Raw genomic sequence first — 115343 nt, 5'->3', positions numbered from 1 at the left:
CTTCGCCCCCTTACCTGCCATCTTCCCAAACCCATGGTGCCTCTCCTGGGAAGACCGTGCATGGCCTATATTATTGAGCTGCTGCACAAACACGGCATCCAGGACATTGCCGTCACGATGCAGTATAAACCTGAAGTGATTCGCGACTATTTTGGCGATGGAGAAGCGTTTGACGTTAATCTCCACTATTTTGAAGAAATGAGTCCACTGGGTACAGCCGGAAGCGTCAAGCAGGCGCACGAGTTTCTCAACGATACCTTCGTCGTCATTAGCGGTGATGCCTTAACCGATTTCGATTTGGAACAGGCGCTCGCTTTTCACAAAGAAAAACAAGCCAAAGCCACGTTACTGCTGACCCGTGTCCCTCATCCGCTGGAATACGGTGTGGTCATGACCGATCAAAACGGCCTGATTACCCGCTTCATGGAGAAACCAAGCTGGGGGGAAGTGTTCAGCGACACGGTGAATACCGGCATCTATATCATGGAGCCAGAGCTCCTGGAGCGCGTGCCGCCGGGCCAGGAATTTGACTTTAGCCAACAGCTTTTTCCGGCATTGCTTCAAGAAAATAGAGGGCTCTACGGCTACGTCAGCAGCGGATACTGGATGGACATCGGCAACTTGCAGCAGTATCGGCAAACCCAGTTCGATATGCTCGATGGCAAGGTACAGCTCCATATCCACGGCACCCAAATCCAGCCTCACGTCTACATCGCAGACGATGTAGAGACCAGTGAAACAGCCCGCGTCGTTGGACCTGCTTTTATCGGTAAAGGGAGTAAGCTTGAGGACGGGGTGGAACTCGGAGAATACTGCATCGTCGGGGAAAATAATCGGCTTTCCAAGGGCAGCAAGCTCACGCGCAGCGTGCTTTGGGACCATAACCACATCGCCCCCCATAACGAATTAGAAGGTTCGACGCTAACCAGCCGCATTGTTTGCAAAGAAGCCTCGTATCTCGGCGAGGGGTCGGTCGTTGGCAATCATGTCATTATTGGGGAAAAGAGCCGGATCGAGCCTCATGTGAAAATATGGCCCCATAAACAAATTCGCGATAAATCCCGCCTTCATACTTCTCATATATGGGGGGAGCATGCTGCCAAAACGCTGTTTAAAACCCGCGGAGTCAGCGGCCTTCCCAATCTGGAGCTAACGCCCGAGATGACCGCCAAGTTCGGCACAGCCTACGGGGCAACCCTTGCTGCCGGCAAAACACTCACTGTAAGCTGCGCCCCGCATACCTTCACTCGTTTGCTCAAGCGTGCTTTGACGGCAAGCTTGCAATCTGTCGGCACGCATGTCATTGATTTGGGAGATTGCCTGGCTCCGGCAGCTTCGTTTGCCATTCGTCACTTGGGCGCCGCAGGAGGTATCCACCTGGATTGGTCAGGCAAGGAGAACGAACGGTGCCTGTTAGCCTGCATGGATGCCGAAGGACTTCCTATCACAAGATCCGCCGAGCGCAAAGTGGAAAACAGCTTTGGGCAAGAGGATTACGGACGGGCATCAATGGAACACCTCGGCAGCTATAAAGATGAAACACATTGGTTTCAGACCTATGTCCGTACGTTGTCTGAAGAAATCGCAGATGAAGGAGAAAAATTGCCCCTATCGAGAATGAAAATCGTCATTGAAGCCAGCCCTTGGCTGCAGCCTTATCTGGTGCCGTTTTTCGAGAAATTGGGACTGGAAGCGATCCATGTGACCACGGCAAATAATCAGGAACCACTTCCCCTGTTCACATCGCTAGCCGGGGCTAACTTGGGCTTGCGCATGTTGGACGATGGCCGCACCTTGCAGCTTGTGACGGAGAAGGGAGCGCTTGTAGATACGGATTTGCAAACCGTTTTCCTATATCTGTGCTACCTGCACAGTCGGCCGGGAGCAACCATTGGCGCTCCCGTCAGCGCGCCTGAGCTCCTGGAGAGCATGGCCGAGGGACTAGGCGCTACAATCATTCGCACCAAGGAATGGGAACGCGCCATTCTAGAAGCCACGGAGCAGGCGCGGATGCATCCTTTGTTTGATTCGCTTTTTGCCGTTGGACTTGTCGTTCTTCATCTAGCCAGAACCGGTTTACCGCTGTCAGAGCTTCTATCCCTGATTCCGAGTTTCTATCTGCACCGCGAGCAAATCGATTGCCCATGGGACTCCAAGGGCGAAGTGATGCGGAGTATGATGAACAAGGCCAAGGACACGCCTGTTGATTTGGTGGACGGAATCAAATTTTATCATGAACATGGTTGGATTTTGCTGCTGCCCGATAGTGAAGACCCTGTTTTTAGGCTTGTCGCCCAGTCTCAGAATCCGGCTCTTGCCGAAGAGCTCGTCCATTCGTACCGAGACCACATTCTAAATGTGTTGCAATAAGCATACTATATGACAGATATATCCATTAGCGGGTGATCCGAAGTCTTAAGATGAAGGGGAGAGCGGCGTGAATATGATTCCAAGTGTTTCCAGGCAGATCGCTTTTGTGCAGTATGACGATCAATCTTCCAGTATGACGGTTCAATATCATACCGGTTTCAAGGCATCTTATACGAATATTAATCAGGATGATTATCTGTTGATTCTGAGTTCTGTCAATCGATATGATTCTTTAATGAGGCTTACGGAGACCCGGTACATGGAAGGTCAACCTCCAATCAAGTAAAGCACATACAGGAGATCTCCCCCTTCTTGAAAGGAGGAGATTTTTCGTTTCCTAGGTGCGTATGCTACAATGTTGTCCGAATGGTTTATCCCATTTATTTCCCATTACGACCTAAGAAAAGGTGAGTCTGATTCCTACTCAAGCTTTCTCTGCCCATTCCAATGACAGGGACACACTCCACTTGCTGGTGCAGTCATCGGCTAATCTTTTTGCTTATTGGCAGCTCTCTTCGAGGAAAAAAAGGATGGTGCAGGATCACTTCGGAGCGGACTGGCTCCTGCTTCAGCCCTCTCTGCGTTTTTATGAAACAACTGTCGAACAAGCCGTCAGCACTCATCTGTCAGATACGATTTCTGAACTCCCCCTTCCACAAGGAGAATGCTGCTTCCTGAACGGTTTTCTACCCGGCCGATTGTACTTCGCAGAACTCGGCATTAAGAATGAGCAGGGACAATTTCTCCCGCTTCTGCGTTCTAATACGATTCAGACTCCCCATATACATACGAATCAAGAATTTCCTTCAAACGTTGCAACACTGGAAAACCAAGTTACCTACAGGCCTGCTGCCGTTTCCATTCAGCTTAAGGCCCCTATAGCTCATGAGTATTTCTCGGCCTACTCGGTGTACTTACCCAAGTGCACACCCCCAGCAGATTCGGAATTCGGAGGCGATCTCGATTGAGCTCAAACGTACACGGTTATGTTGCTTTGCTCCTGCATGCCCATATCCCTTACGTGCGTCATCATAAAGCAGAAATTACGTTAGAAGAACGTTGGTTTTTCGAAGCGGTTGTGGATAGCTATCTGCCTCTCATTGAAATGATGGATCGGCTGCTTGAAGAAGGCGTGCCCTTCGCGCTGACTTTATCCCTTTCTCCGCCGCTGCTTGCTATGCTGGAAGATACCGGCTTGCAGAAACGGCTTCGCAAGCATCTGGCCTCCCTCTGCGAGCTTTCCCAGCGCGAGGTGATTCGCCTATGGGGCCATGCCGACTTCGGCCCCACGGCCAGGCTCTACGCCGATCACTATCATCGGCTGCTTGCTTTGTACGATCGCCTGCGCGGCGATCTGATCGGGAAATTCCGCAGCCTGAGAAGCTCAGGCTGCTTAGAGTTAATAACGTGCGCCGCGACACATGCCTTCTTGCCGCTGGTCAAGAACGACGCCGCGCTGCGCGCGCAGCTTGAAGCCGCCGTCCAGGAATTCAGGCGGCATTTCGGATCTGCTCCGGCAGGCATCTGGCTGCCGGAGTGCGGCTACACGCCTGCCGTGGAGCCGCACTTGCAGGCGCTGGGGCTGCGCTATTTTGTTGTGGATGCCCATGCGTTTGCCACGTCTGGGGCATCCACCAGCCATCCCCTGCGCACACCAAACGGCGCGTGCGCCTACGCTCGGGACCTCGAAGCCGGCGCTCAGGTATGGAGCGCCGAAAGCGGTTACCCGAGCGACCCCAACTATCGCGAATATTACCGCGATATCGGCTTTGATCTCGGCCGCAGCGGCGGGGCCGAGTGGGAGTACTTGAAGCCCTATGTGCTGCCGGACGGCGCACGCATTCATACGGGCTTCAAGTACCACCGCGTCACCGGCAAAGGTGACGCCAAAGCGCCCTATCACCCGGCGCTCGCCGCACAGAAAGCTCAGCAGCATGCTGAGCATTTCGTCGCCAGCCGGGTGGCGCAACTGCGGCGCTGCGCGGAGCAGCAGCCGCAGCCGCCGGTCATCGTATGCCCATACGATGCCGAGCTGTTCGGGCACTGGTGGCACGAAGGCCACCAGTGGCTGGAGGCGGTGCTGCGCGGCCTTGCCGCTGCGCGCTGCGAGACGGCGACATTAGGCGGCTACGCAGCCGCCTATGCGCCGACCACGGCGGCCCCGCTGCCGGAGTCCAGCTGGGGCCGTGGCGGCTTCGCCGAGGTCTGGCTGCAGCCGCGCAGCCAGTGGGTGCATCCGCTGCTGCACGCGGCGGAGGATCGCTTGGTGCTTGCGGCGCATAAGCACCGGAAGCCGGAGCTGCTCAGCGGCCTGCAGGTTCGTGCGCTGAATCAAGCCGCGCGCGAGTTGATGCTCGCGCAAAGCAGCGATTGGACCTTCATCCTGGATGCGGAAACGGTAACCAGCTATGCTGTGAAACGAATCGAGACACATCTCGCTTCTTTCCATAAATTATTAGATACAGTTGACGGTGAAACGGGTGAAATGACAGACAAAGCGCTTTCCGAGCTTGTGCTGACCCTGGAGCGGCAAACGCCTTTTTTACCCGAGGCGCATTACCGTCTTTTTCAGCCCGCTTCATCGATCAGCTTTTTCCCTGATGCCTCCGAGCGTGCATTCGATGGCCCTTCACAGCTTGATTCGCTTAGGCCTCTAAGCGTTCTGATGCTTGCCTGGGAATATCCGCCACGAGTGATTGGGGGTCTCGCCAGAGCCGTTCGTGATCTGTCTGTTCAGCTTGCTGCGAGTGGTCTGGAGATCCATGTCGTCACATGCTTGGCGCCCGAATGCCCGTCCTACGAGCTGCTCGACGGCGTGCATATTCACCGTGTAGACGTATTTTCTTCCGCTGAACCCCTTCATTTCCTGGATTGGGTGTTTCAGATGAACCTGGCCTTCTCGGATACTGTCCAGCGCTTATCCGCTCAAGGACAACAATTCGATATCATTCATGCTCATGATTGGCTCGTCTACTATGCCGCAAAAGAGTGCAAGATGGTCCTGAACCTCCCTCTGCTGGCCACGATTCACGCGACTGAGTCGGGACGCAATCTGGGTAAGCTGGATACGCCCGCGCAAAAGCGCATTCATGCCCTGGAACATAAATTAGCGCACGAAGCCGATCACCTGGTGGTCTGCAGTCCTTATATGCTGCAAGAAGTTATGCACCTTTTTCATACTCCTTTTCATAAAATGACCCATATCCCTAATGGCGTTATGCCATTTCGGGTACCGGGTGCTCATGGTTCAGCGGTTAACCCGGAGCTTTCTCGCGTACTTTCGGTGCCGCATGGAGATGCTGCTCGTCCCATTATCGCTTTCCTCGGAAGGCTTGTTTATGAGAAAGGCGTGCACCTCCTCATTAGCGCCATGCAGCATGTTCACAAGGAGTATCCGATGGCTCAGTTGGTTATTGCCGGTACGGGACCGGAACTTGAAGAGCTCCAACTCTCGGCTGCCCCACTCGCCGACAGTGTCCATTTCACCGGTTTCCTGGACGAATGGGACAAAAACTTGCTATTACACCATGCTGAACTTTGTGTATTCCCCAGCCTCTACGAGCCGTTTGGCCTTGTGGCCTTGGAAGCGATGGCCAGCGGTACACCGCTTATCGTTTCGGATACGGGAGGTCTGTCCGACATCGTAGATCATGGAATTAACGGATATAAGGTTCCTGCAGGCAATGCTGACCTGCTTGCTTGGCAAATTGTTCAGCTTTTACAAAATCCCGCTGCCGCTTCTGAACTTGCCGCTCAGGCTTTGGCCACAATTCACGACAACTTTGGATGGGAGCAGATCGGTGCCATCACAGTTACTTTGTACACGAAATTAATCGCTCACGAGCCGTCATCGGGTATAATCCCGCATCAAAAGGAAATAATCAAATAATATGGACATCTATGCCAAATGAAAGCGCACCCAGTTGAAATTTTCAGAATTTTTTCAAAGAAACATTGATTCCTTGGTAATTATTAGGTAACCTATTGGCAGGCCTTGTGCTCGCAGTGCTCGGTTTTGAACAGATTTTGCACTTGGTTGAACTTACTGAACAATCAAACAAAAGAGTGGGGAAGTGATTGTATTGCCTAGACATCTGGTCATCGGAAACGGAAAATTTCTTATTAATCTCGATCAGCATTCCTATATGCGAGATCTGTACTATCCTTTCGTAGGCCAGCTTAATCATATTGGCGGTTATCAATGCCGTGTCGGTATTTGGGTGGATGGTGACTTTGCCTGGCTGAATTCCCCCGAGTGGCAGTTCCAGCTTGGTTATGTGGAAGATTCTCTTGTTACTGAAGTAAGAGCTACGCATCCTGGTCTTGGCATCACTTTACTCATGAATGACGGCGTTCATCAGCGAGAGGATATTTATATTAAACGGATCCAAATTACGAATCACAAACATACCGTTCGCGAAGTGAGAATGTTCTTCAATCAGGACTTGCTCATTAATGAAACCGAGGTCGGCGATACCGCTGCCTTCTATCCTTTGACGAATACGGTATTCCACTATAAAAAAGACAGATATTTCATGTTCAATGGCAGTACCGGAACTGAAGGCATTTATCAATACTCTACTGGTGTCAAAAGATTTTATAACGCCGAAGGCACGTGGCGCGATGCGGAAGACGGGCATCTCATGGGCAACGCCATTGCGCAAGGGTCCGTCGATAGTACGATCTCCTTTCGAATGTTTGTGCCGCCAAATGCCGACCAAACACTCTACTACTGGATGGGTGCAGGCAAAACGCTTGAGGAAGTCAAGAAACTTGATGCCTACGTCAAAGACAGCCACCCCGGCAAGCTGCTTGATCGCGTAACGGTTTACTGGCAGCGGTGGGCGAATAAGATCGATAGGGATTACGGAGATTTGAATCCCGATGTGCAGCGCCTTTTCAAACAAAGCTTGCTCCTTGTCAGGACGCAAACCGATGTGAACGGCGCGATTATCGCCGCGAACGATTCGGACATCATGCAGAGCAACCGCGATCATTACAGCTACATGTGGCCTCGGGACGGCGCCCTGATCGCTTACTCCATGTCCATGGCCGGCTACCAAGGGATGATTATTCCTTTCTTCAACTTCTGTGCGAATGTGCTGTCTCCTGAAGGTTACCTGCATCATAAATATAATCCGGACGGCACCGTAGGCTCCAGTTGGCACCCTTATATTCATTCCGGACGTGTCCAGCTCCCTATTCAAGAAGATGAAACAGCCCTTGTACTCTTCGCTCTCTGGGCTGATTTCCAGAAAAATGGAAGCCTTGAATTCGCACAGTCTCTCTATCGTAATTTAATTCGCAGAGCGGCCAGATTCATGTCCACTTACATCGATCAGGAATTGAACCTGCCGAAGCCGAGCTACGATCTATGGGAAGAACGTTACGGGATCTATACCTTTACCGCCTCAGCGGTGTATGGCGGACTTATCGCAGCTTCCAACTTCAGCAACCTCTTCGGGGATGAAGAGCGCAGCAATCGCTATAAGCATACGGCGGAGAAAATTAAAGCCGGTATTCTCAAGCATCTATGGGATGAAAATGAAGGCCGATTCGTTCGCGGTTTGTATATGGAGGACGGCGAATGGGTCAAAGATATGACGCTCGAAAGCTCGGTTTACGGAATATTTGAATTCGGCGTCCTGCCTGCCGATGATGAGCGTGTTGTCGGAACCATGAAAGCGAATAAAGAAGGTCTCAGAATTAAAACAAATGTCGGTGGCATTGCCCGCTATCATCATGATTATTACTTCCAACGTTCCACCGATATCGAGAATGTACCCGGAAATCCTTGGATCATCTGTACGCTCTGGATCGCTGAGTGGGAAATCGAATACGCCAAAACACTCGCTGATCTCGAAGCCCCTCGCCAGACATTAGAATGGGTCGTCAAACACGCTATGGAAAGCGGCGTCCTGTCTGAGCAATTGGATCCTTTCTCAGGCGATCCGGTTTCCGTCGCCCCTCTTACCTGGTCGCATGCGACTTATGTGCTTGCCGTTGTGAAGTACTTGAACAAATACAAACAGCTTTCCAAACAATAATGTAACCGGAGCCGCCATGTTAACACTTTTTTTGAATAAGTGCTAACCCGGCGGTTTTTTGCTGCCCCCATTAACTTCGATTCAAACCTTTGCTTTGGACATAACGTCTTCCTTTCGTTAGCACTCTGCTGCAGGATCTCATGCAGACTTCCTGGATTGAGCAAGAGCAGCGCCTGCACCAATAAAAAAGCCGCAAGACCCTGTTAAGTAGTCTTGCGGCTTGGCTTGCAGCTTGCAGTTTGCGGCTGTACCCTCAATCAAACGAATAACTCGACGCATACATCTGCGCATCCCACAGCTGCTCCAGCTCCGATGGCTCGCTGCATGCTACTCTGAACAGCCACCCTTTATCATAAGGTGACTCAATCAGCATCATCACTGCCCGCTCCAACAGCATGTTAACAGCGATGACCTCGCCGGATAACGGCGCAAGTAAGTCATGCTCATTTTCGGCGGTCTCCAAGGAGCCGGCATAAGCACCTTGCCCAAGTACAGCTCCACGTTCCGGAAGCTCGATGAATAAAACCATCCCCCACGCAAGCAAGCCGATTTCCGTTAGGCCGACGACAGCCTCATTCCCTTCCTTGCGTATCCAATAATGATCTCTTGTATATTGCAGATGCGTTGGTACGGTCACGTTCATTCTCCTTCATGAAGAAAAGCCCCCCCGCCGCATTCGCATGCCAGCTAAGAGGAGCTTGTCTATGTAAAAAATGCTTATTTTACGACAAGGTTTTTGTCGCCTGGTTTCCAGTTCATAGGGCACAATCCGCCGGATTGAAGCGCTTGAAGCACACGAAGTGTTTCTTCTACGCTGCGGCCTACATCGTTGTGGTTAACAACTTCGTATTTCAATTCGCCTTCTGGATCGATGATGAAAAGACCACGAAGTGCGATACCTTCTTCTTCGATAAGAACGCCGTAGTCACGTGCTACGGATTTCGTGATGTCAGCAGCAAGTGGGAATTCCAATTTGCCAAGACCGTTGTCGTTAACAGGTGTATTGATCCATGCTTTGTGTGTGTGGATGCTGTCGATGGAAACGCCAAGAATTTCAGTGTCCAATTCTTTGAATTGAGCAGCAGCATAGCTAAGCGCTGTAATTTCTGTCGGACATACGAATGTGAAGTCCAATGGGTAGAAGAACAATACTAACCATTTGCCTTTGTAGTCGGACAAAGATGCTTTGCCAAACCCTGTACCGTCACCTGTAGCTGTCTCCATTGTAAAATCAGGAGCTTGTTTACCAACTAAACGCTCTGCCATGTGTATAATTCCTCCTCAAATCTATCTTCTTCGTATAAAATGGTATCATCCGAATAGATGAAAGTCAATAATTAGACCACATACAAGATAATAATTACTTTAAAATATGAAAGGTCCTTGAACACGTTTAATTCCGCTTCCTTTTCCATCCAAGTTGGCGCTGATCTGCCTTCGTTTACCTATTTCCCCCATGGCCATAATAGGTTGAAACCACCATTTTTTAAGCGCGTGGCCTAGACAGTCTCATTCTATGTTGTATTTTGTACAACACTATCACGAAATTAGACAGTAGAACGCCGCGATATTGTACTTTGTGCAACTTAGAGGCGTGAAAAACGCCTAGATTCGATCTTTTGTCCTCTAGTGATTGCACTTTGTACAATGCGGGAGAGCATAACCTAGTAAAAGCCGCATCTATCATGTACAAAATGCAACGTAGACTATGTTTGCCACTCATTTTCCCCAAGCAACACTAAAAAAAGAGCTTGCACGCTGCAGCACAAATGCCTAGCGGACAAGCTCTTATTCTTATTTACGCATAGCGTCTACAATCAGTTGGCCCATAGCCAATGTTCCGATTGCCTTGCTCTTATCGACAGCGATGTCGCCTGTGCGGTTGCCTGCATCAAGCACTTCTTTCACAGCGCGTTCGATGGAATCCGCTGCATCGTGGTAACCGAAAGTCAAGCGGAACATCAAAGCAACGGATAGAATCGTTGCGATTGGGTTAGAGATACCTTGGCCTGCAATATCAGGCGCAGAACCGTGTACCGGCTCATACAAGCCGAAGCTGCCTTCGCCAAGCGATGCGGATGCCAGCATCCCGATGGAACCTGTCAGCATTGCAGCTTCGTCGCTCAGGATGTCGCCGAACATGTTCTCTGTCACGATGACGTCGAAGGAAGACGGACGGCGCAGCAATTGCATTGCACAGTTGTCTACAAGCACGTGCTCAAGCTCAACATCCGGATAGTCAACCGCAATACGGTTAACCGTTTCGCGCCATAGGCGGGAAGTTTCCAGAACGTTTGCTTTGTCAACGGAAGCAAGCTTTTTGCGGCGTGTGCGAGCGATGTCAAACGCTTGACGGGCAATACGCTCGATTTCAGAAACGTTATACGCGCAAGTGTCTACAGCTTCTTGACCGTTTGCCGTTTCGCGACGGAATTTCTCACCGAAGTAGATACCGCCTGTCAATTCACGAACAACGATTAGATCCGTTCCTTCAAGTACTTCGGGTTTCAATGTGGAAGCTTCTTTCAAGCAGTCAAAAATGAAAGCCGGACGAATGTTAGAGAACAAACCAAGCGCCTTACGAATACCGAGAAGACCTGTTTCCGGACGCGTTTCTTTCGGGTTGTTATCCCATTTCGGTCCACCTACAGCACCTAGAAGAACAGCATCTGCGGATTGACAAACTTTCAATGTTTCTTCCGGAAGTGGTGTACCTGTTTGATCAATGGCAATTCCACCGAACAAAGCATGCTCTGTTTCAAATTGGTAACCGAATAGTTCTTCGGTACGTTTCAATACTTTTTCCGCTTCTGCAACGACTTCTGGACCAATGCCGTCTCCAGCGATTACAGCAATTTTTTTCACATCTGCCATGACTGTCATTCACTCCTTAAATTAGTAAAGCTGCTTGGTAAGCATCTCTATCGACTATATGATGCTCTCATTGTAACATAAGATAACCCTTTTCATTAGATATAAAATCTATTGCTTTAATAGGTTCCTCCTATAACCTTCTATAACAGAAATCAAGCTCCTTCTAAAAATAAGGATATTGACACCTTTCTGAGTAGTAACTATAATAGTTACAACGGTGGTGAATGGTTTTGAAGCAAATCAGTACACGTTTTTCAATCGCTGTCCATACACTTTCCCTGATTGCCGTCAGTTCGACCGAAGACTGTACAGGGGATTACATTGCGGGAAGTGTGAATACCAATCCTGTGGTCATCCGAAGAATTATGGGTTTGTTGAAAAAAGCAGGATTAGTGGAAGTACGCCCAGGAGTTGGGGGCGCTTCTCTGCTCAAAGCACCGGAGGACATTACGCTTCTGGATATTTACCGGGCTGTGCACGTCATTGAAGATAACCAATTATTCCGGTTTCATGAAGATCCCAATGAGGGGTGCCCCGTCGGGCGGAACATCGAATCCGTTCTTCAGTCGGAGTTAAGCGAGGCTCAATCCGCTATGGAACACAGGCTGGCACAGACGACTTTGAGTCAACTTACCATGAAGTTCAAATAAGTAGGAGCTCCATATAGAGAGCTTTTATTTTATATATAAGTTGTAACAGTTATTGTTATAACAAAAATGATTACAACAAAAATATTAGGAGGATTATAACATGAAAATTTTAGTCACAGGCGCAACAGGAAAATTGGGATCGAGAGTAGTAGACGTTTTGTTGAAAACAGTACCGGCAAGTCAACTGGCTGTGAGTGTCCGTAATCCGGAGAAAGCCGAAGGCTTGCGTGCTCGCGGCGTAGATGTTCGCCTAGGGGATTTTGATCGTCCAGAAACCTTGCAAACTGCTTTTGCAGGGATCGATCGCTTATTAATCATCTCCGCGGATGGAGATACGGAAACAAGAATTCGCCAGCACACCAATGCTGTAGCTGCTGCAGAGCAAGCTGGAGTTACATTTATTGCCTATACCAGCTTAGCTAATGCAAGTGGCAGCGCCAATTTCATGGCCCCGGTGCACCGGACCACAGAAGAAGCCATCGTCAAAACGGGCATTCCGTACACCTTCCTACGCAACAACTGGTACCTGGAGAATGAACTGTCGAGCATTCAAGGCGTGGTGGCTGGAGCTCCTTGGGTGACCTCATCTGGCACTGGCAAGGTCGGTTGGGCGCTGCAGCAAGAATACGCGGAGGCGGCAGCGGCTGTGTTAGTTGGGAACGGACACGAGAATAACATATATGAATTGTCAGGTCCATTGCATACGCAAGATGAACTCGCATCCGCTCTTGGCGAGGTGCTAGGCAAGGAAGTTCCTGTGCAGCAGGTCGATGATGCCACTTATGCGGATATTTTGAAAAGCGTAGGGGTACCCGACTTCGTCGTCCCTATTCTTGTAGGTATTCAACAAGGTATTCGGGAAGGCACGCTTGAGATTGAAAGCGATGATTTCGAGAAGCTGCTGGGCCGCCCGGCAACGCCAATTCGCGAAGCCTTGGCTCAGATCGTTAAGTCTAATTGATTTCGCCCTTATTGTAACAAAAGGACTATCTCAACAGTAGAAACATCTACTCTCGGGATAGTCCCTTCTTTTTATACGCTTTGAAGGTAAGATTCCATGGCTTTCGCCAGTTTTTGCATACCAAGAATCGTGTTCTCACGATCTGTGTGCGTGTAGTTCAGGCGCATCGTGTTGTACTGTGGGTTCTCCGCATAGAATGTGGATCCCGGAACAAAAGCTACGCCTTCTTTTACCGCTATTTTCAGCAGATCTTCTGCGCGAATACCTGGTGGAAGTTCCACCCAGATGAACATGCCGCCCTTCGGTTCTTCCCACTTCAGACCCGGCCAATTCAACTCTTTCAATAGACCCGACATGAATTTCATCCGATCCAAATATTGCTCACGAATCAGAGAAATGTGCGCGTCAAGATCAAAATGCTCAAGCAGATGATACAGGGTTTGCTGATCAATCGTACTGGAGTGCAAATCCGCCGACTGTTTGAAGCGAGCGATTTGACGAATGAGCGTCTCATCCCCCATCACCCAGCCTGTCCGGAAAGCAGGCGCTACCGTTTTGGAGAAAGTGCTCGTGTACACCACATTACCGCCTTCGGCTTTACCGCCAAGCGAGAAAATGGATGGATACGTTTCATTCTCATCAAATTGAATTTCACCGTAAGGATCATCTTCAAGAATCAGGACATCCGCTTCGCGGCAAATGTTCAGCAATCCTTGACGACGCTCCAAGCTCCACGCACGGCCTGCAGGATTCGAAAATGTCGGAATAACGTAAACCAGCTTCGGATTATGCTCAGCAACCTTGGCAGCCAAATCTTCAAGAATCATACCGTCGTTATCGCTATCAACGGAGTAAATCTTCGCGCCTTTGGCTTGAAAAACTTGAATCGCCGCCAAGTAAGTCGGTCTTTCAACCAAGATGATATCGCCTTCATCAATGTATACGCGCGTCAACAAATCAATCGCTTGCTGGGAACCTGTCGTTAGCAGCATCTCGTCTGGTGTGACGTGCATATTTTTGGCAGCCATACGTTTGCATAAGGATTCCCGCAGCGGCTTGTACCCTTCGGTTAATCCGTACTGCAGCGCTGATTTCCCGCCGCCAACAACTCGTTTAAACGCATCGCTTACCGCGTCCAATGGGAAAAACTCTTCAGCTGGCAATCCGCCGGCAAAAGAAATAATTGAGCTGCCTTGTGTCAGCTTCAGAATTTCTCTTACCGCCGAGGATGAGAAACCTTCTAGCGATTTGGAAAATCGATATTTCATAATGGACGCATCCTTTCGCATTTGTAGAAAGCACCCCTCCTCTAGCTTGGAGGTGAGGTGCTTATCTAGTAGTCCCGTGGACTTAGGGTTATTAAATCAACGTAACGTTGCTTCTATTGCTTGTTGGGGTTTTGCGTTTATCAATAAGTCTGTTCACAGCGTCGAGGTAAGCCTTGGCGCTTGCTTCCAGAATATCTGTCGAGATGCCGCGTCCTTGAACGGACACATCGTTCTGTTTCAGAACGACATGCACTTCCCCGAGCGCATCTTTCCCGTGAGAAACAGACTTGATGGAGTAGTCATCCAGTTCGACTTCTTCCTTCGTTGCTTTGTCGATAGCGTTGTAAATCGCATCAACAGAACCGTTACCCACAGCGCTTTCCGTCACTTCGCCGCCGTCTTGGAAACGAACGTGCACCGTCGCTGTCGGTGTCATTTGATTGCCATAGGCCACTTGAAGCGTGCCAAGCGCGAAAATTTCCGGCGTTTCGATCAGCTTCTCTTCGATCAGCGCGCGGATATCTTCGTCTTCCACCTGCTTCTTGCGGTCGGCCAAATCCTTGAACTTGCCGAAGGCCACGTTCACTTGCTCGTCTGCGAGGTCGTAGCCGAGGTCGATCAGCTTCTCACGGAACGCATGGCGCCCGGAGTGTTTGCCCATCACGAGCTTACTTTCCTTGACCCCAATGGTCTCAGGGGAAATAATCTCGTAGGTCGTTTTCTCTTTGAGCATCCCATCCTGATGGATGCCGGACTCATGCGCGAACGCGTTAGCGCCGACGATCGCTTTGTTGCCTGGCACCACCATGCCGGTCAGCTTGCTGACCAAACGGCTGGTGCGGTAGATCTCGTTCAACACAAGCGATGTTTTCGCTTGGTAGAAGTCCTGGCGTGTCTCCAGCGCCAGCACAACTTCCTCGATCGAGGTGTTCCCTGCTCGCTCGCCAATGCCGTTGATGGTGCCTTCGATTTGATCGGCACCATTCAGAACCGCCGCTAGCGCGTTAGCTGTCGCCATGCCAAGATCGTCATGGCAGTGCGCGCTCAGCTGGATTTTCTCAATACCTGGGACCGTGTCCTTCAGCATTTTGAAAATATTCCCGTAGTCGTACGGTGTCATATAACCGACTGTATCGGGAATATTCACGACCGAAGCGCCGGCGCGGATCGCCATTGCCGTTACTTCTGCGATGAAATCAAGCTCCGTACGTCCAGCATCCTCGAGTGAAAACTCGATTTTGCTGAAATACTTCTTCGCATATTTAATCGCAGCTTCCGCTGTCTCCAGCACTTGATGCTTCTCCATCTTCAGCTTATGCTTCCGATGGATCGGGGACGTCGCCAGGAACAAATGAATGCATGGGTCTTGAGCGCCCTGCAGCGCTTCACGGACAGCCTCGATGTCCGTCTCCTTCGAGCGGGACAGACCGATTACTGAGGCGTTCTTAATCGCTCTAGCTACGGCATTAACGCCTGCCAAGTCACCAGGTGATGCAGCCGGGAAGCCGGCCTCCATCCGATCGACACCCAGCTTCTCTAGTTGAAGCGCGATTTCGACCTTCTCCTGTGTGTTCAGGTTCACGCCTGGCGATTGTTCTCCGTCTCTGAGCGTTGTATCAAAGATGTAGATTTTGCGCACCATGGTCACCTCCTAAAAGATTTCTAGTAAATGAGTTAAAACCTAACTCAAACTGCTGACCGTTGCGATCTTCAGTATTTGTCTCCGATCGTTTCTTGAAAACCTGTCCCCTGATAGGAATTAAACAAAGGTCGGGACATGTTTTCAAATACGAACGCTTCGCTTCTCCGACAAACACTGAGCTCTCCACTGGGCATTTCGAAGAAGGTTTTAAAAATTTACGCCTAAATTTTTACTCGTCTACATAGTATTCACAGGGAGTGACTGGGAAATTCTCCGCAATCACTCCCTGTGGGATGAATAACTATATGATTGAATAAGGCATTACATTACTTTTTGATCCAGTGCATCATTTCGCGCAATTGAGCACCCGTAACTTCGATTGGGTGTTGAGCTTCGTTGCGGCGAGTCGCGTTCATGAACGCGAAGTTGGATTGGTTCTCCAAGATGAAGTCGCGAGCGAATTTACCTTGTTGGATGTCAGCAAGAACAGCTTTCATCTCTTTTTTCGTTTCAGCTGTGATGATGCGAGGTCCTGTTACATAGTCACCATACTCCGCTGTGTTGGAGATGGAGCTGCGCATGGAGGAGATTCCGCCTTCATACATCATGTCAACGATCAATTTCAATTCGTGCAAGCACTCGAAGTATGCCATTTCTGGCGCATAACCAGCTTCAACCAATGTTTCGAAACCTGCTTTAACCAGTTCAGATGCACCGCCGCAAAGAACAGCTTGCTCACCGAACAGATCCGTTTCTGTTTCTTCACGGAAGGAAGTTTCGATAACCCCTGCGCGAGTACAGCCAATACCTTTTGCATAAGCAAGTCCGATTGCTTTTGCGTTGCCTGTAGCGTCTTTCTCGATCGCGATCAGACCAGGAACGCCGAAGCCTTCAACATAAGTACGACGTACCATGTGACCTGGGGATTTAGGAGCAACCAAGAATACATCGGTACCTTCTGGAGCTACGATTTGGCCAAAATGGATGTTGAACCCGTGGGAGAACATCAAAGCTGCGCCTTTTTTCATGTTCGGTTGAATGGACTCACGGTATACGCGAGCTTGTGTTTCATCCGGCATCAAGATTTGAATAACATCAGCGCGTGCTGCTGCTTCTTCAACGGATACAACTTCGAAACCGTCATTTTTTGCTGCGTTCCAGGAACGGCCTTCACGAAGACCAATAATTACGTTCAAACCGCTGTCACGCAAGTTTTGCGCTTGAGCGTGCCCTTGGGAACCATAACCAACAACTGCAATCGTTTTGCCTTTAAGTACCGCTAAGTCTGCATCTTTTTCATAGTAAGTAGTAACTGCCATTTCGTATAAATCCTCCTTTGATATGATGAATCCGTATTGTCTACCCCTTGAGTGGGTGTTTCAACGATTAACTCTGAACAACTAGCCTTTTAAAGCGCTAAAGGGTCGATCGCTCAAAGCCCCACTCAAGGAGGCTTTCCCTACTTTTTCACATTGTTGACCATTATTTTATTTAACTGAACCCCGAATCATCGCCGTTGCTCCCGTACGGGAGAGCTCACGGATGCCGTATGGACGAAGCAATTCTACCATAGCATCTATTTTATCTGAATCTCCGACAACTTGCACGATAATTGAAGATGGACCAATATCGACTACCGCGGCACGGAATGTTTCGACAATTCCGAGTATTTCAGGACGCATGATAGGTTCAGCATTTACTTTAATAAGTGCTAATTCTCTAGCGACCATCGGGTTGGAGCTGAGGTCGATGACTTTAATGACATCAATCAGCTTGTACAGCTGCTTGGAAATTTGCTCCAATGTGCTGTCATCCCCCGTTGTTACAATAACCATTCGGGAAAGTCCGAGTTCTTCAGACTCCCCTACAGTAATACTTTCGATATTAAAACCTCTGCGTCCGAACAAACCGGATACTCGCTGCAGAACACCAGGCTGGTTGTTTACGAGTACGGAAACTGTATGTTTAGTTGTCGTCATCATTCCGAATCCCCCATTAACATGTCGCTAATTGTATCGCCCGCTTTAACCATTGGGAACACGTTCTCTCCTTTTGGTACGACGAAATCAATCAAGACCGGTCCAGGTGTATCAAGCGCTTCCTGCCAAGCTTTTCTGGCTTCTGCCTTCGTCGTGGCACGCAAGCCTTTCACGCCGTAAGCTTCGGCAAGCTTCACAAAGTCAGGGCTGCCGGCCAAATCAATATGACTGTAGCGGTTATCATAGATGATTTCCTGCCATTGACGAACCATGCCAAGTACTTGGTTATTCAAAATAACAATTTTCACCGGAATGTTGTGAATTGCACAGATCGCAAGCTCTTGCGCGCACATTTGAACGCCGCCGTCGCCATTGATGGATACAACCAGTTTATCCGGGTTCCCCATTTGCGCACCAATCGCGGATGGGAATCCAAAGCCCATCGTACCAAGTCCACCGGACGTTACCAGGGAGCGAGGGTTTTTGAATTTGTAGAATTGAGCAGCCCACATTTGGTGCTGGCCAACGTCAGTCGTAACAATCGCTTCGCCGTTTGTCGTTTCGCTGATCATTTCAACCACGTATTGTGGCTTCAATTCGGTTTCTGTATCGCCGTATTTGAGCGGGAACTTCTCTTTATTCGCTTGAACTTCAGCAATCCAAGCTTCGCTTTTCGCAGGCTTCGCTTTAAGATTCGCTAAAGCAAGAACAGCTTTCACATCGCCAACGCACGGGATATCCGTTTTTACGTTTTTGCCGATTTCCGCAGGATCCACATCGATATGTGCGATTGTTTTCACCTTCGGTGCAAAACCGTCCAAGTTCATTGTCACACGGTCATCGAATCTCGAACCGATGGAAATCAGGAGATCCGCATTCTGAATGGCTGTGTTCGCCGTGTACGTTCCGTGCATCCCCGGCATACCGAGCCATAGCTCGTGGGCACTTGGGAATCCGCTGAGTCCAAGCAGCGTAGTCGCTACCGGAATTTGCGTAGCATTCACGAATTCGATCAGCTCTTTGGAAGCATCTGAGTAGACAACGCCCCCACCTGCGATGATCACTGGACGTTCAGCTTCTTCGATCGCTTTGAGCAACTTGTCAACTTGCAGCTTGTTAGGCTGAACAGTCGGGTTGTAGCCGCGGATGTTTACTTCAGTTACCGGCTTAAATATCGTTTTATGAGCGGAGACATCCTTTGGTATGTCAATGAGAACCGGACCTTTACGACCTGAGTTCGCAATATGGAACGCTTCATGAATGATGCGCGGCAGATCTTCTACATCACGAACCAAGTAGCTGTGTTTCGTAATCGGCATCGTAATCCCCGTAATATCTGCCTCTTGGAAAGCATCCGTACCGATAAAGTTCGTTGCAACGTTCCCTGTAATAACAACGAGTGGAACAGAATCCATATAAGCGGTAGCTATCCCAGTGACGAGATTCGTAGCCCCCGGTCCTGATGTAGCGATACATACGCCAACCTTGCCTGTGGAACGTGCATATCCATCGGCAGCGTGAATGGCTCCTTGCTCATGTCTTGTCAGTAGGTGGTTAAAATCGGAAAAGCCATGCATCGCATCGTAGATGTACAGAACAGCGCCGCCCGGATATCCAAAGACGCAATCCACACCCTCCAGCAATAAGCTTCTTAGCAAAATCTCAGATCCTGTGATCAGGTCCGGCTTCATCAGCTTGTCAATCAGTTCTTCTTTTGACCTCTTTGGTTCAGTTTGAACATTCATTGTGATCCTCCTCTCAAAAAATAAGTCCATGTTATACTTCGAGCTTTCTTAGACAATAAGAAAAACCCCTGTTCATCCCGTACACGCATGTAACGTGTTAAACGGGACGAAAGGGGTTTAAGCTTCCGTGGTACCACCCAAATTTGCTCCATGCCTCACAGCATACAGCCTTAGCAGGTATGTTCGCTTAGAACAATACCCTCAGCACGATAACGTGTGCTTTTCCGATTCTCCCTAGTGCTTACAGACAATGCCGTAAGTCTTCAGGAAAACAGCTCCGAGGTGACTTCGTACGTAAGGGATTAAGGCGATGGTTTCAGCAAGTCCAACGCTCTCTGCGCATAAGTGCCCTTATGACTTCTTCCTCTTCATAGCCGATTTATTCGTGAACACCATCCGTTAAGATGATATTAGAGATTATTATATGCATCCCCGGAGCATTAGTCAATAGCATATCGAATAAAACAAACGAAAGTGAGGGAATATACTACCAATTCAGGAAATGAGGGCTTCGCTGATGACAACTTCTCTGAAACCCGCTCTCCCTTTATCGACCGATTTGCAAACGAATATCTCGAGACTGAGAGAAGCTTTTGGCGATTCTCCTGACTTCATAATACGCCTGCTCGATATGCAGGTTACTCAGGATCACCTCTCCATCGCTTTAATCTACATAGATGGGCTGGTCCAATCAGAAGCTATCCATAAGCACCTCATTGAGCCCTTATTAAATGTTCAAGCAACTGAGCAGACAAGCGAGCAATATTGCGGAGTTCACGAAATCCTGCAGCAAACCGTTTCCGTCGGCGAGCTTTATGAAGCCAAATATGACACTGAGCTGCTGAGTGCCATTTTAGAGGGCAGCACAGCGATTTTAATCGATGGATTGGACGAGGCCTTTTTCGCCTGCACGACGGGCTGGGAGAAACGGGCGATCGAAGAACCGCAATCACAAACCGTGATTCGGGGACCGAAGGAAAGCTTCACGGAGGACATTCGAACAAACTTGACTCTGCTCCGAAGAAAAATCAAGTCGGCTGATCTTCGCTTTGAAAGTATGAAGATTGGACGTTACACCCGGACAGAGATCATCTTGGCCTATTTGGATGGCGTCTCTAACGAGAAAGTGCTGAGTGAAGCACGCAGACGGCTTAAACTTATTGATACGGACAGTATTCTGGAGAGCGCGTATATCGAGGAATTTATCGAGGATAAGGGCTATACGCCTTTTCCCACCATGTTGAACACCGAAAGGCCCGACACTGCAGCAGCCGGTTTGCTTGAAGGACAAATCATTATTATGGTCGATGGGACCCCCTTCGCTTTAATGGCTCCCGTGACTTTTTTTAAGTTCCTGCAATCCAGTGAGGACTACTACCAACGCTATGATATCGCATCTTTCGTGCGTCTGATCCGCTACGCCTCTTTTTTCGTCTCCATGCTGCTCCCGTCTCTCTATATCGCGATTACCACGTTCCATCAAGAGATGCTGCCCACAACCCTGCTCATCAGCCTCGCTGCACAGCGGGAAGGCGTGCCTTTCCCAGCGCTTGTGGAAGCGTTCCTGATGGAGATCACGTTCGAGGTGCTGCGGGAGGCAGGAGTGAGGATGCCCCGCGTTGTCGGACCCGCCATCTCCATTGTAGGCGCGCTTGTCCTCGGACAAGCTGCCGTACAAGCCGGCCTCGTGTCCGCAGCGATGGTCATCGTCGTGTCATTTACAGCCATCTCCAATTTTGTCACACCCGCGATTAACTTGGCTGTAGCAGCACGGCTCATCCGATTCATGCTTATGATGCTAGCGGGTTTACTCGGACTATTCGGCATTTTATTCGGCTGCATGTTCATCCTTATTCACATGTGTTCAATTAAATCGTTCGGCCTTCCGTACATGGCGCCGATTTCACCGTTTATTCCGTCCAATGTGAAAGATATCTTCATCCGGCTTCCGTGGTGGAAGTTAATCAAGCGGCCGTTGGCGCTGACCAAAAATGTTTATAGACAGCGTCCAACAGCAAAAAGTCCAAAGAAAAAATAACTGCTCACGAGGAGACTGGATGCATGCGAACCAAGCGCCGAGCGGTGTTGACAAGCCTGATCTCTTTCGTTATCTGCTTTTTATGCACGAGCTGTTGGGACCGAACTGAACTGAATAAGATCGCTATCACCGCAGCAACCGCCGTCGATTGGGAGGATGATCACTGGAAAGTCTCTTATCAAGTCGTCATCCCTCAGTCCATTTCCAGCACAGGTGGAATGGCGATTCAGCAGGCTCCTGTATTGGTGTTTTCCACGAACGGGGATTCCATCCAATCTGCTGTTCAAAGAGCCAGTTTAGAAATGCCTCGTACGATGTTCTTCGCTCATAACCGAGTCGTCGTCATTGGCGAAAGCGCAGCCCGGAAAGGCATTTCTCCCATCATCGACGTTTATTTAAGAAGCGCGAACTCCAGGGAAACCGTCAGCTTGCTCGTGAGCAGAGACGAAGGGCGAAAAATCCTGGAGCAAATTTTACCGTTAGAAAAAATACCAGGTGCAGCCTTGAGAAATATGGTGCTCAACGAGGACAAAACCGACGGCAACCTCAAGCAAGTCATGCTTTATCAGCTCGCGATGAGAATGGCTAGTGACTCCGGTTATTCCACAATACCGGAAGTGTTTATCTCAGGCCAAGGTGTCGAATCGACCTCGATTGAAAATTTAAAAAGCACCAATTTCGATACCAAGCTCAAAATGGGTCGCATTGGGATTTTTCAAAAAGATAAGCTCATCGGCTGGATGACTGGACATGAAGGTTACGGACTCAGCTGGCTTAAAGGCGAGATCAGCCAATCCACCTTATTTTTCGGGTGCTCGGAGAAAAGCGAGAAATCTCGCTCCGCCATACGGATTACCAAGGCTTCGACCAAGCTGACCCCCGTGAATATCCAAGGTAAGTGGATCATCCAAGCTGCGGTAAAAGCTAGCGGACAACTGCTTGAAAATGGATGTTTGATCGATGCCTCAAAGCCGGAGGGCAGTCGTGAAATGGAACGGCTCATCGGAGAAACCATCTCGGAGCTTATGTCGGTTTCCTTACGTAAAGCCCAAAGCATGAAAGCGGATGTCCTTGGATTTGCAGGTCTCATCCATCGAAAGGATCCGAAAGCGTGGGAGAAGTTAAAGCCGGACTGGGATGAGCATTTTGCCCAAATCCAGATGGAGTCCTCTTTCCAAATCGACATTGAGAACATCGGCATGAACAGCAAGTCCGTGAAGCAGCTTATGGAGAACGACAATCGCTAATGGCACTCGGAAGAAGAAGGAGTCTAACCGCATGGAACGAATCAGCAACTACCAGATTGCCGTTATGATTATTCTTTTCCAAATCGGCAGCACGCCTTTATTTGCCATTGGCAGCAAAGCGAAACAGGATTCATGGGTTGCTATGATCGTCGCGGCAATCATCGGCTTAATCCTGCTGCGGATGTTCCTCTATATCCAAAGCATCGCGCCAGATCAGTCTCTCATCTTTCTAATGCGGATCTGCTTCGGCAAAATTACAGGAGGTATTCTAAGCTGCTGCTTTCTTATTTACTTTGCCTATGAATCCATGAGAAACGTGCGAGACTTCGGCGAAATCACAAGCGTCACCCTGCTCACGCGAACGCCCAAATTTGTCGTCATGCTGCTCGTCATCCTGCTGGCCGCTTATACGATCATTATGGGCATTGAAACCTTTTGCCGCGTTGCCGAAAGTTTAATAATGCCGATACTTTTTAGCTATAGCATCCTTTGTCTCCTCATTTTTGGTTCCAAATTAGTCAAGCTTGAGCGGATACAACCCATTATGGAAAAAGGCTTCAAGCCCGTTTTAACGGCAGCTTTTCCCGACCTGGTCTCTTTCCCGTTTGGCCAAATGGTCGTCTTCCTGATGTTTTGGCACCTCATGTCAGACAACAATAAAGTGAAACGCATCAGCATTTTCACCTATCTTGGCGTAGCGGTATTCCTCGTTGGGATGAATATGATAAATGTATTGGTGCTTGGCCCTTCCTTGATTGGCAACAGCACCTTGCCCTTTTTGCAGACCGTGCAGTTAATCCAGGTTGGCGATATTTTTGAACGGCTGGATGTCTTCGTGACTCTGCTGCTTTTTCTCGGCCTATTCGTGAAACTTACAGCGTTCTTCTGGGCGGCGTCTTATGGAGTTTCCCAGCTTACAGGCTGCAGAGCCAAGGTTTCTATTTGTATAGTCGGCGTTGTAATTTTCACCTCTTCCTTTCTTGAGCCTAACTATACCTATCACATCTGGTTAGGTTTAGCGGTGAGTGTTAAGCTGTTCCCCATTTTTCAAATTCTGCTTCCCCTCGCCATGTTCATCGCCATTTTATTCCGCAAGCTCAAGAAAAATCCACCTTCAGAGGATACCCCAGCCCCCCGCGAGAATGCCTGTTGAAATAAAAAAAGCTTGCCCCCTTGCGGGGACAAGCTTCCTGTACGCGAAGCTAAGCTTACGCGTTTACTTTTGCTTTTGCAGCTGTTGCCAAATCGTTGAACGCTTTAGCATCGTTTACAGCCAGATCAGCCAAAATTTTGCGGTTGATGTCGATACCAGCCAATTTCAGGCCGTGCATCAATTTGCTGTAGCTCAAGCCGTTTTGACGAGCGCCTGCATTGATACGAGTGATCCACAGTCTGCGGAAATTACGTTTCGTTTGGCGACGGTCACGGTAAGCATACACTAAAGATTTCATTACTTGCTCTTTAGCTGTTTTAAATAAACGGTGTTTGGAACCGAAATAACCTTTTGCCAATTTCAAAATTTTCTTACGACGGTGAGCGCGAATAAATCCGCCCTTGACTCTTGCCATTGTTAACTACCTCCTGGGATGTATAAATAATGTTCGAATGCTAAAGAATTAACCTTTGATTAGTGTCAGTTGTTGTTGCAAACGACGTACATCGCCAGGAGCCATTACTGGGTTCGTGGACAAAACGCGTTTTTGCTTGGATGATTTACCGGAAAGCAAGTGGTTCTTACCTTGTTTGTATCTCATCACTTTGCCTGTGCCAGTAATTTTGAAACGGCCTTTCAGGCTGCTGTGTGTTTTCATTTTCGGCATGGTGTGTTGTTCCTCCTAATTTAGTATACCGCCTAGGTTGTTGCCTTCGGCGTTAAGATCATGATCATGCTTCTTCCCTCAAGCTTAGGAGCGCGCTCCTGTGAGGAAATGTCGGCTGTTTCAGTAGCCAGACGTTCAAGCACTCTGCGACCAATCTCCGAGTGCGCTATTTCGCGCCCGCGGAACCTGACGCTGGCTTTCACTTTATCGCCATCGCCAAGGAACTTAATCGCATTGCGAAGCTTCGTTTGGAAGTCGTGCTCATCGATTGTCGCGCTTAAGCGAATCTCTTTGATATCCACGATCTTCTGGTTCTTACGAGCTTCTTTCTCTTTCTTCTGCGTTTCGTAACGGAATTTACCGTAATCCATAATGCGGCATACCGGCGGCTTCGCCGTTGGTGCCACATTTACCAAATCCAGGTTCGCGTCTTGTGCGATTTGAAGAGCTTCGCGAATTGGCGTAATGCCAAGTTGTTCTCCGTCCGCCCCGATCAGGCGTACTTCCTTCACACGAATCTCATCATTAATCATATGGTCTTTGCTAATAGTGTTCCACCTCCAGAAAGTATGTACCTCTATCCAATATAAAAAAGATGTGGGCACGGTAACGGCCCACATCTTCATCAATAACAGGTTTAAGCAACCTATTGAGCATTCATGATGATTCATTCAAACCAGCCAACAGCGTAGTTGGTCAGGTGAGAAGCGGGCGCTTCTGCTTTTACTTGAAGTATAATATCATCTCGGTGAAGAAAAGTCAACTGACTTGTTTACTTTTCATTTCATCCAGGCGAATGACGCGTGTATGCTCCGTGTGGCTCCATTGCTTGTTGTTTTGCGTAAAGAACGCAAAGAACGTAATCGGCCACCAAGAGACCATAAACACAGGATATAAAATTAAATATTTATATACTTGGCGCGGCGCCTTCTCAATCATCATAGAGATTGGAAGCAGCACGAAAATGGCAAAACTTACAGAGTTAAAGAAAACCGGATTGATGTCAGCAAGCATCGGTGTTTCGGACCAGCCCGGCGTTACGGATTTGATCCACAGCAGCACGGTGATAATCGCTCCGAAGAAAAAGTTATATACGTTAGCGGAGTAAATAGCCGCGTCAATCTTCGTCCAACTGCCTTCTTTGATCCCTTGCCACAATAGCGGGAAGAAGTAACGCTTGGCTACGTCAAAGTGTCCTTGCATCCAGCGCAGACGCTGTTTGGCAGATGCTCTGAACGTAAGCGGCTTCTCATCGTAAACGAAAGCTTCGTAATTGTAAGTCGGTCTGATTCCCATCTTGATACAACGCATCGAGAACTCCAAATCCTCAACAAGGCTGGTAGCTCCCCATCCAATCTGCTTCAACAGCTTGGACTCAAAACACATCCCCGTACCGCCAAGGTAGTTGGCAAGGCCCAAGTTCGTGCGGGGCATCTGCCAGAAACGGTTTGCAAAATAATACGAAATTGCGTAAGAACCGGTAACCCAAGAATCGTTGGGATTCTTGCTATCTAAATAAGCCTGAATAACTCTGGAGCCGGAGCAAAGATCATTGTTCATGTGAATCAGGTAGTCCGGGCTGGCGAGATTGTCGGCATCGAACATGACAACCGCGTCATACTGGCGTTCGCGCTTCCAAAGCTCCTTCAGCATCCATTCGATCGCATACCCTTTGCCTCGCAGATTCGGGTTGTGACGCTCCATGGCATAAACGCCATGACTACGAGTAATTGCAGCCGTGTTATCCGTACAGTTATCACAGATCACGAAGATATCATAGAGCTCTTTGGGGTAATCCAAAGACTTCAGATTCTCGATCAATGCGCCAACGACTTGCTCCTCGTTATGAGCTGCAACCAGGACAGCAAACGATTTCTGCGGCGCAAATTTCTGTTTGTTTCTTGGACGGTACCATCCGAAGAATGTTAAAAAAAACTGATACGCACCGACGAGCGCCAAGCCAATCTGAAACGTAAGCACAATCTTGTCAAGCATGAAGCAAAGTCCCCCTTTTTGTTTATGCACACAAGCTATCTTTTTATACGCATAGTGCGCAGTTATGTACAGGTGAATTAACCGTTCTTGATTTTCCTCTCTTTCCCCCTATTTGTCAAAGTCTACAAAAACCGAAAAATAGCCAGTTCTCAGAGATTTAAGGGGAACGGACACATACTTTGCCGCATGTGCTTGAAATCAGATCGTTAAAGTCCTGTTTTCAACGTTTTTCATTTTATTGTGTACAAAAAGTTCACCATTTAGACCAACCAGCAACCCCTCATGTGTTTCGGGTTTATTATAATTCACCCGAGCTTCCCCTGACAACTTTTGCCGGGGTCGATCAAGCAACCGTTCCTGCGAGCTTTTCTGAGGTATCCTTCATAACATTCGCTGGGTTTCCACGCAGAGAGTCCGTCATCAGAAAAACTCATTCACAAGAACCATAACACCCGACTTACAGCATAACGGACTTCGCAACGTCGATGCCATACGACCTAAGCACTGACTTTCTTTCGGGCATTTTCAGCCTGAACCGCGCTGCATCGACATCAAATCCAATAAATCCCAATTTGAAAGGGGTTACAAAACCATCGTTCTAGGCCTAATGGAACGGGATAGCACTTCGATATTTAGGGTAAAATGAAAGGAATACTCTACCATTATTTCCATCATTCCTTCTTTTTACCCGAGTTTAAAAGTGTAAACGCATCTTTCTAAAAATTTATTACTGAGTTAATCTCCCTTTAATAATTGATCTATATAATTTGAAATAACAGATATCTCAAGTTTCGAAGGAGGCTACTACTCATGAGCAGAGTCGTGAACTGGCTTCAGCATCATGAAACACGCATGTTCCACTTTGTGAATCAACGTATTCAGCACTACTTCCTCGATCACTTCTTTTCTAGAATTACGCATTTAGGAGGAGCTACGGCGACGATCGTGATTTCACTTTGCTGTGCTTTATTTGGGCAAGGAGCATTGCAAACCGCTGGTATTCAAGCGCTAATCGCCTTAACCATCAGTCATATACCGGTTGCTATCATTAAAAAGAAATATCCGCGGCTCCGCCCTTATCTCGTACATCCTCAAACGATCACGTATAAAAATCCATTAACGGATCATTCTTTTCCGTCCGGACATACAACCGCTATCTTCTCGATCATCATTCCGTTTGTGGCAGCCATGCCTATTCTTGGTATCATTCTTTTGCCGCTTGCTTTCATCGTTGGTCTATCACGTATCTACCTAGGGCTGCATTATCCTTCGGATTGTTTAGTCGGCAGTTTGATCGGTACGGCAGCATCATTAACAACTGTAGCTCTATGGGGGTAAAATGAATGGATGCTGGTCAGGGTAAAAAGCGGGTTCTCATCCTCTCTGAAGGTTTCGGAGCAGGTCATACGCAAGCAGCTTATGCGCTCGCTGTAAGCTTAGAAAAGCGATGCACAACGATTGAAACACGTGTATTGGAACTGGGGTCTTTCCTGCATCCGACTATTGCGCCATGGATTATCCAAGCTTACAAAAAGACGCTGACCACAAATCCCAAGCTTTATGGCCGGTTATATCGCTCTCAGTACAAGAAATCGTTAAATCCGTTGACGCAATTAGCTCTGCACCGCATTTTTTACGCACAGACCGCAGAGATTATCCAGAACTGGGCTCCCCAAGCGATCGTCTGCACACACCCTTTTCCCAGTGTCGTCGTGTCCCGGCTCAAACGAGCTGGCCTTGCCATTCCGCTGTGCACCGTCATTACGGATTATGACGTACACGGAACATGGGTCAGTCGTGAAGTGAATAAATACATGGTCTCGACAGAGGATGTCAAAAATAAGCTGCTTGGTCGGGGAATCCCCGCGGCTCAAGTCGAAATTACAGGGATTCCTGTCCACCCGAGTTTCCGTGTGGCGCACGATAAAGCCATCATCCGGCAGCAGTTCCAATTAGCCGCGATGCCTACGGTACTCGTCATGGGCGGTGGTTGGGGGCTAATCGGGGGCGATTCGCTCAGCGAGCATCTCGTTGAATGGAGAGACCGCGTGCAGTTCATCTTTTGCCTAGGAAACAATGCCAAGATATTAACGAAACTTTCCGCGGACGAACGGTATCAGCACCCGAACATCCGCCTCCTCGGATTTACGCCAGACATTGATAAATTAATGGAAGTTTCAGACTTATTGGTTACCAAGCCAGGTGGAATGACCTGTTCAGAAGGTCTTGCCAAGTCCATTCCGATGCTGTTCTATGATCCGATCCCAGGACAGGAAGAAGGGAACGTGCACTACTTTACCGAAAAAGGTTTCGGTGAACCGATCCGTTCCGCCGATACAATCTCAAACTGGTTGACGATGCTTGTCAGCCGTTACACGGATGTCCAGGCCAGACGCGTATGGAATTACCGCCAACGAATGAACACGCCTTCAGCGGATTGTTCAGAGGTTATTCTTCAAGTGATGGGCTAACCATCATGAAACGTACAAAGAGGCTGCCCCTAAAGTCATCGAATGACCAGGGGGAGCCTCTTTTTTGATTAGCGCTAAGTTTATTCCGCTTTCGCTTTGTTCAATTGATCGAGATGAGCGGCCAGCACGTCCTGACCAATCACCACTTCACAACGATGGATATTCATACCCTTCGTGGCGAATTTCGTTTCGTATTCCGTCATAACATGATCCGGGTGAAACCCTTCAGCATGCAGATTCAGGGAAATATTGCGCATTCTTAAACCCATATCGGCAAAAGAATTCAACGAGAATTCAAACAGCGATTGCGAATCGGTTTTCAAATGAATCTCGCCGTTCCCATTCAAAATTTGCTGATACTTGGCCACGAAACCTGGATGTGTCAACCGTCTGCGAGCATGCTTTTTCTTCGGCCACGGATCACTGAAGTTCAAATAAACCCGCTCCAGCTCCCCTTCAGCAAAAGCTTCTTCAATATGTTCGATATTGAACAGCATCAGCTTCAAATTCGGGATATTAGCCACTGATTCTGATTCAGACTCTTCTTCGGTATTAATCTCATGAGCGATCTTTGCTTTCTCACTCGCTTTGCGGATCAGCTCATCATACATATCAACGCCAATGAAATTAATATCGGGATATTTCTTGCTCATTTCACTGATGAAACGCCCTTTCCCCATCCCAAGCTCAGCATGAATAGGGTTATTATTGCCAAATAACTCCGCCCACTTGCCTTTATAATCTTTGGCATTGAGAACAACGAGTTCCTTCTGGCGTTCAATATCTTCTCGAATTCCTTTTCTTCCCCGTAACCGCATCTATTATTTGCCTCCTACACGTACAAGCTATCGAATACAAATCATAGACCATTCTCGGGAAAAAATCAAAGGGAATTACACTTCCGGATCGGCCACAAATTTCACACCGCTGCTTAACGCTTGAGCTTCCTTCACCGTAAGTTCAACGGACAAAGTGTCTGTCGATAAAGTAGAAGTCATCATGAATTTATCACCTGCTCTCCTATTCAGCTTTTAATGGTAGTTTCGGTTTAGAGAGATAGCTTTATGAATGGCAGATCATGAGAAAAACTTATTCAGATCCATGCCGAGGTGTGCAGGCGTTACAGCAGTGTTCTATATTGTATTTTTTGCAACCATTTAAATATAAATAGGTCTTAACCAGCCCCTATGTTGTACTTCATACAACGATATAAGCACTAAACTGCTTATATCTCACTTTTTCGCAACAAATCGATGTATGTTGTGCAAGGAAAGGTTGCATTCGCCGTCATATCAAGCATTTTGTTGTTTAAAATCCCATGTAGGCTTGGCGTATTATGGATAAACTTCGCCTACACAAGAAAAACGCCCTCCGTCAGGAAGGCGCCCATTATTCATTCCTTATTTGTAACTCTCGTCTCTGTTTCTATTGCCACCTCTTAACCCCGCCAACCCTATTAACCCTACCAATCCAAGCCATCCCCAATTCATGCTCTTGTCAGATGACGTGGTCGCATAAGCGCGATAAGATGACGTATCATAATTGCCGCGATTCGTTCCCGTGCTTGTCGTGCTCATCCGATCCATAAGATTATTGCCATAGCCATTGATTTGGCCTAAAACGCCAGTACCCGTGCCGGTACTTTTTCCCGTATACGTGTTAGTCGTTGTTCCGTCATGTCTGTACAAGCCATCCAATCTGTTTGGATGAGTAGTTGGAGCCACAGCATTTGGACTTGTAATCGGAGTTGTCACTCCATTGTACGTATTCGTGTTGGTCATCGTTCCCGTTCCGTTCAACAAACCAGTTCCGACGCTAGTCCCCGTCGTAGCGTCGTAAGTACTGCCCGTATAACCCGATGTCGTCGTAGTCCCCGTCCCCATAGTCCCTGAAGTACCCGTATGAGTGTTCATTGTCGATGTACTCATGTTAGCGTGCGCCCCAACTGCCCCAAAGCTCAATGCTGTCGTCAAAGCTACCGCCAATGTCACTGTACGAAACTTTTTCACTTTTCATTTCCCCTCTCGGCATATGATCGTCATGCAAAGTTATCATGCTCCGATAAGCCCACTTTTATCGGGGAAGTTGGTGGAAAGGCAGGGGTCGCTTTCATGTTTATTTTTCGCTACAATAGGGTGGAAGGAAAGGGGTTCTAATCTGATGTCTACAATGATACAAGAATCGCCTCAGCTCTGGGGGGATAAACGTTTCCATACATGGAATTATGAAATGCGCGAAGCGTTCGGCGGCAAAGTGTTTAAAGTCATGCTCGATGCAGGCTTCACTTGTCCGAATCGCGATGGCAATATTGCAACCGGCGGCTGCACCTTTTGCAGTGCGCGAGGCTCCGGGGATTTCGCTGGAAGCCGCCGCGACGATCTCGTTACGCAGTTTAACAAGATCAGAGATCTCCAGCATCAAAAGTGGCCGGATGCCCAATATATCGGCTACTTCCAGGCTTATACCAATACGTATGCACCCGTGGAACAGCTGCGCGAGTATTATGAGGTCATTCTTCAGCAGCCGGGCGTAGTTGGCTTATCCATTGCAACGCGGCCAGATTGTTTGCCGGATGATGTCATTGAATACTTGGCAGAGCTGAACCAGCGAACCTATCTTTGGGTCGAAATGGGCTTGCAAACCGTTCATGAATCAACGTCGCAGTTGATCAACCGCGCACATGACACTCAGTGCTATTTGGATGCTGTGGCTAAACTCAGGAAGCATAATATCCGCACGTGTGCGCACATTATTTACGGATTGCCTGGGGAAACCCATGAGATGATGCTGGACACCGGCAGGGCTGTCGCTCAAATGGATGTGCAGGGCATCAAAATTCATTTGCTTCATTTAATGCGGAAAACACCTATGGTGAAACAATATGAAGCCGGACTGCTCCAATTTCTTGAAAAAGACGAGTATGTGAAGCTCATTGTCGATACGCTCGAATTTCTGCCACCGGAAATGATCGTTCACCGGCTAACCGGAGATGCTCCTCGCGATTTGCTGATAGGACCGATGTGGAGCCTTAAAAAGTGGGAAGTGCTAAATAGCTTCGATAAACTATTAGCAGAAAGAAATACATGGCAAGGCAAGTATTGGAAAGGCAATATGGCAAGTCCAACAAATAAATAACGGCTGGGATCAAACCCATTTCGATTTTGAACCGTTTCCTATTATATAGTGAGAGCTTATATAAAGGAGATGGGTACGATGAAGAAAAGGGTTGGAGCAGCTTTTGTGGGGTTCATGCTAGTCCTGTCAGGATGCGGAGCGGCGCCGGAAACATCGGCGCCGGTTTCTGTATCGCCGTCACCGTCCGCGACGGCAAGCGCCACGCCTGCCCCAACGGCGCAGGCGGCGACACCAACAGCCGCGGCAACGCCAGCGGCAGCTACCATAGCGCCGGCGACGCCGGTGCCGGCGGCAAGCAGCACGCCGCAGCCAAGCGCAGCGGCGGCGACACCCAGCGCAGCGGCAGCAACCGCTGCGCCAGTGGCGTCGGCTACGGCGAAGCCGACGCCGGTGCCTACACCGACGCCCGCGCCTGCGAGCGCGGCGCCTACGCCATCCGCGAAGCCGGAGGCTGCGGATGGCGGAACTACCACAGCAGCGCAGGCGCAAGCGCTGTTTAAGGAGAACTGCATGGCCTGCCACGGGGCTGGCCTTGAAGGAGATTTCGGGCCGAACCTGACGAAGGTCGGTTCGCGCAAAACCAAAGATGAGATTGTGCAGCAAATCATCAAGGGCAGTGGCGATATGCCACCTTTCCAGAAAGCCTTAAAGGCGGAAGAGATCGAAACGCTGGCCACCTGGCTGGCAGCCAAAAAATAACTGTCGCTCATCAGCACATCAGCATGGAGGCTTTCTTCATATGGGTTTTGTTTCAGTTTTAGGTTATGCTCATCAACTTATCGGCCAGCGTGTTCAACCAGGCGATACCGCCATTGACGCGACACTCGGCAACGGCGTCGACACCGTCTTCCTTGCGAAGCTGGTGGGACGCCGCGGCCGCGTGTACGGCTTTGACATCCAGCAGCAAGCGCTGGATCAAACGAAGATGCGTCTGGAGAAAGAACTTCCGGACGCATCTTCTTCTGTGCACATGAGCCTGTGCAGCCATGCGCTCATGGAGACGGCTGTGCCGGAGGACCGCCACGGCAAAGTAGCCGCGGTCACCTTCAACCTCGGCTACCTTCCAGGGGCCGATCCAGCAACGATCACGAAGCAGGAATCGACAATTCCTGCATTGGAAGCCGCGCTCCGCCTGCTTCGCAAAGGCGGCATCGTGACCATCGTGCTGTATAGCGGGCACGATGGCGGCTCTGAAGAAGCCGCAGCCGTCGAAGCTTGGGCACAGCGGCTTTCGCTCGCAGCTTATCAGGTGCTGCGCTATCAATTTATGAATACTAGTGCGCATGCCCCCTATCTCTTGGCTCTAGAAAAAAGATAGACCCATGGTATAATGCTAGAGAGTAGTAGGTTTACTCCTTTACTACCTATTAAATACATAGAGAGAAAGTAGGGATAGCAGTGAAATCATACCCGCTTCAATTTCAACCTGAAATGAAAGAACGTGTCTGGGGAGGCAGAGCCCTGGAGAAGTTTGGATTTCAGCTGCCGGAAGGCGCGATTGGCGAAGGCTGGATGATCGGCGATCACCCGAACGGAACAACGAAAGTGATTAACGGAGAGCTCGAAGGTCTTGGGTTGGACGAAATCCGCGAAAAATACGGTAAAACGTTATTCGGCACCAAAGGCTTTTCCGAAAAAAACGGACGTTTTCCACTCCTGATTAAACTTTTGGATTGTGAAGACGATCTGTCCGTTCAAGTTCACCCCAATGATCACTATGAACATTTGGCCGCGGGAGAACTAGGCAAAACCGAAATGTGGTACATCCTAGACGCCAAACCCGGCGCCAAAATTATATATGGCATGAAGGAAGGCGTTACACGCGAAAGCTTGGCGCAAGCCATTAGCGAAAATCGTATTTTGGACTGCCTGCAGGAAGTTCCTGTAGAAGCCGGCGATTCCTTCTACATCCCTGCCGGTACTGTTCATGCGCTTGGCGCTGGCGTATTGGTGGCGGAGATTCAGCAAAACTCCGATACGACTTACCGTCTGTATGACTACAACCGTCCGGGATTGGATGGCAAACCGCGCGATCTTCATATTGATGATTCACTGAACGTCATTGCCTATGAAGGTTCAGGCTCCACGCGCATGAAAACAAACCTAAGCGAAACGAGCACATGGCTGACGCTAGCCAAGTCTCCTTTTTTCATCGTCGAAAAAGGTTTGGTAGGACCTAAGTGGGAGCTTAGCACATCACCTGAAAGCTTCGTGATTCTTGTCATTGCTGACGGAAATGGAACGCTTCAATGGGAAGATGGCAGCATCTCCACCAAGCCGGGCGACTGCTTCCTGCTTCCAGCTGATCTGGGCAGCTACGCGTTAGAAGGAAACATGACGGTGATTCGCAGCTACTTGCCTTAATCCTTAACGGGCGGGCACCAGCCACATACAAAAAGCGCTCCAACCGACATCAAAGCGATGTGGTGGAGCGCTTTTTTATTTAGGAGTGCCGCCTATTCTTCCGATAGGGAGCTTTCTTTTAAAATAACGTCATGTGCGCCGCCCTCTACTAAGCTCGTTGCCGAAACAAGCGCAATTCTCGCTTTGCTTTTCAGCTCATCCAAAGTTAGCGATCCGCAGTTGCACATCGTGGATTTAATTTTGCCAAGCGTTTTATCCAAGTTCTCTTGCAGGCTTCCCGCATAAGGGACATAGGAATCAACGCCCTCTTCGAATAAAAGCTTGCTTTTGCCACCTGTGTCATAACGCTGCCAGTTGCGGGCACGATTGGAGCCTTCGCCCCAATACTCTTTCACGAAGTTGTTGCCTACTTTTAGCTTTCTGGTTGGACTCTCATCGAAACGGGCGAAGTATCTGCCGAGCATCACGAAATCAGCGCCCATAGCTAGAGCTAGCGTAACGTGGTAGTCATGCACGATACCACCATCGGAGCAGATTGGAATATATGTCCCAGTTTCTCTGAAATACTCGTCTCTCGCTTCGACGACTTCCATGATGGCGGAAGCTTGACCGCGGCCAATTCCCTTTTGTTCCCGTGTGATACAAATCGAACCGCCGCCGATTCCTACTTTCACGAAATCCGCACCGGACTCCACGAGGTAGAGGAAGCCTTCACGGTCGACAACGTTGCCGGCCCCGATTTTCACGTTGAAATTTTCTTTCACGTACTGAACCGTTTCACGCTGATATTCACTATAGCCATCAGAGGAATCAATGACCAGAATGTCCACTCCCGCTTCAACAAGAGCAGGAACTCTCTCTTTATAATCCTTGGTATTGATGCCCGCACCAACAATATAACTTTTGTTAGCATCAAGAAGCTCCATCGGATTTTCTTTGTGCTCATCGTAATCTTTGCGGAAAACAAGCGTTTCTAGCTTCAACTGCTCATCGACGATCGGCAAACAGTTCAGCTTGTGATCCCAAATTAAATTGTTCGCTTCCGACAAAGTAATACCTGATTTTCCGTAAATCAGTTTATCAAAAGGCGTCATAAACTCACGAATCGGACGATCCAGCGGATCACGGCTTTTCCGGTAATCGCGGCCTGTTACAATACCCAGCAGCAAGCCGTTCGCTGTACCGTCGTCCGTAATCGCTACTGTGGAATGCCCCGTCTCTTCTTTCAATGCCAGCACATCGCTTAATGTATGATCGGGCGTCAAGTTAGAGCGGCTTACGACGAAGCCAGCCTTATACCCTTTCACTTTCCGTACCATCTGTGCTTCCTCTTCGATCGACTGCGAGCCAAAAATAAATGAAATCCCGCCACAACGCGCCAAAGCAATAGCCATTCCATGATCGGATACGGCTTGCATGACAGCAGATGAAAACGGGATATTGAGCGAGATTGCAGGCTCCTCGCCTTTATTGAACTTGACAAGCGGTGTTTTGAGCTTAACATTCGCCGGTGTACAAGCTTTTGTTGTCAGGTTAGGAATTAACAGAAACTCGCTGAATGTGCGGGATGGTTCCAAGTAATACGTAGCCACTTTACAATTTCCTCCTCATCGATCCATAGGTAAATTTTTTCAATCGTATCATTGAACCTCACCTGTGGTCAATGGTTTTTTCAGGAAAACGTATATTTACCCCTTCCAGATCTGCGTTCCAGCCTCACTGTTCATATATTCCATGTACGAAGGCGTGATGTCGAGGACGACGTAGTTGGGATCCTGCGGACCGTCAAACCACTTTGCCATCTCATCTGTCCACAGCTTTTCACGCAGCGTATTATCCTTGCTTATCGTCGCTGTCGCTTGAATTTGCAAAATGTCAGAGGACTTCCTCCCATCATACCCAACCAGGATATGGACATTAGGATTGTCCTTCACCTCGTCCACTTTATCCGTCTTTCGATTCGTAGTTAGATACAGGGTCAGCCCTTCATGATGCAGCGCCATATAGCGAACTTTCGGCTTCGTTCCTTCAACCGTGGCAAACGAACAAATTTTATTGGCATCAAGAACTTGTTCAATCTGCTCTTCCAGTTTATTCTTTGTCTCAATCATGCAGCAAATCCCCTTTCAGATCAGGTGCTAGTTTAGCAAGTATAGCAAGCAGCCTATGGGTCAACTCCCCTAGATTACCCTGAAAAGGCCTGTTTTTATACGAAAAAAAGCCCCTTCCCGTCATCAAGACGACGGGCGTGGGGCTTTCTTCTAGACAATCGCCGTTTGGTGCAACGGCATACTGTAGCAGCTAGCCGGAAGTTGGGCATCCGGCGGGAAGTGTACGATAAGCAGCTCCTGACTGGAGCTGTCGATCTCACCCGTTTGCAGATAGGTCTGCAAAGCGAAAGGCAGCACCTCAAGCATCGCATGCTTGTGGAGATCTTTTTCATTAATACGAAGCAGATGGAAGTCGCCGCTTGCCAGCCCCGGCTGCTCGGCCAGAAGCTTGAGATACGCGTTCTGTTCGGATTTCTCCAATGTGAAATCCCACCAGATTTTACGCGGCTTATACTTATGCCCCAGGAAATAATCCAGCTTCATAAGACCTTCGATAACTGGCATGTTCTTGGCTTCACGCCCCAGGAGGAATTCTTGCAGGCGGGTGAACAAATCTTCGAGCTGATGCCCGATCTTCTGCCAGCCACGGCCTTCCCAGTAGTCTCCGAACTCTTGGAAGAAATCGAAGGCCGACTCGAATTCATGAGCGATCAAATATTTAACCGTATGATCCATGCGGTGAGCATTCCAATATTTCTCGAGCACGTCCTCTACCCGCTTGATGCGAATTAGATCCGTGAACGGGAGGATGTCATTGCCCAGAATCTCATACGGCGCATGATCCATATATACGTAGCCATATTTATGCGCGTCTTTGCGCATCCCGGTGCCGCGCAGCATTTTGAGGAAACCAAGCTGCAGCTCTTCCGGTCCTAGCTCAAAAACATCATTAAACGTCTTACGGAATGATTGGTAGTCCTCTTCAGGAAGACCAGCGATCAGATCGAGATGCTGATCGATTTTGAAACTGTTTTTCACCTTGGAGACGGTTCGGCTCAGCTTCATGAAGTTTTGTCTGCGCTGCACCAGCTCATTCGTGGTGTCATTCGTCGACTGTACGCCGATTTCAAAACGGAACGTACCTGGTGGCGCATTTTCAGCCAAGTAATCGAGAACCTCCGGCCGCATAATATCCGCCGTAATTTCGAATTGGAACACGACGCCGCGATGATTGGCAATCAGAAATTCGAAAATTTCCATCGCGTAGTCCCTTTTGATATTAAACGTCCGGTCAACGAATTTAATCAGCTTCGCTCCTGAATCGATTAAGTACAGAAGATCCGACTTCGTCCGTTCCATATCAAAGTATCGCACGCCCACTTCAATACTGGAAAGGCAGAATTGGCAAGAGAACGGGCAGCCGCGGCTCGTTTCGAAATAGACGACGCGGTTCGCTAAACTCGGCAAATCTTCTTTGAATCGGTGCGGTGACGGGATGTCATCGAGCTTGAGCTTCGGTCGGCCCGGCATAAGCACGACTTCTTCGCCTTTGCGGTACGCAAGCCCGTACACGAAGTGATATTTGCGCGTCGTTGAGATTTCCGTCAACAATTGGTGGAAGGTCTCTTCGCCTTCACCCATAACGATGAAATCAACTTCTGGAATGCGCTCCATCCAGTAGTCCGTATCGTAAGATACTTCTGGGCCGCCGAGCACGATGAGGATTTCGGGCCTGATTTTCTTAATCATTTTAATAATATGAATCGTCTCTTCAATGTTCCAAATGTAACAGGAAAAGCCCAGCACGTCGGGCGCCTTCTGGTACAGGTCGGAGACAACGTTCATCACTGGGTCTTTGATTGTATATTCGGTAATCTCAACATCAAAATCCTTCTCGCAGAACGCTTTCAAATAGCGCAGTGCCAAGGATGTATGAATGAATTTGGCATTCAGTGTCGTTACTAGTACTTTCATTGTAAAAAGACCTCGTTCTATTCTCGTTTATCGTACTCTCTAATTCTACACGAAAACCGAGGAAATACAAAGAAGCAGAGTAAGGTGCACGCTTCACAACGGTTACAGCACCATATCATCGTCCAGCTGCGGATTCTCGTAGGGAAACTGAAGATATGAGGCTTCTTGGATCGCGTTTTTCCATCTTTCGGCATGAGACTGCAGCTGCTGTTCGACGTCTTGAATCCTTTGCTGCAGATCGCTGCTGCTCTCGGCCGTGCTGCTTTGCAGCGCCTGCTGCAGGGATGTGCGTTCTTCGAACCACTGCGTTAATTGGTATAAAAGCATAGGGAAACCCACCTTTTCTCACACATTGAGTAAGTATAAGTATTCCCTATGCCGGGGGGGGCGCATACCGATGTAAGACGTCGCCTCAGCGAGGAATTTGCTTCACTGCCACTGAGTAACGCCGATTACTCCTGCTAATTGCCGGACTCCGATCCACTTACAACCCATTAACTGGAGTTTCACCTCATCTGCCAATAACAAACTCCAATAATTAAGCGGTGAATTCCGCTTATGTCTTACTCAGGGGAACTCTGGTCCCCTATTCTGGGGAATACAGCTGACATTCGCATTCACAAACTACGAAAGCAGCGCACCATCCTGCACAAGCAAAGCCTGCAGCTCGGCAATATCAATCTCGCCCGGCAGTACGCCGTGCTTCACGGCAAGGCCGGCAGCAGAGCCAGCCGCTTGCCCCGTTGCCATGCAGCTCGGAGTCAAGCGCGTCGTGGCTAACGCTTCATGCGTCGTCGAGATACAGCGTCCCGCGGTGAGCAGGTTTTCGATCTTTTGCGGTAGCAGGCAGCGGTATGGGATGTCATAGGCGCCATCGCCTTTGACCCAGGCTGCGGTCACGCCTTTGCCGGAAGGATCATGGATGTCGATCGGATACCCGCTCCGCGCGATGACATCCTCAAAATGGCGGCCTTGCACGACATCGTCCACCTGCAAAGCGTACTGGCCGTCGATGCGGCGCGTTTCTCGAATGCCGATCTGGGCGCCGACCGATGAGATCGATGCCTTTTCGAAGCCAGGCAAGTTATTTTTCATGAACTCCGCCACCATCAACACCTGCTTGCGTCCAAGCTCTTCCGCTTCGGTCAAATCCTCAACGTTAGTACCGTCAAGCCCTTGTACACGCGTAGTATTGACCAATACTTCGTCCTCTTCAGGCCCTGTGAAGAAGAGCACCTGATCGCGATTGATCGGCAAATTCGCTTCCTTCCAGTGCTTGAAGTAACCCAGAACACCGGACAACGGCAGCTCAGCTAGTTCCGAGAACGGTGTTTTTTTATAAAACTCATCCGGATGGTCGATCATGTACTGCTTCACCCCCGCCAAGTCCACGCCGCGCATACGGAATTTCATCGTCATTGGCTGTGTCAGTTTATCCCCGTCACGGCCTTGCAGGCACGGAGCGCCAGATAAGTAAGCCAGATCGGCATCTCCCGTCGTGTCGATAAATACTTTGCCGCGGACATCGATTCTCCCGGATTTGGATGTAAGCTGCACCGTTTGAATACGGTTATTCGCAGTCTCCACCTGATCGACAAAGCTGTGGAAAAGCAGCTTAACCCCCGCTTCCTTGAGCATATCCACCGCCAGCACTTTGTAAATCTCAGGATGATACGGCGTTATGGTGTTCACGAATCCAACGGTGTCTCGGAGATGCCCCGGGGAAGCATTCATCGCCATAAGGCGATCGATGATCTCCTGCGCAAGTCCTTTGATCACCTGCTTGCCTTCCGTCGTATGAAAGGTCATCCAAGGATATACAAGCGCAGCCGTTGACATCCCGCCAATGAACCCATACTTTTCGATTAAAACCGTCTTAGCCCCGCTCCGCCCTGCAGCAATAGCTGCATTAACACCTGCCGGACCGCCCCCAACAACAACAATATCCGCTTCTATGATTTTATTCATCTCGATCTCTCCCTTGTATTGAATTCAGAACTTAGCATTCAGGCTGCTGTCTCGCTTTTCCCAAGTATAGTTGAAATTTAACTTTCAATTTAGTTTAAAATTAGTTTAAAATTACTACATACTGGTACAAGGGGACTCCGGAATTTATGCGCAAAAGAATAACGCTCCACGATCTCGCCGCACAGCTTGGCTTAACGATTCAAACGGTGTCCAAGGCACTTCGTGGACTGCCTGGCATGTCTGAACAAACACGAAGCGAAGTATTTAAGCTTGCACGCGAGCTTGGTTATATGACCAAGGACCAGAAACAAACGCTGCAGCTCGATCATATCTCTCCGTACCCTGTCGTTCAGCGCAGATTTGTACTCGTTCAAAATAAGATGTCCTTGAATTTCAATCGCTTGCTGCTGCAAGGCCTTCATGAGCGGTTCATGGAATTCGGGCATACCGTCCAGCCGCTGCTCATTCCGCCGGAGCTGAAGCCTTCACAATTTGAAAGCTGGGCGGAAGATCAGGAGTTGCTATATGCAGAAGGGATCTTCATCGCGCCGAGAATGAATCACGATCTATTGGAGCAGAAGCTGCTGGAGCTGCCGCTGCCACGGATTTTGCTCAATTTTCCTCCGCCGGAATCCAAAGTGGATAGTGTCATTTGGGATGTGTACGAAGCGATGTTCCAGGCCGTACGCAGGTTAGTCCGAATGGGACATCGGAATATTCTGTACGTGGGGGATACGCAAGATCAGCGGGGGTTCGTTATTCGGTGGCAAGCGTTTTGCGAAGCCATGAAGGAGGCCGGCTGCGCAGTCGAAGCGCGGGAGCACGTCACCAAACGCGATGGCACGGACAAGTGGCTGCAAGATGTCGAGCTGCTCTATCAACAGCACAAACCAACGGCTGTTATTTGCGGCATCGACGAAGAGGCGGTGCCGGTGTACTATACCCTGCGCCGAATGGGCGTCCAAATTCCGCAGCAATGCTCATTTGTCGCGCTGCTCAACGAGCAAACTGATACGCTCCCGCTGTGCTCGCGCCCGCAGCTGCCCATCCGGGAATCGGGCTATCGTGCCGCAGACCGGATGCTCTGGCGGATTGCCAACCCGCATTTGCCCTTCGAACATGTGCGGCTGCAGGGGGAATTTTTCATGGGGAGCACACTATCTGTGCATAAGTAATAAAAAAAGAGGGCAGCTTGGCTAAGCTCCCTCTTACTCTTCTTCGCTGGTATAATAGTTAGCAAGCTTTTTAAATTCGGCTGCTTTCATGACATTGCCCCTCTTCTTCTCCTGTCCGGACATCCAAGCCGCAAGAACGCCAAGCCTGAATTCTGCTCTTGCTTTCTTCTCAATGAACCATTGGTCAAAAACACCTGGCATAATCTCCTTATTTCGCATAAAACGAAACAATCTAGTACAGCGATCATACATCTCCGCTTCGTTATCCTCGTAATGCAGGGTCTGTTTGATATGTTCAAAAAAATCAAGAAGATCGCACTCGATCTTGCACTGTAAATATAACTGCTTACGGTCCGTTTTCAAAATTGAGTTTTGATCTTGATCATAGATAAGCAGCTTTTTCAAATAGTTAAGATAGACCTTTAAATTTTTCAGGGCAATAGGTAATGGCAGCGTTGGAAAAATCGCATCACACAAATCTTCTCTGGTTGAAGACGGGTGTAAAACCAAATAGACGAAGATATTTTGGGCATAACGTTTGTTCCAGCCATCCAAAATTTCCTGTCCGTTCACGCTCACCCGAAATCCGAATAAAAGTTCCACTTTCATGACGGGTTCCGGATTTTTTCTGCTAGGGATCAACGTTTGCAGGTAAGAATCCCACATGTGTTGAACGGAACTTGCCATTTCCGACGGCTCCATGTCTTCCACTTCTGCCGGTCGATTCATCTTCCTTTGAATAAAACCCTTAATCCACTCGACCGTGACAGCAGGCTGATCGATAAATGTGGCATTCGCAGCATTGGGAACGATATAAAACGTAGCGTCCGGAATAAGCTCGGCCGTCATATTTTGGAAAGAAGAAGGATAAACTGTATCACATTCCCCAGCAAGCAGCAGCGTAGGACTTTGAATCCAGGATAATTCACTGACAGGCCGTTGCTCGATGTGCAACTTAAATAGTTTCATGTAACTTTCAACGGGCACTTCTATATACATGTTATACAAACGCTGAGCTTCCTCATGTTGAAACGGATGGACCGTTAATGAAGGGAGAAGAAAATGTTGGAGCATATAACCCATACCGTATTTTTCAATCAAATCCATATAGTTCTTAATGACAGTGCTCCCACTCGTCTCTGGAAAGAGCACGTTAATCGAGATAAGGATGAGACATTTCACTAGCTTCGGGTACCGGATGGCGAAGAAAATGGCCAAGGACCCTCCAAAACTATGTCCTATCAGATGAAAATTTTGCAGATTCAAGTGCCTGATCAGCGTATACATATCATGGACAAATAGGTCCCATGATATCTCGCCTAAGGTTGATTCACTTTTTCCACATCCACGCAGATCGACAAGCAGCAGATGATAATCCTCTTTTAACCCGTCAATCAAGTGTCCCCATCGTGAGGAGTCAAAACCGTTTCCATGAAAAAAAACGATCGTTTCTTCGGAGTCGCGCGTGGATGTAATAAATTCGTAGTAAAGGCTAACGCCATTGACTTGCGCAAAAGACACCGATGCACCACCATTCCGTTCTATGTTAGGTTCTATCATATAAGGAACGGGGCATTTAAACAATATGACTAGCTGTACAAAAATCTTTGGAGGTTCCACCTTCCATACAAAAAAAGCGCAATCCGCAGAGTGCACCTTCCAAAGCCTTCTATTTAATTCGCAATGCGCAGTGGCGTTTTCACAATCACCATGGCGTTCGCGATAGTCACTCTGTAGCCCAGATTAACAGCCTCAGAAATAATCATGACAACTTGCTCTTGATGCAAAGCGGTTGCGGGAAAAAACTTTTGGTAAACAGTGCGAACATCCTCGTATACCAACTCCAAAACTTCAAACGGAGGTAACACCGTGTTATAGTACTCATCGATAAAAGCATCGCTTTCTATAAATACATCTTCCGTAGGCAGGTTGTAGCCCCTGGCCTCCAGCACAATTTTGGCAATGCGATTACCTTTAATTGCTGCATAACAAATAATATTGTCTCTAAAAAGCTGCATTTCTTCCGGATTCAAAATCTTCAATTGTGGCGCTGCACCCGCCAGGAAAACCTCCCACATGGTTTCCAGCATAACCTGCATATTCTGCAAGAGCGTGTCCGCATGATCGTCGATCGCCGCTTTCGTGTTGCACAAAATCGTTTCACGGTTCTCATTTAGTCTTGTATTCACAGTCGCCATATAAGAGTCCAGCTTTGCTTGATTCCGCTTGATGGCTGCAATTTCTTTGGCAACAACGCCTTTTTCCATCTGCTCCTTCACAGCCTCTAGGAAGGGTCTCTGCTTCGTTACGTACCAATAATAACGACCAGTCCCCTGCTCAAAAGATCCCTCAATCCAGACAACAGGCTGAGAATCAATCGTATCAAAACCCAAGCCGGTCGTATGCAGCAATGGGAATCTTTCCATCTTTTTTTTATTTCGGTCAAAGAATGCGATATAATGGTTCGTCACCGCAAGAATGCCTTGATTAGTGTCAGGGTGACTTGCCTCTGTAAGAAAATGCGGCGTTTCGCTCGTTTGCTCCCGAACATACGTGATTGCTCTCGTTCTATACAAAAATTGAATCCCTTGCATGAAGATCCTGCGTGCTTGCCGGAACGTTAAGAAATCGAACGATTTTCCCATTTTGAAAAGTACCCGCCCTTTCATCTATGTAAGGAGCAATATTCTTTTGATATGTTCTAACTATACGCTTTCAGAGGTTACACAAAAGTTACAGACGCTTAGTTTTCCGCTTCTACACACATGAAATTCCATGTTAACGTTTCTATTGTTTTTGTGAACATGATATATTGTTAGACATACACGATTAGATCGGCGTGCGTTTTTATTGAAAAGGAGGTCATTGTATGCCAAAAAAGCAAGGCAAACATCAAAGCCCTGGCAAAAATCAAAATCACAACCCCAAGCTCAAAATCAGCAAGAGCCAAACGCATAAACCGGTTTCAACTAAAGCCATTACGGAGGCGAACACGCGCCAGTATACGGTTAAGGAAACAACGGAACTACTGCCCTTTTTATTGGAAAAGCTTTCCGGTGTTGGCCGAAATTCCGTGAAAGCCACCCTGGCACGCGGTCAGGTTTCTGTGAATGGAAAAGCGGTCACCGCTTACAACCACCCTCTGCAGCCTGAGCAAACGGTAACCATCAGCAAAGAGAAGATTGTAGAAAATATCCCGCTCGCCGGGATGTCCATTCTGCACGAAGATGAGGATGTTATCGTCATTCAAAAAGATTCCGGGCTTCTATCGATCGCAACCAATCCGGAGGAAAACCAAATTACCGCCTACCGCCAGCTGACGGCACATGTGCGTAACCTTGATCCGAAAGCCCGGATTTTCGTTGTGCATAGACTCGACCGGGATACTTCAGGTGTCATGATGTTCGCCAAAAACGAAAAAACTCAGCAGCATCTGCAAAACACGTGGCAGGATAGTGTGAAAGAGCGTACATACGTAGCCCTGGTGGAAGGGTTAGTCAAAAAGTCAGAAGGCACCGTTACCTCCTGGCTGAAGGAGCATCCCAAGTCTCTTAAAATGTACTCAACACCTTATCCAAATGACGGCCAGCACGCCGTAACGCATTACAAGACGTTACAAGCGAACCGGAGCTTCTCCCTGCTTGAGGTTAATCTGGAAACCGGGCGTAAGAATCAGATCCGCGTCCACATGCAGGACATCGGACACCCTGTCGTCGGCGATAAGAAATATGGTTCGAAAACAAAAGAAATCGGCCGCCTCGGACTTCATGCGCGCGTACTTGCCTTTTTGCATCCGACAACGGGTGAGCTGCTGCGTTTTGAAACGAACATTCCGAAGGTGTTCATGAACCCTTTCCGGGAATTGCCCGCAAAAAAATAAGCCAGTAGGAGTTACTACAAATGCGAATTGTTGTGCTTGACGGTTATACGTTAAATCCCGGCGATTTGGACTGGGACGGTTTACACGCTCTCGGAGAAGTGATTGTCTATGAACGCACTGCTGAAACACAGATTGTGGATCGCGCGGCTGATGCTGACATCGTGTTAACGAACAAGACGCCGCTTTCCGCAGCCACGTTACAGCAGCTTCCTAAGCTTCGCTACATTGGCGTCCTTGCGACTGGTTATAACATCATTGACTTACAAGCGGCTAAGGAGCAAGACATTCTTGTGACCAATGTTCCTGCATACGGCACGCAATCGGTTGCTCAGTTGGTTTTTGCTCTATTGCTGGAGTTTTGCAATCGAGTACAGCAGCATAGCGATAGCGTTGTAAAAGGAGGCTGGTCCAGCTCAATCGACTTCTGCTACACGGTATCTCCTCTCACGGAGCTAAGCGGCAAAACGATCGGCCTTATCGGCTTAGGCCAAATCGGCAAGCAAGTAGCGCTCATCGCCAAGGCCTTTGGCATGAACGTAGTAGCAACAGGCAGCGGTAGACGTACACCTGAACCTGTCGAAGGTCTTACTTGGGTTTCGCTGGGCGAGCTTCTGCAGCAGTCCGATGTCATCTCGCTCCACTGTCCATTGACCCCGGAGACCAAAGAGCTTATTAATGCAGACCGAATTGCCCTTATGAAGACTACGGCTTTCCTCATCAACACGGCTAGAGGCGGTCTTCTGAATGAGGCCGATGTTGCGCAGGCCTTGAACCAAGGGCGTCTGGCAGGCGCCGGTCTCGACGTCTTGACGGTAGAACCGCCAACGCCGGATAATCCCTTGCTGCATGCGCGAAATGTGCTCATCACCCCGCATATTGCTTGGGCGACCAGAGAAGCACGCGCCAGGCTGATGGCGACAGCCGTTAACAATGTGCGTGCCTTCCTTGAAGGGCAGCCACAGAATTTGATTGGATGATAGGCGGAATGAGATTCAACAGATATGAAAAGAGGACCGAGACTCCCGCCTTTATTGGGAATTCGGTCCTCTTTTGTGTTAATAGCGCTACCTTTGTGTCCTTACGGAACTACAGGGCGCTATTTGGCGTGAATTGTGGGAATAGCTGATTTGGCGGAACTATAGGGCGCTATTTCGTTGCTCACGGTCGGTTTACTCCGAGAATCGGGAGAATAGCGGACGCCAGTTCCCTTTGCTGCCGGAAAAGATAGCTTTACCCTAAATAGGGGACTGTAGTTCCCCTGTTTGGTACAGCTAGTGCTACAGGCAGGTCATAGCCAGGGCGAGCTAGCGCAGAGCCTACTTCAACAGTGCCGCATAATCCATCTGCGGCACAATGCCTGCCTCTGCTGCGCGCTGAAGCAGCGTCAAAACAGCGCCATACCCGTCATCGCCAAGATTAGCGGTGAACTCATTCACGTACAGGTCGATGTGCGCCTGAGCGACCTGCGGGTCCATCTCCTGCGCGTGCTGCATGACGTAGTCGCGCGAAGCTTCCGGATGCGCCCACGCGTACTCCACCGAGGCGCGGGCCCAGCCCGCAAGCGCCTCAAGATCCATCGAGCGCCGCGCTACAATGGCGCCGAGCGGGATCGGCAAGTTGGTGTCTTCTTCCCACCAACTGCCCAAATCTTTGAGAAGCGCTAACCCGTACGACGGGTAGGTAAAGCGCGCTTCATGAATCACGAGGCCGGCATCAATCTGGCCGTCCCGCACCGCGGGCATGATCTCGTGGAACGGCATGACCACGATTTCGCCGACGCCGCCGGGGACGTTCTGTTCCGCCCAGAGGCGGAACAGCAAGTACGCGGTCGAGCGCTCGCTTGGCACGGCGACCCGGCGTCCGCTTAGCTGAGCCGGGTCAGGGTTTGTACCGCCGGACTGCGTCAGCACGAGCGGGCCGCAGCCTCTGCCCAAGGCGCCGCCGCAGGGCAGCAGGGCGTACTCTTTCAGCACCCATGGGAGTGCGGCGTAAGAGATTTTGAGCACGTCGGGTCCGGTGCCGTCGGCAGCCAGCTTGTTCGTAATGTCGATGTCGGCATATAAGACATCCAGCTCCGGAGCGCCGGGGATTAAGCCGTGCGCCCAAGCATGGAACACAAAAGTATCATTGGGACAAGGTGAATACGCAATTTTCATTTTAAAGCACCTCCGCTAAGACTGAACTTGCTGCTTCTAAAGCTTGTAAAGCGTCGCCGATGCGCCAGGCATCGCGGTCACGCGGACCAACCGCGTTGGAAATCGCGCGGATTTCAATCACAGGCACGCCGCGCCGTGCAGCGGCCGTGGCAATGCCGAAGCCTTCCATGGCTTCGGCGGCGGCTCCGGGCACGCGCGCTGCAAGCTGCGCGGCGGTAGCGGCCGTCCCGGTAGCTGTCGCTACCGTGAGCACCGGCGCTGTGCGCGCGCTAAGACCGGCGGCTGTGAGCGCCGCCGTCAGTCGCTCGGCTAAGCCGGCCTCAACGCTGACGCGCGTTGTGCCGAAGCCGAGGTCGTCAAGGGAGCTGAAGCCGTCCAGCAGCTCCACCCCAAGATCCGCGGCGATGATTTCGCTCGCGACCACAAGCGATCCGATCTCCGCTTTTCCGGGAAATCCGCCGGCAATACCGGCGATAACAACCAAATCATACGGTGCTGCGGCAAGCACCATGGAACCATTAACGGCTGCTGCCGCAAGGCCTACGCCAGCCAATGCGAATTCAAACCTGCTGTCATGGCCAAGCCCCCGCTGCACAGCATCCCTTTCAGGCGCTACTGCCGTCATTATAAGTACACGCATTATTAGGCCAATCCCCTTTTTAATCAAAAACCATGATGAATACTCTGTCTATTATTTTACATGACTAGAACGAAATAAGAAACTTTTGAGCACTTCCGCTCCCGCCGTCTTGACTTCGCAATCTAATTTAATTAATATCTAATTAGATAAAAAACAAATTAGTTTTGTAAAGAAGGTGCCTCGCCATGCAGTTAGATAAAATTATCACCTACCATAAAGCGCTGTCTGACGCGACGCGTATTCGCATGCTCATTTTGTTGAGAGACGGAGAACTAAACGGTCAAGTGCTTGCGGAGAAACTAGGCGTTACGCCCGCTACAATTACGCATCATGCCGCTAAGCTCCGTGAAGCCAGCCTCATTCACGAACGCCGAGACAAGAATACGATTTATTTCGCGTTAAATGAGTATTTTATCCGCAGCAACGCCAGCGCGACAGCCGATCTCATTTTCAAAAATCAGAAAGGAGAATCCGCAACCATGCAGACCGAAGACACCCGTCAGAACCTGAAGCCGTCCATCATTCGCAACTTTTTCACACAGGACGGCAAGCTAAAGCATATCCCTGCTCAGCTTAAAAAGAAGCTGATCGTTCTGGGACACCTCATTGACCAGCTCGAAAAGGGGCGCACCTATACGGAGAAAGAGCTGAATGAGTGGATTAAACACTATCATCCCGATTTTGCAACCATACGCCGGGAGTTTATCATGCATCAGTTTATGTTCCGGGAAAACGAAGTTTATGAGCTGAATCCGCCCGAAATGTGGGCCAAATGGGAAACTTTATCGTGATCAGCCTCGCATCACAACGTCAAGCGGATACATCCCCAAATAAAATGAATCACTATGGACATTCATCCATGCATCATCTAGATGAATGACATATAGTAATTTTGTGAAGGGAGGGATAGACATGAGTTGTGGATGCGGAACAACCTATAATGGAGCTGCTGTAGTCCTCGTTTTATTCATCCTCTTGGTTATCGTTTTAAGTACCTTCGGATTTGGTTGGTAATAACGATTACAAGCGGCTGGGACGATGAATTCGTCTTGGCCGCTTACTTTTTTATGAGCTTTTACGTTATAATGAAAGCCTGTATCATTCTCTACATATATGACCTATTCAGGATGGAGACGAGGTATTGTGGCTACTCCGATTTTAACCATTGTGGTCCCTTGTTATAACGAAGAGGAAGTTCTTCCGGAAACGGTATTCCGGCTTAGCGGTGTCATCGACGCCCTCATTACCGATCAACTGGTCGCAAGCACAAGCACCATGCTCTTGGTTGATGATGGCAGCAAAGACGCAACGTGGTCGCTGATCGAACGCTTTCACGCCTCAAACACCTTTGTTACCGGGCTAAAACTGGCTCGAAACGCGGGACATCAAAGCGCCTTGCTTTCCGGTCTCATGCACGCCAAATCTTATTCCGATTGTGTCGTATCCATTGACGCGGATCTGCAGGATGACACGGATGTGATCAGAGAGTTCGTCCTCAAATTCCGCGAGGGCTTCGATATCGTCTACGGAATCCGGCAGGACCGGTCTGCAGATACCTTTTTCAAACGGGCAACCGCGCAAGGTTTTTATAAGCTAATGACTTCCCTTGGGGTAAAAATACATTATAATCATGCGGATTTTCGCTTAATGAGCAAGCGTACTCTCGATAATTTGGAGAAATTCCAAGAGGTTAATTTATTCTTGCGCGGCATGGTGCCGCTGCTTGGTTTCCCGTCCACGCAAGTGTATTACACTCGGAAAGAACGTTTCGCTGGAGAATCCAAATATCCGCTGCGCAAGATGCTTGCCTTCGCTTTCGACGGCATCACGTCTTTCAGCGTAACTCCGATCCGTTTCGTTACATTAATGGGATTCGTCCTGTTTCTTCTTAGTGTCGTTGCCGCCCTCTATGCTATTGTCGGCAAACTGCTGGGTGCCAATGTGACAGGCTGGACTTCACTGGTTTTATCGGTTTGGTTCATTGGCGGTGTGCAACTGCTGGCGCTTGGTTTAATTGGCGAATACATAGGAAAAATTTATAAAGAAGTGAAGCAAAGGCCGCTTTTTGTCATTGAAAAAGTATTGAATGGGAGCGCTCAGGATGCTCAGGAACAAGAGGAGTTGCCTGTAACCCCTTCATCCATCCCGGCTGCTTCAAACCGCCGATAACATGATACAACAACGATTATTGTCATTGTTATCAGGAAGTTTTCTACGATTTTTACTTGTCGGCGTGTTCAATACGCTGGTTGGCCTTTCCGCCAGTTTCGTTTTTTTCAATATGCTGCATCTGAACTATTGGCTCTCAACCTTCGCTGGCAATACGCTTGGCGCAATCGTCAGCTACACGCTAAACCGCACGTTTACCTTCCGCTCTAAGGCCAGTGTGGGCAGCAGTTGGTGGAAATTTGCGATCGTTATTTTAAGCTGTTATGGCTTGTCTTATAGCTGCAGTCTGCTTTTGGCTGAAGCCGCAGGCGTACTGTGGCCTGAGTTGCGGGCGGATTGGCTGCACAATGGCGCTATTTTGGTTGGAAATGGCTTGTACACCATTGGGAATTATTTGGGGCATAAATATTTTACATTTCGGGCTAATGGTCCCACCAGCCGTGGGGTATCCTAATCACCAAGAGGTGATGCCTAATGGCACGTAGAAGAAGCAACCGGGCCATCGTGCCCGGATCCGAACATGGACTCGGAATTCTTAAAGCTCAAGTCATGAGAAATCAAGGATACAATGTAAATCCAGAGCGGCCTGATTTGGTCAAATATGAGGTCGCCCGAACACTGGGTGTTCCCCTTCAGCAAGGGTACAACGGCCAATTAAGCTCCGAAGACGCGGGCAAGGTTGGCGGTCCTATCGGCGGGGCGATGGTCAAGGAACTCGTGCGCATGGCGCAGCAGAAATTGGCGGAGCAGCGACCTCCGCATTGATCCGCTTCCCAAGAGATGCCATAATCCGCCGCGGCTGCACATAAACTAATAGCAAGCTGCTTGCAGCGCTATTTTCTATGCAAAAGTCAGGTGATGATGGTCGATGAATCCTCCAGGCAACCGTCCGCCAAAGCCCGATTGGAAAGGGCTCACGGCGCAAGCCGGCGATGTGCTGGGCCCTGAATTCTGGCAGGACATTGCCAGTATCATCCCGTTAACCGGGCCAAGAATCGATATGTATGAAACACCGCAAGAGCTTGTCGTTGTCGCAGAGGTTCCCGGGTTATCCGCCCCCGAGCAGATTCAACTATCTTTTCGCGATCAATCGTTGTTAATCCGGGGACATCTGGTCCGGCCTTATCAGGTGCTTGATGAGCAGATGAGGCTGTCCGAGCGTTTCTTCGGAGCTTTTGAGCGAACCATTCGCTTACCCGGAAGAGCTCTGACCGAACAAATGCGGGCGCAGTATCATAACGGTCTGCTCATTATCCGCATTCCCTTGGCGCCACCCGATGGGGAAAAGGTTATTCCTATTCAGTTCACATAACGTTCAACCGCCTTATGCCGCCGGAGACGCTGTCACCTGCCCGCAATAAGATCGAGGTTGAGCGTTATTTGTTTTGGGATTTTTGGAAAAGAGAAATGAATCTTCGTTTGTCCCCATATAATGAAAAAGAGAACATTCGGAAAAGCGGATATGGAGGGGATTATTGTGGTACGCATCCAATTTCAATCAATTCATATCGACAGCCTCGCGGCATCATCCAGTGTGAACAAGGGGACGAATCGAATCGTCGGCAGGCGGCACTCCGTAAAGACCAATCAAGGACTCGGAGAAGTGAGTGGCGAGGGCAATGTTGTAATCGGCGGCAACCATGTCGTTAGCGATGGGGACCGCATTGATTTCCAACCTTTTATCCGAAAGAGCTGAGAATCAACCATGTGGTTTCGTAAGAAAAAAACGCCGCCTCCCAAACCACCAGGAGCCAGAGAGGTGTCGCCACCGCCTTCAACAATCGGAGCGACCTTACACGCTAGATCTGAGCCCACTGCTACTACGTCTTCCCTTACTGTTCAACAATTAGAAAAGCGCCTGAAGAAACTAGAAGAAGAGTTATCCAACCTGACCGCCAAGCATCCGCAGATTCATATAGATGCTCTGCATGTTCATCAGCCTGTCTTAGAAAATCTAACCTTTCGTTTGGATCACTTGGATATCAAGGAACTGAGCGGCTCCTTAAATCTGGGTAACAACTTCAGGGCTAAACCCAATGAGAAAAAAGGCCCTCACGATGAGGCAATGACACGTGCTCAAGTGACAAAAGAGCCGCCCGCTGGCGCTTCAAGGCCAACCCCTCCCCCTGCTAAGGGACCGTCACCCGCTTCAGCGGAGCCGAGCAGCGACGGCGCGGCGTCAACGACAGAGCGTACCGCCACAGGCTACAAGTACACACCACACTCCAAAACGAAATGAGGTGTTTCGCCTTTGTCCTCCTTTATGTCCCCGACGTTTATCATCGGCTCGATCCGAATCGGATCGGTTGAAAGTGCATCCTGTATCAATATGGGCAACAATTGGCCAACCGATTTTCAAAGCAACCAGAAGACTGTACAAGGTTTTGGCGCTGTGGAAGGCGACAACAACCAGTTAGTCGGAACACGCTCCATGCTCAATGACTCCGACTTCCTCGACATGCTCAATGTCGGCGATAATGAAACGCCTGATTGGCTTCAGGAGATGATTACTGCGCAGGCGGAAGCCTCCGGCTTTACCCCAACGCCAGGAGCCAAGAAGCCGGAAGAAGTCATCAGCACGACACAAACGCCTGACTAAAGGTGAATGGAAGCTGCCTTTTAGACCCGGCCAATAACGAGATCTCCTTTGGTATAAGGCGCGTCGATAATATCATTATCATGAACCGTGTTAATATTATTCACGACATAATTGTTTTCGCCGCTTACTTCGCCTAAGCCGGAATTCGCTTTGCCGCTTGTTGTCCAATACACTTGTGTATTAGTCCCAATAAAAATGCCGGAAGCATCCGATATCGCATTCACATGAATGGCGTCAAACTGAATGAGCGGCGGATCTAGGGGAATGGCCGAAAGAGCTGCTCTCTGCATGCGACTCACCTCACTCGATTAGGCTTGATTCGTGACAGCCGGTTTGAAATCCTGATCATTAATTGGAGCATCAATAAAGTCATTATCAAAAATCAAATTCACGATGTTGGCGGATATCGAATTGCCGATGAATTCACCGGTTCCGTAATTGTTCTTACTGTGGGAATCCCAGCTCGACTGTGCATTCTCACCGATCCCGATGGTGGCATTTGTATTCTGATTGTTGATATTGATCATGTTAAAAACGATGGAACTCGGCATAGTGCTCACTCCTATCATGGGTTGACAAGGCTATGGAATAAATCCTGTATGCTAGCCTATTCATTCGTCAACCAATTGGTGTACGAATAACCAGAAGGTCGTAAGTGCCAGGAGTCCACTCGATCTTGATATACACAAAAAGGGCTGCACCATTTTGGCACAGCCCTCACCTTTTACCTTACTACCAGAAGCCACCGAAGCCTGGGCCAAAGCCAGGGCCAAACCCACCAAAGCCAAAGCCAGGGCCAAAGCCTCCAAAGCCGAAGCCTGGGCCAAAGCCACCACCGAAACCACCGAATGCAAAAGGTGAAGTACCAATTGCTAACAGATCAAACAGTACCAAAGGGATAATCGCTTTAACTTGAACTGTTTTACCTTTTTGTGGAGCTACGATTAACGTGTTTCCACTGATTCTTACCAATTTACCGGACACGCTTGTTCCGTCTTTCTTAATAGCCACAATTTGCTTGCCGACCAATTTACGAACGTCTTCTTTACGAATTTGGGATGCCACGAAACGTCCACCTCCTTTTAGCCACCAGGGATACATTGCTCTACAGTGTACTCCTGTGTAGGTAACATCGCTTGGATAGCTGTCCACCCAGTCGGAAAAATAGTCGTTCGTCTAAAAAAAATGCCACTTTTCCAGGCTATACACCTAGAAAAACAGCATTTTATCAATAATGGCTTATCCCTTACGAATCTTTCCAAGCTCAGTTGTTATAGCGTCGATCTCGCTGATACTGAATCTATCTTTGCTTGCGACCATGTCGTACAAATCTTTGAGGTCCTCATACACTTCCGCTTTCACATTAGAAGCCTTAATGGAGCCTCCCGTAGCCATGCGCAGCTTCCTCTTTATTTCTTCAAACATAAATTCCACGTTCTCTTCCGACCACTGATTTAAATCCATGTTAGACCCTCATCCTTCCCAGCTTTTCTTTCCCTATATTAATGCACATGGGGGCTAATGTAAAATACAAGCTTCATATAGGCAAATAAAAAAAGAAGAAAGACCCTCGTCTCTCTTCCTTAACTAGTTATATGGCATTGGTGATCGGCACATGCGGACCTACCATTTTGACAAGCGGCCGCTGCTGCTCATAAGAATCTAGGTCCAAGCTTACGCAAATGAGACGAATGTGCTCATCAGCCAGCTTGCGGGCTTCTTCATAAGTAATTTTAAACTGGATGCAATACGAGATGAGGCCGTGTAAAGACATAAACAAATTCCAAGGAAGAGTAAACTTTCTGCTTTCGAAACCAGGCTGGTCCGTAACAACCTGACGAACGACGATGGAGAACATTTCGAGGCATTGCGCTTGTTCGGTACGGGAATACTGCTGAAGTTCAGGTTCATTCAGCATGAACATCATTTCATAGTGGTTCGGATTGCTAAGTCCAAACCAGACGAACTCCATCATTAACTTTTGAAGCAAATTCACGCTAAATCCATGTTCACGCACGATCATTTCTCGTTGACGCTGCATCAGCATGGAGAAATCGTCTTTAATTAACGCGTAAAACAATTCCGCTTTCTCAGTAAAATGATAATATAACGCACCATGACTGTAACCCATTGCTTTTGCGATGCTGCGCATCGTTAAAGCGCGATAGCCAAAAGTGGCGAACAAATCCCGCGCCTCGGTAAGTATTCGTTCTCTGCTAAGCTCTTGCGCGACTGCTTTCCTAGCCATTCCTATCCCTCCGCATCCTTAGCCTATTTAATTTTGTTTAGTCTTGAACCTGCCTATTCGGGCAGGTTCTTGTGAACGATGTACTCGTTCTCTCCAGCGATAATAACACCTTGACCTTGCGTAAAATCTGTTGCCCAGTTGATAAAAGCATCCGCTGCCGCTGCCAAAGGATAGCAAGTTACTGTAACCTTGTCAGTAAAATCAATATCCCCGAGAAGCATTCCCTGATTTCTCAGTTCATTCTCGATTTTGCCATACCACGTATAATCAACCTCAATCATCACCCTCTGATGATTCACTTTGTAAATCGGTTGTGCAGCTTCAATGCCCACCACGGCTCCATCCGTATAAGCCCGAATGAGTCCGCCCGCGCCGAGCATGATGCCGCCGTAATAACGGGTTACGACGATTGCGATATTCTTGAGCCCTTGATGCTTAATCACTTCCAGAATCGGCTTACCTGCCGTGCCGCTCGGTTCTCCGTCATCAGACTGTTTCTGAATCTGGTCCCTGTCTCCGATGACATACGCACTGCAGTTGTGTGTAGCCGTTTTGTGTTCCTTCTTGATCGCTTCAATAAAGTGGATAGCTTCTTCTTCTGACTCCACAGGCTTGGCATGACCGATGAAACGCGACTTCTTGATGATGATTTCCGACGATCCGTACGATTGGATTGTTTTGAAATTTGCTAGCATAGCCGACCTTTCTTGGTAGAAGGAAACAACTGTTTCATTACATTCTACACACATCTTATGACTTCGACAATATTGTAAGAAAATTTACCACATAAATAATGGTAATTTTCTACGAAAAAAAACGACCTATCCGATTGGATGGATCGTTTGATTCGTTACGTTCATCATTTACTTCTGTAAACGTGCTTCCAGCTCCGCTTTTTCTTTCTCATAACCAGGTTTACCCAGAAGAGCAAACATGTTCTTCTTGTAAGCTTCAACGCCCGGTTGGTCAAAAGGATTCACGCCCATCAGGTAACCGCTGATGCCGCACGCTTTTTCAAAGAAGTACACCATATACCCGAAGGAGTAAGGCGTCATATCCGGCAGCGTAACGATCAGGTTCGGTACGTGTCCGTCCGTGTGAGCAAGCATGGTTCCTTGGAACGCCTTTTTGTTCACGAAATCCATCGTTTTTCCGCTTAGGAAGTTGAGACCGTCCAAATCATCAGCATCTGTACCGATTGTAATATGGTCAGCCACTTGGTCGACTTGAATTACCGTTTCAAACAGAATGCGGTTGCCATCTTGAACGAATTGGCCCATGGAGTGAAGATCTGTCGAGAAGTCAACAGAAGCCGGGTAGATACCCTTGTAGTCTTTCCCTTCGCTTTCGCCGAACAGCTGCTTCCACCATTCCGAAACGAAATGCAAGGACGGCTCGTAGTTAACGAGAATTTCAATCGTTTTGCCTTTGCGGTAAAGCGCGTTACGAACAGCAGCGTATTGATACGCTTGGTTCTCGCTTAGCTTCGGATTCGCGAACTCGCGTTGAGCATCCGCAGCGCCTTTCATGATCGCTTCCACATCAATACCAGCAGTCGCGATTGGCAGCAAGCCAACAGCCGTCAGTACGGAATAACGTCCGCCTACATCATCCGGGATGACGAAAGATTCGTAGCCTTCTTCATTGGCCAGCGTTTTCAAAGCGCCTCTCGCTTGATCCGTTGTTGCGTAGATACGTTTGCGAGCGGCTTCTTTGCCATATTTCTTCTCCAAAAGTTCACGGAAAATACGGAAAGCAATCGCCGGTTCTGTTGTCGTACCGGATTTCGAAATCACATTAACGGAGAAGTCCTTGCCTTCCAACAATTGAAGAAGATGTGTTACATATGTAGAGGAGATGTTATTTCCAACGAAATAAATCTCAGGCGTTTTTCTTTTATCTTTAGGTAAAATGTTATAGAACGAATGAGAAAGCATTTCAAGCGCAGCGCGTGCTCCCAAATAAGAACCGCCAATCCCAATGACGACAAGCGCTTCGGAATCGGATTGAATTTGTTTAGCAGCCGCTTGAATGCGAGCAAATTCCTCACGGTCATACTTCTCGGGCAGATCCACCCATCCTAAATAATCAGAGCCTGCACCTGTTTGGTTATGCAGCTGATCATGCGCCAGTTCTACCTGCCCAGACAAATAATCAACCTCATGTTGGGATAAAAAGGACAATGCCTTGCTGTAGTCAAATTGTAGCTTAGAGCTCAATATGCTCGCCTCCATCTCTATTTTTTCCTTTTCCTAGCATACTTATTTGCTTGTACAAAAGCAAGTAAAGAAGGCATTCACAGGTTAGATTTCCCATGATAAAATGATTCCAGAGGTGAATGATCATGAAACGTATCGGCTTTATCGGACTTGGCACAATGGGCAAACCCATGGCTGCTAACCTTATTCAAAAAGGTTTTATGGTAACCGTTTATAATCGTACTCCCGAAAAAGCGGACGAGCTGGCTCGTCTTGGCGCTGAAGTGGCTGCAACACCCGCCGATGCCGCCCGTCATTCAGATGTACTGATTACCATGCTTAGCAATGACGCTGCTTTGTTGGATATATTCTACAGCGAAGAAGGCGTACTAAGCGGTATTCATCCGGCTCTTACGATTATTGATTCCAGTACCGTTTCCCCACAAACAAGCCAAAAGCTGGCCGAGGAGCTTGCCGCCCATTTCGTCGATTTCCTCGATGCGCCTGTCACAGGCAGTAAGCCTGCTGCCGAAGAGGGTTCGCTCGCGTTCATGGTCGGCGGCAGCCAGGAAGTGTTTGAAGAACATGAGCAATTGTTCCTTGCCATGGGCCGTAAAGCCCTTTATCTAGGTCCTTCCGGCTCCGGTTCCTATGCCAAGCTTGCCAACAATACCATGGTGGGTATTAACCTGCTTGGTTTTGCCGAAGGCTTGTCTATTGCATCCAAAGCAGGGGTTAACCTTGAGAAATTTCTAGAAATTGTCCGCTCTGGCGGCGCAAACAGCCGAATAGTCGACCTCAAAGGCGATAAAATATTAAATCGCGATTTCAGCAATCAATTCTCCTTGAAGCTGATGCTCAAGGATCTCTTGCTTGCTCAAGGACTCGCTAGTAACTTCCAATTACCGGTTCCACTGCTGCAAACAACGGCGGGCTTATTCCAAATGGGATTAAGCAAGGGCCTCGGCGATGAAGATTTGAGCTCCATCATCCAATGTTACGAAGACTGGATGGGGCAGCAAATCGCTAAACCTAGCGAACCTGCTGCTGCCGCCCAAGAAAAGCCGGTATCGCCGCTTTCTGGCCGCGAACGCCGCCGAAACACGCGCGTGAAGCTGGACATCAACTTGAAGTTGTCCATCTATCAATGGGAGCAGGAAGGTTCCTTCTCCGGGCAAAACATTGACGGCACGCTTTTCGACTTATCGGAAAGCGGTCTGCAAATTACAACCGCTGCGCCACTTGCACCGGATATGTTCATCGTCATCCACTTCCCGCAGGAAGCGGAGCTCCCGCCAATCACCGCTCGCGTGATTCGGATCGAGACGGATGGCGATAAATTCCGCTATGGCTGTATGCTTTCCGGCTTGCCGCCTTATGTGCGGATTAAGCTGGAGAAATATATTGAAGAGCATATTGAGAATGCTTTGTAAAACATAAACACGTGAAGTACACCGTCTTTCCTACTAGGAGAGGCGGTTTATTTTATTTGGATGCTTCTATTTTTATACATATTAAATGCAAGAATAAGAGTCGGGTTAAGACTCTTGTTCTTACAACTTCTTCACAGTTGCCCGGATGCTTTCCGGAGCTCGTCCGTCAAGCGATGAAACTCCGCTCTAGCCTCTGCATCCTCAGTGCTTGTCCAAGCGGCGGACAGAAACATAATGATTTTATCCGCATCTTCACTACTCATCATATACTCCCCTTTCCCTTCAATCTGATCAAATTTCGTGAGATCGCTCCCTTCAATAATACGAATCAATTTGTCTGCATAGAGCGGATCGGTTGCGTAACCTGCTTGCTGCAGCTTCTGGCAGGCCAATCGATAGTCCATCTCATGCAAGATATTGGCATACCTTGGATTTTGGGAGAGAAAATAGGAATGATCACGAATGCTTTCATAACAGCTGTCGTAAACACAGAAGCCATCTACAATTTGCAGCCATCTGCCGTTAATAAACTCCTGAGTAACTATCTGTTGCCCGCTCCCCTTGATGCCAAACAAATTATTGCCAGGCGCATGGTTGCCCCAGCCGCTTTCCAAAATGGCCTGAGCTATCGTCACGCTAGCCAAAATGCCGAACTCCCGCATATTCGCTTGTGCAGCAGGAGCTACTTGCTCGATAAAACGATCTTTGTTCATAGACCTTCACTCTTGTTGCGAAGCACTTGAATCATTTGTTTCAAAAAGCTGGGCAGCGGCAGCCCTAGCCGTCCATAATTTTCAGTGATCGAGATAAACTCATTGGCCAAGTAAAAATAGATTGCCCCCGTCATCATGATATTCGTGTCTAGTAGTAGATCCATGCGGTGAGCCAGCATGATGACAAGCAGCATCATTCCTTTGCGGGTAAGCCCCCAGAAGCCCACTTGGCTATTCAGACCGCGCTGTTCCTTCATGGAGGCTGCAATTCCTGTGACATAATCTACGGCGATTGTCATGAGGAAGAGTCCCAACAATTCACTCAACCCGCCGAAGGCATAGGTCACACATGCGCTAAGCGCGGCCAAAATCGAGCTGAACATGACTTGGTTCATCGGTTTCGCTCCTTTCTTTTGAGATGGGAGAAAGAATGGTTGTGTTTTGAATATATTTACCATGATATCGATGCCACACCCTCCATGCTGTTTGCTGACTCGACGGTCATTTTTAACTCCAAGTACTTGTTAATGTTGGTCGTTTTGTGTGTGAGACTGTCTGTGAACAATGTCTTAAATTGATCAATCGTATGTGGCTGAGCTAATTTGCCTTTAGCTCTTCCTTGCCATACATAACGATTTCATCACTCGTATTGCTGCTTGTTTGTGTTTTGCTTTGTTTCAAAAACAGTCACCTCTTTATTAAATTTTTGGTTCAGTATGCACACCAGTTATCAACGGACTTGAACCAGGCGTGACCCCGGCAGCACCTGTCAATGTCACTGTCAGCACGCCCGTAGACAAATCACCCGAGCGAATCGCTGCTTGGGCTTCCAGCACGGTTAACCATCTGCCGCCCAACCCACCAAGTGGCAATTTGGCCTGCTCAGCTAAGCCAAGCATCAGCACTTGCGCTGCCAGTTGGTATTCACTTGCCGATCTAGCGGCAATTTGGCCGACGAATTGCTTGGACAGCTGCTGAACACCTCGCGAGGCTGCTGCGCTATGCCAACCTGTACACTGCCATGAGACTGCGGGTCGGCAGGTACCGTTGAAACCGCGATAGACACGCCATTGCACGCCAAGTGCGGTTTCCGTGAATTGTGAAATAGCTTCCAGCCACGATTCGACGACAGGTTTGATCTGCTTAAGCAGGAAGACGGCTTTCATAGAAGTTCTGCCTTGTGCATCTAAAGCTTGTCCTGCCGGCAGCGACGTAATTTGCACCGTATACAGTCCACCGTCCACCTGAATGGTACCCTCCTCCGGCTCCAACATGCGGCCAATGAGACGCCAAATTCTCTCCTGCGCGCCCTCAGCGGTTGCGCTTCTAACCAGCAGGCTCAGCTTGCGCCAACTGCCAGGAGCGTCCAACTTAAATTCCGCGCTGCCTCCGACATGGCAAAGTGTAATAGCCTCATCGGAGCTCTGAGAATCGCTATCCACGAACAGATCGGTGCCGAGCGTACCCTCTCCTTTCGCTTGTAAAAACAGCGCCAATTGCTTGGCCATGTTAATCATTCATTCTCTCACCTCTTTTCTTGTTTTGTTTTGAAATTCAAAACATTTTTTTCTTTACCTCAACCACATCCTTTCATCTACTCCCAATGAGCCTTGCTTAAAGGCTTCAGGATCTTGATTACTTCGATCTTCTTCAGCAGCATCACCGCCTTCTTGGTCTACACATCGATCTTACCATGCCTCCACTCCCTTGCATTGCCAACAAGCGGCCAACTAGCAACCACATTAACCAAGTGTCCGGACCACCTCCGCCCTAAGCATATAGGCCAGTTTCTCCATCGCTCGTGCCTTCACCCTTCGATAGGTACGCTCGCTCATATTCACCTCGTAACATAGTAAGTAATCCAGCACTTTCTCCTTCTGCAAGTAGCGTCTGCGTATAATCTCCTCCTCCTGCTCGTCCAGCCGCGACAGCGCCTGCTCAACCTCAGCATATAAGAGCGCTGCCTGCTCCTCCCGTGCAGATGCCACGATATATTCAGATGACATTTCCGCCACCTTATGCACAGCATGCATCCCACCATCTCTGCGAACACTTCCGAGCGTGTGGTACAAACGAACGGTTTCCAGCAGACTCTCCACCCTTTTCCGCGTAGCCCGCTTGTCGATCTGATCTTGCTCTATGTGTAAAACTTGTTCCAACATCCTCATCATCTCCCAAAATTTGTCGTTTTGAAATTATAAACAAATCATACGCTAAACTTGTTTATAATTTCAACACAAAAGTTTTGAGAAACGAAAAAAACACTTGTTTTTTGTACCTCAAACCATTTACAATAAGGAACAGGTGATGAATCGATGAAAGATATGGTCCAGTTCGGCCTTCAAATCCGGCAGCTGCGCAAGATGAACCATCTTACCCTTAGAGAGCTTGGAGAGCGGTCCGGTGTTAGTTACTCATTTATTAACTCCATAGAAAATAACCGCTTCAATCCATCCAGGGAAACGGTCATTGCGTTAGCTGATGCGCTTAATCGCGCTGACAAGGACGAGCTCTTGCTGCTCGCTGGCTTTGCGCCGACGGATGAAGAGTCACTGGATGCCCCTTCCGGACTCGGGGTTAGCGATATCGATGATCCTGAGGTCAGCCTATTCTTTAAGGACTTCCAAAGTGCGCCTAAGGAACGACGGGACGAAATGCTTCGGTTCTGGCACTTCATCAAAGAGCAGCAGATTAACCGTACGCCGGATAGTGAGCAATAGTACATATGATAGGAAGTTAAGCCCCTCGGGCTTTTCTTTATCCCTATAGAACGAACATATATTCTCATTTTAATCATATCGAGGTGTTTTCCCTGTTTACTCACTATCAAACAACCCCTCTGGAACAATGGGTCGAAGCTTTATATGAACAGCATGAAATCACAATGCCCTCTCAGCTTTGCATGACGCATTTGGCGGCTAAGCTGCGCATTTGGGTGTATACCATGGATATGAACAGTATGGCGATCGAAAGTAACGGGCAGTTCAGCATTAACGTTGACCGTCGCCTCTCCCCCAAGGAACAGTGGGAAGATTTCTTGCACGAACTCTGTCATGTTCTTCGGCACTCCGGCAACCAGATGGCAATGCCTGATCGTTATGTAAATTGGCAGGAGCAGGACGCATCTGCTTTCCAACTCTACGCGGCGCTCCCCCTCTCCATGCTGAGAAATCTCGCGCTGCCCGAGAACAAAAATGAATTGATCGCCTATCTTTCTGAAGAATTCCAAGTCACTTACCGGCTTGCCAAAGCGCGGATCGATCAAATTGAGAGGCGCGTCCTGCAGGGATCCCTGGACTACGAGTTTCAACAATATACCCAAAACCAGTCAAACAAGAAATACGATCCGTCCAATTGGTCCGAAGCTACCCGTTTAATCATGAACAAGCTGGAGTTTTTAAAATCTAGGGGGGTGCCTGCAGGTGGCAAAGCTAACCGTCTTTTATGATTATCATGAAGAGGGCATCGTTCCGATCCTTTTATTGCTGCGGTTTCGGCCAAACGAGCTTGATTTCAGCAAAAATTCGCTCTATGTGCCGCTGGGAGCACCTTTTCAGCAGCTGAACATGGAGGAGATTAACGAGTTCGATGCCGGCATCACCGTGCTGTTGGAGGACCTCATCGTCCATCCGGAGCGTCCCCACGCCATTGGTATTTCCCTCTCCAGTTTGAAGCTTCGACATGCTACACATCTAGAAGGACTCTTCGATATCCAACAGCTATGGCTGCGGATGAATGATATCGAAGAAGTGCTTCAGATGGAGGTCCGCACTTTGTACCCTTGGAGTGACTCTCGCAAGCCCCCAAATAAAAAAAATCCCACACATCCATGAACAATGTTCATCCGATGTATGGGATAGGATTACCTATTCACTAATATAAGAGCAAATATAATCGCTAACTGTTTTCACATCAAGCTTGAATTTTGCATTCGCTGGAACTGTGAATTCGCCTTGTCCCTTGATGCTGATCCATTCACTGCTGCCTGGAAGAAGTACGTTCAGCTCACCAGCTTGGATTTCCATAATTTCTTTCGCATCAGTTCCGAATTCATACTCACCCGGAAGCAAAATTCCCAAAGTTTTTTTCGTACCATCCGCGAATTGTACCGTGCGGCTTGTTACTTTACCGTCAAAATAAACGTTAGCTTTCGTCAATACCGTTACATTTTCAAAGCTGGACATGATCAATAGTTCCCCCTCTAAAATGGCTATAAAATAAGGCCAAGCCCACGCATGGTGGGCTATGGCTTTGTGAATAACGCGGCTATGTTTGTTCTAAGCCAATAGAGCTTTAACTCTAGCTGCAACGTTCTCTGGTGAGAAGCCGTACTCTTTCAGAACCAAATCGCCAGGCGCGGATGCACCGAACGTGGAAATGCCCAAGATGGAACCTTCATCGCCAACATAACGTTCCCAACCAAGTGGGAATGCCATCTCAACAGCAAGACGCTTTTTGACATTTGGAAGAATGACGGAATCTTTGTATTCTTTGGATTGTTTCTCGAACAGTTCCAAGCTTGGCAAGCTGACAACGCGAACGTTGATACCTTCAGCTTGAAGCAGCTTTTGCGCCGCGACAGCCAATTGTACTTCGGAACCTGTTGCAAGAATTTGAGCATCCGGCTTACCATTAGCTGCATCGGATACTACGTACCCGCCTTTGCTCAGGTTCACTTTCGCACCTTCAACCGTTCCTTCGAGGATCGGCAGATTTTGACGAGTCAATACGAGCGCAACTGGTCCTTTAGCTTCAGCAACCGCATAACGCCATGCTTCGGAAGTTTCGTTACCGTCCGCAGGGCGAATGACTGTAATGCCCGGAATAACACGAAGCGCTGGCAATTGCTCAATCGGCTCATGTGTCGGTCCATCTTCACCAACTGCGATACTGTCATGTGTAAGAACATAGATAACCGGAAGCTGCATAAGTGCCGCTAGACGGATGGACGCACGCAGATAATCGGAGAACACGAAGAATGTTGCACCGTATACTTTCACGCCGCCGTGAAGTGCCATACCGTTCATGGCTGTACCCATACCGAACTCACGAACACCAAACCATAGATTGCGGCCCGCATAGTTGCTTGCGCTATAGTTGGACTCGCCTTTGATCATCGTATTATTGGAGCTCGCCAGATCCGCGGAGCCACCAATCAATTGTGGAAGCAAAGGAGCAATCGCGTTGATCGCATTACCGGAAGCGACACGAGTTGCCATAGGCTTGTCCGAAGTGCTGTAAACCGGAAGGTTTGCATCCCAACCTGCAGGCAGTTCGTTATTAACCGCTGCACTGAATTGGTTACCCAATTCCGGATAAGCTTTAATGTAATCATTTAAAAGTGTGCTCCAAGCTTGTTCAGCTGCAGCGCCTTCTTTACCAATTTCCGCATAGTGGGCACGAACTTCATCAGGAACCAAGAAGTCCGGTTCTTCCGGCCAGCCGTATGCTTGTTTCGTCAATTTCACTTCGTCGCCACCGAGTGGGGATCCGTGAGGTCCAACGTGTCCGCCTTTTCCACCTTTGTTCGGGCTACCAAAACCAATTGTTGTTTTCACTTCAATCAACGTCGGACGAGTTGTGTCAGCTTTCGCTTCAGCAATCGCTTTGGAGATTGCAGCCAGATCATTCTGCTCCTCTACGCGAAGCACTTGCCAGCCATAAGCTTCAAAACGTGCCTGCACGTTTTCGGAGAATGCCATATTCAGCTCGCCATCCAGCGAGATATCATTTGAATCGTAAAGCATAATCAATTTGCCCAGTTTCAGGTGAGCCGCCAAGGATACCGCTTCAGAGGAAACGCCTTCCATCATGTCGCCATCGCCACAGATCGCGTATGTATAATGGTCAATAACAGGGAAGTTTTCTTTGTTATATGTCTCTCTCAGATGAGCTTCCGCCATTGCCATACCTACGGCCATACCAATCCCTTGTCCAAGTGGACCGGTTGTTGCGTCAACACCTGGCGTGTGACCATATTCCGGATGACCTGGTGTTTTGCTTCCCCATTGACGGAAGTTTTTGATCTCTTCGATCGGCAAATCATATCCACACAAGTGAAGAAGGCTGTATAGGAGCATGGAGCCATGACCCGCAGAAAGTACGAAACGGTCACGATTAACCCATTTCGGATTCGCCGGGTTGTGCTTCATATGCTGCTTCCACAGCACGTACGCCATTGGAGCAGCCCCCATGACCATACCAGGGTGACCGGATTTAGCTTTCTCAACGGCATCGATACCTAACGTACGAATCGTGTCAACTGCTAATTGTTCGATTGTTTTATTTGTTACTGTCATTTCGAAAATTCCCTCCTATATGTCTCTACTTACCTAAGTCTTAACTTGTACATACAAGTGACTTTTCTCGCTTGCATTATTGTACCATTTGCTTTGAGGCTTTGCCACAATAAACCGTTAAAACTCATCGGATTTGCGCATACCAGCAAAAAAGACTGCATCCTAAATTGGATACAGCCTAGTTTTCCCATCAATTGAAAACAACAGTCTTATTATTATGAACAATAATGCGATCTTCCACATGCCATGCAACAGCTCTGGCTAGAACGATCCGTTCAATATGGCGGCCGATTCGCTTCAAGTCTTCCACATTATCGCGGTGGCTAACCCGTTGAACGTCCTGTTCAATAATAGGGCCGCCATCTAATTCTTCCGTCACATAATGTGCAGTTGCGCCAATAATTTTCACGCCGCGGTTATGCGCTTGGGCATACGGCTTACCACCTACAAAAGCAGGCAAGAAAGAATGGTGAATATTGATGATGCGGTTGGAGTAATGCTTGATGAAAGACGGTGAGACGATCTGCATATAGCGAGCCAGAACAATAGCATCCACTTTGTCTCCCACTACTTCCAGCTGGCGGCGCTCCGCTTCAGCCTTCGTATCTGCCGTAACCGGAATATGGTAATACGGAATGCCGAAAGGCTCTACCAGCGATTGCATGTCCGGGTGATTGGAGATTACCATCGCAATATCCGCATTCAAATCGCCTGCACGCCAGTGCCAAAGGAGCTCAAGCAAAGCATGATCTTCCTTCGAAACAAAGATCGCAATACGCTTCTTCTGACTAGCTAATGACAGGCTCCAATCCATGGAGAACTTGTCAGCAACGACTGAGAAAGCTTCTTTCAATTGCTGCACGCGGTTTTCTAGGTCATCCAAATCAAACTCGATGCGGATGAAAAACATACCGCCTTCCGGATCCATCGTATACTGATCGGACTGAACGATATTCGCGCCATACTCAAACAAAAACTGTGACACTGCCGCCACGATGCCCGGCTGATCCGGACAGGAGATCAACATTCTTGCTCTATTCGCCCATTCGCTCTCCCTGCGAGTCAGACTGTTTGCATTTCCCCGTTCCATGTGAATCCCCCTAGTTGCTTTCTGCTCGAAAGTTATCTGTATCTGTATTAAGCCTTCTTCAATATATCCTGACCGGCAAGCCAAACGATGAGACGTTGGTTAAGCTGCTCCTCGCTTAGGTCGGACAGCAATCTTTCTTCATGCAAAATATCGTACAAGCGTTCTAACGGCTCGCGGCCGTCCGCTTTTTTCGCTTTCGCATCGTTTTTCAGAATCTCCCAAGTTTTCAGCACATAATCGCGGAAATGAATATCCTTTTTGCCAAACATATGGTCGATTCGCTCTACATGATCCAGGAACTCTTCGCCGAAGCGGCCTTTGAGGTTACCGGACAAAAGGGCGATCTCCGCCTCGTACATCGGACGCTGCGTTTTGTCTTCTTTTCCGATCCAAGGCGTCTCTAAAATCATCGGCAAGTGCTGCAGCCTCTCATGATTAGCCACATTGTTCATTGCTTCGAAGCCGATCCAGCCTGAGCCTAACGGCGCATGACGGTCTTTTGCAGCCCCACGAGGATTCTTACTGTCGTTTAAGTGAACGACACCTAGCTTCTCTAAGCCAATAACTTTATCGAAATGATGCAGAACGCCATCCAGATCATTCACAATATCATAACCTGCATCGTGAATATGGCAAGTGTCCATACAAACCGTAAGTTTGTTGTTAAACTCCACGCGCTCCATAATTTCCGCAATTTCCTCAAAGCTGCGGCCAATTTCGGTGCCTTTGCCAGCCATAGTTTCCAGCGCAATATTCACGTCTGTGTCCTTCACGCCAGCCAGTACTTCGTTCAAACCTTCAGCGATACGTTCAATGCCGTACTCTGCATCCTTGTCTGTATAGGCGCCTGGGTGAAGAACGATATTGCGCACACCGATGTAGGCCGTCCTGCGAATCTCTTCTTGAAGGAAGCGAACAGCCAGTTCAAAGGTATCCTCTTTATAGGAACCCAAGTTAATGATGTAAGGAGCGTGAACAACAATTTCGTTCATTGCATGCTTGTCCATCACAGCTTTGCCTTCTTCAATGTATTGATCTTCAATGGGTTTGCGGCGCGTATTTTGTGGTGCGCCTGTGTATATCATAAACGTGGAAGAACCGTATGAAACTGCTTCTTCAGCTGCATTTAACAAGCCTTTATCTGAGAACGAAACGTGTGAGCCAATTTTGGGCATGGTTCATTGCTCCTTTATTGAGTGTCTATCTACTACCTTCCTATTTTACTCGGATTGTCGCAAGAAATCTAGAAATAAGGTATAATTCTTATCATATATGACCGTTTGGTAGTGAGGTGACAAATAAATGGCTAACGATTTTTTCATGTGGTTCATTATTTTCTGGGTGTTTGTCCTGCTATTCTTCATGTCTGTAGGCGGATACTTCATGTTTCGCAAGTTCCTGAAGGTTCTCCCCAAAGAGGACGGAAAGTCGAAGCTTGATTGGCAAAATCATTACGTCGACAACTCTCGCCATCTTTGGACAGAAGACTCCAAATCATTCCTGGATCAGCTGGTTTCTCCCGTGCCAACAGCTTTTAGAGATATTGCCAAGCACTCCATCGCGGCTCGCATCGGACAGGTTGCTTTGGAGGCAAACGCCAATGAGGTAACGAGAGCTCATTGTATCGAGGGGTACATTCTTGCGACTCCGAAGCGTGATTACCGCAGCTTGACCAGCTTCCTTGAGAGAGAGCAGATCGACTATAGCGCCTACAAGCATTTGCTTCAGTAAAATGAAAAAGCCACCCCTTATAATTAAGGGATGGCTTTATTTATTATGACGGCTGTCAAACAGACTCATGGTCATGCCTCCTATGTCGTAAATAAAAATGCGGAGGCTTCAAAACCGGAATAACAAATCTGCGAATTTCCGGACAACTCAGCACTTAATTTCTCCAAACGCTCATTGGCGCAGTCCTTGCAGTGACACAGAGGGATCGTAGTCTTATAATACCCTGTTTTGAACACTTTCTCCGCGTTGTTTCTGGACATCACCGATTCGCATTTCACGCAATACACCATATCTAAGTTAAACATAAATTTCTCCCCTTTACTGAATCTTAATGTCGTTTATTGTTACATTATGTATATATAAATGATTATAAGATACATTTCGTAACTTAACAAGGGGTTTGTTCCTATTAACAGATATAATTGACCACGACATCATCATAATATCGATCTGGTTCGTAGCTTTTTGTGATTCTGGCAAATTCTTTATTATGTAAAGTTGCAAGTTGATTTATTTCATAAAGCAATTCGAATTCTACGTAGTCATTAGGTTGAACTGCCGCTTTATACAAATAAATATCTTTGTTCTTACTCACAAGGTCTATGCAACCCTCGCAATGGAACGTTCGATTCGCAACGATAAGCTCAAAACCGTATATGATTTCGTTATCCGTAGGTAAAATCAATGAACTTTCGAAAGTAAATTGTGACTTCTCTAATTCCAAAATATCGATTAGTGCATACTTCGTATGTATATTTCTCGCATACATTTGAACAATTGTTAATTTACCTTCTAAAGGGGTAGTCAGTGTTAACTTGCTTCTTTTTCCGATCGTCAAAGCCTTCACACCACCTTAATACATATTGTATCTAGTCAAATGAATCTTTGCTTTGTTATAATGGTTTTCTGGTATATTTGGTTAAACACCGTGGATATAATGGTAGAAAAATAAACAGTGAGGAATGATCAAGCTGAAGTATGGAGACCGTATTGCCCTCTTACGTGAAAAGAGAGGACTGACCCAAGAAGAATTATCCATTAAAATTGGTATATCCAGGGCATCCCTTTCTCACTATGAAACAAGCCGTCGTGAGCCCGATTACGAAACCATTAATAAAATAGCGAACTTTTTTAATGTTTCCATTGACTATTTGCTTGGACGCACGAACCTTCAGCAAACTGTTCTTGATAACGATGTTCGGGACTTTGTAGAAAATCTTGATTTAACAGATGAAAATATTTTGCAAAAGTTTTCATTGACCGTTGATGGCCGAAAGCTTTCGCCAGATGAAGCAAAACGGTTCATTGCCTTTGTAAGGGCTGAGCGTTCGTTGGAGTAGTTGATTGCCGAGCAAATTGGACTTTATGAGCCTGAAATTTCTGTTTGTCGATGCCAAGATAGAGAAGAATCTGATGAATATCGATTGAAATCTTAAGTTCTTGATTCATATGTGGACCTACTCCCAACGCTCAGCTTTTCTTAAAAAGTAAAAATTCATTCTCCGTTACTTGCGATACGTTATGTATCCGTCAGGAGACAGAATAGCGATGTTCGCCTGCTCCTACTTATTTACACCGATATACTTCAAGGTGACGGATGGCGCGGACTGATTAAACAAATCTCTAAGTACAGAGACATTTTTCGTTTTTAAATAGTAATGATAGCCATATGTTTTGCGGAGAGTGTGAGTGCCAATATCTGTTAATCCAACTTGTTTCGCCGCTTGATTTAAAATTCGATACACGCGAATTCTCTTGATGGGATTGCCCGTTCGTTGGGACGGAAATAAGTAATTATCCTCGTCCATATATTGAATATACTCCTTGATAAAGGCCTTAAGCTGTGAAGAAAGCTGGAATGTCTTGACTTTACCCGTTTTTTCCTCCCGAACACTTACCACATTTCGATCCCTCACATCTTTTACTTTCAATGATAGAAGATCGCTGAGATGGAGTCCGGAATTAATCCCGATTGTAAAGAGAAGCCAGTCCCGAATTGATTGTTCTTTTAAAACTTCTTGTAATTGTTCAATTTTCTCTTGATCTCTTATCGGTTGAACAACTTGCATGAATAGCACCTCACATGACCATAATCAAATTTCATTGTATGTATCCATTTTTTGCTATTACTTATGAACTCAAGGTACTCTATTCTATCAATCCTCCTAATTATTGTATGTTACATATTGTATCACAAATTTGATAAATGATCTATGCCTTTTCCTGTTCTCAAAAGCTAATATCTACGGTATAATTCTTAATAAAGAACGTTTTCATCCTTTAACAACTCATGGAGGGAGGCCACGTACATTGTTAAAAATTGCTAGGTTTCTATTCATCCTTCTCATTTTCAGTGCGATTACGTTTCCAGTATCCGCTTATGCTTCGGGTTATGAGTCAAGCACTTCTCAGAAAAATAGTTTCTTATCGCAGCTTACTTCTTTGTTTAATCTAAGTAAATTATTTAGTTCAAGTACATATCAGAACAACAATAACAATAGTAATAACAACAACAACAACAACAATAATAATCACAGCAACAGCAACAGCAACAGCAACAGTAATAGCAACAGTAATAGCAACAGTAATAGCAACAGTAATAGCAACAATAATCATAACAATAACAGCAACAATAACAGCAACAATAATAACAACAATAACAATAATAACAACAATCACAACAACAATTGGTATGAAGACTGCTGGGATGACATCGATTGGGGCAATAATGATTGTCCGGATTCCTACGATATATGGAAAAAGTGGTTCTGCTATTAACCAATAAAAAACTCCGTCAGCATCAGCTGGCGGAGTTTTTGTCGGTTAGGTCTGCTTCGTTTCCAGGACAAACACGGTAATTTCAGGCCGGCAATTAAACCTAATCGGAAACAATGTAGTTCCTATGCCGCGGTTTGTGTAAACGTGAAATTCACTTTTTTCGAAGGTATAAAGTCCTACCTCATATTTTTGTCCCAGATCCGGTGTAAATAGGCTCCCGTAAAAAGGAATCCGAATTTGTCCGCCATGACTATGACCTGAGAGCTGCAAGTCAACAGGAAATTTTAAGGCGGTATCTGCGAAATCCGGTTCGTGTGCAAGCAGCAGCACGAACTCGTCTTTTTCAGTACCTTTTAAGGCGAGAGGCAGATCCGGTTTACCGTGGAACATTTCATCTATACCTGCTATCCATAAACGGCTATTTCCGCGTACAATCGACTTATTTGCGTTGACTAGCACAGTAAAGCCGGATTGTTCAAGTACATCCTTGACCCGCCCAGGGTCCAGGCGCATATCGTGATTGCCGAGAACCGCGTATTTACCCAATTTGGCTTGAAGCCGCGATAGAATCGGAATCACATCGTCACTTATTTGACCGTAATTAGAATCAAATAAATCTCCTGTAAAACAAATCAAGTCAGGCTTCTGCCGCTGAACCAGCTTGACCACGCGAGCCAATTGGTCCAAGCTATAGTACTTACCGAGATGTGTGTCGCTGAACTGAACAATGCGCATGCCCGCGAATGCTGCCGGATACCGGCGATACGCAAGTGGAACTGTTTTTAGCTGAATCCAATACCGCTCACCGAAGATGCTATATAGACCACTTACTCCCGCAAGCGCCGCCAAAGATCCTACTGCAGACATACTATACTTAAGAAACGCCCTGCGATTCATACGTTTACTGGTCACTAGATGTCCCCTTCCCTTACGAGTATCTCTAGGTCTAACTGCGGAGGCTCATGCGGAATTTGTCGAGGGGAATCACATAAGCGTCGATACAATTTGTATAATTTTAATATGAACGGGATTGATTTCACGGAAAAAACGTGCGATAATAAATTACCAGATACGATTTGTATCACAAAGAATGCTTTGGAGGGGTCACTTGTGAATCATCAGATGCATCAGACGGATTTGGATTTGGAAGAACTTGATACGGAGTGGATCGAACTTATTATGAGCGCACGTAAGATGGGTTTTACGATGGACGAAATTCGCGCATTCCTAAGAAGCCCTTTCCAAACGACTCAAAAATCACAAAATTCAGCTGAAAATGATCCTTGTATGTCCCCGTAGATCTACACAAGGTTATCTGGATTATTCATCGTTAGGCCGCTTCATTCTCCATTTGTTAAAATCCAGAAATTCACGAAACTGCTGCTTATCAACCCCAGATGACATGGCTTCTTTAATAATGTCATACCATTCCTGATCGAGCTGAGGTCCATCCTGAGATGTCTCATCCTGCTCATCGATTAATCTCTCGACAGGCACTTTAAGGACAGCTGCAATTTTCTCAAGAAACTGAATAGAAGGATTCTTCTGAATATCCCGCTCCAAGCTGCTAATATAAGATTTAGCAACCCCTGCACGTTCAGCGAGTTCTGTCAATGACAGGCCCTTCTCTTTCCTCAATTGTTGTACGCGTTTTCCAATCATTTCATATCTTCCCTTATCTCAAAGTGATGGGTGCTCTCATAATTATATCAGAATTTCCTTCAAAGAACAAATATGTTTCTTATTAAGAACAACAAGAAAAAAAGCCCCCTGCGGGGCTTTGCTTCTTGCTATGATTCATCTATAACAGCAGTCAGGATCGTGCAAACCGATGACTTTGGAATACTCACTAGTTAACTTTATCATTGTGCCATTTCATGAACTCTATCAAAATTTTTAATTCATGAATGCGTTCTTTGGCGATACCGGATTGTTTCAAATCAGCTATAAAATCCATCCATTCTTGATCCAGTTGATGATTCGTTCCCGTATCTTCCGTAATTTTCAGTAAGAGCTTAAGATCCACATTAAGAACCTCTGCGATTTTTTCAATCACATGAATGGAGGGGTTCTGTTTGAGATTTCTTTCAATATTGCTTAAGTAAGATTTGGAAATACCTGTCCGCTCTGAGAGCTCAGACAATGTGTACCCCCTCTGCTTCCGTATACTTGAAATATTTTGACCGATCATGGTTATCATCACTCCACGGTGACACTTTTGGCAAGATTTCTTGGCTTGTCAACATCGCAACCTCGATATACGGCTGCATAATAGGCAATTAATTGTAACGGAATGACCGAAACCAGCGGGGTAAGATACTCGTGAATGGCAGGCAGGACGATCTGATCGTGGTTTTCCTCCATCCCCTCCATGCTGATCATACAAACATGTGCACCGCGTGCCAGAACTTCTTGGACGTTGCTCCTAATATTGCCCCTAATATGAGATTGGGTTAAAAGTGCAATAACAGGAGTGCCCTCTTCGATTAAGGCAATGGTTCCATGCTTCAATTCTCCGCCGGCGAATCCTTCGGCTTGAATATATGAAATCTCCTTAAGCTTTAACGCGCCTTCCAGACATGCGTAGTAATCCATGCTTCGCCCTATAAAAAAGCAGGTGCGTGACGCATTCAAATACTTCCATACGTTCTCTTCCATCATCTCCTTCTTGTTAATCATAATTTCCATCGCATTCGCGGCAATACTTAACTCGTGGAAAGGGTTGATTTCCTGATTGATTCCTTTTGCACACGCGCTGTCAAATGCGAGTATCGCTAATACAGCAATTTGTGCTGTATAGGCTTTTGTTGAGGCTACCGCGATTTCAGGTCCGGCATGGGTGAGCAACGTGAAATCCGCTTCACGTGATAACGTGGAACCTGGTACATTGGTAATCGTTAATGTCGGATAGCCCATCTGCTTGATGGCTACTAATACACCTCTGCTATCCGCCGTCTCTCCGCTTTGGGAAATAAAGATAAAAAGTGGGTTCTTGGAGAGAATCGGTCTATTATACAAAAATTCACTTGCGATATGAGTTTCAACGGGAATCTCAGCTATTTTCTCAATCAACTGTTTACCGACCAATCCGGCATGATAACTCGTTCCGCAAGCAATGATATAGATCCGATCCGCTTCCTTCATACTATTGCGAATGTGGGAATCGATGATCAAATCTCCATTGCCATCTTGGTATTTGGACACGATTTTACGAATGACAAAGGGCTGCTCGTCAATTTCCTTGAGCATATAATGCGGATATATCCCTTTCTCTATATCGCTGGCATCAAGCTTGACTTGAAAAGGCCTCCTCTGCATGAGCTCTCCAGTCAAAGTTTTAATCGTTTTTGAATGTTGGCGAAGAATGACCATCTCCTCATCCATCAATTCCACGAATTGATTCGTTAGCTGCAGCATCGCCATAGCATCGCTTGCAATTACATGAAAGTCTTGGCCTAGTCCAATAAGCAAGGGGCTTTTATTTTTACCAACGTAAATCGTATGGATATCTTCGTTATCTAATAAAGCAACGGCATAAGAACCTTTCATGGTGACGAGCAATTGCCGAAAAGCTTCTTCAACCTCTAAGCCGTTTTCCACTAATTTCTCCATCAACTGTACAATCACTTCCGTATCCGTATCGCTTGCGAATGGTACTCCAGAAAGAAACTGCTGTTTGATTTCCTCGAAGTTTTCAATAACGCCATTATGGACAATGGTGAAGCGACCGCCGTTGCTTTGATGAGGATGTGCATTTCTGCGGCTAGGTTTGCCATGTGTTGCCCATCTCGTATGACCAATACCTACTAACGCTGTCTCCTCTTGATCAATCACATCGTTAAGAGCAGCTATCCGTCCCTGTTCTTTGTAAACATGTGTGCCTCTTTCATTCAATAAAGCAATTCCGGAAGAATCGTATCCTCTGTATTCCAGTTTTTCTAAACCTTTAATCAAGATCGCTTTCGCGTCCTGATGACCGATATATCCTACAATTCCACACATTTTAAATCTCCTTTGAAATAAAATTCTTAATAAAGAACAATCGAGTAATAATTCGCTATAAATTGAATACATGCTCCAATTCCCACATAAGTTTTTAAAAAGGGAGGGATTCTGTCATGTATTCACTTTCGACGAGTGTATGGAAAAAGGCGCAACGTACTTACCATAAGGTCTTGCATGTATACAATTCGATACTTTATAGAGACTGCCTTGACATAGAAATGAAAGAAGCACTATTTGAAAAGATGCAGCATCACAGACAGAAGATGAATGAAGGCGCTTAAGCTTGGCGCAGTGTTAAACGCTCATGCTTTTGGCCTTAATCAATGACTCTTTGATACAGGTGATGACCTGCATCTGCTCATCTTCCGAAAGACTGGATCCGGATGGTAGACAAAGTCCCCTTTTAAACAGTTGCTCGGATATAATCTCATTGTCACTATGCGGGTAAAACTTAACCCCTTCGAATAGAGGCTGCATATGAAGCGGTTTCCAAACTGGACGTGCTTCGATATTCTGTTCCGCAAGCGCTCCCAATAACGCCTCAACCGATACACCCGCTTCATTTTCGTCCAATGTTAATACAGTAAGCCAACGGTTCGAACGTGTATTCGGCAGTTCGGGCATAAACGCGATGCCTGGAACATGCGCCAACTCTTGAACATATCTTTTGAAAATCGCTCTTCTGGCGTTAACTCGTTCTTCCAACACCTCTAACTGAGCTCTACCAATCCCGGCGAGCACATTGCTCATCCGATAATTATAACCGGTCTGGCTATGTTGATAATGCGGCGCATAGTCACGCGCTTGGGTTGCCAGGAAACGAGCTTTATTCAGCTCCTCGCCTTCGTTGGAAACCAGCATTCCCCCGCCGGAGGTCGAAATAATCTTATTGCCATTAAAGGAATAGATGCCAAACTTCCCGAATGACCCGCTCGCTTTCCCTTTATACGTGGAGCCCAACGATTCTGCTGCATCCTCGATTACAGGGATATCAAACGTTTGGCAGATCGCCAAGATTTCATCCATCTTCGCACTTTGGCCATATAGATTAACAACGATGACTGCCTTAGGCAGTTTCTTTTCTTGGGCAGCATCGTATAAGGCACGTTCTAACGCTTGAGGGGACATATTCCATGTTTCTGGCTCGGAATCAATAAATACCGGTGAAGCTCCCAGATAAACAATCGGATTGGCACTCGCAACAAAGGTTAGACTGGAACAAAAAACCGTATCCCCTGCTTGAACATCCAGCAGCCGCAGAGCCAAATGAATGGCCGCCGTTCCGGAACTGACCGCAGCCGCGTCGTTAACCCCCACATAGGAGGCAAGCTCTTTCTCAAATGCATCGACATGGGGGCCAAGAGGAGCGATCCAATTGGTATCAAAAGCATCTTGAATATAGCTCATTTCATTCCCGCTCATGTGGGGAGGGGAAAGATATATTCTTTTTGTATGCGTGAACACAGGGTATGCACTTCCTTTATATAGGTTCTTGGGATAAAAAAAGCGTCTTGGGCGCTGTTAGGCGAACTTTCGGCTGCTAATAATTTTGGCCGGAGTTCCTACTGCTGTACTATTCGTCGGGATATCACTAATGACGGTGGCACCTGCTCCGATAATCGCCCATTCTCCGATGCTTTTCCCAGGAATGACGGTCGCTCCCGCACCAATCATAGTTCCTTCTTTTACAATTACGGAACCGGTAAGTGTAGCTTTAGGAGCAATGTGGGCATAGTCACCAATATAATTGTCGTGCTCTACGATGGCACCCGAGTTAATAATCACATGATCGCCAACGCATGTATCAGCACTAACAATGGTATTAGCCATAATAACTGTACCATTCCCAATAGTAGCACTCGAACTAACAATCGCTGTGTGGTGAATGAGTGAAACATAGTTTTCCTTAGCTAGGCCAAGCTTTGTCACAATCGACTTTCGAACCTCATTATTCCCGATCGCAATTACAAATTTAAGATGATTCATTTGACTCAATAAAAGATGTGCGGAAGAGGTCGGCCCTATATATATCTCATTGATTACAGTTAATTCGTCATACTTGTCATCCAAAATGGCAATGATTTTAACATCACTCTTTGAATGAATCAAATCCTTGATGACCTTGCTGTGGCCACCCTCACCAATAACGACTAAATCCAACCTGTACCAAACCCTTCATGATAGATTTGATCCGGAGAATTTCTCCATGGTCACATGATTCCCGTGGCTGATTCCATCCGACTTAATCACTTTGACAAAAGTTAAAGCTAGGATTTTGAAATCAAGGAGAAGACTTTGATTCTCCACATACCAGACATCAAGCCTGAATTTTTCTTCCCATGAAATGGCGTTTCTCCCGTTAACTTGAGCCCATCCCGTAATTCCAGGGCGTACTTGATGGCGTTTGGCTTGCTCTTCCGTGTATAGTGTTAAATAGTCCATTAACAGCGGCCTTGGACCAACTAAACTTAGGTCTCCCTTAATCACATTCACCAATTGGAGTAACTCATCAAGGCTGTATTTTCTAAGGAATTCCCCAAAGGAAGTTAATCGTATGGAATCGGGCAATAAATTCCCTTCGTTGTCCCTTGCATCTGTCATGGTTCGGAATTTATAGATATTAATCGGTTTGCCGTGCAATCCAGGCCTTAACTGTGTGAAGATAATCGGAGATCCTAGCTTTACTCTAACCAAAACAGCGACAATCCCGATAACCGGGGAAAAAAGGAGTAATAAAGGAATTGAGATTAGTAAATCAAAAAATCGCTTCATCATGATCATGCTCCTATTGGTCTTAACTAAAAATTTTGATTTCAAACGGTTGAGCTTCCATACAAAGTAATTAGACTTCTGGGTACTATGACCATCAACAGCTACCAACCACTGATTATCATCAATCATTAGCTGGTCGATATGGTGCATCCCATCTTTTCTCCAATCGCCTTCTTTTTTCGTACCGCACAAGATTAAGGAGATTTCCTCCTCCTCATATTCAAACTCCGTTAGCTTGTTTACCTTGAAGACTCTTACCGAATCGCCATAATGAGGATAATCCGCTTGTGTGTACCTATAGATCGTTCCATCTGAAAAAATGAATCTTCCTCCGGGTCTGCTAATCATCAGGTTACTAGTAACTATTGGGCTTTGGGGATGTACGAGATAAGGCCCCTCCAATTGAGGCGAATGAAATAAATGGAGATTCCCGCCCTCAGCCCCTGCAAAGATCCACCACTTGTTATCGTATTTAATAATGGAAGGATCCAAAAATTTACCTTCAAGCAGCTCGCATGCAACTTCCCATTGATAAGGAAACTGCTTGGCTTTGTACAATAAAACACGATTGGTTTCTATCGTTTCAGGCAGCATTAACATCTCATCCCCAACTTTAAAAACCTGAGGATAAGATAGATGGAAGTTTTCACTTAGCACGACTTGTTGATACTCCCATTTCAACCCATCCGCACTTATAGCTACGCCAATTTGCCCACGTTCAAGTTCTTTATTAAAGATCTCAAAGAACAGATAGAACCTCGAATCATCCTTAACAATAAAGGGATCTGCTACAAATTCAGCTGGCACATCATTTACGTCTGAGGCTTGCATAGACGGTTTATCCATGTCTAATTCGGTTTCATTTAACAACGTCGTTATCATGTCAGCGGAACTAAACACCTTGATCGACCAAATCTGAGCAGCAATTCCCTTCTTCATAAGGGAAATTAACGTCTTTATTCTTTTAAGAAATTTCCGATTTATAGGGAACAAACGTTCATCCCCCTTCAGTCAGTACCGACATACTCATGAGTAAGCCCTCGCTATACCGTTACTTCTTCTTCTTCTTCTTTTTTATGAAAACCATATGGATTATGGGCTTGCCATCTCCAGGAATCCAGGCACATCTCTTTAATGCCTCTCTGAGCACTCCACCCTAACTCACGCTTAGCCTTATTCGGATCCGAAAAACAGACGCCTATGTCACCTGGTCTCCGATCTGTCATCAAATACGGAATATGCTGCCCGGTTGCACTTTCAAATGCTAAAACCATTTCCACAACACTATAACCCTGTCCCGTACCAAGGTTGTATGCCTCTACCCCTGTACTCGCCATAACCTTCTCCAACGCTTTCACATGTCCACATGCCAAATCGACGACGTGGATATAATCCCTGACACCCGTGCCATCTACAGTTGGATAATCATTTCCATAAATCATTAATTCCTTTAATCTTCCTACTGCCACTTGGGTAATGTAAGGCATTAAATTATTCGGTGTACCGTTTGGATCTTCGCCTAATCTGCCACTGCTATGAGCCCCAATCGGGTTAAAGTAGCGTAACAGCGCAATGCTCCATGTTGGATCGGACACGTACATGTCCTGCATGATCTCTTCAATCATCAGTTTTGTACGACCATATGCATTCGTTGCACCTAGTGGAAAGTTTTCTGTAATTGGCACTTGATCCGACATGCCATATACGGTAGCCGACGAACTGAATACGATTTTTTTCACCGCATATTCCTGCATAAGTTCACATAACACGAGTGTGCCCGTTATATTGTTGTGGTAATATCGCAGTGGTAAACGAACGGATTCGCCTACTGCTTTTAACCCTGCGAAATGAATCACAGCTTCGATTTTATTTTGTTTAAAGACCAACTCTACATCCTGGCGGTTTAACAGATCAATCTGATAAAATGCAAAGACTTTACCTGTTAGTTCTTTTACTCGTTTCAAAGACTCTAGGCTGCTATTGCTTAAGTTATCAACAACAACAATTTCGTATCCTGCGTTCAGTAACTCTACACAAGTATGACTTCCGATATAGCCGGCTCCACCGGTTATAAGTATTGGCATTTTGAACCTCCTGACTGTTAGTTAAAATTTTAAGTAGTCACTTCGATAAAAGAGATGTAAAGTAACCACGTTCTCATAATAAAAATAAATGAGGTAGAAACCTAAAATGGCATAATAGATAAACTTTCGTTCTCTCCTCACAAATAAGCTAATGACCCATGACATGAGAATGATATTGTATAATCCAAAATAGATGGTAAACCTGGCAAAAATCCAATTTTGTGTCGCGACCGCCATGACAACAAAATTCAACAAAGACATGTTCACGACATAGTCACCGTAAGGAAATATCTCTCTTAGTTTATTTCTCCCCAGGTATGCGAAAATCAATGGAACTGCTCCGATGGCCACCCTAATAACGTTAGCTCCGCCTTCTTGGAAATCTTTATACTCGCCATAGTGAGTATCAGCGATTGCAGAGAATATGGCATCTGATATTACGCTATATCCTAGAATCAATATCATTGCCAGAGACAGAAGAACAATCGTTGATGCTGTCCAAGCCTTTCTTCTTACAATGAAGTAAATGGGTATAAGAATTAGAGCACTACCGTGAAATAAGGAAGCGAATGCAACCACAAGAAAATATTTCTTCCAGCTTCCTTCAAATAGGAACTTGGTAGCAGCGAATACGATTGCAGAAGCCAAAAATTGCCTTACTCCGTTCATAGAAATAATATAAAGTCCTGAGGTTATGTATAAATAGATGCTTAAATCAAACAATCTTGAATATTTGTACAGCACATAGACAATGAGTACATTAGTCACTAATGCCGTGATAAATATTAACAACTGTGGATCTGCAGTGAATTTCTGCAATATCATTTGTAAAATACCGAAGCCTATATCTTTCTCAGCTTTCACTTGTTCCCACGTGTAATTATTTAGTTTGTAAGAATACATATAAAAGAAAGTATCACCAATATTATTGCGGAGCCCGGCTATTACTACGAATGTTGCCATAACGATAGCCGCCAGCCATTTATTAGGCTTCACTGCTAGAGCTTCAGCACCAATTGCCACAGGTTTGGCCAAAATCCTTGAAAAATAGGAGGCGATATAGACGACAATCAGATTAACCCATAGGATGGCCATTTTTGATTTCCTTTCGCGTACTATGTGACACTCGTTTTTCTGATAACATACCAGTAAAGCATGACACCAAGGGGAATTGCGAGAAGAGTGAGCAGTTTCGCAGGTGTTTCTTTCATGAAATTGCGATTGCCGGAAGTCAGGCTGCTGGACACATAATGAATAGATTGCCTGAATTTAAAAAGTGAACTAGCGAACGGCAGCTTCATAAGCTCCTTACGATAAAAGGCGAACCCCTTTGGATTCTTGCGGTACTGCTTGAGCATGTTCATTGAAGAGCCGTCCGGTAAATACTCCACGCAGCAAAGCACTTCATTCATAAGAAGCAATTCGTATTGCTCATCTAACTTATAGTACTTATAAGCTAAGCCGACATATTTTTCATTTTCGAAAATGGGATAAGGATACTCCCGTGTAAGTGCTGTTCGATAAACCAGCTTTTTATCCCCAGATACGCCATGTTTGCTGTATAACTCAAATAGTGTTGAACGCTTTATATTCTCCGGCAACTTCGTGCCGATAATTCGGCCATCTGTAAAAGAATCAAGTCCAACGATTCCACTTACATGCTCGCTACCGTGTAATTCCCAAAAAGCGTTGATATGTTCCACAGCACCATCCGGCATATAATCGTCGGAATCAATACATACGTTTAACTCTGTATCAATTAACCTGTAAGCTGTATTATGGGCGCCGTGCATCCCTTGATTTTCCTGGCGGTGATATCGAATTTGGATCTCATTCTCCGAAATCCAACCTGCCACTACTTGTTCCGTATTGTCCGTCGAGCCATCGTCTATGATCAGCCAAACGAAATCTTTGGATGTTTGTCGCTTAAGGCTCTCGTAACAAACATGCAGACAATAAGCTCTATTATATGTAGGTGTAAACACAGTAAGTTTCTTCATCCAATCACCTCAATACGCCTAAATAAAACCCTTCCGTCCAAGATGCGCTGATCTTAATGTCGTATCCATTGTTCGATAAAGAGAACGACGGGATATGCCTCGGTAAATTTCTTGCGATAACACTATTTATCCGCTCTATCCAAATCGACTTGTTTTCGAGCGATATCCGCTCCACCAATTGAATGCCCATATCCACTTCCTGGGTAATCTCATCAGATATGAGGCAAGGCAAACCAGCCCCCTGCGCTTCAATGAGTGTAACAGGTAAACCTTCATGTAAAGAGGGAAATACAAACATATCAAAAGCTTGAAGTAATCGGGTAATGTCACTTCGTACGCCAAGGAACTTTACCTTATCCTGTAGATGCAAAGCTTCTACTTTCTTTTCGATCTCTGCACGCAGCGGCCCATCTCCTGCTAAGATAAGGACAGCATTCGGTTTCTCTTGATGCAGCTTTGCGAAAATATCAATAAGAAACGAATGATTTTTCTGATGGGCAAACCTTCCTACATGCCCTAAAACATAACTCTCCGAAGAAAGCCCCAGCTCTTGCCTAACTTGCTCTCTAACCTCAGGAGAGAAGGCAAACTTCTCACTCTCAATCCCATTTTTTAAAATCATCGCTTTATTCACCTTGTTGGCAAACAACCATTTTGCCGCTTTATTCGAGCATGCTACAAAATGAGTTGCACAGGAGGATATAAATGTTCCAGCGACCCATTTGTAGGCTCTGGCGGCAACTCCACCCTCACTACTTGTATTATGGCTGTGAGCAATCCGGACAGGTGCGCCTGCTTTCTTCGCGGCCCGCAAGACGAAACCACTCATTTTGTCCATATGAGCATGTACAATTTGGTATTGGGGATGTGTCTCAAAGAATTGCTCCAAAGCTTGCATATATTTCGTATGACCGATATCCGATACATAGGGAATACGATGAATTCTTCCACCCATTTCTTCGATTTCAGCATCGAAAACGCCAGGTTTACTGGTGAGAAAATCAAATTGAACCTTGGATCGATCCATATTACGATATAAATTCATGAGCAGGGTCTCCGCTCCGCCTCGATTCATATTGACGACGACTTGCAAAATCCTTATTGGATCGCCCACATGACATCCACCTTTTCGTTCATGTATAGGGAATAAATACTTCTTTTTTCATTTAGCACAGTTTGAATGGCATATCTGATCTCAACAACATTTCTGCCGTGCTCGCCTAACTTTGATCGAAGATCTTTATTCTGAGCTAACTGCTTGATTCTCATTGCCATTGCCTCATAGTCATTGGGCTCTACAATCCAGCCATTGTTATCATTATGTACCAGCTCTCTATGCCCTCTATTGCTGCTAGCAACTACTGGGAGAGCGCAAGCCATAGCTTCCATCATATTTACAGGCAGCCCTTCACGCAGACTTGATGCAACGGCAACATCGCACATTGGCAGTATGAGGTGAATATCATCTCGATAGCCCAGAAAATCAATTTGATGTTCCACACCTAACTCTCTAGCAAGATTACGGCACTGCTCTTGCAGCGGCCCCTCCCCTGCAAGCAACAATTTGGTATTCGGGACATCATCCTTAATCAAGGATAAAGCCTGAATAAGCATTTGCTGATTCTTGTTTTGATTAAACTCTGCGGCATAAAATAGGAGAATGTCCTCGGAATTGTAACCAGCCCTTGCTTTCAACTCATACTTATGTAAATCATTTATGGGATGGAATCGAACAGTATCTACGCCTACACCGTGCACATGTTCTATTCGGCCTGCTCGGAAACGGCGGTCAACGGCCAATTGATAATCTTCTTCATTAATCGTTATGAGACAATCCGTCAAATAAGAAAGAATTTTTTCAAGTGGATAATAGACCGTCCAGCTCAGGCGTGAAGCCCCCTTGCAAAAGTGAAACCCATGAGCGGTGTAAATCACTTTCGTCCCACTCTTGCGTGCTTCCCGCGCTGCTAAACGTGCGAGCACACCACCCATTGGCGTATGGCAGTGAATGATGTCATACTTATTTTCATCTATGAGTGACTTTAATTCTCCATAGGCTTTAAGGTTTTTTAATTTAAAAGGGGACCTCTGGATGGCAATATTAAACTTTGTATCCACATAAGGAAGGTCCATATCACCGTTAGCGGCAACATGGACCTCCCACCCCTGCTCCTTAAACCACTTCATGTAAGGTAAATGAAATGCTTTAAAATGATAATCAACAGTGGCGCATAACAGCACTTTTTTAGACATCTGTATCCCCTACTTAATTAATTCTTTCTCCAGAACGGAAGAAAGATATTTGAGTAAATCGAATCTTAAATCCTCACGTTGCAAGGCGTAATTGATTGTGGTTTGTATAAATCCCAATTTCTCACCCACATCGAACCGTTCACCTTCAAATTCATAAGCATAAACCGATTCGAGGGCATTTAACGCCTCAATGGCATCCGTAAGCTGTATTTCCCCTCCGGCGCCTGGCTTTTGGTCATTCAAAATATCGAAAATTCGTGCTGTCAAAATATAACGCCCCATGATGGCAAGATTAGACGGAGCTTCTTCTTTCTTAGGTTTCTCCACCAAATGATTGATGCTAAATAACTGCTTTTCAATTTGTCTTCCATCCACAATGCCATAGCGGGATACTTCATCGTCAGAAACGTGCTTGACACCAATGATGGAGGAATGGCGATACTCATATTGATCCATCATTTGCTTCAGACACGGCTTATCTGCACGAACAATGTCATCTCCTAACAACACAGCGAATGGTTCGTCGCCTATGAACTTTCGTGCACACCAGATCGCGTGTCCCAGTCCTCTAGGCTCTTTTTGGCGGATATAATGAATATCTACTTTGGACGACTTCTGGACTTCGGTCAATAAGTCAAACTTTTGTTTTTCAAATAAATTTTGTTCAAGTTCAAAGGAATTGTCAAAGTGATCTTCAATCGCTCTTTTCCCTTTACCCGTCACAATAATGATATCTTCAATTCCGGATTCCACTGCTTCTTCCACGATATACTGAATGGTCGGCTTGTCGACAATGGGAAGCATTTCTTTAGGCATAGCCTTCGTTGCAGGCAAGAATCTTGTGCCCAAACCGGCTGCTGGAATAATGGCTTTACGTACTTTCATGGATTAAAACTCCTCTTTAAACAATTGAGATTAATTTTTTTGGAATTGGTATGACATGACTATTGGCTAGATTCAATAATTGAGTTCTTAGATTCTCTTTATCTAGTGTGGTGTATGTGGATATCATTTCTTTTATCTCTTCCATATACAATTCCGATGTTTTCCCGATATAAATCTTCGGATAGACCTGTTTTTCATTGATTTCATCGCTATTTAACAACTCTTCAAACAGCTTTTCGCCTGGCCTCATACCCGTAAATTCAATCCCTATATCTTCTAGCGAGTTTCCTGAAAGCTTGATCAGGTTTTTCGCCAAATCAACAATTTTCACGGGTTCTCCCATATCAAGGACAAATATCTCCCCGCCTCTGGCTAACGCACCTGCTTGAATGACTAACCGGGAGGCTTCTGGAATCGTCATAAAGTAGCGGATCATATCAGGATGAGTGACGGAGACGGGACCACCTTTTACAATCTGCTGTTTAAAACGAGGAATGACGCTGCCACGACTTCCCAGCACGTTGCCGAAACGAACCGCCACGAACTTCGTGTTACTGTTTCGATCCATATCCTGAATAATCATTTCGGCCATTCTTTTGGTGGCGCCCATGACACTGGTTGGATTCACAGCTTTATCCGTAGAGATCATAACGAACGTATCTACTGCACTTTGGCTTGCCGCTATGGCTACATTCATCGTACCTATCACATTGTTTTTAAATGCCTCTTCAGGGTTTCTTTCCATTAAAGGCACATGTTTATGAGCAGCGGCGTGATAAACGACATCCGGATGATATTTGTTCATGATCGACATCATCTTCTTAACATCTTGGATATCTGCAATTTCCGTAAGGAGCTCTATGGATGTAGACTCGTATAAATCCTTTAATTCCATTTCGATGGAATAAATACTGTTTTCACCATGGCCTAACAGAACCAGCTTCTGAGGAGTAAACTTCGCGACCTGACGGCAAATCTCAGAACCAATCGAACCACCGGCGCCGGTTACCAATACCACTTTATTCGTGACATATCCTGAAATACTATCTATATCCAAATCGATAGGATCTCTGCCTAATAAGTCTTCTACCTGCACATCCATAAAGTGATTTACCGAAAGTTTTCCGGATACCAGATCTTCTAACTTAGGGAGAGTTTGCGTCTTCGCGTAGGTTTTTGTGCATTCCTGGAAAATAAGGTTTAAATCTTTTTTGCTGAGGGATGGGATTGCAATGATGATGTTATCGATATTTAGCTCTTTAACGGCTTGTTCTATTTGATCAATTCCCCCAATAACAGGAATCCCTAAAATATCAAGATTGTGAATTTTCGCATTATCATCAATGAAGCCTACAGGAAACATTTCGGTATCATTGTTTTTGATCAACTGTCTGACCACCATGGTTCCAGCTGACCCAGCGCCCACAATCAGTGTTCTTTTCTTAACGACTGACTTCTTGATATATGTATTCCGAATGATTCGCCAACAGAAACGAGAACCTCCGATAAGAATCATATGCAGCATCCATGTCACCGCAAGTAACCGGAAGTAAATATCATGAATGATTAACTGCTGAACGCAAGCGACGGTAATTAACGAATAGGTAGTAGCTTTTATAATAAAAATGAGTTCCCCAATGCTCGCATGTTCCCAAGCTTTCTTATAAAGCTTATACACGAAAGAAAATATATGATGACTAAGTAATAAGGTAATGGAGCTAACAATCAAAGGCAACGTGATTACGTCTAGACTTGCACTCAATAAAAAACGGCTAAAGAAAATGGAGGTGATAACGATAAAGGAGTCAATGAAGACTAATAAAGATAATCTTTGTCGATATGACAAATGAATGCACCCTCTCACTAAAGTTCTTAAGTATAAGGCCTTTGTAAAAAAGACCATATAATTAAATCCTTTAATCTTATTAGGGCATCTAACCCCACCTCGCACCACACTTTTGACGACTCGCGTCTAAGGTCGATTCAACCCACAGCATGGCCGAGTGCCTCCGTTGATAACGGTTAGGAGGCATCACCGAAGTAAGTTTAATGTTAGCTACTTGTGTGGCATCTGATCGATTACAATTAGATTATCGTTCCATATAAAGAACAAAAAGTTTTGCCTAATCCCAATGGATTTTATAAAGAACATAATAATCGCCATATGTTCTTTATAAAGAACTAATATGTAAAATTAAACGCTTATAAAAGATTGCCATTTCTCTTAGCTCAATTGTAGTTCTTTATAAAGAACGTGTCAACGAAAAATATTCTGAGACCACCTACATAGCTCCGAATAACTCGAAGCTTGAAGATATCTTATTTAAATAGATTGTTTTCCATTTTCGTCACTTTTGTTTTTTGATCATGATAACTAAATCTTTCTAAAATATTCATAGTTATAGCTCTTACAACATTAGTTCGTACTTCAGTTATTCTTGAAAAAATGAAAGCAATTGTGCACATTAAGGCTACGATCAATATTTCGATTAGTACAGATAATAAGTTAGGTTGTAATCCTTTAAAACCATTTTTAGCTGCCCAGTAATAAACAAGATTAATAATGGGATAATGAATTAAATAAAGACTAAATGAAAAACTGGCTACCAACTTTGAGGTTTTTTCAAACCATTTATTTTTACTTTCTGGTCTTGTTTCCTTTGCAGCACCATGTATACCTATGTAAATTAGCAGGCCTAGAGATAGCCCTATAAAAAGATCTACAATAAATAAGTTGTTTGTATCGTGATTAACAAATAACCTTCCGTTGTTTACCAGTGGTCTAATGAACATAGCCAAACAAACAAGCAAGAATGACGCGGTCATCATAAATCTATTTTTTACTCTTGAATTAGCTGGAAGAAGTAACACAAGCATTCCCACTAACCATATTAAGAAATAATAACTTATTCGTTGCCCAATCAGAAATAGGATAGCTACAGCAATGAAAAGGTACACAACTTTCAAGATTTTCTTCTGATTCCGTAATAGCAAAATAATAATAGGAAACAGCATGTAATACCAAAACTCATAACTCAGACTCCATAATGGCCCGTTTGACCCATAACTACCGACATAAATATTTTGCAGATAGAATAGATTCCCAATAAACTCCTTAATATTGGCGTAATTATCAATGTACCTATTATAATCAAAAAAATGACTAGCTAATTTATCAGCGATAACTGTTAAACATAAAGCTGGAATTAATACTACATATAGTCTTGAAAGTCGATTCACAAGGTATGTTTTCCAAGACCATTTATTATCAATGATTGATTTTAGAACGGATCTCGATATAAACAAGCCACTAAGAACAAAAAAAACTATAACTGATGGTCCTCCAAGCAAGTTCAGAAGATACAATAATTTAATAATTGCGGTTGGATTCTGTAAATATCCATAGCCTAGAAAAAGTCTCGATGCTAGATGTTCCATCAATACTAGAATAGCAGCTAGCCCCCGTAAAAAATCCAAATAAATAGATACTCTTCCCTCTAATAAGTTATTAGCCTTTAAGAAATTATTATAAAGGTTATTCACATTTTCACCTCTTCTATTTAATATTTCATACTACGTTGAGAGTTTAGATACCCTGTGATCAACATATTGTAGTTCTTAATAAAGAACATGTCAATGCGGAATATATTCAACGGTTCAGCCCATTGTGACTCTAAATTGGAACTATTTCATCTGGTAAATCATACACTACTAGAAAAATAGAACGAGGTGAATGTGGGTGATAAAAGCTAATCTTGGTGACCTTGATGACATTAATTTAACGGACAATCTCCCTGCTAACAATGATGTGCTGTCTTATGACAGTTCGCAATCCAGTTGGATTCCAAAGCAACCTACTACAAGTGGCGCTGTTTCTAATCCATTTCTCATTGATTTAAATAGGTGGAACATTAAAAATGATGGCACTGAACCCGCCGCTACAACAAAGGGTATTAACGACGCACTTAGTTGGGCAAAATCCCAAAATATAACTCATTGCATATTGCCAAATGGTACTTATACATTAAGAATTGATAGCACCTCCTTCACATGCATTCTAATGCAAAGCAATATGCACTTCGAGATGACTGATGGTTGTATTTTACAATTGGAAACGAATTCATCACCTTGGTACAGGATCTTCAGTTTAAAGGGTGTAACAAATGGAAGGATTTCTGGTGGAACCATTGTGGGTGACAAGAAAACACATATCTACCAACTAGGCGTAAAGTTTGTAAGAGGAGGAGTTAATGCCGACGGCTCGCTAAACAATAATACTAACTTCATCCGCAGCGAAATCGTGGACAGGTATAGTAATCCCGGGTTATTAAAAGCCTTCAGGCTTTGGAGTATCAGTGGAGTAACAGCCTCAGGGTATAGCTTCTATCAATACAAAGATACGGTATCCAATAGTACGTTAGTTGGGTCCAGAACAAACGGACAATTCGCACCCGCAGCTCCAACAGGACGTGGGTGGTTTGCAGAAATTGAGTATGCTAACAAAATGATATTCGCCATCGACATTACTTCAAGCCCGCTAAGTGACGCACAGATTGCACAAATTACTGCAAAAGTTGATTCCCAAAACTACACGCATGAATGGGGACACGCCATTGAACTTGCCGGCTCTAACAATATTGAAATCGATCATGTAGATATTAGTAATTGCACTGGAGATGCAATCTTTACTTCCTGGCTAGAATACAAACTTAACCCGACTGATTACACCCAAGAACAAATGGGATCCAATATCTATATTCATGATTGTGATCTCAATCACTGCAGAAGACAGGGAATTTCTAATGCCGGCTCAACTGATGTAACGATTATGAACAATAAAATTCATCATATCGGTAAAGCTGATGATGGCGTAACTGAAGATGGAACCGCCCCCATGTTTGGCATCGACATCGAGTCCATGTGGTCAGAAACAAACATACCAACATGGCGACCCGAGCTTAATCAAACTGGTTTAGAACTCAACACTAGAATTTATATTAGAGACAACTATATATCTAATAATAGCCGCGGGCACTTTGTGAATGCGGACGGTATCAATGTAGTTCTAGAGAATAACACTTTTGAGGGTTACAATGTTGGCGGAATCAGTTCATACCCGAACAACATGTACGTAAAATACCTCAACAATACAATAATCAATTGTGAACTTGTCGTCAAAGGCGACAATTTTGTAAATGGCGCTATTTGTTACAATGGCAATATTAAAATTGCTGATATTACAGGAGCAGTAATTTCAAATTGTCAGATAAAAAATGGCTTGTTCTATGGCTCAAGTATATATGGATATTTGGGTACTCCAACTGTCGATGTTCCTACAAGCACATTCACTTATAGCTCGCCGCACGGAATGGGAAATGGTGCAAAAATCTCTTTTGAACAATGGGTTGGCAAAGTCCCTACTGGCATCAGTGTGGATAAACTCTATTACACTGTAAATGTAAAAACAAATAGTTTTCAAGTATCAGAAACACTAAACGGTACTCCTGTGGCGATAACAGACAGTGGGATAACTGGGTTCAACATAAGCAGATTTAATTACGGTAGATGTTATATCTCTGATATTGTTGTGGAACGGGATTGGAGAAACGACAATACGTTATCCCCCAATTTCCAACTGATTCTGACAGGTGGACTCATTAGAAATGTTACTGTTAAAAACTATGAAATTGATATTCGCCCCCTTGCTAATTACGTAGGTAGACCCATACAGATAGATGGAATTACCCTTATTGAAGGTGGAGCTAACTTTGAAGGGTGTAATTTAATCAATAGTTCCTTTACCAGAAGTAAAACCGGAATTCTTGGTGGAGATATTTCTCTGGGAACGAATGATGCGCGCTATACAAGAAAATTAGTTGTCGATAACTGTACATTTCAGAATGTAGGAATAAACTTTAATGGAAATGTAACAAACAATCGCAGCACTTTTATCACCTCAAGTATTGGTAAAGCAGATAATGTCAACATGGCTGTCATCAGTACCAGCTATCTTGAAGATACAAAAATTAATTTACATTGGTTAACACGTGATAAATCCATGACAATTGCAAGATGCATTTTCAAAAATGTAACAGCTGACACGAACTCGAATACTAGAATGATCGATAACGTTAGCCTCTAATTGCAATCAGAAAAGGGGAAGATTAGGAAATACCCATCTTCCCTTTTCTGATTAATATTTGCTTAATTATCATCCTTGATATCGTTGGCTTTCAGACTAAAATTAGCATTTTCCAAAATATTACCGTCAATCGTGAATGCAGGCGCACCAATTCCAGCATATATTGTAGATATCCCAATCGCTTCAATATTGGAGGTAATTTTATTACTTCTAATCGATGCCGATAAAATATCGTATGGCTTGTCTTTTTGCCAGTAATCATTCATTTTAATAATTTCTGTTGTTTTTGTTGTGATACCACTTGCAACAATCACGTTATTTTCAATTGTAACCTTTTTAGCTGAATCTACAGAAATGGCAGCTGTATTTCCAGTTGTAAAAAATGTTGAATTCTTAACTGTAAGATCCAAGTTCGGGTTCCCAGCACTGAGTCCGCCATATCCAGTGAATGAGCAATTATTGAATACATATTCTCCAGACTGCCCAACACTTGGTACTGCTTTCCCCCCATCATTAGGCCCTTTAAATACACAATTATTGTAAGTCCCCGGTGGTAAATCCAATCCGTATGTTGAATTGTAATCATTAACGATTAGATTATCAATAATGTTCCCTTCAACCTTACCACCTGAAACCGACCTTAATGAGGGTGCTCCGTTGATTGTAATGTTAGTTAGATGAACGGGATTTTGCCATATCGATAAACCTGCATTTGCAGTCTTTTTTGTTATATTAATAACTACATCTGAAGCTGTTACACCAAATGGAACCGAGCTGCTGATGGCAAAGTTCGTATTTGTTACAGTCATCCCTTTAATATTAATATTAGGGCCTTCAAAATGCGTTAGCGAATCAGTCATCGTATTTCCAATAAACGTCACATCATGAGCTACATAAATACTTGTACCTTCAAAATTATTATTTTTGATCGTAGCACCTGTAAACGGGGCTGACACTGCTAGGCCAATCGCTCCAACAGAAGCTAACTGATTACCTTCTAGCGTCCCATCATGACCATCGTAAAAAATAACATCGTATCTGCTATTTTTATAGAACTGATTATTTTTGATCGTAATGTTTTCATTGATAAAGCCGTTATCGCCCGCTCCACCTTCCACATCGATTCCTGCCATAGGAGCAGTACCGTCTTTGCCTCCAATGTCATGAAAGCTATTGCCCTGTACCAGAACATTTTTACCACCATTAATGGTCAATCCTTGTCTGCGGTTAAAAGAAGATTCCGAATTCTGAACAGTAACATTAGTCGATTGAACCCTGTTCCATATCTCTAGATATTGTCCTTTTTGAATAGTCCCTTTAAAAGCAAGCCTTATGGAGTCGCTCCCAGGAGGAATAGAAATATACTCTCCTTGACTTTGTTGTTTTGCTTTAGATAAGAACGTACCATCAGCCTTGTAAAAGTAAATATCAAACTGATTTGAAAGATACTGCGCATTGTCGATAATAACAGCGTGTGTTAACTCATACGAAGGATGCGTAAGTTTCCAACTCGACTTGCTTCTGACTTTGGTCTGATCAGATGTAAGTTTTCCGTTGTCGTCAATTCCTCCAGCTTCAAAATCCTTCGCATACAAATCCTGCATAGTACCACTTCCGCCGCCTACACAAAGCCCGTCTCCTGTAAAGTTTAGAGCCTTTACACCATCGATAACTACATTGTAAGAACCTTTTGTTATTATCCCATATCCGCTCTCGTGAGTGCCTCCACTCGAGTAATCATGAGTATCTCTGTCACCGCGGTATGTCCCACCTTTAATAATTACATTTTTGACACCAACGTTTACCAACAATGTCGAATAATCTGCGTATGCATTTGTTTCTTTTTGAATTACAGCCTTATCGTCGAGCCAGAATGTCATGTCGCTGACCATATTGATGCGTCCGCGCGGATCCCATTGTCCATTGGTGCCTTTCGCTATGCGATACGTTCCTGCAGGAACTTTGAAAACAGTATATCCTTGCTCATGAGCCCATATAAGTGCATTATTTATTCCGTCTGTTGTTTCAGCCGCATGAGAATTGTCATTGTAGATATTCCACTTTTTTAAATCCAGCTCATACACACGCTCCTGATTAGACACAGAAAACGTGGTCTGTGCTTCTGAAGCACCAGGCCACGTTAAGAAGAAAAGCATAAAAACTGACAATGCCATAAAAACAACCTTACGCATTTTAAAATTTCACTCCTTATGAGATTATCTTAAACCCAAGACTGTTATTAAGAATCCTTGCAGTATGTTTAACTAATTTTCATTATTTACAAACTACGATAATTTATAACCCCCTCTGTTTTGCAGAAATAGAAACGACACAAAGCGACTTACTCCTTCTATTATACAGAAACTTGGAAATAATTAGGTGGATTAATTGAGTCTAAATTTCGAATTATTCTTTATTAAGAACATTATTGCAGCAGCATTAATAGTAAGTTAGTAAGTTTCGGTTCTACCTTTAGGCATAAATTTTTGCTGCAATCTAGATATTATACTTTTGACTATTCCCATTAAATATTTAAACTCATCACTTTTATGAAATAAGAGTATGTAAATCAAGTTAGGCAGGATCAAACACGTAAGCCCCTTCATCAATAGCGTAATAATCGTATTTACAACAAAAAAATGAGATACGTAGTAAGTGATCAGGCAAGTGCCAACTCCTACTCCTGCATAGTAAAAATAACTGATGAAATATTCAAATAATGGCTTTTGGAATACTTTCTTATATACAAAATATGGCGTCGTCCAGAAAGGAACAATCATTGCACTTATTAACGTACCGATAAATACACCTGCAATCCCAATGGATTGAACCAAAATTATAGAGAATACAAGATTAACTGCAGCTTGAAACAATGGAACATACCTGTCCTCATGAAATATTCCCGCTGTTGTCTTCACTGTTGTGATTGAGTTTCTCATTCCTCTTTCATAGAAGGTTACCACTAATACAACTAATATCAATTTATCCATAAGAAACTCTGGGCCGATCCATAAGGTTATAAATGGTTCTAGAGTTACAAATAGAATAATTGCAAACATGGAATATAACCAGAAATTAAGAAACATCGTAACCTTATATACAGAATATACTTTCTCTTTGCTTTCTTTAGCCACTAAATTTCCTACACTATGATAAATATTATTAAATATTTGATTAATGAAAGTTCTGCAAATTTCAATAAGCATGTAATAATTGGAGTATAACCCAACAGCCGCCACACTTACATAATAAGAAATAATAATATTATCAGTACCAAATACTAGGTAGGAACCAATGTTTTGCAAGATAATTGCCTTTATATTTTTGATCAGTTTACTCTTGGTCAAAGCATCGATGTTCTTTGCTATTTTCTCCTTTAAAAACGGGAATAACTTATTAGCAATGATCGATAAAATAACATTGTTTATAATTGTTATGATACTATCAATAATTAAATACAATAGAAAATTTTGAGTCGCATAAAGAATGCCAATTTTTAAACACATGGATAGAATGGATGATATTGAAAACAATCCTGTCACAATATATCCTTTTTGATTCACATTCAGGAAAGAATTTTTATGTTGGAATAAATAAGGTGTAACCGTATTCACTAAAAAAATAAGATAGATCAGATGAATATGCTCAACCTTTGTATCTTTTACAAAATACGAAAGGAAAGGCATTATAGATAGCCCTAACATTAAGACAATTAATGCTATGGCTAGATACGCCTTTTTATATAATTTCATAAGCAATATGATCTTTTCTTTATCATTATCCGCGACAGGCTTATAAAGATTATAAATAATGCTTGAACCAATCCCGGCCTCAGCTAACGAAAGCATCGCTAAGATGTTTGTAAATAGCCCGTTAATGCCTAAGTATTCCACTCCGAGCGTATGAATAAAAACTGTTCGGGAAAAGAAACTCAAGAACGTAATAATAAGCTGATTACCTAGTCCAAAAGAAATATTGATAATAGAATTTTTTGTTCTCATACTACAAATCCCATCTCGTTCATTAATTCTTGATACATTTTATCCTTATTATTAGCGGAAATCTTTCCTTTAATCGTGTAACTATGATCATACGTATGGCTTTTTTCTATTAAATGGTTGGTTTTATTTAAATACTCTTGAACCGTAGCAACTACTTTTGCAGGGTTTCCAACTGCAACACTATCAGATGGTATTGATTTAGTTACAATGCTCCCTGCACCTATTATTGAATTCATACCGATTCTAACTCCAGGCATAATGAGAGCTCTTGCACCAATGAATACATTATCTTCAATTGTAATACTTCCTAACTTCGTATAATTAGTTATACTTTTAGTGCTAGCATCATGTGCAAGCAGGTAGGCTTGAGGAGCAATAGTCACATTGTTTCCAATTTTAATTAACCAACAGTGTGAGTAATCAAAGATTACTCCAGGTTGAATGGAACAATTCTGACCGATTTTCATCCCCATTTTTATGTAATCCTCTAACCAAATTTCCTCTAAAATATACTTTTTAAGCCTAGCCCGAAAGAAGTTAAAAACTTTTCTCATCATCTTATTCACACTACCTTGTAGCTTATTTGGGAGTTCATCATTCTAATACAGAATCCTTGAGTAAAAGGAAGTATATTAAACAACATCGAATATACGCCAATATCTTTCGTATCTCCTTGAGAGAAATCGACTGCTCCATTCCTTCTTGTAACCTTCATCAAATAGTTGGTAGCTTTATTCGCACTATTTAAACAATCTTCCGATATGTCTGTTATCCGCGAAGCATTTAACATGAACCAGCCCAATGTTGCTGTAGTAGATGAATCCGGCCTGCTTTCCCTTCTGGTTACAGTCCAGTTCCAACTACCCTGATCTTGCTGGAATGTTATTGCAGCCTTAGCAAACCTTTTTACACTTTCCTCTAATATAGGCTTATATTTATGTGCAGCAGGCAATTCGTTCCATGCATCAATAAGGCCAATTGCATACCATCCTAGTCCCCTACCCCACCCATACAGTCCAAGTGGTAATTTTTGATCAACTTGATAGGCATGACTTGGAATATGGTGTCCTTTCAGCATCCCCTGCTCATCATAGGCTCTAATTTGCTTTATAGCTAAATCTACGCATTCATCCATAGAATACCTTAATCCATAAGACACTAAAAAAGGGCAGATAAACCCTATCGTATCCACATATCGATATCCTTTCATGAACTTACGATATGCCACGGTTCCATCGTGTCCTACATGATCTTTAATCATTTGCCAAGTGTAATCAAATGCTTGTTTATAACGGTCGATCTCAATAAAATCTAATTTCATTACAGCATAAGCTAATATTGCCCCATCCACATGCACAGGCTTATTAATCCACTGGCCTTGACTATCAAATTTCGAGTTTAGGAATTTCCTAAGCTCATTTTGTACTTCTTTATCGTCATGATTCATTAGATATTCTGATAACCCTAATAGTAATGACGCCTCTTGCCAATGCTGAATGGCGTTTTTCGTATAATTTCCTTTCAGCATGTCAATGACTACTAATCTCGTATTATCAGTCACCTTGATCTTTGGAGTTGTATTAAGCCACTTGAGGCCCAAATTAGTAATAGATTTATTCCAAATCTGCTTATCTTGATATCTTCCAATATGTATTCGACTTAACCAGTCTCTAAATATAGGAAATACATCAATGACTATAATAATTCCAATGAAAACAAGCAATGCGATACCAATTAGTTGAATAATCACATGATCTGTCCCTTCTATGATTACTGAAACATTTCGTAAAGTTTGTTTATTTCAGACTCCGTTCCTAAATTCTCATTGGATAAACGAAGTGAAAACCGTTCTCTAAGTGCAGAATTGTCTATCAAAGAAGCAATCCCTTGATATAATGCTTTCGAGTTCATGTCTACGATCAGACCATTTTCATTGTTTGTTATTTGATCTTTAGCTGTACTAAAATTCGTTAATACAATAGGTTTCTTAAGTATCTTTGCCTCGTCTATCGCAATGGATTTGCCTTCGAATCGGGACGGCTGAACATAGATATCTGCCTCTCTAATATACGGATACGGATTCTCCTTTATCCCCATGAGTATAAAGGTTTCTTGAAGACTATTCAGACTGATCATTCTTTCCAGCTTCTCTCTGTCTTCTCCCTCACCAATGATGTACCACTTTATTGAGTATCCCGTTTGGACAAGTTCTTTGCATGTTTCTATAGCTAATTCAAAACCCTTTTGGTGGTTTAACCTTCCAACAGAAACAATCTTGATTTCATCTTCAATAAGAACACGTTCCTCTAACGACATCTTATTGATCGTCGATGGAGATACAATGTTATGCATGACTTTCACCTTCTCGTTGTACATAGGAAACCTATTCTTCAGTATATTCCCACATTCTTCCGAGACTGTTACCACGTTCTCCAATTTTTCAAAATAAGGTCTATCGAGTAATGGATCCATGCCTAACTTGTCATAATCATTATGGATGAAACCTATCTTTTTAAATGCATTTACTTTATCAACGCAGAAATAGATGGGTGTTTTTTCAAGATATCCAACCGCAATGTCATAATTTTTATTTATATGTTTTAACGATTTCGATATATACTTCCAAACTCTTTGTTCACATCGAACTCGGTTTTTTTCAGTTCTAATAATGATGCCAGCAAGCAATCTAGCTATTGCAATATCTAGTCTCCCTTTTTTTATGCAATCAACGAGTGCTAATTTTACTGACATATCAAAGTACTTATACTCGGTTGGTTCTTCTAATAAATTAACGTTGCCCGGAATTTTGTTTAGAAACAAACCTTCGTGTTTCATTAATAACAAGTCGACATCATACATCGTATAGTCTATAGTGTCCAATAGTGAGATGAGAGCCTTTTCAGCCCCGCCGCAGTTTAAGTTATTCATCACGAATAATATCTTTTTCTTCACTAGAAACCACCCTAACAAAAAATTTCGTATAACTTATTTATTTCTTCCTCAGTCCCCAATTTTTCTAAAGCAAGATTCCTAATAAAGGACTCTCTTAATTGTGTATCATTCATACATGCTTCAATTCCACTTGCAATACCCTGTTCCGTAGTTTCAACAATCAATCCATTGATACCATCTGTTATCTGGTCCTTAGCGGTATCATAATTCGTTACTATCGTAGGTTTTTGAAGTATTTTTGCTTCATCAACAGCTATGGATTTACCTTCATATCTGGAAGGCTGAACATAAATATCTGCACCTTTTATATATGGATACGGATTTTCCTTAATCCCTACCAAGATAAAGTGTTTTTGTAAGCCAATATCTTCAATCAATTTCTCAAGTTTTTCTCTTTCACTACCCTCACCTAATACATACCATCTGACGTTATATCCTTGAGCAACTAATATCTCACATGCCTTGATTGCAAGATCTATTCCTTTTTCTCTGCTTAATCTCGCCACCGTAATAATATTTGTGAAGTTCAAATCATAAGTGAAATTACTGTCAAGTTCGCGGCCAGACTCATGTCTAATGATTTTAGGAGAAACAATGTTATAGATTACTTTAATTTTATTCTTAAGTTGTTCAAAGTTTTCTTGAAGTGCCTTGGCACATTCTTCAGAGACCGTTACGAGATGATCCAATTGCTTAAAATAAGGTTTGTCGAAATCAGAATCCATTCCCGAATCCGAATAATTTGTATGGATCCAGCCAATCTTTTTTTTCGAAATTACCTTATCCACAATAAAATAAATTGATGATTTCTCTAAATAACCAATTGCAACATCGTAATTCGTTTCTACTGCATCAAAGGATGTTCTCTGATATTTCCATGTGTATTGCTCTGAGGCAGCTGCGTTCCTAATTAATCTGTTCTTCATTGTAAACATTAGCCTAGAATACGCTAGGATCATTTGACCATTTACAAGAAAAGTCTTCAATGCTGTCATTAACTGACCTGCAAACACACTTCGAAGGGGAGAAACATCTAGTATGTTCACTTGACCTGGTATAGTGTTTAAGAAAGCGCCTTTGCGGCTGAATAAGAGTAAATCCACCTCATAGAGATCATAGTCAATTTGATACAATAAATTGACTAGACTTTTTTCCCCACCACCGGCCGCTAAGCTGGGTATGACAAAAAGTATTTTTTTCTTCATCATACACACCTCAATCTCATTGAACTAATTGATCTAAATACTCAACAGCTTTATAGGACATTTGTTTGATACGAGGAATAGACACTTGCAGAGTCTCTCTGATTGTTTCTTCTTCTCTAACCATCTCATCGAATTTAGAAATTAAACGTAGGCTATTTGAGATTTCTTCGATGCCTAAGACCAACTTTTCTTCTCCAAAAATATCCTTGGCAATGCCCTTCGACTTCACGCTGTATCCTAGAACCATCGTTGGTACAAAGTTGGAATAAGCCGCTATTGTTGCATGTGTTCTAGCTCCAATAAAAAATCTCATTCTTGATATATAACCCTTGTACTGAATGGCATTTAGATGACTCGGCAATAAAATCACCCGGCCGGTATGCTGAAACTCCTCATAGTACTTCTGAAGAATTTCATGATCATTATTTCCATTTTCAATTACATGAGGAGTAAGAGCTATGGTCATATCAGTTGTTTTTAGGATATGGGTAATGAGGTCTCTGACTGCCGTTTGAGATTTTTCGTTTTTCTTCCACACCAAAGGACTAAAGTTAAGACCGACAGTGTTTCCAGATTGCCACCCACTAGGCAGATCCAGCTCTTCCTTCTCCATTGTGAAAGCGGCGTCTGCACATAATTTGACGTTATTCAAACCCTTGCTTTTTAACATTTGATATGTCAACGTTTCTCTAGCAAGAATGAGATCAAACAACTTTAAGTCTTCTAATTTCCGGTCTGACATATCTTCATGACCTATCGAACATCCCCATAAGACTAGCTTTTTGCCTTGTGCTTTTACTCTTTTGTTAATTTCATACCAGCCAGGTTGTTCACCATAACAATAATTATCCCCACCAATGGAAAGGCAAATATCCATTTGAGGAATATGCTTAACAATGTTATTGTGTATTTTTCCAAGTGCATACGATTCATTGTTAAAAAGCTTTACGTTAACTGATGAGAGAAGCCAGTCATACGAATATCTCTTAATAGCAAGAGGTGATCCGTCATAAATCCCATCTATTTTGGAAATGATACGATCCGTCTCCGGTTTCCCCGAGGCTAAAAATACTTTGGCTCCTGTCATCTTCTCTTTAATAATACTAGTCGAAGCGCGAACAATTGCCTCACAACCTCTATTCAAACTGCCATCATGAGCAAACATCATAATTTTCATGTTCTGATCTCCTTAACTCGATTTATTTCTTATTCGGCTGTAAGTCGTGGCGCAGTATAATCCTATGGTCGATTTCCTTCGAATCATATTCACGACAAACTTTTCATACCTACTTAAAGTCCCGTAGACTTCCTTGTAGTAAAATGGCAAGGCTTCTCTTACATAAGGGTTATTTATCATATCACTCACATAGCCGAGTCTTTTGCTGAAATTTAACTCGTTTGATGCATTTAGATATACATAAACATAAGACATTACACTATGAATTAATTTGATCGATTTTAGTTGCTTATGCCTTAATGGATTCACACCTCTCAAAAGCGCTTCTGGCATGGCGAGTGTGTACACTTCCAATGCTCTTTTGAAATAGTCCTTTTCCAAAATGTTTCTAGTCGCACTTCCCGCTACTTCACGGTAATGATAACCTGTATAGTCAATATACATCGCACTGCCGGCACGGCTAAAAAATTGCATATTAAACATGCCATCCTCACCTAATGCAACTTTCTCCGGAAACTTTGCTTGGAAGTCAATGATTGCTTGGCGTTTATAAAGCTTGTTGCATGCTGTATTTAATTGATCAGACTGCAAGAAGAAAGGTATTATGTTCTGCTCAATATATTCCCTTGGAAGCATGGTATTGGTTGGGAAAGGATACCTGGTTGTAACCTTCCGCCCCTCAATCTCACTTTCAAAATTCGAAATAACGACATCATAGCCACCTTCACGAGCTGCGCTATACAATGTCGCATACATGTCCTCTTCAATAAAATCATCTGCGTCAACAAATCCGATATATTCACCGGCAGCTTCCTCTAGCCCCTTATTTCGAGCCATACTTACACCTTTATTCTCTTGATGAAACAGTTTTATTCTTGGATCATGCTTCGCATAGTTTTCAATCATGTGACCGCTTTGATCTCTGGATCCATCATTAACAAAAATAAACTCACACTCCTGTAAGGACTGACCAATAAGAGAATCCAAGCAATGATTCAAATAATTTTCAGCGTTATAGACGGGGATGATTACACTTACTTTAATATTCATGTCTACATCACCCCATACAGCTTTTCTAATTCGTACGTGTTACTGTAGTCTTGATTCGTAATATGGTTGATTAATTTGTTTCTTAGCTCATATTTTTTGTAGAGCCGCTCTATTCCAGCTGCTATTCCTTCTATATTAAGATCACAGATAACCCCATCAATACCATCTTCAATCTGACTCTTCGCGGTAGCATAATTCGTAATCAAGATAGGCTTACCTAAAATTTTCGCTTCCGTTACGGTGACTGCCTTTCCTTCATACCTGGATGGCTGAACATACAGATCACAAGCTTTTATGTACGGGTAAGGATTTGTTTTCTTGCCTAATAGGAAAAATTGGTCCTCTAATCCATTACTTTCAATTAACTCCCTTATCGCTACCTCATCCCCGCCGTAGCCAACAACGTACCATGCAATATCCTTGTAACCTCTATCTTTTAAAAGCTTTAAAGCCTTAACAGCATTATCAATCCCTTTGGCATGGGATAGTCTAGCTACGGTCATTAATTTAAATCTTGGATCATTCATCATAGGTTCAGCTGATTCTTTATCAGCCATAACTTTAATAAAGTCTGGAGAGGTAATGTTTTCTATAACGATGACCTTATTTTCTAATTCCCCATATTTGGATAAAAACGACTCCTTACATGCATCCGAGACGGCTACAATGTGATCAAATTCTCTCCACATTTCCAGATCCATCTGTACGTTTGTTTCTACATTGGAGTAATCGGTATGAATCCAGGCTATCTTCTTCTTTGCCTTAATTTTATGGGCTATAAAATAATGAGGCCATAAATAACTGATTGCCACGTCATATTCTTTCTCAACTTGAGGTAAATAGGGCAGTGCATATTTCCACATCAATTGCATTTGATAATATCCCGGCTCGGCCACCCGTCTGATTCGTCTAAACATCTCCGCATGTAACTTGGATAGGACTCTTGATATGCCGATCGTGTAATGCTTATCTTGAAAGGTCTCTCCAATTGACTTTCTAAAAGTGGTGTACTGCGGGACTTCACTTAATAAATTAGTTTTATCATTAATTAAATTCATAAACTCACCTTGATGTTTGTAGAGCATTAAATCAATCTCATGCGAGTTATAATCAAACTGATCAAGCATGCTGACCAGACTTCTCTCTACTCCCCCTACTTCCATATCGAAGGATGCAATTAATATATTCTTCATTGGATCCTCCTGAGAGCTTCCCTCATTCTTGCGATATTGTTGCCACCAATTACTTTGGCCAGCATCCATTTCATCTGACCTTTAAACCGTGCTTTAGGCGGCAACCAGCTTTTATAAAAATGATGCATGGCATAAGTATTATTGGACATAAATGTTCTGCAGTTAATGTAATCATAGGGGGAAAAATACGTTTGGGGATAAAAAGTCCCAACCCCGCTTATCTCTTGATAGAGGCCATTAGGCTTAACTCCCCAGTCTCCTAACATCCTCGTTATCAAGGCAACGTTGGTTAATGAATCAAAGGAGCCATCTTCCCGAATGAAGTTCTTATGCTGATAGGAATCCATAAAGACTTTGATCAGCTTATTTTCTTTCGCCGCCCCGATCGTACTCGTTGCAATAAAATTCTCCTGCTCAAATCCCCAGAATGACTCATGATGCAGTAGGTCGTCAAAGGATTTGAATACTTCAACATCAGTGTCTAAGTAAATGCCGCCGAAGTGATATAGTGCAAACACCCTCGCATAGTCGCTAACGAATGCAAATTTACCTGCTTCATAAGCTTGCTTCACATAGATATTTCTGTTGACATCAAAGTTGCTTTCATTCCACTCTATGAATTGATAGTCAGTTAAATGGTTATGCCAACTGGCTATGCACTTTTTAACGATTTCTGGCCGCTCGTTTTTGCCAAACCAGCAGTAATGGATAATCTTTGGAATTCTGGTGCTTTTATTATTCAAGGATATTGCCCCCTAGATCATATAAATATTCCAGAGCCTACTTCTGGGATCTCATCCGTTCTTTATAGTGAACTATTACGCGTGAATAATTAAAGCCTTAAAGATGTGAAATGTTAACTGACATGTCTTTCATATCAATTGTAGTTCTTAATAAAGAACATGTCAATGATCCGGATTATTAAATTTAGATTTACGTCGCAGCCGTCGTTTGCAAGTCTGTCAATTGATTCCCTAGAAATTTTGCGAACAGCCCATTTTTTTCTTCCGCTAATTTGTTAAATCCGCCACTTTGAACGATTGTCCCTTGATCCATGACAATAACTTGATTAGCATTTCGTATTGTCGACAACCGATGAGCGATGACAATAATGGTCAGCTTGCCTTGAAGCCGATCCAACGCTTCTTGAATCTTCGTCTCATTCTCTGAGTCTAACGAACTGGTCGCCTCATCCAAAATCAAGATGGAAGGTTTGCGTAATATGGCTCGCGCTAAAACAAGCCGTTGTCTTTCTCCACCCGACAATCGGATGCCTCTGTCTCCAATGAGTGTATCCAACCCTTGAGGAAGCTTCCTGACAAATTCAGCAGATGCGGCGAACTCTAAGGCATCCCAGAGCTGCTCTTCTGTGGCATCCGGAGCGATCATAAGCAGGTTTTCACGTATATTTCCATTAAAAAGGAACGGATCCTGGGGGACATAACTGATCGATTTTCTCAAAGATAATAAATTCGTTCCTGTAAGGGGAACTCCATCCACAAGGACCTGCCCTTTCTCGGGCTGCAGCAATCCCATCAGAATATCAATTAAAGTACTTTTGCCTGCGCCGGATCTACCAACGACGGCTGTCATTTGATTGGCGTAAATTCGCAAGTTTATATCTTGGAGTGAACGAACCTCTTCATTGCGATTATATCGAAAAGACACATCACGGCATTCGAGATAATCCTCAATATGAAGTGGTTTCACATAATTAAAGTCACGGTTCTCTTCTTTAACTTCCCTGGATGCTCGACATTCATTTTGTAATGCCTTCAAGGATTTAAAAGCAGGAATTGCCGTGGCGATCTGTTCGAGATTCGTCTGAACACCTTGAAATCGAGGCCAAAGTCTAAAAAACACGAGGATAATTAACATCAGCTGCTGTCCTTGTGTATGGAAGAGCATAACGGAAGCGTAAATAAACACTGCAATGATTAGAGAGGACGAAACCTTGTAGTACAGCTGGGAATTCGCACTAATTTTAGCAGCTGCGAATCGTTCCCGGGCGAATTGTTGACACCAATCTATCATCCAGTTACGGCGTGACTCCTCCAACATATTGCTTTTAATGTCCTTGATTCCATTGAAGTGATCCGTTATTCCGCCGATATAACTTCTCCCGATCTCCAAAGACTGATTTCCAATCTTGTTTGCTTTTTTAATAAAAGTTCGAGAAAAGAATGAGACGACTAGTCCGCAGCATAGGACAAAGACGGTCAATTTGACAGATAACCATAAGGCAATCCCGACTTGGATCAAAGTAAATATAATCGATGTTAAGAACTGCATAAAAACATAGGATCCCGTTGTTACATGCCCCAACTCTCCAGTCAACGAGTTAATGAGATCTGATTTCCTTTTTTTAATGAAAAAATCCCAGTTCGCTTGAAGTAAGGCGTTATAGGTCTCTACTCTGACGTGATTAATAAATCCGGTATGGATTTTGATATCTCTAAGGTTGAGATTCCGCTGAATCAAACTTTGGCCTGTTATTAGTGCAATATACGCACCTACGATGATGATCAGTGATACTGACTTAGGAAGCTCATTCAGTAATTTAATGATGCCTAGATGGGAACTCCATCCCGTATTTATGTCCATGATACCGCTGATGCCGAGCAATGGGAGCAATAAAAAGATCCCCATGCCGTCAAGGAAGCTGATAAGCATCATAGCCAGAAGGTTCACATATAAAATTTTACCCGCGTAGCCATGCAACTGTTTGATAAAATATAAGAGATGTTCCATTACACTTCTCCCTGTGACAAGTTACGCTTCCATGTTTTTCTCCATGCCCACAAGACAGGACGTAAAGGGAAGTAGAGGAACTGCAATTGCTTAGGTAAAGGCAGTGTCTCGGCATCTTCCGGGTATGGATAAAAGAAACTCATGATGAAAAGGATTTTATGCGGAGTCGGCATCAGTGAAAATAAATGACGTTTATGATAATTAGCCACATGCTCCGGCAAAGGAGGCGTATGAAGATTAATCATTTGCCCAATATAGAATAGGGCGTCATTTGCTAATTGTTTAGCATTCTTGGATGCAGTAAGTGATTCCAGATCCATGGTTAACGGAGTATGAAGAAGCTGTTTAGCCAAAATAAGCGCTTGTGCACCAATGTGGAGCAGTCTGAATTCCTTCAACAGTTTGTAAAGCTTAGGGAAGTCCAAGTTTTGCCTGGAAATCCGATCGATATCGGCCAACCAACGAAGACGGGACCATCCATGGCGAGCCCCATGTGCAGCAAGAAATAGAAATAAATCCTCTCTCCCTAAGTAATAGACAGGATTACTCGTAATCGTACTTATCCGTTTCCGTTCCCACAATTCATCGAAAGCAGGCTCTTTCCCAGGACCTGGGCCTAATCTCCAATGCACCTCGAGGGTAACTCCCGTTATTTCGTGGATATAGGTGACATGATGATGTCTCCATTTCCAATCATTCAGTATCGTCTTGTATTCCTCTTCTTTCACGTAGCCGTATCCTTTAAGCAATTCCTCTGCTTTGTTCAAATCTTGCATGGGAATCAGGATGTCTAAGTCGCGTGATGTTCGAAGGGATACATCGCCATAAAGATCAGCTGCAAGAACAGGTCCCTTCAAGACGATAGCGCGGATATCCGTTTCGGAGAACTGCTTACAAAGTTCTTCCATCTGTGCGCTCAAGCGCAGCATATTGAAGGTGTTGCTTTCAAAGTCTTTTTTCAGAGCTTGCTTGACTCTCGGTGGAATCCCCACTTCATCTGTTTTCCTGAGATGGTTAAAAAGAATGGAGTAAACCCGATGATGTCTTCCGAGGGCAAGGAATTTATCCCAATCGATATTCGTTATTTCTATCTGATCCTCTCTCATGATGGATAGCAATAAATTCAATTCATCAGAAAAAGGCGCCGAATCCAAGCGAACATTATTGTCCATCATTTCTGCTCCTTCATTATCTACCGACTGATAGTTTTTGCAAATTTACCTACAACCGCGTATCGTTCCATGCCATCTGCTCCGGTTATATAATAGGGACCGCTGCGAAGCCAAGCGTGAGCTACCATTTTGCCAGACTCGTCTCTGCCGGTCCCAAGATACAGTGTGCTTTCAATTTGACGTTTTTCAAGCATTTTTAAAGCGGCTATAGCCTTAACCAGACATTTACTCTCCCAGAACGTATGTTGACTCATAATCTGAATCGCATCATGAACTCTGCTTAATGTGGCCTTGTTAATTAAGATTTGGCTATTCGTTGTTTCCTCCATCTGAGCGCCTAACGAAGGTGCGACCCTAGAAAAAGGAAGAAAGAGTAGCAAACGCGCCCACCCCAAATAGATATAAGCTTCTATAAATAAAAGCATTGTTTTCGCATCTAATGAGAAAAAACTTCTAACTTTATTCACGATGCCCATCGGCTCCAACTTGAACCAAACCTTCTCCTGCCATATGTGCTAAGAAGGATATTACATGCTGCTCGCACTCGTTTTGGTCCACATCATATTCCTGCATTAAAGTAGAAACTAACTGCCCAATGGAAATAGGATTTTCAATAGAATCCCATATTTTACCGCCAATTTCTCCTAGATTGTAATACTTTCCGTTCTGAACACTTAGCATGACTTTTTCACCGCCCATATCGCTGACGATGTTCCCTTTTCCTTGACATACACAATCTTGCAGTGAAATTGTTTCATGATTAATCATGGTTTATTCCCCCAAATTTAATGTTCCCAGGATGGTCGAAACCAATTGAGGAGCTGTAAAGCTGGATACTGGTCGACTTAATTGAAACATTTGAATATGATGCAAAATGCTCGCCGATGTTTTAAAGTGCCAATCGACTAATCCTAGACCAGGAATAAAGAAATTGCGATAGGTATGATAAAATAGCGGATAGAAACGTTCGAGCTTTTCAATAAGACGAATCTCTATATCTTCATTCGCTGTTTTCACAAGTTCAATCACGCCGGCGAGAGGTAAGGATTCCGTACAGTAGCTAGTGGATACCGGGATATAATATTTATCCACTCTGCCATATAAAGACTGATAATTGCTGGATACCAGACCAAACTTGGTAAGACTATCTTGCCATAGCTTCTGTTGTGGATAGGATGGAGTAACGTATGGAATGTTATCCTGCGACAACGTGATTGCTATCACATCATCACTTAGAAGCTGATATCCACGAGTTATGAACGCTGAAGCCAGCGTTGACTTCCCCGCACCTGAATCCCCAACAATTGCGTAAGCCTTACCTTCAATTGCTAGAGCACTTCCGTGCAGAGGAAATATTTTTCTCTGCATCAAGATGGCACCCATGCATGTTCCAAGAACGAGAAGTCGAATTTCGCCCTCTTCTGCTTCTTTCATCGGTGAAACCGTGATTTTTTTTCCATCCTGGATAGAGAACGTTGCAATTTCAGGAATATGGAACATCGTTAAATTCTCTTTGACTAGAAATTGATTGGGATCATCGGATAAATCAAAGTATAATGACGTGAGGTCCGGGTCAATAAGTATTTCGATATCCGCTACTTCTTGCTCCTCACTCACTTTGATTAATTCCGGCAAATCCATATCGCTTGATATGGTTAACCCGAAGGCTTTATAGATAAGTTTTTGTTTGATTTCTAACATTATTTCACTCCATTGTTACCATGATTATGTTAAAGCCCCTATACTGTCTTGATGTATAAGGGCTTTAACATATGTAAGAAATCTAGTTAGTTTTTAAGCTAAGTTAATCTTAGCTCCATGTTAATTGGTCTTTAGGCGTTCCTGTCGGATAATTATGATCGAGGTGATTCCCGTTTTTAGGATCAAGCATTGTCATGTTTACATTCAACACTTCTAATTCCGGTTTTTGCCATTCTTTTTTCATATATATTCACCTCCTTTCAAGCAAATTTTTTCATGTATCGGTATAGGATTAAACTGCGCATTAAAATCTTATAATCAGCATCGGTCGCATATTCCGGGATAGCCCCAGCTTCAACCTTTGCCAACGCAGCATTTAACACATCACCATCTAAATAGCTCAAGATTCTATCATCCTTGCTGAGTTGTTTTAACTCAGCTTTATATGTATCCCAATGCGGAATCATCCGATGAACCCAGTCAGCACCCTGAACCCCTCGATAATGCAGATTTAACCTGACCTTATCCGGCAATAACTTTTCTGTAGATCTTCGTATAAGAGACCGATCAACACCCTTTTGCACATATTGTGCTTCAGGTACAGAAAGGCAAAACCGGATTACCCGTAAGTCGTTGGTTGGATCACGCTGCCATAGCGAGTAACGTAATGACAACTTTGCCGTTAATGTGTTTGTCGTATTCCAGTGGAATACATCTTCGAAATGTTTTCTCCTTAGTTCATGCAGATTCGCAGTGGAGGAAAACCATCCTGTTTGATCTATACCGTAGTCTTTTAGTCTGTTAAACACATTCGTTCTTTTAGCTAAATTCTGATTAATGATTCTTGGGAATATATAGGATTTATCCTCTGATGGAAATATTCGTTCGATGAATGGAAAGGCTACTCTGGCCACTTCTGGAAGCCTCCGCAGTCTTGGCCCTCCCACTTTACTACTGTAGTGATGCAGCTCTTGTACAAGACGAACCCACTTCATTTTTTTTAAAAGTAGGGCGTAATGCTCGTAAGCGGATCCCCAGGATATGCTCAAATTCCCTCGCGCGCCGCTTAATAACACGCCAATTCCTTCCTGCTGCGCTTTCTCAAATATCCCTTTAATCCAGAAGGAGTTCTCGAAATATTTATAGGGAAGCTCCGTTATTTCTAGAAAATCGTCAATTTCTGTATACGAGTTTTTACCCTCAAGATCCAAATAATGATCGTTAATGCCACCAACATGCTGCACGGTCGAATGAATAAAGGGGCGTTCATCCGCCATTAAATGCCTGGGCGTATAATCCTTAAAATCCTTAGGAGGGATATAGCTAAATGTATGCAATCGTTTGGCATTCTTGCTTAGAGCATTAGCAGCAAAACTGACAATGGAGCCAGAATCTAGTCCGCCGCTTAATTGAGCACCGACCCCACGGTTCGTCCGTAGACGCGATTGGACAGCTGTTCGAAAAACATCTTGGAAAGCTTCTACGTACTCATCATTTGATTTGAGTTTTAACCGCTCTCCCGCAGTTAGCGTGCAATATCTAGTAAGCTTTATTTGCCCGCCGGTAATCGAAATGCTGTGAGACGGTAACAGTTGATCAATATGTTGATACGGTGTTATTGAAGCATCTACCGCTTCAACCACAGCAGAAATCGCCAAATATTCCGCCAGCCATTGTTCGTTAAGTTCCTTCTTCACATAGGGTAGCGTCAACAAAGGCTCAATGGCCGTACAAAACGCAAACCGCTTTGCATTAGAGTGGAAATAAAGCGTCCTACTCCCCGAAAAATCCCGGGCGCCAAAAAGCATTTGTTTCCTCTCATCCCAAATCATAAAGGCAAAATCGCCAATCAAATACTTCGGAGCATCCTCAGCCCATTTGTGATAGGCCAGTAAAATCAGCTCACTATCCGGTATGCCAGCTCTCCGGTCTCGCTCTATTTGAAGCTTCTCAAATAATTCATCTCGGTTATCAATGATCGCATCAGCGGTTATCGCTAACTTTCTATTCTGATCATAGTAGGGTAATCGCTCACCAATCGACTCTGGCGTGATCCACTGTGCATGACAGCCCAGGAAGATCTTCTCATGGTGCCATACCTGAATATCGTCAGCAGGATATTTCTCTAAATCGAACATCATACGATGACCATGTTCCGTATTTATCGGTTCTTGATCATAATGGAATATCCCGGCGATGGCACTCATTTTCTACCCCACAGTACAATTAGTAATTGGTATTCCACTGCTTTGTTGTTCTTTTTAAAGAACAAGCGAGTGAACGTATGCCTTATAATTCTTGTTCAATTCCCCGACTTACTTTTCATTTATTTGACCACTTGTCGTTCTTTATCGAGAACAATTTCAGGATATCATCTTCGTTCTTTACTGTCAACTGCTTCCTAAAACTTTTTCATCTCGCTCGAAAACATCATTTTTCCTAGGTTACATACGAATAGAACGAGCGCTGCCCATGAATGTCCAAGGGAATCAAAATTGAAAAACTTATCATAAACTTTACTTACAAATTGCTTGAAATTTCGACGGCTTCTTCCCCTGTACGCCTCCTCAAAGTTGAGCTTACTTCGAAGCGGCAATGGCAACGGCAATTCCTTGATCTCCGATAAGTGAGGAAAATAACGATACACGATAAGCAATGTTCTTATCATTCTGCGCAGCGTTTTATGTGCAGCGGCATCCTCTAATAACCGATTAAAGTCAATCTGATCATGCCTTGCCTGGAGAATTTGGATAATATCTATGAAATATTTGGGCGAATTCATATAATGGCTCCAGCCATGTAGGCAAATCATGTAAAACGAATGGTAAACAGACAGCTCCTTGACATATTGGAAGGAGGCCATCGGCAACGCTTCTCCCCAAAATTCGTCCATGTTTAAATTCGAAGTTTTCTCGATCAGGAAATCCCAATGGAGTTCAACCGTGAGCGGAACCGGACAATGGGGCAAAGGTTTGGATAAGCTCCAGTGGAAATGCGGCATCGTGCTCTCTTGCTGGGTGGTATATCCCAGCGACTTCACACACTGAATAGCCCGCTCCAAATCATGCTTCTGCACCAACACATCAATATCGGTTGTCCCTCTAGCTCCAAGATGACCAAAATATTTCTCAGCCAAATAGACGCCTTTAAGCGGGATGACAGAAATCGCCAACTCCTCGAATTTCTTCAGCAGCCGGTCCGTTTGATTTTTAATAAAAAGATTGAGAAATAACGTTTCGTCATAGTCTTGTTTTAATCGTTCTTGAAAAAAGAGCGGAACTTGCGGCCCTCTGCCTTGTTGTTGGATTAAGAAATAAACCTGGGAAGCTACGCCAAAGTACGCAATATCCTCTAACGCTTTTTCATAAAAGGTAACATCCTGAGGAAAAGAAGCCCGCGGATCATACAACGCGTGTATCAAAGGAATGATCATCACTTGGAGCTCCTTTCTCCGACTGCAACCGGTATAATCGACGATACAGCCCTTCCTGCCTAATGATCTCTTCATGACGGCCCATTTGCACGATCTTTCCTTCATCCATAACAAGAATGAGATCCGCATTTTGTACGGTGGATAGTCGATGAGCAATCACTAACGTGGTGCGATTATGCAGCAGCTTTTCCATCGCCTTTTGCACATGATACTCCGTTTCGCTGTCCAAGGCTGACGTGCCTTCATCCAACAGAAGGATAGGAGCATCTTTTAACAGGGCACGTGCAATAGCCATACGCTGACGTTGCCCACCGGAAAGTCTAGAGCCTCTCTCCCCGATTTCGGTATCATATCCCTTCGGAAGAGTGGTGATAAAGGCATGAATGCCGGCAATTGACGCCGCCTGTATCATCTGGGCATCTGTGATGCCAGGTTTGGCTAGCTGCAGATTCTCTCTGACCGTACCGCTGAACAACACGGTTTCTTGGGAAACATGAGCGAATAAGCTTCTCTGTTCGGAAACGTTCAGCGCAGCCGTCGAATGGCCGTTGATTGTAATGCTGCCTGATTGCGGCAAATAAAAACCCTGAAGCAAATGAAACAAAGTGCTCTTTCCTGCCCCGCTTAAACCGACAATTGCGACGATCTTTCCGGGCGGAATTTGCAAATGAAATTGATTGAAAACAAGTTTTTGCCCATCATAACTAAACGAAACATCTTTGAAATGAATGGCTGACAGCATAGGCTTATAGGCAATCGCCTCAGGCAAGCTGTCGGATTCAATCTCTATTTCCAGGATCTTAAATATCCTTTCCATGGCGGAAATGGATTTTTGCAGGCCTGCCCATTGTCCAGCCAGCTCTGTCAACGGATATACCAAGTGATTAACAAGGTTGATAAACGTTAATAGGGCACCTACAGTCAAGACACCGCTTGAGACGTAGTACGAACCCAAACATAGGCTTATCAGAAATGTGACGGAAGCAGCAGCCTGACTCCCCACATAAAACCATCCGCGCAATTTGGCGTTCTGCAGCTCCAGTGCATATAGTTCCTGATTCCTATTTACATATTTGGCGAAAATGAACTTTTCCATGAGGAAAGAATGGATAACGAACAAACCGCTGAACGTTTCATTCAGCAACACGTTCATTCGAGCTACTAAATCCTGAATCAGCCGGTTATTTTTCCGAAGCATGAAGCCCAAAATAACCCCGGAAACCATGGCAACAGGCGCCACAAACACGCTAACGAGCGCCAGTTTCCAACTGATTTGAAGCAAGTAAATGAAAACAGCCACATAGATGAACGGTAATTTGATCAAATAAATAAGGCTGCTGCCAATAATGCCATCAAGGTTATGGATATCATTCGTGAAATGCGCCAACAAATCCCCGGAATGTTTACCATCGATGTGCTTTCCAGGCAGCTGCATTATATGTTTGAACACATCAGCGGAGAAGTCCCTTTTTACCCCATTTGTTGCGATGGTCTCCCACAGTGTGGTGAGATACGTCGCTGCAATACTTACGGCAACCAGAACCGCGCCTAAAGGCACCAACCATTTCATTCGTCCAAAATGACTATGAATGGCCGCATCCGTAAGATGGCCAAAGAACCATGAAAAGGATAACGTTAAACCGATATCCGCGAATAACAAAAGGAATAGCCCCATGTATGCCTTACGATGCGCAATCATGTAGGGCTTCAATATGGAGTAAGTCGTGCGAACATCTTTTATGGCCAATCTTCCCATCATACCCGCGACACTCCACTGAAAGATTAGACTTGAAAGCTTTCTTTCCGATTTAGATAAAATCTTAATAATAGCGCAATCATTGGAAATGTCAGGATAATTCTTCCCCAAACATGAGCATATAGATCCGTTGTATGGATGATCCGCCTTTTCCGCTCAATCCAAGTCAGTTTCCCGATCAATTGATCCAGCCCAATTGCTTCATCATGCTTTAAATTGGTGTCACCTTTGCAGAGGTAATACAACTGCTTATTCCTTGTGACCATCCGGCAAAATCGATGTGCAACCAAGTTTCCGCCTAACGTACGAAACAAGAGGACATCGCCTTTTTTTATACTTTCCGTGGTCGTAACGCTGAAACGGCAAATGTCACCTTTTTTGATAAAAGGATACATGCTCGTTCCTCGTGCCGGAAGTTCAATCCAGCCATTTTTGGCCATCACACGTGTAAGAAGTTGAATCGATTCTTTAGGAAACAGCATATTGGACCAAACCCCGCCCTATCATCTCCGTCAAAAAGGCTTCAACATCCTCTTCGACGCTCTCGCCGACGGAGGCATACTCCTCGCGAACCGCTTCGCTTATGGAGCTTACTGTCTGTGCCACGCCAAGTAACGACCAGCAGTAACCGCCTACTTCATTTAATTTCGTCAACGTAAACTCATCCGTGTTCAAAATAATACATTCCATATCCAGCTGTATAAACTCATAATCATTCATCCGAAGGTATTTGGTCATTAGGATATCAGCTCCCAAAATGTCTCGTTTTTTTGAAAATGCAGCTCGGAAATCGTAACCGAATGAACGACTTGCTGCAGCAGTCGGAAGATGTTCCTTGTTTCTTCCAAACTGTGAGACCAATAAAACACATTATTCATAAGAAAAAGAAGGCTGTTCGATTTGCTAAGCGGAATGATTTGATTATCCATTGCCTGATGCAATAGATAGATGTTCGTTAACGGACTGGTCTCTCCTGCACCTGATCTAACCAGTTCACTTCGAAATGGAGAATCGTAAACGGTGATCTGGCCAGGAGAAATTTTAATAATGGTTGCCTCATCGGAAAGCAGCTCCCGGGGATGCGACAGCTTAGCCGCCGTAGA

General features: G+C 45.1%; 115 protein-coding genes, 1 pseudogene and 1 other annotated feature (2 of these 117 cut by a window edge). Of the genes and pseudogenes, 36 read left to right on the top strand and 80 right to left on the bottom strand.

What is annotated here, in order from left to right; translation table 11 throughout:
* The 5 genes from AC3WTJ_RS16280 to AC3WTJ_RS16260 form a co-directional block, all read left to right on the top strand.
* Positions 1-2370: the 3' portion of a sugar phosphate nucleotidyltransferase gene (locus tag AC3WTJ_RS16280; protein WP_492522637.1), read on the top strand. It extends 39 nt beyond the left edge of the window; the window shows 2370 of its 2409 coding nt (coding positions 40-2409); its start codon lies off the left edge, out of view; the stop codon is at positions 2368-2370.
* 73 nt (positions 2371-2443) lie between these two features.
* Positions 2444-2656: a hypothetical protein gene (locus AC3WTJ_RS16275; protein WP_246069161.1), complete on the top strand. Its 213-nt coding sequence runs from the start codon at positions 2444-2446 to the stop codon at positions 2654-2656.
* Between the two features lie 121 nt (positions 2657-2777).
* A complete protein-coding gene (locus AC3WTJ_RS16270) occupies positions 2778-3338 on the top strand; it encodes a DUF4912 domain-containing protein (RefSeq protein WP_492522636.1) in 561 nt (186 codons plus the stop codon).
* Complete coding sequence (locus AC3WTJ_RS16265) at positions 3335-6259, top strand: 1,4-alpha-glucan branching protein domain-containing protein (RefSeq protein WP_492522635.1); 2925 nt, start codon at positions 3335-3337, stop codon at positions 6257-6259. Before AC3WTJ_RS16270 ends, AC3WTJ_RS16265 begins: the two co-directional genes overlap by 4 nt.
* Before the next feature lie 193 nt (positions 6260-6452).
* Positions 6453-8417, top strand: a complete 1965-nt coding sequence (locus AC3WTJ_RS16260) for a glycoside hydrolase family 15 protein (protein ID WP_492522634.1) — start codon at positions 6453-6455, stop codon at positions 8415-8417.
* Positions 8418-8555: 138 nt separating this feature from the next.
* Here AC3WTJ_RS16260 and AC3WTJ_RS16255 read toward each other — a convergent pair whose 3' ends face one another.
* From AC3WTJ_RS16255 to leuB, 4 genes are all read right to left on the bottom strand, one after another.
* Positions 8556-8696 carry a hypothetical protein gene (locus AC3WTJ_RS16255; protein ID WP_492522633.1) on the bottom strand — a complete coding sequence of 47 codons (141 nt, stop codon included), beginning with the start codon at positions 8694-8696 and terminating at the stop codon, positions 8556-8558.
* The gene (locus AC3WTJ_RS16250; RefSeq protein WP_492522632.1) at positions 8671-9054 is read right to left on the bottom strand and encodes a glycine cleavage system protein H; all 384 of its coding nucleotides are present in this window, start codon (positions 9052-9054) and stop codon (positions 8671-8673) included. Before AC3WTJ_RS16250 ends, AC3WTJ_RS16255 begins: the two co-directional genes overlap by 26 nt.
* Before the next feature lie 80 nt (positions 9055-9134).
* The gene (locus AC3WTJ_RS16245; RefSeq protein WP_157318017.1) at positions 9135-9683 is read right to left on the bottom strand and encodes a peroxiredoxin; all 549 of its coding nucleotides are present in this window, start codon (positions 9681-9683) and stop codon (positions 9135-9137) included.
* Positions 9684-10211: 528 nt separating this feature from the next.
* Positions 10212-11291 (bottom strand): 3-isopropylmalate dehydrogenase, encoded by a 1080-nt coding sequence (gene leuB, locus AC3WTJ_RS16240; RefSeq protein WP_127455529.1) that lies wholly within the window; start codon positions 11289-11291, stop codon positions 10212-10214.
* Between the two features lie 230 nt (positions 11292-11521).
* Between leuB and AC3WTJ_RS16235 the strand changes: the two genes are divergently transcribed.
* Both AC3WTJ_RS16235 and AC3WTJ_RS16230 read left to right on the top strand, forming a co-directional pair.
* The gene (locus tag AC3WTJ_RS16235; protein WP_492522631.1) at positions 11522-11941 is read left to right on the top strand and encodes an Rrf2 family transcriptional regulator; all 420 of its coding nucleotides are present in this window, start codon (positions 11522-11524) and stop codon (positions 11939-11941) included.
* Between the two features lie 100 nt (positions 11942-12041).
* Positions 12042-12902: an SDR family oxidoreductase gene (locus AC3WTJ_RS16230; protein ID WP_492522630.1), complete on the top strand. Its 861-nt coding sequence runs from the start codon at positions 12042-12044 to the stop codon at positions 12900-12902.
* 71 nt (positions 12903-12973) lie between these two features.
* On the opposite strand, the gene AC3WTJ_RS16225 is transcribed toward AC3WTJ_RS16230, so the two are convergent.
* From AC3WTJ_RS16225 to ilvB, 5 genes are all read right to left on the bottom strand, one after another.
* On the bottom strand, positions 12974-14170 hold the full coding sequence (locus tag AC3WTJ_RS16225) for an aminotransferase-like domain-containing protein (RefSeq protein WP_407869371.1): 1197 nt from the start codon (positions 14168-14170) through the stop codon (positions 12974-12976).
* A gap of 91 nt (positions 14171-14261) precedes the next feature.
* Positions 14262-15809 carry a 2-isopropylmalate synthase gene (locus tag AC3WTJ_RS16220; RefSeq protein WP_181646652.1) on the bottom strand — a complete coding sequence of 516 codons (1548 nt, stop codon included), beginning with the start codon at positions 15807-15809 and terminating at the stop codon, positions 14262-14264.
* 329 nt (positions 15810-16138) lie between these two features.
* The gene (ilvC, locus tag AC3WTJ_RS16215; protein ID WP_127455524.1) at positions 16139-17131 is read right to left on the bottom strand and encodes a ketol-acid reductoisomerase; all 993 of its coding nucleotides are present in this window, start codon (positions 17129-17131) and stop codon (positions 16139-16141) included.
* 168 nt (positions 17132-17299) lie between these two features.
* On the bottom strand, positions 17300-17791 hold the full coding sequence (ilvN, locus tag AC3WTJ_RS16210) for an acetolactate synthase small subunit (protein WP_127455556.1): 492 nt from the start codon (positions 17789-17791) through the stop codon (positions 17300-17302).
* Positions 17791-19536 carry a biosynthetic-type acetolactate synthase large subunit gene (gene ilvB / locus AC3WTJ_RS16205; RefSeq protein ID WP_127455523.1) on the bottom strand — a complete coding sequence of 582 codons (1746 nt, stop codon included), beginning with the start codon at positions 19534-19536 and terminating at the stop codon, positions 17791-17793. Before ilvB ends, ilvN begins: the two co-directional genes overlap by 1 nt.
* 517 nt (positions 19537-20053) lie before the next feature.
* On the opposite strand from ilvB, the gene AC3WTJ_RS16200 reads away from it, so the two are divergent.
* From AC3WTJ_RS16200 to AC3WTJ_RS16190, 3 genes are read left to right on the top strand one after another with little or no spacing between them, the layout of a single operon-like run.
* On the top strand, positions 20054-21574 hold the full coding sequence (locus AC3WTJ_RS16200) for a spore germination protein (protein ID WP_492522629.1): 1521 nt from the start codon (positions 20054-20056) through the stop codon (positions 21572-21574).
* A gap of 23 nt (positions 21575-21597) precedes the next feature.
* Entirely contained in the window at positions 21598-22821 is a 1224-nt protein-coding gene (locus AC3WTJ_RS16195) for a Ger(x)C family spore germination protein (protein ID WP_492522628.1), read from the top strand.
* Positions 22822-22852: 31 nt separating this feature from the next.
* A complete protein-coding gene (locus AC3WTJ_RS16190; protein ID WP_492522627.1) occupies positions 22853-23974 on the top strand; it encodes a GerAB/ArcD/ProY family transporter in 1122 nt (373 codons plus the stop codon).
* 55 nt (positions 23975-24029) lie between these two features.
* Here the strand turns inward: AC3WTJ_RS16190 and rplT are convergent, their stop codons facing one another.
* The 4 genes from rplT to AC3WTJ_RS16170 all read right to left on the bottom strand — a co-directional run bounded on the left by rplT (position 24030) and on the right by AC3WTJ_RS16170 (position 26636).
* Complete coding sequence (gene rplT, locus AC3WTJ_RS16185) at positions 24030-24389, bottom strand: 50S ribosomal protein L20 (RefSeq protein ID WP_127455519.1); 360 nt, start codon at positions 24387-24389, stop codon at positions 24030-24032.
* Positions 24390-24437: 48 nt separating this feature from the next.
* Positions 24438-24641, bottom strand: coding sequence for a 50S ribosomal protein L35 (rpmI, locus tag AC3WTJ_RS16180; protein ID WP_145658092.1), 204 nt, complete (start codon positions 24639-24641; stop codon positions 24438-24440).
* Between the two features lie 32 nt (positions 24642-24673).
* Positions 24674-25174, bottom strand: a complete 501-nt coding sequence (gene infC, locus AC3WTJ_RS16175; RefSeq protein WP_127455517.1) for a translation initiation factor IF-3 — start codon at positions 25172-25174, stop codon at positions 24674-24676.
* Between the two features lie 50 nt (positions 25175-25224).
* Positions 25225-25370: a sequence feature (ribosomal protein L20 leader region), on the bottom strand.
* A gap of 30 nt (positions 25371-25400) precedes the next feature.
* Positions 25401-26636 (bottom strand): glycosyltransferase family 2 protein, encoded by a 1236-nt coding sequence (locus AC3WTJ_RS16170; protein WP_157318010.1) that lies wholly within the window; start codon positions 26634-26636, stop codon positions 25401-25403.
* Between the two features lie 810 nt (positions 26637-27446).
* On the opposite strand from AC3WTJ_RS16170, the gene AC3WTJ_RS16165 reads away from it, so the two are divergent.
* Both AC3WTJ_RS16165 and AC3WTJ_RS16160 read left to right on the top strand, forming a co-directional pair.
* The gene (locus AC3WTJ_RS16165) at positions 27447-27974 is read left to right on the top strand and encodes a phosphatase PAP2 family protein (protein WP_492522626.1); all 528 of its coding nucleotides are present in this window, start codon (positions 27447-27449) and stop codon (positions 27972-27974) included.
* Positions 27975-27979: 5 nt separating this feature from the next.
* The gene (locus AC3WTJ_RS16160; protein ID WP_492522625.1) at positions 27980-29107 is read left to right on the top strand and encodes an MGDG synthase family glycosyltransferase; all 1128 of its coding nucleotides are present in this window, start codon (positions 27980-27982) and stop codon (positions 29105-29107) included.
* Positions 29108-29187: 80 nt separating this feature from the next.
* Here the strand turns inward: AC3WTJ_RS16160 and trmB are convergent, their stop codons facing one another.
* The gene (gene trmB / locus AC3WTJ_RS16155; protein WP_492522624.1) at positions 29188-29925 is read right to left on the bottom strand and encodes a tRNA (guanosine(46)-N7)-methyltransferase TrmB; all 738 of its coding nucleotides are present in this window, start codon (positions 29923-29925) and stop codon (positions 29188-29190) included.
* A gap of 582 nt (positions 29926-30507) precedes the next feature.
* The gene (locus AC3WTJ_RS16150) at positions 30508-31116 is read right to left on the bottom strand and encodes a WGxxGxxG-CTERM domain-containing protein (protein ID WP_492522623.1); all 609 of its coding nucleotides are present in this window, start codon (positions 31114-31116) and stop codon (positions 30508-30510) included.
* A 151-nt stretch (positions 31117-31267) separates the two neighbouring features.
* Here AC3WTJ_RS16150 and mnmL point away from each other — a divergent pair, with 151 nt between their 5' ends.
* From mnmL to AC3WTJ_RS16130, 4 genes are all read left to right on the top strand, one after another.
* On the top strand, positions 31268-32242 hold the full coding sequence (gene mnmL, locus AC3WTJ_RS16145) for a tRNA modification radical SAM protein MnmL/YtqA (protein WP_407869381.1): 975 nt from the start codon (positions 31268-31270) through the stop codon (positions 32240-32242).
* A gap of 78 nt (positions 32243-32320) precedes the next feature.
* Positions 32321-32941, top strand: coding sequence for a c-type cytochrome (locus tag AC3WTJ_RS16140; protein WP_492522622.1), 621 nt, complete (start codon positions 32321-32323; stop codon positions 32939-32941).
* 40 nt (positions 32942-32981) lie between these two features.
* Positions 32982-33560, top strand: coding sequence for a tRNA 5-(aminomethyl)-2-thiouridylate-methyltransferase MnmM (gene mnmM / locus AC3WTJ_RS16135; protein WP_492522621.1), 579 nt, complete (start codon positions 32982-32984; stop codon positions 33558-33560).
* 80 nt (positions 33561-33640) lie between these two features.
* On the top strand, positions 33641-34606 hold the full coding sequence (locus tag AC3WTJ_RS16130; protein ID WP_492522620.1) for a type I phosphomannose isomerase catalytic subunit: 966 nt from the start codon (positions 33641-33643) through the stop codon (positions 34604-34606).
* 92 nt (positions 34607-34698) lie between these two features.
* Here the strand turns inward: AC3WTJ_RS16130 and AC3WTJ_RS16125 are convergent, their stop codons facing one another.
* From AC3WTJ_RS16125 to AC3WTJ_RS16105, 5 genes are all read right to left on the bottom strand, one after another.
* Entirely contained in the window at positions 34699-36198 is a 1500-nt protein-coding gene (locus tag AC3WTJ_RS16125) for an IMP dehydrogenase (protein WP_315953928.1), read from the bottom strand.
* Positions 36199-36294: 96 nt separating this feature from the next.
* Entirely contained in the window at positions 36295-36717 is a 423-nt protein-coding gene (locus tag AC3WTJ_RS16120) for a pyridoxamine 5'-phosphate oxidase family protein (RefSeq protein ID WP_492522619.1), read from the bottom strand.
* A 150-nt stretch (positions 36718-36867) separates the two neighbouring features.
* Complete coding sequence (locus AC3WTJ_RS16115) at positions 36868-38631, bottom strand: B12-binding domain-containing radical SAM protein (protein WP_492522618.1); 1764 nt, start codon at positions 38629-38631, stop codon at positions 36868-36870.
* A 102-nt stretch (positions 38632-38733) separates the two neighbouring features.
* On the bottom strand, positions 38734-38958 hold the full coding sequence (locus tag AC3WTJ_RS16110) for a hypothetical protein (RefSeq protein ID WP_492522617.1): 225 nt from the start codon (positions 38956-38958) through the stop codon (positions 38734-38736).
* A gap of 297 nt (positions 38959-39255) precedes the next feature.
* Positions 39256-40599 carry an FAD-dependent oxidoreductase gene (locus tag AC3WTJ_RS16105; RefSeq protein ID WP_492522616.1) on the bottom strand — a complete coding sequence of 448 codons (1344 nt, stop codon included), beginning with the start codon at positions 40597-40599 and terminating at the stop codon, positions 39256-39258.
* Positions 40600-40745: 146 nt separating this feature from the next.
* Here AC3WTJ_RS16105 and AC3WTJ_RS16100 point away from each other — a divergent pair, with 146 nt between their 5' ends.
* Positions 40746-41774, top strand: coding sequence for a LacI family DNA-binding transcriptional regulator (locus AC3WTJ_RS16100; protein ID WP_492522615.1), 1029 nt, complete (start codon positions 40746-40748; stop codon positions 41772-41774).
* Between the two features lie 33 nt (positions 41775-41807).
* Here the strand turns inward: AC3WTJ_RS16100 and AC3WTJ_RS16095 are convergent, their stop codons facing one another.
* Both AC3WTJ_RS16095 and AC3WTJ_RS16090 read right to left on the bottom strand, forming a co-directional pair.
* On the bottom strand, positions 41808-43295 hold the full coding sequence (locus tag AC3WTJ_RS16095) for an alpha/beta fold hydrolase (RefSeq protein ID WP_492522614.1): 1488 nt from the start codon (positions 43293-43295) through the stop codon (positions 41808-41810).
* A gap of 152 nt (positions 43296-43447) precedes the next feature.
* Positions 43448-44419 carry a hypothetical protein gene (locus AC3WTJ_RS16090; protein WP_492522613.1) on the bottom strand — a complete coding sequence of 324 codons (972 nt, stop codon included), beginning with the start codon at positions 44417-44419 and terminating at the stop codon, positions 43448-43450.
* 224 nt (positions 44420-44643) lie between these two features.
* On the opposite strand from AC3WTJ_RS16090, the gene AC3WTJ_RS16085 reads away from it, so the two are divergent.
* Both AC3WTJ_RS16085 and AC3WTJ_RS16080 read left to right on the top strand, forming a co-directional pair.
* Complete coding sequence (locus AC3WTJ_RS16085) at positions 44644-45654, top strand: RluA family pseudouridine synthase (RefSeq protein ID WP_492522612.1); 1011 nt, start codon at positions 44644-44646, stop codon at positions 45652-45654.
* A 20-nt stretch (positions 45655-45674) separates the two neighbouring features.
* On the top strand, positions 45675-46631 hold the full coding sequence (locus tag AC3WTJ_RS16080) for a D-2-hydroxyacid dehydrogenase (RefSeq protein ID WP_492522611.1): 957 nt from the start codon (positions 45675-45677) through the stop codon (positions 46629-46631).
* 339 nt (positions 46632-46970) lie between these two features.
* Here the strand turns inward: AC3WTJ_RS16080 and AC3WTJ_RS16075 are convergent, their stop codons facing one another.
* Together AC3WTJ_RS16075 and AC3WTJ_RS16070 are read right to left on the bottom strand one after the other, a co-directional pair.
* Complete coding sequence (locus tag AC3WTJ_RS16075; protein WP_407869394.1) at positions 46971-47810, bottom strand: 1,4-dihydroxy-6-naphtoate synthase; 840 nt, start codon at positions 47808-47810, stop codon at positions 46971-46973.
* A 1-nt stretch (position 47811) separates the two neighbouring features.
* Positions 47812-48450: a futalosine hydrolase gene (locus tag AC3WTJ_RS16070; RefSeq protein ID WP_492522610.1), complete on the bottom strand. Its 639-nt coding sequence runs from the start codon at positions 48448-48450 to the stop codon at positions 47812-47814.
* Positions 48451-48635: 185 nt separating this feature from the next.
* Between AC3WTJ_RS16070 and AC3WTJ_RS16065 the strand changes: the two genes are divergently transcribed.
* The 8 genes from AC3WTJ_RS16065 to AC3WTJ_RS16030 all read left to right on the top strand — a co-directional run bounded on the left by AC3WTJ_RS16065 (position 48636) and on the right by AC3WTJ_RS16030 (position 53218).
* Positions 48636-49241: a DUF2087 domain-containing protein gene (locus AC3WTJ_RS16065; RefSeq protein ID WP_492522609.1), complete on the top strand. Its 606-nt coding sequence runs from the start codon at positions 48636-48638 to the stop codon at positions 49239-49241.
* Positions 49242-49593: 352 nt separating this feature from the next.
* On the top strand, positions 49594-50619 hold the full coding sequence (locus AC3WTJ_RS16060; RefSeq protein WP_492522608.1) for a glycosyltransferase family 2 protein: 1026 nt from the start codon (positions 49594-49596) through the stop codon (positions 50617-50619).
* A 25-nt stretch (positions 50620-50644) separates the two neighbouring features.
* Entirely contained in the window at positions 50645-51073 is a 429-nt protein-coding gene (locus AC3WTJ_RS16055) for a GtrA family protein (protein ID WP_492522607.1), read from the top strand.
* Positions 51074-51093: 20 nt separating this feature from the next.
* Complete coding sequence (locus AC3WTJ_RS16050) at positions 51094-51384, top strand: alpha/beta-type small acid-soluble spore protein (RefSeq protein ID WP_127455491.1); 291 nt, start codon at positions 51094-51096, stop codon at positions 51382-51384.
* A 103-nt stretch (positions 51385-51487) separates the two neighbouring features.
* On the top strand, positions 51488-51931 hold the full coding sequence (locus tag AC3WTJ_RS16045; protein WP_157317986.1) for an Hsp20/alpha crystallin family protein: 444 nt from the start codon (positions 51488-51490) through the stop codon (positions 51929-51931).
* Between the two features lie 165 nt (positions 51932-52096).
* Positions 52097-52315 carry a hypothetical protein gene (locus AC3WTJ_RS16040; protein WP_157317985.1) on the top strand — a complete coding sequence of 73 codons (219 nt, stop codon included), beginning with the start codon at positions 52097-52099 and terminating at the stop codon, positions 52313-52315.
* Between the two features lie 9 nt (positions 52316-52324).
* A complete protein-coding gene (locus AC3WTJ_RS16035) occupies positions 52325-52858 on the top strand; it encodes a hypothetical protein (protein WP_492522606.1) in 534 nt (177 codons plus the stop codon).
* Positions 52859-52870: 12 nt separating this feature from the next.
* The gene (locus AC3WTJ_RS16030; protein ID WP_246069154.1) at positions 52871-53218 is read left to right on the top strand and encodes a hypothetical protein; all 348 of its coding nucleotides are present in this window, start codon (positions 52871-52873) and stop codon (positions 53216-53218) included.
* Between the two features lie 20 nt (positions 53219-53238).
* Here AC3WTJ_RS16030 and AC3WTJ_RS16025 read toward each other — a convergent pair whose 3' ends face one another.
* The 7 genes from AC3WTJ_RS16025 to AC3WTJ_RS15995 all read right to left on the bottom strand — a co-directional run bounded on the left by AC3WTJ_RS16025 (position 53239) and on the right by AC3WTJ_RS15995 (position 57685).
* Positions 53239-53508, bottom strand: coding sequence for a hypothetical protein (locus tag AC3WTJ_RS16025; protein ID WP_492522605.1), 270 nt, complete (start codon positions 53506-53508; stop codon positions 53239-53241).
* A gap of 18 nt (positions 53509-53526) precedes the next feature.
* A complete protein-coding gene (locus AC3WTJ_RS16020; RefSeq protein ID WP_157317981.1) occupies positions 53527-53769 on the bottom strand; it encodes a spore germination protein in 243 nt (80 codons plus the stop codon).
* A 181-nt stretch (positions 53770-53950) separates the two neighbouring features.
* The gene (locus tag AC3WTJ_RS16015) at positions 53951-54283 is read right to left on the bottom strand and encodes a hypothetical protein (protein WP_492522604.1); all 333 of its coding nucleotides are present in this window, start codon (positions 54281-54283) and stop codon (positions 53951-53953) included.
* 174 nt (positions 54284-54457) lie between these two features.
* Entirely contained in the window at positions 54458-54682 is a 225-nt protein-coding gene (locus tag AC3WTJ_RS16010) for a DUF1128 domain-containing protein (protein WP_157317980.1), read from the bottom strand.
* A gap of 127 nt (positions 54683-54809) precedes the next feature.
* Positions 54810-55466, bottom strand: a complete 657-nt coding sequence (locus AC3WTJ_RS16005; protein ID WP_127455483.1) for a TetR/AcrR family transcriptional regulator — start codon at positions 55464-55466, stop codon at positions 54810-54812.
* 53 nt (positions 55467-55519) lie between these two features.
* Positions 55520-56161 (bottom strand): YigZ family protein, encoded by a 642-nt coding sequence (locus AC3WTJ_RS16000; RefSeq protein WP_315953908.1) that lies wholly within the window; start codon positions 56159-56161, stop codon positions 55520-55522.
* Between the two features lie 168 nt (positions 56162-56329).
* Positions 56330-57685: a glucose-6-phosphate isomerase gene (locus AC3WTJ_RS15995; RefSeq protein ID WP_492522603.1), complete on the bottom strand. Its 1356-nt coding sequence runs from the start codon at positions 57683-57685 to the stop codon at positions 56330-56332.
* A gap of 125 nt (positions 57686-57810) precedes the next feature.
* Here AC3WTJ_RS15995 and AC3WTJ_RS15990 point away from each other — a divergent pair, with 125 nt between their 5' ends.
* Positions 57811-59097 (top strand): NAD(P)-binding domain-containing protein, encoded by a 1287-nt coding sequence (locus AC3WTJ_RS15990; protein WP_492522602.1) that lies wholly within the window; start codon positions 57811-57813, stop codon positions 59095-59097.
* A 131-nt stretch (positions 59098-59228) separates the two neighbouring features.
* Here AC3WTJ_RS15990 and AC3WTJ_RS15985 read toward each other — a convergent pair whose 3' ends face one another.
* The 4 genes from AC3WTJ_RS15985 to AC3WTJ_RS15970 all read right to left on the bottom strand — a co-directional run bounded on the left by AC3WTJ_RS15985 (position 59229) and on the right by AC3WTJ_RS15970 (position 61972).
* A complete protein-coding gene (locus tag AC3WTJ_RS15985) occupies positions 59229-59810 on the bottom strand; it encodes a glycoside hydrolase family 73 protein (protein ID WP_492522601.1) in 582 nt (193 codons plus the stop codon).
* Entirely contained in the window at positions 59807-60205 is a 399-nt protein-coding gene (locus AC3WTJ_RS15980; protein WP_127455478.1) for a phage holin family protein, read from the bottom strand. Before AC3WTJ_RS15980 ends, AC3WTJ_RS15985 begins: the two co-directional genes overlap by 4 nt.
* Positions 60206-60508: 303 nt before the next feature.
* On the bottom strand, positions 60509-61327 hold the full coding sequence (locus AC3WTJ_RS15975; protein WP_492522600.1) for a minor capsid protein: 819 nt from the start codon (positions 61325-61327) through the stop codon (positions 60509-60511).
* A gap of 225 nt (positions 61328-61552) precedes the next feature.
* Complete coding sequence (locus AC3WTJ_RS15970; RefSeq protein ID WP_492522599.1) at positions 61553-61972, bottom strand: ArpU family phage packaging/lysis transcriptional regulator; 420 nt, start codon at positions 61970-61972, stop codon at positions 61553-61555.
* Positions 61973-62125: 153 nt separating this feature from the next.
* Between AC3WTJ_RS15970 and AC3WTJ_RS15965 the strand changes: the two genes are divergently transcribed.
* The 3 genes from AC3WTJ_RS15965 to AC3WTJ_RS15955 all read left to right on the top strand — a co-directional run bounded on the left by AC3WTJ_RS15965 (position 62126) and on the right by AC3WTJ_RS15955 (position 63643).
* A complete protein-coding gene (locus AC3WTJ_RS15965; protein WP_492522598.1) occupies positions 62126-62530 on the top strand; it encodes a helix-turn-helix domain-containing protein in 405 nt (134 codons plus the stop codon).
* Positions 62531-62694: 164 nt separating this feature from the next.
* Positions 62695-63258, top strand: a complete 564-nt coding sequence (locus AC3WTJ_RS15960) for an ImmA/IrrE family metallo-endopeptidase (protein WP_127455462.1) — start codon at positions 62695-62697, stop codon at positions 63256-63258.
* Positions 63233-63643 (top strand): hypothetical protein, encoded by a 411-nt coding sequence (locus AC3WTJ_RS15955; RefSeq protein WP_492522597.1) that lies wholly within the window; start codon positions 63233-63235, stop codon positions 63641-63643. Before AC3WTJ_RS15960 ends, AC3WTJ_RS15955 begins: the two co-directional genes overlap by 26 nt.
* A gap of 33 nt (positions 63644-63676) precedes the next feature.
* Here AC3WTJ_RS15955 and ppnP read toward each other — a convergent pair whose 3' ends face one another.
* The 4 genes from ppnP to AC3WTJ_RS15935 form a co-directional block, all read right to left on the bottom strand.
* Complete coding sequence (gene ppnP / locus AC3WTJ_RS15950) at positions 63677-63994, bottom strand: pyrimidine/purine nucleoside phosphorylase (protein WP_492522596.1); 318 nt, start codon at positions 63992-63994, stop codon at positions 63677-63679.
* A 93-nt stretch (positions 63995-64087) separates the two neighbouring features.
* Complete coding sequence (gene tkt, locus AC3WTJ_RS15945) at positions 64088-66109, bottom strand: transketolase (protein WP_492522595.1); 2022 nt, start codon at positions 66107-66109, stop codon at positions 64088-64090.
* 190 nt (positions 66110-66299) lie between these two features.
* Complete coding sequence (gene purU / locus AC3WTJ_RS15940; protein WP_407869417.1) at positions 66300-67199, bottom strand: formyltetrahydrofolate deformylase; 900 nt, start codon at positions 67197-67199, stop codon at positions 66300-66302.
* A gap of 47 nt (positions 67200-67246) precedes the next feature.
* The gene (locus AC3WTJ_RS15935) at positions 67247-68374 is read right to left on the bottom strand and encodes a deoxyribonuclease IV (RefSeq protein WP_492522594.1); all 1128 of its coding nucleotides are present in this window, start codon (positions 68372-68374) and stop codon (positions 67247-67249) included.
* A 127-nt stretch (positions 68375-68501) separates the two neighbouring features.
* On the opposite strand from AC3WTJ_RS15935, the gene AC3WTJ_RS15930 reads away from it, so the two are divergent.
* Entirely contained in the window at positions 68502-68930 is a 429-nt protein-coding gene (locus tag AC3WTJ_RS15930) for a DUF2621 domain-containing protein (RefSeq protein ID WP_157317953.1), read from the top strand.
* A gap of 80 nt (positions 68931-69010) precedes the next feature.
* Here the strand turns inward: AC3WTJ_RS15930 and AC3WTJ_RS15925 are convergent, their stop codons facing one another.
* Both AC3WTJ_RS15925 and AC3WTJ_RS15920 read right to left on the bottom strand, forming a co-directional pair.
* The gene (locus AC3WTJ_RS15925) at positions 69011-69235 is read right to left on the bottom strand and encodes a hypothetical protein (protein WP_157317952.1); all 225 of its coding nucleotides are present in this window, start codon (positions 69233-69235) and stop codon (positions 69011-69013) included.
* Between the two features lie 104 nt (positions 69236-69339).
* A complete protein-coding gene (locus tag AC3WTJ_RS15920) occupies positions 69340-69768 on the bottom strand; it encodes a hypothetical protein (protein ID WP_157317951.1) in 429 nt (142 codons plus the stop codon).
* A gap of 133 nt (positions 69769-69901) precedes the next feature.
* Between AC3WTJ_RS15920 and AC3WTJ_RS15915 the strand changes: the two genes are divergently transcribed.
* On the top strand, positions 69902-70270 hold the full coding sequence (locus AC3WTJ_RS15915) for a helix-turn-helix domain-containing protein (protein ID WP_174806797.1): 369 nt from the start codon (positions 69902-69904) through the stop codon (positions 70268-70270).
* A 222-nt stretch (positions 70271-70492) separates the two neighbouring features.
* Here the strand turns inward: AC3WTJ_RS15915 and AC3WTJ_RS15910 are convergent, their stop codons facing one another.
* Complete coding sequence (locus AC3WTJ_RS15910; RefSeq protein ID WP_127455452.1) at positions 70493-70999, bottom strand: tyrosine-type recombinase/integrase; 507 nt, start codon at positions 70997-70999, stop codon at positions 70493-70495.
* Between the two features lie 103 nt (positions 71000-71102).
* On the opposite strand from AC3WTJ_RS15910, the gene AC3WTJ_RS15905 reads away from it, so the two are divergent.
* The gene (locus AC3WTJ_RS15905) at positions 71103-71708 is read left to right on the top strand and encodes a hypothetical protein (protein WP_492522593.1); all 606 of its coding nucleotides are present in this window, start codon (positions 71103-71105) and stop codon (positions 71706-71708) included.
* Between the two features lie 45 nt (positions 71709-71753).
* On the opposite strand, the gene AC3WTJ_RS15900 is transcribed toward AC3WTJ_RS15905, so the two are convergent.
* Positions 71754-72620: a metallophosphoesterase gene (locus AC3WTJ_RS15900; RefSeq protein WP_492522592.1), complete on the bottom strand. Its 867-nt coding sequence runs from the start codon at positions 72618-72620 to the stop codon at positions 71754-71756.
* Between the two features lie 198 nt (positions 72621-72818).
* Between AC3WTJ_RS15900 and AC3WTJ_RS15895 the strand changes: the two genes are divergently transcribed.
* Positions 72819-73007 (top strand): anti-repressor SinI family protein, encoded by a 189-nt coding sequence (locus tag AC3WTJ_RS15895; RefSeq protein ID WP_492522591.1) that lies wholly within the window; start codon positions 72819-72821, stop codon positions 73005-73007.
* 21 nt (positions 73008-73028) lie between these two features.
* On the opposite strand, the gene AC3WTJ_RS15890 is transcribed toward AC3WTJ_RS15895, so the two are convergent.
* From AC3WTJ_RS15890 to AC3WTJ_RS15820, 15 genes and pseudogenes are all read right to left on the bottom strand, one after another.
* The gene (locus tag AC3WTJ_RS15890) at positions 73029-73370 is read right to left on the bottom strand and encodes a helix-turn-helix domain-containing protein (protein ID WP_127455449.1); all 342 of its coding nucleotides are present in this window, start codon (positions 73368-73370) and stop codon (positions 73029-73031) included.
* 187 nt (positions 73371-73557) lie between these two features.
* Positions 73558-73899: a helix-turn-helix domain-containing protein gene (locus AC3WTJ_RS15885; protein WP_127455448.1), complete on the bottom strand. Its 342-nt coding sequence runs from the start codon at positions 73897-73899 to the stop codon at positions 73558-73560.
* Positions 73900-73907: 8 nt separating this feature from the next.
* Positions 73908-75710 (bottom strand): glutamine--fructose-6-phosphate transaminase (isomerizing), encoded by a 1803-nt coding sequence (gene glmS / locus AC3WTJ_RS15880; RefSeq protein WP_492522590.1) that lies wholly within the window; start codon positions 75708-75710, stop codon positions 73908-73910.
* Between the two features lie 297 nt (positions 75711-76007).
* Positions 76008-77120, bottom strand: coding sequence for a DegT/DnrJ/EryC1/StrS family aminotransferase (locus AC3WTJ_RS15875; RefSeq protein ID WP_492522589.1), 1113 nt, complete (start codon positions 77118-77120; stop codon positions 76008-76010).
* 114 nt (positions 77121-77234) lie between these two features.
* Positions 77235-77873: an acetyltransferase gene (locus tag AC3WTJ_RS15870; protein ID WP_492522588.1), complete on the bottom strand. Its 639-nt coding sequence runs from the start codon at positions 77871-77873 to the stop codon at positions 77235-77237.
* Between the two features lie 15 nt (positions 77874-77888).
* Positions 77889-78485 carry a sugar transferase gene (locus AC3WTJ_RS15865; protein WP_407873168.1) on the bottom strand — a complete coding sequence of 199 codons (597 nt, stop codon included), beginning with the start codon at positions 78483-78485 and terminating at the stop codon, positions 77889-77891.
* Positions 78486-78587: 102 nt separating this feature from the next.
* Positions 78588-79316 (bottom strand): annotated as a pseudogene (locus AC3WTJ_RS15860) (glucosamine inositolphosphorylceramide transferase family protein); the annotation flags it as partial.
* A gap of 212 nt (positions 79317-79528) precedes the next feature.
* Entirely contained in the window at positions 79529-80569 is a 1041-nt protein-coding gene (gene galE / locus AC3WTJ_RS15855) for a UDP-glucose 4-epimerase GalE (protein ID WP_492522587.1), read from the bottom strand.
* A gap of 21 nt (positions 80570-80590) precedes the next feature.
* Positions 80591-81664: an EpsG family protein gene (locus tag AC3WTJ_RS15850; protein ID WP_492522586.1), complete on the bottom strand. Its 1074-nt coding sequence runs from the start codon at positions 81662-81664 to the stop codon at positions 80591-80593.
* A 20-nt stretch (positions 81665-81684) separates the two neighbouring features.
* Positions 81685-82569, bottom strand: coding sequence for a glycosyltransferase family 2 protein (locus AC3WTJ_RS15845; protein WP_492522585.1), 885 nt, complete (start codon positions 82567-82569; stop codon positions 81685-81687).
* A gap of 4 nt (positions 82570-82573) precedes the next feature.
* A complete protein-coding gene (locus AC3WTJ_RS15840) occupies positions 82574-83683 on the bottom strand; it encodes a glycosyltransferase family 1 protein (protein ID WP_492522584.1) in 1110 nt (369 codons plus the stop codon).
* Complete coding sequence (locus AC3WTJ_RS15835) at positions 83668-84822, bottom strand: glycosyltransferase family 4 protein (protein ID WP_492522583.1); 1155 nt, start codon at positions 84820-84822, stop codon at positions 83668-83670. Before AC3WTJ_RS15835 ends, AC3WTJ_RS15840 begins: the two co-directional genes overlap by 16 nt.
* 9 nt (positions 84823-84831) lie before the next feature.
* A complete protein-coding gene (gene galU, locus AC3WTJ_RS15830; protein WP_492522582.1) occupies positions 84832-85707 on the bottom strand; it encodes a UTP--glucose-1-phosphate uridylyltransferase GalU in 876 nt (291 codons plus the stop codon).
* Between the two features lie 16 nt (positions 85708-85723).
* On the bottom strand, positions 85724-87553 hold the full coding sequence (locus AC3WTJ_RS15825) for a polysaccharide biosynthesis protein (RefSeq protein ID WP_492522715.1): 1830 nt from the start codon (positions 87551-87553) through the stop codon (positions 85724-85726).
* A gap of 473 nt (positions 87554-88026) precedes the next feature.
* The gene (locus AC3WTJ_RS15820; protein WP_492522581.1) at positions 88027-89250 is read right to left on the bottom strand and encodes an acyltransferase family protein; all 1224 of its coding nucleotides are present in this window, start codon (positions 89248-89250) and stop codon (positions 88027-88029) included.
* 190 nt (positions 89251-89440) lie between these two features.
* Between AC3WTJ_RS15820 and AC3WTJ_RS15815 the strand changes: the two genes are divergently transcribed.
* Positions 89441-91849, top strand: coding sequence for a right-handed parallel beta-helix repeat-containing protein (locus AC3WTJ_RS15815; protein ID WP_492522580.1), 2409 nt, complete (start codon positions 89441-89443; stop codon positions 91847-91849).
* Positions 91850-91911: 62 nt separating this feature from the next.
* On the opposite strand, the gene AC3WTJ_RS15810 is transcribed toward AC3WTJ_RS15815, so the two are convergent.
* The 22 genes from AC3WTJ_RS15810 to AC3WTJ_RS15705 all read right to left on the bottom strand — a co-directional run.
* The gene (locus tag AC3WTJ_RS15810) at positions 91912-94041 is read right to left on the bottom strand and encodes a right-handed parallel beta-helix repeat-containing protein (RefSeq protein WP_492522579.1); all 2130 of its coding nucleotides are present in this window, start codon (positions 94039-94041) and stop codon (positions 91912-91914) included.
* 258 nt (positions 94042-94299) lie between these two features.
* Complete coding sequence (locus AC3WTJ_RS15805) at positions 94300-95850, bottom strand: lipopolysaccharide biosynthesis protein (protein WP_492522578.1); 1551 nt, start codon at positions 95848-95850, stop codon at positions 94300-94302.
* Complete coding sequence (locus tag AC3WTJ_RS15800; RefSeq protein ID WP_492522577.1) at positions 95847-96407, bottom strand: acyltransferase; 561 nt, start codon at positions 96405-96407, stop codon at positions 95847-95849. Before AC3WTJ_RS15800 ends, AC3WTJ_RS15805 begins: the two co-directional genes overlap by 4 nt.
* A 5-nt stretch (positions 96408-96412) precedes the next feature.
* Complete coding sequence (locus tag AC3WTJ_RS15795) at positions 96413-97600, bottom strand: glycoside hydrolase family 88 protein (RefSeq protein ID WP_492522576.1); 1188 nt, start codon at positions 97598-97600, stop codon at positions 96413-96415.
* A gap of 20 nt (positions 97601-97620) precedes the next feature.
* Positions 97621-98802, bottom strand: coding sequence for a glycosyltransferase (locus tag AC3WTJ_RS15790; protein ID WP_492522575.1), 1182 nt, complete (start codon positions 98800-98802; stop codon positions 97621-97623).
* Between the two features lie 11 nt (positions 98803-98813).
* Positions 98814-100007: a glycosyltransferase gene (locus AC3WTJ_RS15785; protein WP_492522714.1), complete on the bottom strand. Its 1194-nt coding sequence runs from the start codon at positions 100005-100007 to the stop codon at positions 98814-98816.
* 16 nt (positions 100008-100023) lie between these two features.
* Entirely contained in the window at positions 100024-101184 is a 1161-nt protein-coding gene (locus AC3WTJ_RS15780; RefSeq protein WP_492522574.1) for a polysaccharide pyruvyl transferase family protein, read from the bottom strand.
* Between the two features lie 12 nt (positions 101185-101196).
* Positions 101197-102234: a glycosyltransferase family 2 protein gene (locus AC3WTJ_RS15775; protein WP_492522573.1), complete on the bottom strand. Its 1038-nt coding sequence runs from the start codon at positions 102232-102234 to the stop codon at positions 101197-101199.
* A 2-nt stretch (positions 102235-102236) separates the two neighbouring features.
* Positions 102237-103427 (bottom strand): glycosyltransferase, encoded by a 1191-nt coding sequence (locus AC3WTJ_RS15770; protein ID WP_492522572.1) that lies wholly within the window; start codon positions 103425-103427, stop codon positions 102237-102239.
* On the bottom strand, positions 103424-104170 hold the full coding sequence (locus AC3WTJ_RS15765; RefSeq protein ID WP_492522571.1) for a glycosyltransferase family 32 protein: 747 nt from the start codon (positions 104168-104170) through the stop codon (positions 103424-103426). The genes AC3WTJ_RS15770 and AC3WTJ_RS15765 overlap by 4 nt, the downstream gene beginning before the upstream one ends.
* Before the next feature lie 190 nt (positions 104171-104360).
* Complete coding sequence (locus AC3WTJ_RS15760) at positions 104361-106178, bottom strand: ABC transporter ATP-binding protein (RefSeq protein ID WP_492522570.1); 1818 nt, start codon at positions 106176-106178, stop codon at positions 104361-104363.
* The gene (locus AC3WTJ_RS15755) at positions 106178-107350 is read right to left on the bottom strand and encodes a nucleotidyltransferase domain-containing protein (RefSeq protein ID WP_492522713.1); all 1173 of its coding nucleotides are present in this window, start codon (positions 107348-107350) and stop codon (positions 106178-106180) included. The genes AC3WTJ_RS15760 and AC3WTJ_RS15755 overlap by 1 nt, the downstream gene beginning before the upstream one ends.
* Positions 107351-107370: 20 nt before the next feature.
* Positions 107371-107826 carry a lasso peptide biosynthesis B2 protein gene (locus AC3WTJ_RS15750; protein WP_492522712.1) on the bottom strand — a complete coding sequence of 152 codons (456 nt, stop codon included), beginning with the start codon at positions 107824-107826 and terminating at the stop codon, positions 107371-107373.
* Positions 107810-108118, bottom strand: a complete 309-nt coding sequence (locus tag AC3WTJ_RS15745) for a lasso peptide biosynthesis PqqD family chaperone (protein ID WP_492522569.1) — start codon at positions 108116-108118, stop codon at positions 107810-107812. Before AC3WTJ_RS15745 ends, AC3WTJ_RS15750 begins: the two co-directional genes overlap by 17 nt.
* Positions 108119-108121: 3 nt before the next feature.
* Positions 108122-109051 (bottom strand): HPr kinase/phosphorylase, encoded by a 930-nt coding sequence (locus AC3WTJ_RS15740; protein ID WP_492522568.1) that lies wholly within the window; start codon positions 109049-109051, stop codon positions 108122-108124.
* A gap of 109 nt (positions 109052-109160) precedes the next feature.
* Positions 109161-109295 (bottom strand): paeninodin family lasso peptide, encoded by a 135-nt coding sequence (locus tag AC3WTJ_RS15735; RefSeq protein WP_157317924.1) that lies wholly within the window; start codon positions 109293-109295, stop codon positions 109161-109163.
* Positions 109296-109311: 16 nt separating this feature from the next.
* On the bottom strand, positions 109312-111258 hold the full coding sequence (locus AC3WTJ_RS15730; protein ID WP_492522567.1) for an asparagine synthase-related protein: 1947 nt from the start codon (positions 111256-111258) through the stop codon (positions 109312-109314).
* A gap of 194 nt (positions 111259-111452) precedes the next feature.
* Positions 111453-112484, bottom strand: a complete 1032-nt coding sequence (locus tag AC3WTJ_RS15725; RefSeq protein WP_492522566.1) for a nucleotidyltransferase domain-containing protein — start codon at positions 112482-112484, stop codon at positions 111453-111455.
* Positions 112453-114243, bottom strand: coding sequence for an ABC transporter ATP-binding protein (locus tag AC3WTJ_RS15720; protein WP_492522565.1), 1791 nt, complete (start codon positions 114241-114243; stop codon positions 112453-112455). The genes AC3WTJ_RS15725 and AC3WTJ_RS15720 overlap by 32 nt, the downstream gene beginning before the upstream one ends.
* 23 nt (positions 114244-114266) lie before the next feature.
* On the bottom strand, positions 114267-114722 hold the full coding sequence (locus AC3WTJ_RS15715) for a signal peptidase I (protein WP_492522564.1): 456 nt from the start codon (positions 114720-114722) through the stop codon (positions 114267-114269).
* The gene (locus tag AC3WTJ_RS15710; RefSeq protein WP_407869451.1) at positions 114709-114978 is read right to left on the bottom strand and encodes a PqqD family protein; all 270 of its coding nucleotides are present in this window, start codon (positions 114976-114978) and stop codon (positions 114709-114711) included. Before AC3WTJ_RS15710 ends, AC3WTJ_RS15715 begins: the two co-directional genes overlap by 14 nt.
* Positions 114978-115343: the 3' end of a hypothetical protein gene (locus AC3WTJ_RS15705; RefSeq protein ID WP_492522563.1), read on the bottom strand. 417 nt of this gene lie beyond the right edge of the window; the window shows 366 of its 783 coding nt (coding positions 418-783); its start codon lies off the right edge, out of view — the gene reads right to left on this strand; its stop codon occupies positions 114978-114980. Before AC3WTJ_RS15705 ends, AC3WTJ_RS15710 begins: the two co-directional genes overlap by 1 nt.

It is taken from the genome of Paenibacillus sp. FW101-FHT12H11 (assembly GCF_058790355.1).
Note: the sequence above shows the minus strand (reverse complement) of the source record. Positions and strands in the feature narration are given on the sequence as shown.

Excerpts from the sequence above, each read along its gene's own strand:
- AC3WTJ_RS16275 (WP_246069161.1), top strand. The coding sequence starts at position 2,444 with ATGATTCCAAGTGTTTCCAGGCAGATCGCTTTTGTGCAGTATGACGAT.
- AC3WTJ_RS16255 (WP_492522633.1), bottom strand. The coding sequence starts at position 8,696 with ATGCGTCGAGTTATTCGTTTGATTGAGGGTACAGCCGCAAACTGCAAG.
- AC3WTJ_RS16245 (WP_157318017.1), bottom strand. The coding sequence starts at position 9,683 with ATGGCAGAGCGTTTAGTTGGTAAACAAGCTCCTGATTTTACAATGGAG.
- leuB (WP_127455529.1), bottom strand. The coding sequence starts at position 11,291 with ATGGCAGATGTGAAAAAAATTGCTGTAATCGCTGGAGACGGCATTGGT.
- AC3WTJ_RS16230 (WP_492522630.1), top strand. The coding sequence starts at position 12,042 with ATGAAAATTTTAGTCACAGGCGCAACAGGAAAATTGGGATCGAGAGTA.
- AC3WTJ_RS16225 (WP_407869371.1), bottom strand. The coding sequence starts at position 14,170 with ATGAAATATCGATTTTCCAAATCGCTAGAAGGTTTCTCATCCTCGGCG.
- ilvC (WP_127455524.1), bottom strand. The coding sequence starts at position 17,131 with ATGGCAGTTACTACTTACTATGAAAAAGATGCAGACTTAGCGGTACTT.
- ilvN (WP_127455556.1), bottom strand. The coding sequence starts at position 17,791 with ATGACGACAACTAAACATACAGTTTCCGTACTCGTAAACAACCAGCCT.
- ilvB (WP_127455523.1), bottom strand. The coding sequence starts at position 19,536 with ATGAATGTTCAAACTGAACCAAAGAGGTCAAAAGAAGAACTGATTGAC.
- AC3WTJ_RS16200 (WP_492522629.1), top strand. The coding sequence starts at position 20,054 with ATGACAACTTCTCTGAAACCCGCTCTCCCTTTATCGACCGATTTGCAA.
- AC3WTJ_RS16195 (WP_492522628.1), top strand. The coding sequence starts at position 21,598 with ATGCGAACCAAGCGCCGAGCGGTGTTGACAAGCCTGATCTCTTTCGTT.
- AC3WTJ_RS16190 (WP_492522627.1), top strand. The coding sequence starts at position 22,853 with ATGGAACGAATCAGCAACTACCAGATTGCCGTTATGATTATTCTTTTC.
- rplT (WP_127455519.1), bottom strand. The coding sequence starts at position 24,389 with ATGGCAAGAGTCAAGGGCGGATTTATTCGCGCTCACCGTCGTAAGAAA.
- rpmI (WP_145658092.1), bottom strand. The coding sequence starts at position 24,641 with ATGCCGAAAATGAAAACACACAGCAGCCTGAAAGGCCGTTTCAAAATT.
- infC (WP_127455517.1), bottom strand. The coding sequence starts at position 25,174 with ATGATTAATGATGAGATTCGTGTGAAGGAAGTACGCCTGATCGGGGCG.
- AC3WTJ_RS16170 (WP_157318010.1), bottom strand. The coding sequence starts at position 26,636 with ATGCTTGACAAGATTGTGCTTACGTTTCAGATTGGCTTGGCGCTCGTC.
- AC3WTJ_RS16165 (WP_492522626.1), top strand. The coding sequence starts at position 27,447 with ATGAGCAGAGTCGTGAACTGGCTTCAGCATCATGAAACACGCATGTTC.
- AC3WTJ_RS16160 (WP_492522625.1), top strand. The coding sequence starts at position 27,980 with ATGGATGCTGGTCAGGGTAAAAAGCGGGTTCTCATCCTCTCTGAAGGT.
- trmB (WP_492522624.1), bottom strand. The coding sequence starts at position 29,925 with ATGCGGTTACGGGGAAGAAAAGGAATTCGAGAAGATATTGAACGCCAG.
- mnmL (WP_407869381.1), top strand. The coding sequence starts at position 31,268 with ATGTCTACAATGATACAAGAATCGCCTCAGCTCTGGGGGGATAAACGT.
- AC3WTJ_RS16140 (WP_492522622.1), top strand. The coding sequence starts at position 32,321 with ATGAAGAAAAGGGTTGGAGCAGCTTTTGTGGGGTTCATGCTAGTCCTG.
- mnmM (WP_492522621.1), top strand. The coding sequence starts at position 32,982 with ATGGGTTTTGTTTCAGTTTTAGGTTATGCTCATCAACTTATCGGCCAG.
- AC3WTJ_RS16120 (WP_492522619.1), bottom strand. The coding sequence starts at position 36,717 with ATGATTGAGACAAAGAATAAACTGGAAGAGCAGATTGAACAAGTTCTT.
- AC3WTJ_RS16115 (WP_492522618.1), bottom strand. The coding sequence starts at position 38,631 with ATGAAAGTACTAGTAACGACACTGAATGCCAAATTCATTCATACATCC.
- AC3WTJ_RS16110 (WP_492522617.1), bottom strand. The coding sequence starts at position 38,958 with ATGCTTTTATACCAATTAACGCAGTGGTTCGAAGAACGCACATCCCTG.
- AC3WTJ_RS16105 (WP_492522616.1), bottom strand. The coding sequence starts at position 40,599 with ATGAATAAAATCATAGAAGCGGATATTGTTGTTGTTGGGGGCGGTCCG.
- AC3WTJ_RS16100 (WP_492522615.1), top strand. The coding sequence starts at position 40,746 with ATGCGCAAAAGAATAACGCTCCACGATCTCGCCGCACAGCTTGGCTTA.
- AC3WTJ_RS16090 (WP_492522613.1), bottom strand. The coding sequence starts at position 44,419 with ATGGGAAAATCGTTCGATTTCTTAACGTTCCGGCAAGCACGCAGGATC.
- AC3WTJ_RS16085 (WP_492522612.1), top strand. The coding sequence starts at position 44,644 with ATGCCAAAAAAGCAAGGCAAACATCAAAGCCCTGGCAAAAATCAAAAT.
- AC3WTJ_RS16080 (WP_492522611.1), top strand. The coding sequence starts at position 45,675 with ATGCGAATTGTTGTGCTTGACGGTTATACGTTAAATCCCGGCGATTTG.
- AC3WTJ_RS16075 (WP_407869394.1), bottom strand. The coding sequence starts at position 47,810 with ATGAAAATTGCGTATTCACCTTGTCCCAATGATACTTTTGTGTTCCAT.
- AC3WTJ_RS16070 (WP_492522610.1), bottom strand. The coding sequence starts at position 48,450 with ATGCGTGTACTTATAATGACGGCAGTAGCGCCTGAAAGGGATGCTGTG.
- AC3WTJ_RS16065 (WP_492522609.1), top strand. The coding sequence starts at position 48,636 with ATGCAGTTAGATAAAATTATCACCTACCATAAAGCGCTGTCTGACGCG.
- AC3WTJ_RS16050 (WP_127455491.1), top strand. The coding sequence starts at position 51,094 with ATGGCACGTAGAAGAAGCAACCGGGCCATCGTGCCCGGATCCGAACAT.
- AC3WTJ_RS16045 (WP_157317986.1), top strand. The coding sequence starts at position 51,488 with ATGAATCCTCCAGGCAACCGTCCGCCAAAGCCCGATTGGAAAGGGCTC.
- AC3WTJ_RS16035 (WP_492522606.1), top strand. The coding sequence starts at position 52,325 with ATGTGGTTTCGTAAGAAAAAAACGCCGCCTCCCAAACCACCAGGAGCC.
- AC3WTJ_RS16025 (WP_492522605.1), bottom strand. The coding sequence starts at position 53,508 with ATGCAGAGAGCAGCTCTTTCGGCCATTCCCCTAGATCCGCCGCTCATT.
- AC3WTJ_RS16020 (WP_157317981.1), bottom strand. The coding sequence starts at position 53,769 with ATGCCGAGTTCCATCGTTTTTAACATGATCAATATCAACAATCAGAAT.
- AC3WTJ_RS16010 (WP_157317980.1), bottom strand. The coding sequence starts at position 54,682 with ATGGATTTAAATCAGTGGTCGGAAGAGAACGTGGAATTTATGTTTGAA.
- AC3WTJ_RS16005 (WP_127455483.1), bottom strand. The coding sequence starts at position 55,466 with ATGGCTAGGAAAGCAGTCGCGCAAGAGCTTAGCAGAGAACGAATACTT.
- AC3WTJ_RS16000 (WP_315953908.1), bottom strand. The coding sequence starts at position 56,161 with ATGCTAGCAAATTTCAAAACAATCCAATCGTACGGATCGTCGGAAATC.
- AC3WTJ_RS15990 (WP_492522602.1), top strand. The coding sequence starts at position 57,811 with ATGAAACGTATCGGCTTTATCGGACTTGGCACAATGGGCAAACCCATG.
- AC3WTJ_RS15985 (WP_492522601.1), bottom strand. The coding sequence starts at position 59,810 with ATGAACAAAGATCGTTTTATCGAGCAAGTAGCTCCTGCTGCACAAGCG.
- AC3WTJ_RS15980 (WP_127455478.1), bottom strand. The coding sequence starts at position 60,205 with ATGAACCAAGTCATGTTCAGCTCGATTTTGGCCGCGCTTAGCGCATGT.
- AC3WTJ_RS15975 (WP_492522600.1), bottom strand. The coding sequence starts at position 61,327 with ATGATTAACATGGCCAAGCAATTGGCGCTGTTTTTACAAGCGAAAGGA.
- AC3WTJ_RS15970 (WP_492522599.1), bottom strand. The coding sequence starts at position 61,972 with ATGTTGGAACAAGTTTTACACATAGAGCAAGATCAGATCGACAAGCGG.
- AC3WTJ_RS15965 (WP_492522598.1), top strand. The coding sequence starts at position 62,126 with ATGAAAGATATGGTCCAGTTCGGCCTTCAAATCCGGCAGCTGCGCAAG.
- AC3WTJ_RS15960 (WP_127455462.1), top strand. The coding sequence starts at position 62,695 with ATGCCCTCTCAGCTTTGCATGACGCATTTGGCGGCTAAGCTGCGCATT.
- ppnP (WP_492522596.1), bottom strand. The coding sequence starts at position 63,994 with ATGTCCAGCTTTGAAAATGTAACGGTATTGACGAAAGCTAACGTTTAT.
- tkt (WP_492522595.1), bottom strand. The coding sequence starts at position 66,109 with ATGACAGTAACAAATAAAACAATCGAACAATTAGCAGTTGACACGATT.
- purU (WP_407869417.1), bottom strand. The coding sequence starts at position 67,199 with ATGGAACGGGGAAATGCAAACAGTCTGACTCGCAGGGAGAGCGAATGG.
- AC3WTJ_RS15935 (WP_492522594.1), bottom strand. The coding sequence starts at position 68,374 with ATGCCCAAAATTGGCTCACACGTTTCGTTCTCAGATAAAGGCTTGTTA.
- AC3WTJ_RS15930 (WP_157317953.1), top strand. The coding sequence starts at position 68,502 with ATGGCTAACGATTTTTTCATGTGGTTCATTATTTTCTGGGTGTTTGTC.
- AC3WTJ_RS15925 (WP_157317952.1), bottom strand. The coding sequence starts at position 69,235 with ATGTTTAACTTAGATATGGTGTATTGCGTGAAATGCGAATCGGTGATG.
- AC3WTJ_RS15910 (WP_127455452.1), bottom strand. The coding sequence starts at position 70,999 with ATGCAAGTTGTTCAACCGATAAGAGATCAAGAGAAAATTGAACAATTA.
- AC3WTJ_RS15890 (WP_127455449.1), bottom strand. The coding sequence starts at position 73,370 with ATGATTGGAAAACGCGTACAACAATTGAGGAAAGAGAAGGGCCTGTCA.
- AC3WTJ_RS15885 (WP_127455448.1), bottom strand. The coding sequence starts at position 73,899 with ATGATCGGTCAAAATATTTCAAGTATACGGAAGCAGAGGGGGTACACA.
- glmS (WP_492522590.1), bottom strand. The coding sequence starts at position 75,710 with ATGTGTGGAATTGTAGGATATATCGGTCATCAGGACGCGAAAGCGATC.
- AC3WTJ_RS15875 (WP_492522589.1), bottom strand. The coding sequence starts at position 77,120 with ATGAGCTATATTCAAGATGCTTTTGATACCAATTGGATCGCTCCTCTT.
- AC3WTJ_RS15865 (WP_407873168.1), bottom strand. The coding sequence starts at position 78,485 with ATGAAGCGATTTTTTGATTTACTAATCTCAATTCCTTTATTACTCCTT.
- galE (WP_492522587.1), bottom strand. The coding sequence starts at position 80,569 with ATGCCAATACTTATAACCGGTGGAGCCGGCTATATCGGAAGTCATACT.
- AC3WTJ_RS15850 (WP_492522586.1), bottom strand. The coding sequence starts at position 81,664 with ATGGCCATCCTATGGGTTAATCTGATTGTCGTCTATATCGCCTCCTAT.
- AC3WTJ_RS15845 (WP_492522585.1), bottom strand. The coding sequence starts at position 82,569 with ATGAAGAAACTTACTGTGTTTACACCTACATATAATAGAGCTTATTGT.
- AC3WTJ_RS15835 (WP_492522583.1), bottom strand. The coding sequence starts at position 84,822 with ATGTCTAAAAAAGTGCTGTTATGCGCCACTGTTGATTATCATTTTAAA.
- galU (WP_492522582.1), bottom strand. The coding sequence starts at position 85,707 with ATGAAAGTACGTAAAGCCATTATTCCAGCAGCCGGTTTGGGCACAAGA.
- AC3WTJ_RS15815 (WP_492522580.1), top strand. The coding sequence starts at position 89,441 with ATGTGGGTGATAAAAGCTAATCTTGGTGACCTTGATGACATTAATTTA.
- AC3WTJ_RS15810 (WP_492522579.1), bottom strand. The coding sequence starts at position 94,041 with ATGCGTAAGGTTGTTTTTATGGCATTGTCAGTTTTTATGCTTTTCTTC.
- AC3WTJ_RS15805 (WP_492522578.1), bottom strand. The coding sequence starts at position 95,850 with ATGAGAACAAAAAATTCTATTATCAATATTTCTTTTGGACTAGGTAAT.
- AC3WTJ_RS15800 (WP_492522577.1), bottom strand. The coding sequence starts at position 96,407 with ATGATGAGAAAAGTTTTTAACTTCTTTCGGGCTAGGCTTAAAAAGTAT.
- AC3WTJ_RS15785 (WP_492522714.1), bottom strand. The coding sequence starts at position 100,007 with ATGAAGAAAAAAATACTTTTTGTCATACCCAGCTTAGCGGCCGGTGGT.
- AC3WTJ_RS15780 (WP_492522574.1), bottom strand. The coding sequence starts at position 101,184 with ATGAAAATTATGATGTTTGCTCATGATGGCAGTTTGAATAGAGGTTGT.
- AC3WTJ_RS15775 (WP_492522573.1), bottom strand. The coding sequence starts at position 102,234 with ATGAATATTAAAGTAAGTGTAATCATCCCCGTCTATAACGCTGAAAAT.
- AC3WTJ_RS15770 (WP_492522572.1), bottom strand. The coding sequence starts at position 103,427 with ATGAAGAATATATTAATTGCATCCTTCGATATGGAAGTAGGGGGAGTA.
- AC3WTJ_RS15760 (WP_492522570.1), bottom strand. The coding sequence starts at position 106,178 with ATGGAACATCTCTTATATTTTATCAAACAGTTGCATGGCTACGCGGGT.
- AC3WTJ_RS15755 (WP_492522713.1), bottom strand. The coding sequence starts at position 107,350 with ATGGACAATAATGTTCGCTTGGATTCGGCGCCTTTTTCTGATGAATTG.
- AC3WTJ_RS15750 (WP_492522712.1), bottom strand. The coding sequence starts at position 107,826 with ATGGGCATCGTGAATAAAGTTAGAAGTTTTTTCTCATTAGATGCGAAA.
- AC3WTJ_RS15745 (WP_492522569.1), bottom strand. The coding sequence starts at position 108,118 with ATGATTAATCATGAAACAATTTCACTGCAAGATTGTGTATGTCAAGGA.
- AC3WTJ_RS15740 (WP_492522568.1), bottom strand. The coding sequence starts at position 109,051 with ATGTTAGAAATCAAACAAAAACTTATCTATAAAGCCTTCGGGTTAACC.
- AC3WTJ_RS15735 (WP_157317924.1), bottom strand. The coding sequence starts at position 109,295 with ATGAAAAAAGAATGGCAAAAACCGGAATTAGAAGTGTTGAATGTAAAC.
- AC3WTJ_RS15730 (WP_492522567.1), bottom strand. The coding sequence starts at position 111,258 with ATGAGTGCCATCGCCGGGATATTCCATTATGATCAAGAACCGATAAAT.
- AC3WTJ_RS15725 (WP_492522566.1), bottom strand. The coding sequence starts at position 112,484 with ATGATCATTCCTTTGATACACGCGTTGTATGATCCGCGGGCTTCTTTT.
- AC3WTJ_RS15720 (WP_492522565.1), bottom strand. The coding sequence starts at position 114,243 with ATGATGGGAAGATTGGCCATAAAAGATGTTCGCACGACTTACTCCATA.
- AC3WTJ_RS15715 (WP_492522564.1), bottom strand. The coding sequence starts at position 114,722 with ATGCTGTTTCCTAAAGAATCGATTCAACTTCTTACACGTGTGATGGCC.
- AC3WTJ_RS15710 (WP_407869451.1), bottom strand. The coding sequence starts at position 114,978 with ATGACCAAATACCTTCGGATGAATGATTATGAGTTTATACAGCTGGAT.